We start from the raw sequence: 113,738 nt of genomic DNA, 5'->3' as shown, positions 1-113,738 counted from the left end.
GGCTGGCTGGCCGACTTCAGCCCCACCGGCCGGTCGCCCCGCCCGAACGGTTTGGTGACCGGGACCGACTACGTGTCGCTGACCGAGTCCGTGGACGACTTCGACCAGGTGGTGCTCTTCTACAGCCTGGTGCTCGGCCTGCGCTCGGGCGGCGCCACCGAGCTCGCCGCGCCGTTCGGGCTGATCCGCAGCCGGGCTGCCGTCGACGGCGACGGCCAGATCCGGATCATGCTCAACACCGCGCCGTTGCGCCGCGGCGACTGGGCCCCTGCGGTCGCCAGCCCGCAGCACATCGCGTTCGCCAGCGATGACGTGATCGCCAGTGCCAGGGCCATGCGGGCGCTGGGCGCGCCGCTGCTGCGGATCCCGGAGAACTACTACGAGGACCTGGACGCCCGGCTCGCGCCGCCGCCGGAGCTGCTCGCCGCGATGCGCGAGCACTCGATCCTCTACGACCGCGACGAGCACGGCGAGTACCTGCACTTCTACACCGAGATGCTCGGCTCGCGCGTCTTCTTCGAGGTGGTGCAGCGCATCGACGGGTACGCCGGCTACGGCGCACCGGCCAGCGCCCCCGTGCGGATGGCGGCGCACCGGCTGCGTCGCCTGATCGCCCTGCGCGACAGCGAGCCGCGCGACGACCGCCGGCGCGACTACTCGCTGGCGCACCTCACGGCGCTGAGCCTGGCTCCGCCGGATCTCGTCGAAGCCGCCGCCGCGGCCGGATACCGGTACGTCGGGCTGCGGCTCAACCGGGTCACTCCGCAGGAGCCGCACTATCCGCTGGCCACCGATCCGGCGCTGATGCGCACGACGAAGGTGCGCCTGGCCGCGACCGGCATCGAGGTGCTCGACATCGAGCTGGCCCGGATCAGCCCGCACGACGACCCGCGGGAGCTGCAGCGGTTCCTGGAGGCCGGGGCCGAGCTCGGCGCCCGGCACGTGATCACGCAGCTGCCGGACCCCGACCGGGCCCGCAAGATAGACCGGTTCGCGCTGCTGTGCGAGATGGCCCGGCCGCTCGGCCTGACCGTCGACCTGGAGTTCCCGTCCTGGACGGAGACCCCGGACCTGGCCGAGGCGGCCCGGGTGCTGCGTGCGGCGGACCAGCCCAACGCGGGCCTGCTGGTCGATCTGCTGCACTTCGCCCGATCGGGCTCCAGTGTGGCGCAGCTGCGGGAACTGCCCGCCGAGTGGTTCCACTTCGCGCACGTCTGCGACGCGCCGTCGGCCGTGCCGACCACGAACGAGGGTCTGATCCACACGGCCCGGTTCGAGCGCCTGTTCCCCGGCGAGGGCGGCATCGACGTGCGCGGCATCCTGGCCGCACTGCCCGCCGGGATCCCGTACGCGCTGGAGATCCCGCGGGCGACGCTGGTGGCGCAGGTGGGGGCCAAGGAGTACGCCCGGATGGCGCTCGCGGCGACCCGCGACCATCTCGACGCCGCGCACCTGGCCGAAACACGCTGAGCGCCGGCCGGCCGGGCCCGCAGCGGGGTCCGGCCGGCCGGCGGGTCACAGGCCGAGGTAGATCTTCCGGACCCGGGCGTCGTGGGACAGTTCCGCCGACGTCCCGGACAGCACCACCTCGCCGTGCTCCATCACCAGGCAGGTACTGGTCGCTTCGAAGGTCAGCTTGGCGTTCTGCTCCACCAGCAGCATGCTCAGGCCCTGGCCCTTGAGCCGTTGCAGCACGGCGAGGATGGTCTCGACGAGTTTCGGGGACAGGCCCATGGACGGCTCGTCGAGCAGGAGCAGCTTCGGCTGCGACATCAGGGCCCGGCCGATGGCGAGCATCTGCTGCTGGCCGCCGGACAGCGCGCCGGCCAACCGGTCCTTCATCTCCTCCAGCACCGGGAACAGTTCGTACACCTCGGCGAGGCTCGCCCTGGTCGCCGCGTCCCACGGCCGGGCGTACGCGCCGAGCAGCAGGTTCTTCTCGACGGGCAGGCCGACGAAGACATGGCGGCCCTCGGGCACGTAGCCGATGCCGTGGCGGACCATGTCGCGGGCCTTGACCCGGGCGAGGTCGGTGTCGCCGAACCGGACGGCGCTCACCTTGCGCGGCACGAGGCCCATCAGCGCCCGCAACGCGGAGGTCTTGCCCGCGCCGTTGGCGCCGATCAGGCCGACCGAGCGCCCGGCGGGCACGGTGAGGCTGATCCCGTTGACCGCGCACACCCCGCCGTAGTGGACGGTCAGCCCTTCGACGGTGAAGTCCGCGCCGGTGGTGGCGGTGGCGGGCGAGTCGGTGTCGATGCTCATCGCTTCGCCTCCGTCGGGGTGGCGACCGGCACGTCCTCAGACATGGCGGAGTCGCCCAGGTATGCCTCGACCACCTGCGGCGCGCGCGCCACCTCGGCCGGTGTGCCGTCGGCGATGACGCGGCCGCCGGCGAAGACGGTGACCCGCTCGCACAGCGACATGACCAGGCCCATGTTGTGCTCGATGAGCACCACGGTGACGCCGGTCGAGCGGATGGACCGCACGATCTCGCTGAGCTGGCGGACCTCCTCGCCGTTGAGGCCGGCGGCGGGTTCGTCGAGCAGCAGCAGGCGGGGCCGGCGGGCCATCGCGCGGGCGATCTCGACGCGCCGCTGCGTGCCGTAGGGCAGCTCGCCCGGTGCGGCGTCGGCGAAGGCGGTGAGCCCGAAGCGGTCGAGCAGCTCGTCGGCCTGTCTGCGCAGGGCGCGGTCGTGCCGCCAGACGCCCGGCTGCCACAGCGCGTACCGCCAGTTGCCGAGCACGGACGTCTGGTCGAGTGCGACGAGCAGGTTCTCGCGCACGGTCAGCAGCGGGAACAGCCGCAGGTTCTGGAACGTGCGGGCGACGCCGGCGCGGGCCAGGGTGTGCGGGCGGGCGGCGGTCATGTCCCGCTCCCCCAGCCAGACCCGGCCGGCGGTGGGCCGGTACAGGCCGCTGACCACGTTGAACAGGGTGGTCTTGCCGGAGCCGTTCGGGCCGACGATGCCCCGGATCTCCCCTGCGGTGATCTCCATGGTCACCTCCTGCAGGGCCTTGAGGCCGCGGAAGTGCATGCTGACGTCGTCGATGCGCAGGATCACCTGCTCGGCCGGGCGCTCGACCGTGTCGTACGGCCGGAAGTCGCCGAGCTTGGGCGGCGTGCCGGTGTCCCGCCGCAGCCAGCCCCAACGCTGCAGGAGCCCGCGGGCTCGGGTGGGTAGGCCCGCGAGCCCGGTGGGCGCGAACACGACGGTGAGCACCACGACGGCGCCGTAGGCCACCTGCGCGTACGTCGGGTAGTCGACGAGCACCTCGCGCAGCACGGACAGCGCGATCGCGCCGACGACGCAGCCGACCAGGCTCTGCCGCCCACCGATGATCACCATGGCGAGCAGCAGGAACATGTTCGCGATGCTGAACGTCTCCGGTGCGACGTAGCGGATGAGACCGGCGTACAGCACACCCGCGACGCCGCCGTAGATGCTGGCCAGGAAGAACGCCGTCATCCGCAGCTGCGGCACCTCCACGCCGACCGCGCCCGCGGCCAGGGAGTCGTCACGCATGGCCCGCATCTTGCGCCCGAGCGGCGTGCGCACCACGAACAGGCCGAAGGCCAGCGCGAGCCCGAACACGATCAGTTCCAGGTAGTAGAAGAAGTAGTCGTTGCGCAGGTCGATGCCGGGCAGCGCCGGGGCGGGGATGCCGGTGATGCCCTCGGCGCCGCCGGCGATGTGGGCGTTGGTGACCCAGTTGGTCAGCGCCAGGGCCAGGCCGAGGGTGACGATGCCGAGGTAGTGCGACTGCATACGCAGCGCCGGGGTGCCGATCAGCAGGCCGATCGCGGCCACGATGAGCATGGCCAGCGCGGCGGCCGTCCAGAAGCCGAACCCGGCCCGCGTGGTCAGGATGGCCGTGGCGTAGGAGGCGACGCCGAACAGCGCGATCTGGGCGAGGTTGATCTGCCCGGCGATGCCCATGACCAGGCCCAGGCCGATGGCCAGGATCGCGAAGATGATGACCACGTTCGCCACGTGGATCAGATAGGAGTCGAGCTGGTAGGGCAGCAGCCAGGCGAGGACTGCCAGCACCGCGATGCCCGCGACACGCAGCTTCACGCGCGGTTCACCGTCCTCTCGCCGAAGATGCCGGTGGGCCGGATCATGATGACCACGGTGAAGACCAGGAAGGTGACCAGCTCCGAGTAGCCCTGGAAGTGGCCCGCGGTGAACGCGTCGAGCACGCCGATCGCGAAGCCGCCGACGATCGCGCCGGGGATGCTGCCGAAGCCGCCGAGGATCGCGGCGGCGAAGCCTTTGATGCCCAGCGCGCCGCCCATCGTCGGGTTGACGTAGAGCAGCGGGCCGACCAGTCCCCCGGCGAGCGCGGCCAGGCCCGCGCCGAGCATGAACGCGAGGGCGTTGCTGCGTCCGACGTGGATGCCGACGGCCGTGGCGGCCTCGTGGTCCATCGCGACGGCCTGCATCGCCGCGCCGCGTTTGGTGGACTGCAGGAAGAAGACCAGCAGCACGGCGGCGGTGGCCGCGATCGCGAGCACCACCAGGTCGTACGTGCGGATCCGCAGCCCGAACAGCTGTAGCGGCGCGCTGGCGACCGGGTTGGGCACGGCGTTGCCGGTCGCGCCCCAGATGATGATCGCGAGGGCTTCGAGCACGATGCCGAACCCGATGGTCCCGATCAGCATGAGGTCGAAGTCCTTGTTCTCCAGCGGGCGCAGCACCCGCTCGATGATCACGCCGATGAGCCCGGTGCCGCCGACGGCGAGGACCATGGCCAGCGCGAAAGGCAGCTTCGTGGAGAGGTAGAACGTCGAGGCCAGATACGCCCCGATCATCACGACGTTGCCGTGCGAGAAGTTGACCAGGCCCATCGTGCGGAAGACGAGCGAGAAGCCCAGTGCCACGAGTGCGTAGATCGCGCCGAGGCTCATCCCGCCGATGAACGTTTGTAGAAAGACCTGCATGGCACTCCCTGTGCGCAGAGCGAAGCCGGGGAACGGGAGCGGCCGCCGCGTGCGGGAGACCCGCTCGCGGCGACCGCTCGGCGGATCAGCCGGCGGCGACCAGCTTGCCGCCCTGGATCGTGCCGATCCTGGTGGCGAAGATGCCCACGCCGGTGTCGTCGAAGGCGAAGTCGCCCAGCAGGCCGGCGTACTTGGTGGCCCGGATCGCGTCGGCCAGCGCCTGGCCGGTCGCCACGTTGCTGGTCTTCAGCGCGTTGAGCAGGATCTGCGTGCCGTCGTATGCCTTCGCGCCGTGCATCTCGGCGTCCTCGTTGAACTTCGCCTTGTACGCCGCGGCGAACTTCTTCGACGCCTCGCTGACCTCGTTGCTCAGGTACGGCGAGCTGACTATGGTGCCCTCCACGTTGGCCGTGCCGGCCGTGTCGGCGAACACCGGCGTGCCCTGCGGGGCCGCACCGGCGAACGGGACGGTGATGCCGAGGTCACGGGCCTGCTTGACGATCAGGCCGGACTGGACCTCCTCCGCACCGATGAAGATGACCTCGGGGTTCTTCTGCCGGATCGTGGTGAGCGCGGCGCTGAAGTCCTTCTGGTCGGCGGTGACGACCTGGTCCTCGATCGGCGTCACGCCGCGGGCCGCCAGCGACTTGGTGAACGCGTCGTGCTCGCCCTTGCCGTAGCCGCCGTTGTTCGTGATCATCGCGATCTTCTTGAGCCCCTTGGTGTCCACGATGTACTTGGCGAGGGTCTCGTCGTAGGTGACGCTGGTGGGGCCGTTGAGGAACAGGAACGGGCTCTTCACGGCGACCAGGCCGGGCGACTGGCCGGAGGTGATGTTCGGGATCTTGGAGTCGCGCAGGATCGGGGCCATGGCGATGGTGACCGCGCTCTCGGCGGTGCCGATCATCGCGATGTACCCCTCGCTGGCGATCTTCCGGGCCAGGTTGGTGCCCACGGTCGGGTCGCCCTGGTCGTCGAAGACGCCGAGCTCGATCTGCCGGCCGTTGATGCCGCCGGCCGCGTTCCACTCGTCGATGGCCAGGCGGGCGCCCTTGAGCTCCCAGGCTCCCAGCGAGCTGAGCTGGCCGCTCTGCGCGTCGACCAGCGCGATCTTGATTGGGCCGTCGGACTTCTGCGCGTCGCCCTGGTCACCGCCGGGTGCGGAGCAGGCCGCGAGGGCGACCGGAAGGGCGAGTCCGAGGAGCATGACGGCGGCACGGCGCCGCAGGGACGAGAACATGCACATCACCTCTGTTGTGGGGAGGAACGGAGACGGGATGCGTTACGGGTGGGACGCGGTGCTGGGCTCACGCCCGGGGTGGACGTGCGGGTTTCACTCGAATACGCCGTGGTAGATGTCCTTGATGTTCCAGTGCCCCGGGGTCGGCACCGGCTCGTTGACCATGGGCACGTCCAGGACCGCCGGTCGGCGCCGCTGCACTGCCGTACGCAGCGCGGCTACGAGGTCCGCCGGCTGCGCGATGTCGTAGCCGTCGGCGCCGCAGGCCCGGCCGAGCGCGGCGAAGTCGGGGCTGTAGGGGTTGCCGTCGGGGTCGCGGAACTCGCAGCCGTAGCTGCGGCCGAAGTTCGCCGCCTGCAGGTCCGCGATGGTGCCGTGGGCGCGGTTGTTCATCACCAGGAAGATCACCGGCAGCCCGCGCTCGACGGCCATCGGCAGCGCGGGCAGCTGCGCGCTCATCCCGCCGTCGCCGATGAGCGCCACGACGACCTTGTCCGGTGCGGCCAGCTGCACGCCCAGCGCCGCGGCCGGGCCGAAGCCCATCGTCGACGCGCCGCCGGGGGTGATGAACCGGCCCTCGGCGGGCAGCGGGTAGCACTGCGCGACGCCGTTCTTGTTCCAGCCGACGTCGGTCACCAGGATCGCGTCGGCCGGCAGGGCGGCCCGCACGTCGGCGAGGATGCGCTCCGGGCGCAGCGGGAACTGGTCGCTGCGGCCGCGCTCCGCGCTCCCGGCGAACAGCGCCGACCGGGCGGCCGCGATGTCGGCTCGCAGCTCGGGCCGCGACCGGCCCTGGGGCAGCTGGTCGAGCACCTGCCCGGTGATCGCCTGCACCGCCAGAGTCGCGTCGGCCACCACGCCGATCTCGACCGGGTAGTTGCGCCCGATCTCGGCCGGGTCGATGTCGATCTGGATCAGCCGCGACGGCGGGAAACGCCAGGTGTAGGCGGGATCCCAGGAGCTGGCGTCGGTCTCGGCGAAGCGGGTGCCGATGGCGAGCACGACGTCGGCGTGCAGCGCGTAGCCGTTGGTGCTCTCGGTGCCCCAGAAGCCGGGCATGCCCAGCAGCAGCGGGTGCTCGTCGGGGACGGCACCCTTGGCCATGAGGGAGTGTGCGATGGGGATGTCGAGGTGCTCGGCGAGCGTGAGCAGGGCTGCGCGCCCGGCGCCGCGGCTCAGGCCGCCGCCGAGGTAGATGAGCGGCTGCCGCGCCGACACCAGCTCACGGGCGATGCGTGCCGCGTCGTCCGCCGGAAGCGCCGGGGCCGTCGTCTGCACGGGCAGCGGGTGGCGGGCGGTGTGCCGGTCGGGCAGCGGCCGGGAGAACAGGTCCATCGGGACGTTGAGCAGCACCGCTCCGGGTCGGCCGGAGGTCGCGGTCCAGAACGCGCGCTCGGTGAAGCGCGGCAGGTCCTCGACCCGGTGCGCGTGCCAGGCCCGCTTGACGAAGGGCCGGAAGATCGCCGTCTGGTCGGCGTCGGCGTGCAGGTTGACCTCTTGGTGCGGGTGCCTGCCGTGCAGGTAGGACGGCACGTCCCCGGCGATGGTCACCAGGGGCACCGAGTCCAGCGCGGCGGTGGCCACCCCGGTGACGGCGTTCATCATGCCGGGGCCGACGTGCACCAGCAGCACGCCTGGCTTGCCGGACACCCGGGCGTACCCGTCGGCGGCGTGCGCTGCGGCCTGCTCGTGCCGGGCGATCACGAACTCGATGCCGACCTCGTCGAACGCGGCCAGCAGCGCGATGTTGGTGTGGCCGCAGGTGCCGAACACGTACTCGACGCCGTACGCCTGGAGCTGCCGGGCCATGGCGAGGGCGCCGGTGCCGCCCGCGACGTCGTCGGCGGGCAGCCGGGTCTGGGTGTCTGTGCTCATCGGTGCTCCTCTGTCGCTCGTACGAGGGCTGCTCACCCGTGCTCACCCCAGATCGACATGCCGCGCAGCAGCATGGTCTTCACCGTGGTGAAGTCCTCGATCATCAGGCGGGGGGACTCGCGGCCGAAGCCGGAGTCCTTCACCCCGCCGAAGGGCACGTGGTCGAGGCGGAAGTTGGAGGATCCGTTGACCACGAGCCCGCCGACCTCCAGCTCGCGCCACGCGGTGAAGACCCGGCCGAGGTCCCGGGTGAACAGTCCGGCCTGCAGGCCGTAGCGGCTGTCGTTGCAGTCGGCCAGGACGGCGTCGAAGTCGTCGTAGGGCAGCACCGCCACCAGCGCCCCGAACACCTCGTGCACCACGACGGCCGCGTCGGCGGGCGGTCCGGCCACGACGGTGGGGAACACGGTCGCGCCGTCGCGATGGCCGCCGGTCGTGATCGAGGCTCCGCCGTCCACCGCCTCGGCGGCCCACGACACCACGCGCTGCGCGGCCGTCTCGTCCACCATGGAGCCGACGTCGGTGGCGGGGTCGAGCGGATCGCCGACCACCAGGGTCTCGACCTCGGCGGTGAGCACGTCCAGGAACTGCGCGTAGCGGTCGCGGTGCACGTACACCCGCTGCACCGAGATGCAGCTCTGACCGGAGTTGGAGTAGCCGGTGCGGGCACAGACCCGGGCCGCGGCGGCGATGTCGGCGTCCTCGCACACGATGGTGGCGGCGTTGCCGCCCAGCTCCAGCACGAGCCGCTTCGCGCCGGCCGCGCGGGCCACGGCCGCGCCGGTCGCCGCGCTGCCGGTGAAGCTGATCACGCTGACCTCGGTCAGCGCGCACAAAGCCGCCCCGACGTCGCCGCCGCCGTGCAGCAGCTGCACGGCCGGCAGGGGCGCACCGGCCTCGATCAGCAGCGCGACCACAGCCGCGGAGACCGCCGGCGCCTGCGGCGGGGCCTTCACGATGGTCGTGTTGCCCGCCGCGAAAGACGCGCCGAGCTTGTGCGCCAGCAGGTTGGCCGGGGCGTTGAACGGCGTGATCGCCAGCGCCACGCCCGCCGGCGCGCGGTAGGTCAGCGCGGTGTTGCCGATCCCCCGTCGCCAGCCCGCGACCGGCAGCACCTCACCGCCGATCTGGCGCGCCTCGGCCGCGCAGACCGTGAACGTGTCGGCCACCCGGTCCATCTCGCCCAGCCCGTCGCGCAGCGGCTTGCCCAGCTCCAGGGCGATGAGGTGGGCGATCTCGGCGCGATGCGCCTGGGCCAGCCGGGCCGCGGCCTCCAGGATGTCCGCGCGGGCCGCCGGGGCCAGCCGTGCCATGTGCCGGGCCGCACCGCGCGCGTAGGCCGCCACGGCATCCACATCGGTCGCCGCGGCAACGGGTGCCCTGCTGACCACGGTGCGGACGTACGGTCCCATTCGCTCGTCGTACGGTCCATCCACGATCCAGTTCCCGGCGACCAGTGCGGCAGCCGTGTACACCGCATCTGCGGACGGCTTGAGAATGGCGTCGAGCACCTGATCCTCCTTCGTGGACCACTCTGTGGTTCTACTGGACCGCTCTACGGACTGGGTGTAACGTACGGGCGTCCGCTGGATCTAGCAAGGGGTCGAGTCCGGAACGTTACGGACGCGTGAAGGCGCCGCCAGGCCCGCAGGTCATCGAGGGTCGTGATGGGATGCTCATCCGCAGTCCATCGGCAGGAACGTGAAGAGAGCGAGGAACCGTGGGGGCGGCAACGAACAGAGCGGCCGGCCGGCAGCGCGCGGCGGAAGACGAGCAGGCCGCAGCACCGCAGTCGGCCGCCGAGGGCGGTGACCAGCAGGGGGTGCGCAGCGTCCAGCGGGCATTGGACATCCTCACGCTGCTCACGGCCGAGCGGCCGACCGTGACGGTCCGCGAGATCACCGAGGCCACCGGCCTGGCGAAGACCACGGTGATCCGTCTGGTCTCGACGCTGGAGCAGAGCGGCCTGCTCTGGGCGACCGCGAGCGGCTACATGGCCGGCCCCGGCCTGTGGCGCTGGGCGCATCTGGCGCACAGCAGCTGGGAACTGCCTCCGGAGACCCAGCGCGGCATGCGCGAGCTCGCGGCGCGCCAGCGCGAGACGGTCAACGTCTACGTGGCCCGCGACGTCTTCCGGGTCTGCATCGCCCAGCAGGAGAGCCCGCAGGCGCTGCGCCACGTCGTGCACGTCGGCGACGAGCTCCCGCTCTGGGCCGGGGCCACCGCCAAGGTGCTGCTGCGCGACGCGAGCCCCGCGCTGCTGGCCCGCGTCGCCCGCAGCTCGCCCTACGGCCCCGGCCACGTCAAACGCCTGCAGGAGTGGATCGACGAAGCCGCCGTCGCCGGGTACGCCGTCAGCCACGGCGAACGCGACGAGGGCCTGTCGGCGGTGGCCGCCCCGATCCTGGGCCGCTCCGGCGCGGTCGTCGCCGCGCTCAGCCTGAGCGGGCCGACGCTGCGCTTCACCGAGGCCCGCGTAGCCGAGTTCGCGGCGGAAGTGAAGCGGATGGCCCAGCAGGTGTCCGAGCGCGGCTTCGACCACCCGCTCGGCACATCCCTCTAGGGCGCGCCGCGCCGGCGTGCCCCGTGTCAGCCAGCCCACCCGAGGAGACCATGCATGGCGCAGCGACCGCTTGCCGGCATCCGCGTGATCGACCTGACCAATGTGCTCGCCGGACCGTACTGCACCTATCAGCTCGCCCTGCTCGGCGCCGAGGTCGTCAAGGTCGAGATCCCCGGCGTAGGTGACCTCGCCCGCCGCCTGGGCCCCGATCCCGAACTCAACGAGGCCGCGCTGGGCGCGTCGTTCCTCGCCCAGAACGCGGGCAAGAAGTCGGTGGAGCTCGACCTCAAGGACGACGCCGACCGGGCCTGCTTCGCGGAACTGGTCGCGGCCGCGGACGTGCTGGTGGAGAACTTCCGCGCCGGTGTGCTGGCCCGGATCGGCTTCGGCTGGGATCAGCTGCGGGAACTGAATCCACGGCTGGTCTACTGCGCGATCAGCGGCTTCGGCCAGACCGGGCCGATGAGCCAGGCTCCCGCGTACGACCAGGTCATCCAGGGATTGTCCGGGATGATGAGCATCACCGGCACCGAGGACACCGCGCCGCTTCGGGTCGGCTTCCCCATCAGTGACACGCTCGGCGGACTCACCGCGGCACTGGCCGTCACGGGCGCGATCGCCGGCCGGGAGCGCCACGGACTCGGCTCCTACCTGGACGTGTCGATGCTGGAGGCGTCCGTCTCGGCGATGGGCTGGGCGGTGTCCAACCATCTGGTCGGCGGGGTGCCGCCCCGGGCGATGGGCAACCAGAACCCCACCGCCGCCCCGTCCGGCACCTTCCACGCCGCCGACGGCCCGCTCAACATCGCGGCCAACCGGCAGGAGCAGTTCGAGAGCCTGTGTCGCTGCCTCGGCCGGCCGGACCTGGTGACCGACCCGCGCTTCGCCGAGCGCGAGCAGCGCAAGGCGCACCGCGACGAGCTCAACGCGGAGCTGAATGACGCCCTGCAGGCCCGCACCGCACTGGCCTGGGAGCAGGAACTCAACCGGATCGGCGTGCCCGCCGCCCGGATCCTGACCGTCCCGCAGGCCGTCGAGCTGGACCAGCTCGCCCACCGCCGGTTCTTCGCAGACGTGCGCTTCCCGGGCGGGGCCACGGACCGGCGGCTGCGCCTGTCCGGCACGGGCGTGCTGGTCGACGGTCAGCCGCTGCATCCCGCCGACGCGCCACCGCTGCTCGGCGAGCACAACGACGAACTCGCCGAGATCACCCGGCGCTGGCGCAAGTCCGGGTCCTGACATCCGGCGCGATCCCCCTCTCCGTCACGTCGCCGCCGCGGCGGTGAGGGCGGAGAAGTGGCGGTACATCCGCTCGATGTCCGGCGATATGCCGGTGATCAGGCGGAACGTCTCCGCGGCCTGAGCCACGACCATGCCGCCGCCGTCGAGGGTCCGGCAGCCCGCGACCTGCGCCTGGCGCAGCAGCTCGGTCAGCAGCGGCCGGTACACGATGTCCGCGACCCACATCCGGGCCCGCAGCAGCCCGGCCGGCAGTGGCGTCGCGCCGTCCCGGCTCATGCCGACAGGTGTGGCGTTGACCAGCCCGTCGGCCACCGCCAGCCGCTCGTGCGCCTGCTCGACCGACCGGGCGGTGTGGACGGTCACCGGCCGGTCGTCGGGCGCGGCCCGCCGCACCACCTCGGCGAGGCGCTCGGCTCGGTCGGCCACCAGGTCCACCACGGTCAGCTCCCGCACCCCGAGCCGCACCAGGGCGAAGGCGACCGCGGTGCCCGCTCCCCCGGCGCCCAGCAGCACCACGTCGCCGACCGCGGCGTCGGCCAGGCCGCGCCGGAAGCCGGTGAGGAAGCCGGACCAGTCGGTGTTGTGCCCGACCGCTCGGCCCTGCCCGAACACCACCGTGTTGACCGCCCCCAGCGCCGCGGCGTCGGCGGACAGCTCGTCGAGATACTTCACCACCGCCTGTTTGGACGGGTGCGTGATGTTCAGTCCGGCGAATCCGAGCTGCGCGGCCTGGGTCACGAGCATGCCCACGCCTTCGGCGTCCAGGGCGAGCGAGTCGAGGTCGATGCGCTGGTACAGGTAGCGCACGCCCAGCTCGTCGGCCTCCCGCTCGTGCAGCGCGGGGCTGAGCGACGGACCGAGGTCGGAACCGATGAGCCCCACCAGGAAACGCCGTCCGTCCGGCACCAGGCCTCCCGTTGTTATACGAGCTAGTACGTTAATTAGCGACAAGGGGGTGTGCGAAGTCAAGGGCTGTGCACCGTTCTGCGCGAGTGGACGGTCGGTTCAGTGCCGTTCGCCGGCGAGTCGGCCGGCCAGGCCGCGCAGCGCCAGCTCGTACCCCGACGGTCCCAGTCCGACGACGAAACCCCAGGACCGGGCGATGGTGATCGGGTGCCGTTGGTCCGGTCCCGGCCGGAAGATGTTCGCCAGGTGCACCTCCACGACCGGCTGGTGCAGCAAGCCGAGGGCATCCAGCAGCGCGATTGAGCTGTAGGCCAGATCTGCCGGATTGACCACGACGGCCGCCGCCTCGTCCTTCGCCTCGTGCACCCAGGCGACGAGCCGGTCCTCCTGGTCGGTCTGGGCGAAGAACAGGTCGAGGCCGAGTTCCGCGGCCAGTTGAGCACACCTGTGTTCGATGTCGGCGAGCGTGGTCTTCCCGTGGAGGTCGTTGCCGGGCCGGCCCAGCAGGTCGAGGCGGGGCCCGTTGAGCACGAACACGCGGTGTGTCACAGCGGCCCTCCCGAAAAGTTCAGAACCGTTAGCCAGACCACCTGCACCACCTGGTGGACGCGCACCAGCATAGGTCGCGTCCTTTCCACTGAGCAATGTGCACGGTATGCGAGGCGAGCCGCATCGAGGTTCCACTTAGCGGTCCTACTAGCCCGATGAGTGGACTCGGCGGTAGGGTCGGGCGGTCAGTCCAGGGACCGCGGGAGGCGACATGAGCGGCACGCAGGACCCGACGGCGACGATGGTCGCGGACTGGTGGGCGACGTCCGTCTCCCGCATGGCGCCGGGCGTGGTCGAACTGCGCGGCCGCCCTGTCCAGGACCTGATCGGCTCCACCGGACTCACCGACATGATCTGGCTGATGCTGCGCGGCGACGTGCCCGACCCGCGCCGGTCGGCGCTGCTGGAGGCGGCGCTCGTCGCCGGCGTCGACCACGGCCCCCACGCGCCGTCGATCGCCGCCGCACGCATGGCCGCGACCTGCGGCATCGGCTTGAACAACGCCGTCGCCACCGGCGTCAACCTGCTCGGCGACTCCCATGGCGGGGCCGGGCAGCAGTGCGTCGAGGTGCTGACCGACATCTGCGCGCGGCAGGACGCCGGCGCCGATCTCGGGACCGCTGTCGAGGAAACGCTGACCGCCTGGCGGGCCCACTCGCGTTACATCCCCGGCTTCGGGCACCGCTTCCACCCGGTCGACCCGCGGCGCGATCCCCTGCTGGGGCTGGTCGACGCCGCCGTGTCCGACGGCGTCGTCGCGGGCCGCCACGCCACCGCGGCCCGCGCGGTGGAGGCCGCGCTCCAGCGGCCGGGCCGGCGTCCGGTGCCGATGAACATCGACGGGGCGACCGCGGTCATCTACGCCGAGCTCGGCTTCCCCGCACCGCTGGCCCGGGGCCTGTTCGTGCTCAGCCGCAGCATCGGCATCCTGGCCCACGCCTGGGAGGAGACCCAGCAGGGCCGGCGCAACAAGGGTCCGATCCCGCCCGCGATCCTGCCGACCTACCTCGGCCCCTGAGCAGCCGAGCCGGCAGGGCCCGCGAGCCTGTCCCGTAGGGTGAGCCGCATGCATCGAACCAGGTCCGCGTGAAGGTAGCCCTGCTAGGACCGGTCGCGTGGCGCACACCGCCACATCACTACGGGCCGTGGGAGCAGGTGACCAGCCTGCTCGCGGAGGGTCTGACGGCCCGCGGCGTCGACGTCACCCTGTTCGCCACGCTCGACTCGCGCACCGCGGCGACCCTGGACGGCGTATGCGCCCACGGCTACGCCGAGGACCCGGCGATGGACGGCCGCGTCTGGGAGGCGATACACGTCGCGCATGCGTTCGGCCGGTCGGCGGAGTTCGACCTCGTGCACAACCACCTGGACTGGCTGCCCCTGGCCTTCTCCGAGCAGTGCCGCGCGCCGCTGCTGACCACCGTGCACGGGTTCTCCGGCGCGGCCATCCTGCCCGCGTACGCGCGCGCCCGGTCCCGTTACGTCTCCATCTCCGACTCGGACCGCTCCCCCGACCTCGACTACGCCGCGACGATCTACCACGGCATCGCGTTCGAGCAGTTCCCGTACCGCGCCGAACCCGGGCGCGGGCTGGTCGTGTTCGGCCGGATCCATCCCGACAAGGGCACCCGGACCGCGATCGAGATCGCGCGACGGGCCGGGCTGCCGCTGACCATCTGCGGCATCGTGGCCGACCAGCGCTACCACGAGGAGCAGATCCTGCCGCACGTCGATGGCGAGCAGGTCGTCCACCTCGGCTCGGTCGGGCCGGAGCAGCGCGGCGAGATCCTGTCGTCGGCCGCTGCGCTGCTGCATCCGATCGCGTTCGCCGAGCCGTTCGGGCTCGCCGTCGTGGAGTCGATGGCCTGCGGCACACCCGTGGTGGCGTACGCACGGGGATCGATGCCCGAGGTCGTCGACGAGGGCGTGACCGGGCGCCTGGTGCACAGCGTGGCCGAAGCGGTGGCAGCCGTGTCCCGCATCGGAGACATCGACCGGCAGCGCTGCCGCGACCGGGCCAGGGAGCGGTTCTCGGCCGACCGGATGGTCGACGACTATCTCCGGCTGTATCACACGATCGTCGATTAACACCTGGTTACTGCTACTGTCAAGATGCCAAGACGCCCGCAAGGGTGCAATGTGGTTCCCGGGCGACGTCCCTGGAGACCCGGACCGCTCGCCGCACACGCAGGCCGAGCGGACGCCTTCACCGCGTGAGGCCGCCTTCCCGTGCGGAAGGGCGCCGATGAACCGGAAGGCATCGTCAATGCCCACCAGTTATGGCTTTGTCAGCACCCATCCGCCGACCGCGTGCGGGCTCGCCACGTTCAACTCCGCCCTGTCGGGGGCGCTGTGCCCGGACGGCATGCCCGGCGGCATCGTGCGCGTCACCGCCGCCGGGGAACCGGACACCCCGGACCCCAAGGTCGTGCACACCTGGTCCGGCGACGACGCCGACGGCTGGCAGCTCGCCGCGAAGGCCCTCGACCACTTCGACGTGGCCGTCGTGCAACACGAGTACGGCATCTATCCCGGTGCGGACGGACATGACGTGGTGCCGATGCTCCGGCAGCTCACCATGCCCGCCATCGTGGTGCTGCACACGGTCCTGGCCGCCCCGACCGCCCGGCAGAAGTCGGTGCTCGAAGAGGTCGCGCAGGCGGCGGACGCGGTGGTCGTCATGACCGCGACCGCCCGGGACCGGCTCGCGGCCGGCTACGACGTCGATCCCGGCAAGGTGACCGTCATCCCGCACGGAGCCCACGACCACGCCGCCGCCCCGGCCGTCAAGGGACCGCGCCCGCACCTGCTCACCTGGGGACTGCTCGGGCCCGGCAAGGGCATCGAGTGGGCCGTGCGCGCCCTGGCCCGGCTGCGGAACCTGCCGCACCGCCCCGTGTACACGATCGCCGGCAAGACCCATCCGCGCGTGCTCGAACAGCAGGGTGAGCAGTACCGCGACGGGCTGGTCGAGCTGACGCGGGTGCTCGGCATCGAGGAGTCGGTCCACTTCGACCCCGTCTACCGCGACGACGCGTCGCTGGGCCGCCTGATCCGCTCGGCGGACGTGGTCCTGCTGCCCTACGACTCGCGGGAACAGGTCACCTCGGGTGTGCTCATCGAAGCCGTCGCCGCGGGCGTGCCCGTCGTCGCGACCCGCTTCCCGCACGCCGTCGAGCTGCTGACCGGCGGTCCCGGCATCCTGGTGCCGCACGGTGACGCCCCGGCCATGGCCGACGCCGTCCAGAGGATCCTGACCAGTCCCGACGGCTCCGCGCTGGGCGGCGCGCCCAGCCCTGCGCTGCTGTGGCCCGCGGTCGCGGACCGGTATGCCGCGCTCGCGCAGCGGCTGCTGACCGCCGACCGGGCCCTGATCGCGGCTGCTGCGTGAAGGTCCCGGAGCCGAACTTCGCCCATCTCATCCGGCTGACCGACGACACCGGCCTGTTCGAACACGCCAGGCTCGCCGTCGCCCGCCGGGAGCACGGCTACTGCACCGACGACGTCGCCCGCGGGCTCGTCGTCGTCAGCCGCGAGGCCGACCCCTCGACGGATCTGGTGCGGCTGGCCGAGTGCTACCTGACGTTCCTCAACCACGCCCAGGCCAAGACCGGCGCGTTCCACAACCGGCTCGGCCACGACCGGCAGTGGGCCGACCAGGCCGGTCTCGGCGACTGGTGGGGCCGGGCGCTGTGGGGCCTGGGCACCGCCGCGGCGCGCCATCCGGCGTCCTGGATACGCGACTCCGCGCTGACCGCGTTCAAGCTCGGCACCTCACAGCGCTCCGGCGACCCGCACGCCATGGCGTTCGCGGGGCTGGGCGCGGCCGAGGTGCTGCGCGTCGACCCGGGCGACGTCGACGCGGCCGCCCTGCTGGCCGACGCCGCCACGGCGATCGGCCCACCGGGCGAGGATCCGGACTGGCCGTGGCCGCTGCCCCGGCTGACGTACGCCAACGCCGCGCTCGCGGAGGTCGTCATCGCCGACGCGGCGGCCCGCGGCGACGACGCCGCGCTCGGCACGGGCCTGCGCCTGCTGGCCTGGATCCGCGACGTCCAATCAGGCCCGCACGGACTGCGTGTCGTCCCAGCGGGTGGCTGGGCCCGGGGCGAGGAGCGGGCCGACCGGGATCAGCAGCCCATCGAGGTCGCCGCGCTGGCCGACGCCTTCGCCACGGCCGCGGCGGTGACCGGCGACCCGGCCTGGGAGGCCGATCTGGAGCGGGCCGTCGCCTGGTTCCTCGGCGTCAACGACGCCGGTGCGGTGATGTGGGACGAACGCACCGGCGGCGGCTACGACGGGCTGACGGCGTACGGGCCCAATCTCAACCAGGGCGCGGAGTCGACGCTGGCGCTGCTGTCCACGCTGCAGCATGCCCGGGCGAAGGTCCCCGCATGACGCCCGCCGAGCTCGCCGTCCGGCACGAGGTCACGCTGGCGCCCGACCCGCGGCGCGTGATCGTGAAACTGTTCGTACCCGGCGAGGACGCCGTGATGGCCCGGACCCGGGCCTCCGGTCTCGTCGAGCGGATCACCGCGCTCGACGACCGGGCCGCGGCCCGGCTGCTGGACGAGGTCATGCACGGCTTCGGCAGCCGGCATGACGAGCTGGCGGCCACCTTCCGGCACCACTTCGACCTGGTCAGGCACCGGGTCAGCCCCGACCGTGAGCTACCGGACACGATGCGCACGCTCATCGGCGCGTTCTTCAGCCACGAGTACGCCGTGGAGGGGGCTGCCCTGTGCAACCCGTCCATGGTGGAGCACCCCGACCAGTCCGGACTGTCCGACGGGCAGCTGCGTGTCGCGGTCAGCCTGCGCCAGATCGGCGAGGGCCACCTGTCGTCCATCGGGTTCGCGACCGCGGTCATCGGACCCGGCGGGGACCTGGACCTGACCCCGCGACACGGCCCGCTGGTCGTCGGGGCGCGCGTCAGCGCGGTGCACCGGCGCGACCTGCTCGCCGCCGGGCTGGACGAGGAGGCGTACGACGACGAGGTCTCCGCGACCGTGCTGGGACTGCTGCCGGAGCGCTTCGACCACCAGGAGTTCGAACGCACACTGGCGCTGATCCCACCCGACCTGCTGCACCGGGCCACCGCGCAGCGCACCGTGGAGCAGCTGCGCCGCACCATCGCCGACAGCTATTCGGTGCTCTTCCCGGCGCAGGTGCCGCTCGACCGGCGGGTGCTGTGGCCGAACAACCCGTCGGAGAGCAACGGCATGGAGGACGCCCGCTTCGTCAGGGTCACCGGCGAGGACGGCGAGCCGGTCTACCGGGCGACCTACACCGCGTACGACGGGCGGCAGATCGCCTCGCGGATGCTCGGCAGCGCCGACCTGACCCGCTTCGAGGTGACCCCGATGCGCGGGCCCGGCGCCCGCAACAAGGGGGTGGCGCTGTTCCCCCGGTCGGTCGAGGGCAGGCAGGTGGCGCTGTGCCGGTCCGACGGCGAGACCCTGGGGCTGACGACGCTCGACGGCGACAACCGCTGGGCCGAACCCGTCCCGCTGCTGCGGCCCGGCCGCACCTGGAGCCTGATCCAGGTGGGCAACTGCGGTTCGCCGCTGGAGACCGACGCCGGATGGCTGGTGCTCACGCACGGCGTGGGGCCCATGCGGCAGTACGCCATCGGGGCGATGCTGCTGGACCTGCACCGGCCGGAACGGGTCGTCGCGGAGCTGCCGGGCGTGTTGCTGGCTCCCGCGGAGGGCGACCGCGACGGGTACGTCCCCAACGTCGTCTACTCGTGCGGCGGGCTGCTGCACCGGGGTGCGCTGTGGATGCCGTACGGCGCGAGCGACGCCCGGGTGGGGTTCGCCACCGTCGGCGTCGCCGCGATCCTCGACGCCATGCGGCCCGTCTGACAAGGCATAGACACTCGTCTTGACGGCGGCGGGCTCGCCCCGGAGACTTTAGCCGCGCCCGGAGAGCGCTCTCCGGCCACCGTGCCGTGTCTGGGCGCGTCCTCCTACTCCCCCGGAGTCAATCCATGAACCGTCGACGGCTCGCGCTGCGCCTGAGCGCCGCCACGATCGCCGCCACCCTGCTCGCCGCCTCCGGCGGCGCTCCCGCATCCGCGCTCACCCTCGGCAACACCGGCAGCGGCCGGCCGGCGCTCGCGCTGGTGGGCACGCGGATGTACATCGCCTGGGCCGGCTCCTCCGGCACCGCCGCCGCCAGACAGCTGGTCGTCGGCTACTCCACCAGTGCCGGCCTGCGCATCACCAAGGTGCCCGGCAACGAGCGGGTGCCGCAGGGCGAGGGCGCCGCGCTCGACGCCGACGGCGCCGGCGTCCACCTCGCCTGGCCGGCGGGCGACAACGGCAACACCCTGACCGCCGCGTACACCACCGGGGCAGCGCTGACCTGCCGGACCGCCTTCACCGGGGTGGTGTCCGCGCACGCACCGGCACTGGCGACCGATCCCGCCGGCGTGCGCTATCTGGCCTGGACCGACCTCGCCGGCCGGCTCAACGTCGGCCGCCTCAACAGCTCGGCCTGCGCGAGTGGTGGAACGATGACGCTGACCAACCGGGTGGTGCTGCCCGACACCAGCGCCGCCGGGCCGGCGCTGGTCTACGACGACAGCGGCAGCAGCAACCTGGGCCTGGTACTGGCCTGGGCCTCCGGCGACGGCGCGCACAGCATCCAGGTCGGCTCGTTCACCGGCTCGGCGACGTTGAGCCACCGTTCGCAGGTCACCGCCGCGGTCGGCAGCACCGCCGCACCCGGCCTGTCGTCGGCGACGGCCGACCTTTACGTCACGTTCCGCGGCGACAACGGCTCCGTCTTCTACGGATACTCCGAGGGCTGCATCCCGACCTGCTTCTACGCCAGCGACCTGGGCGAGCAGGCCGCCGCCGGGGTCGGGCAGCCCGCCGACGGCGATTACCACTATTACACGTATTTCGACCCCACCGGGCACCTGGTGATCTCGCGCCTGTGAACCGTCGCGGTGCCCGGCGTCGTGCGCTCCAAGCCGCCGGGCACCGCGGCGCGTGCCGTGTCCTGGCGCGCCCCCTTGCCCGCATCGCCCTCCTTCGATACCGTCCGGTGAGGTGCGGCAAACGTCCCGCTCATTACATGCCGCACGAGTTGGGCCCCCTCGATCCGAGAGGCGCGACACATGGCATTCACCCCACGACGCACCATCCGCAGCGCGCTCGCCGCCACCGCGGCCACGCTGCTCCTCGCCGGCCTCAACCCAGGCGTGGCGGCAGCAGACGAACCCGACCCCCGCATCGGCCTCGGCCCCGGCTGGCTCGACGCGCCGTCGGCGATCAGCAACCTCGAACACCTCGCCCACGTCGACAAGCCGCCGGGCTTCGTCAACCCCGCGAACCCCGGCGACTTCGGGTTCGTCGCGTCGGACCTCGCGTTCACCGGCCACTACGCGATCATGGGCAACTTCAACGGGTTCAACGTCTTCGACATCGCCGACCCGTCGGCGCCGTCGATCGTGACGAGCGTCGTCTGCCCGGGCGGGCAGGGTGACGTGTCGGTCCACGGCGACCTGCTGTTCATGTCGGTCGAGGAGTCCCGCGCCCGCGTCGACTGCGGCACGAACCCGACCGTCGGCGAGCGGTTCCAGGGCGTGCGCGTGTTCGACATCAGCGACATCACCACGCCGACCCAGGTCGCGGCGGTCCAGCTCTGCCGTGGCTCACACACGCATTCGCTGGTGACCGACCCCGAGGACCCGGCCAACCTCTACGTGTACGTGTCCGGCACCACCGGGGTGCGCCCGGCGACCACGATGGCGGGCTGCAACAACAACACGGCCGACGGCGAGAACCCGTCCCGCTGGCGCATCGACGTCATCAAGGTCCCGGTCGCCGACCCCGCCGCGGCGGCGGTCGTCAGCGGCCCGCGCCTGTTCGCGAACCCGGACACGGGCGCGGTCGACGGGCTGCAGAACACGCCGCCGGCCCCGACACACCCGTCCGGGATGAACTGGGGTCCCACGCCCATCACCGACGCCTGCCACGACATCACCGCCTACCCGGATCTCGGCTTGGCGGCGGGCGCGTGCGAGGGCAACGGCATCCTGATCGACATCTCGGACCCGGCCAACCCCGTACGCCTGGACGAGGTCGCCGACCCCAACTTCGCGTACTGGCACTCGGCGACGCTGACCAACGACGGCAGGAAGGTCATCTTCACCGACGAGTGGGGCGGCGGCACGGGAGCCCGGTGCCGCCCGACCGACCAGGCCGACTGGGGCGCGAACGCGGTCTTCGACATCGTCGACGGCAAGATGGAGTTCCGCAGCTACTACAAGCTGCCGGTGCCCCAGTCGCTGACCGAGAACTGCGTCGCGCACAACGGCTCGCTGATCCCGGTGCCCGGCCGCGACATCATGGCCCAGGCCTGGTATCAGGGCGGCATCTCACTCGTCGACTACACCGACTCGGCGCACCCGAAGGAGATCGCGTACTTCGACCGCGGCCCGATCTCCGCCACCGCGCTGGTGCTGGGCGGCATGTGGTCGGCGTACTGGTACAACGGCGAGATCTACGGCAGCGAGATCGCGCGCGGGTTCGACGTCTTCGGGCTCAAGCCGAGCGGGTACCTGACCGCGGCGGAGATCGCCGCGGCCCGGGAGGTCCAGCTGCCCGAGTTCAACAGCCAGCACCAGACGAAGATCACCTGGGCGCCGAGCTTCGCGGTGGCGCGAGCGCGCTTCGACCAGCTGGCCCGCACCTGCACCACGACCGTCGACGGCCGCCACCACGGCCCGCTGACGGTCACCGGAGTCACCTGCCTGCGTGGCGCGACCGTCAACGGCCCGGTCACCGTGCGCAGGGGCGCGACGCTGCTCGCGATCGACTCTACGATCTCCGGCCCCGTGTCGGCGTCGTCGGCGGCCGCGGTGCACGTCTACCACAGCACCGTCCGCGGTCCGGTGACCGTCTCCGGTGCCACGGGCAGCGTGGCGGTGGTCGACACGACCGTGCACGGCCCGGTCTCGCTGTCCGGCAACAGCACGCCCGGCGTCGAACCGATCGTCGCGGACAGCACGATCAACGGGCCGCTCACCTGCTCGGGCAACACTCCCGCGCCGATCAACCTCGGTGCGGCCGACACGGTCCGCGGCCCCGCCACCGGCCAGTGCGCCGCGCTCGACTGAGCGCCCCGCGAAAGATCACGGGCGGCCCACCGGCTTCGGTGGGCCGCCCGCTCGGCGTTTCGGGCAAAATAGACGGCATGCCCGTACAGCTCAACCACACCATCGTCATGGCCACCGACCGGGACCGGTCCGCGGACTTCCTCGTCGACCTGCTCGGCCTCGCACCGGCCGCGACCTACGGCCCGTTCCGGGTGGTACAGCTGGCCAACGGCGTCTCGCTCGACGTCGTCCGCGCCGACGGCCCGATCCGCACCCAGCACTACGCGTTCCTGGTCACCGAAGAGGAGTTCGACCAGATCTGGGCGCGCATCCGCGACCTGCGCCTGACGTTCTGGGCCGACCCGTTCCACAGCCGGCCGAACGAGATCAACCACCACGACGGCGGCCGCGGCCTCTACTGGGAAGACCTCGACGGGCACAACCTCGAAATCATCACCCGGCCCTACGGCGGATGACCGGCGGTCCGGCGGTCGTGTGTGGACGATGCCGCCGCCGCCCGCGAATACTGAGTCATGCTCAGTAACCGCCGCCTCGTCATCGCCGCCGTGGCCGCCGCCGTCGCGACCGGGATCGCGGTGTTCGCGGTCGTCGCCCTGCCAGGAGACGATCCCGGCCCGGTGGAGGCCGCTCCGACGCTGCGCGTCGTGCAGCCGGGCGCACCCGGCCAGTCGGCGCGTACGCTCTCGCCCGAAGACGTCGCCCGGCTGTCCGCGCCGCCGCACAACGCGGCCGACACCGCGTTCATGCGCAAGATGATCCCGCACCACGCCCAGGCACTGGAGATGATCGCGCTGGTCGCCGACCGCAGCCGGAGCACCGGGATCGCACAGCTGGCAGAGCGGATCAAGATCTCGCAGCAGGACGAGATCGCGCAGATGGAACGCTGGCTGTCGAGCAGGCAGGAGGCGCTGCCGTCGCCGCACGCGAACCACGTGGGCCACGGCGACCTGATGCCCGGCATGCTGGACCAGGCCGATCTGACCCGCCTCGCGCAGGCGAGCGGCCCGGCGTTCGACCGGCTGTTCCTCGAGTACATGATCCGGCACCACCAGGGTGCGGTGACGATGGTCGACCAGCTCTACCAGGCAGGCGGCGGCATCGAGCCGGCGAGCGACCGACTCGCCCGCGAGGTCAACGCCGACCAGCAGATCGAGATCCGCCGGATGCGGGAGATGCTCGGCGGCCTCCTGCCCTGACCTGTCTCACCAGGCGACCGGCGGCGAATCCACCCCGCAGCCGCTTGTCCCCGGTCACGCGGCATATCGAAGGTGTTGACAGTCTAGAGATCGACCTGTTTAGTAAGGAAAGTTACCTTACAGTTCGTGGCTTGGCCGCTCCCGAGCCCGGGGAATCAGGGAGGACCTCGATGCTCCACACCCGACGCCGGCTGCCCCTCGCCCTCGCCACGGCGCTGATCGCCCTGCTCGGCACCGCGCTGGCCGTGGTCCCCGCCGGGACCGCGCGCCGCGCCGAGGCCGCGCCCGCCACCTTCGCCCATCCCGGCGTGCTCGTCAGCCGCGCCCAGCTCGACTTCGTCCGCGGCAAGGTCAACAGCAACGCCCAGCCCTGGCGGCAGGCCTACGACCAGATGATGGGCAGCCGCTACGCCTCGCTGACCCGTGCCCCGAAACCGCGGGCCGTGGTCGAGTGCGGCTCCTACTCCAATCCCAACCTCGGCTGCACCGACGAGCGCGAGGACGCGATCGCCGCGTACACCATGGCACTGGCCTGGTACATCACCCGTGACAACCGGTACGCGGACAAGGCCATCCAGATCATGGACGCCTGGTCGGCCGTGATCGTGGACCACACCAACAGCAACGCGCCGCTGCAGACCGCGTGGGCCGGGTCCACCTGGCCGCGCGCCGCCGAGATCATCCGTTACACGTACACCGGCTGGCCCAACGTGAACCGGTTCGCCACCATGCTGCGCAACGTGTACCTGCCCGAGGTGATCAACGGCAACACCACCAGCAACGGCAACTGGGACCTGAGCATGAACGAGGCCACCCTGGGCATCGCGGTCTTCCTGGAGGACCGCAGCGCCTACGACCGCGCCGTCACCAGGTTCCGCAACCGCATGCGCGCCTACTTCTACCTGGCCACCGACGGCGCGGTGCCGTACGGCCCCGGCGGCGGCATCGACACCACCAGCGAGATCATCAGTTACTGGCAGGGCCAGAGCACCTTCGTGGACGGGCTGTCGCAGGAGACCTGCCGCGACTTCACGCACACCGGCTACGGCATCTCCTCAGCGACCCACATCGCCGAGACCAGCCGCATCCAGGGCCAGGACCTGTATCCCGAGTTCACCGACCGGCTGCGCCACGCGCTCGGCTTCCACAGCAAGTACCAGCTCGGCACCGCCGCGCCGTCCTGGCTGTGCGGCGGCAGCCTGCACCTGGGCCTCGGCCCGATCACCGAGGTCGGCTTCAACGCGCTGAACTTCCGGCTGGGCATCGGCATGACCAACACCCAGACGCTCACCCTCAACCAGCGCCCCGCCGGCACCAACAACCTGTTCGTGGCCTGGGAGACCCTCACCCACGCCGCCAACCCGAACTGACCGGCGGCCGCCGGCCGGCAGGGGTCACCCCTGACCGGCCGGCAGCCCGTCCGTATCGGGCTGGAGCACGGTGGACGCCTGGGCGCTGGTCATCACCGGGATGACCTCGAACTCGACGAGATCTGCCCAGCGGGCGATCCAGGCCGCCAGCAGGGTGAGGTCGTCGCATTCCATGAGCTGGAAGCAGCGGCCGAACCCGGCCTCGACCCAGCTGTCGACGTAACGCAACCCCGGCGGCAGCATGCGCCCCTGCTCACGGGCGCGCTCGTACACCGGCCGGGCGTTCCCGTCGCGAAACCGCTCCACCACCATGAACAGCACGACATCCGATGGTACGCAGCACAGCGGCAGCCGCGCCGGCGATCCACGGCAGCCGGGTTCACTCCGGCAGCGGCGCGCCCGAGCTCTCGGCCACCATGTACGCGGCGTACCAGGCCGGCCAGTCGGCATCCGCCCCGCCGATCCGCTTCTCGTGCTCGCCGTGGGCCACCGAGGCACGGCGCATCGCACTGGCCAGGTCGGTGGCCGTGGGGTAGGTCGTGGCACCGGGGTCGACCCGTCCGGGCAGCCGATTCGTGATCTCCTGCATCACCCAGGTGTTGCCGTCCGGGTCGGCGAACTCGGCGCGGGAGGCGTAGGTGCCCCGATCGGGGTCCGGGCCACTGATCGGGCCGTCGGGGCCGAGGTGGAAGACCTCGCTGACATCGACGCCCGCGGCGGCCACCGCGTCGCGGGCCTGCACGATGTCGGAGACGATCAAGAACGACCTGGCCGAGCCGGGTGCCGCCTTGGTGAGGTTGGTGCCGAAGTGGACCGAGCACTCGGAGCCGTGCGGCGTCAGCTGGACGACGCCCGATCCCGGCGGGGTCTGGTCCGAGCGCCAGCCCAGGCGGCCGTAGAACTGCTCGGCCCGGGCGACATCGGAAACCGGGATCACCACCACCTCGAGCTTCATGTCGACGTCAGCGATGCCGCTCGCCCCGCTCGTGCTCATAGCATCCTCCCAAGAACCGAATCCAATGTTCCTGACGATACCGGCGAAGGAGTCGAACCAGGCGATATCCGGGCGATAGCGCAAAGCTCGCGATCGCTGTGGCAACTGCGCGAAACCGCGTACAGCGCGGACCGCGGCGAGGTATGCAGGAGCAATGGCCACTTACCGAGTCGGATACTTCGTCGGCAGTCTGTCGTCGACGTCCATCAACCGAGAACTCTCCAGGGTGCTGGTCCGGCTCGCGCCCGAGGAGCTGGAGTTCGCCGAGATCCCGATCGGGGACCTGCCGCTGTACAGCCCGGACTTCGACGCCAACTATCCGCCCGAGGCGGTCGCGCTCAAGGACGCCATCCACCGGTCGCAGGCGATCCTGTTCGTCACGCCGGAGTACAACCGGTCGATACCCGGCGCGCTGAAGAACGCCATCGACTGGGCGTCACGGCCGTGGGGAAAGAACGCCTTCGACCACATTCCCGCGGCGGTCATCGGAGCCTCCGTCGGCCAGATCGGCACGGCGCTCGCCCAGCAGGCGCTGCGCGGCGTCCTCAGCTTCTGCAACGCCCGCCAGATGACCGCGCCTGAGGCGTACATCCAGTTCAACAACACGCTGTTCCCGGGCAACGGCGAGGTAGTCGACGAAGCGGTGCGGACGTTCCTGTCGGACTTCATGACGGAGTTCCGCGATCACATCGTGCGCGTGCTGTCGGTGCTGCCCCGTCAGGGCGGCCAGGCGCAGTGACCGGCCGCGGCGCGGGGGCTCAGAGCCAGTCGTTGCGTTTGAAGACGGTGTAGAGCAGGACGGACAGCAGCGCGATGAGGCCCGTCGACACGAACAGGCCCCACTGGCTGCCGTAACCGGGATACGGCAGGTTCTGCCCGTAGAAGCCGGTGATCGCGGTGGGGACCGCGATGATGGCCGCCCAGCTGGTCACCTTCTTCATGATCATGTTGAGGCGGTTCGCCTGGGTGATCAGATTCGTCTGCACGGTCGTGGCCGCGAGGTCGTGCAGGGCATCGGTCCAGTCCGCGGCACGCATCGCGTGGTCGTAGAGCTTCTGGTAGTACGGCGACATGGCTTCGCCGACGGGCAGCACGTCCTGGCTCAGCAGCGCCTCGACGACCTCCTCCATCGGCTTCACCACGCGCCGCAACGCGATCAGATCGCGACGCAGCTGGAACAGCCGCTGCTGCAGGGGCCGCGCCTCGGAGCCCCGCCCACCGAACAGCATCTCCTCCAGGTCGTCGACGGCCTCGTCGAGCTGCTGCACCGCCCGGAACTGGGCATCGATGACGTGGTCGAGCAGCCCGTAGAGCAGGAACGGCACGCCGTGCCGGGTCAGCTCGGGCGAGGCGTCCCACCGCGCGACGGCCGGCGCCAGGTCGAAGCCGCAGTCCTTGCGGACCGTGATCAAAACCCGGTCGGCGGCGAACACTGCGATCTCGAACAGCGCCAGCGCCGTGCCGGCCGGGTCGACCGCGACCCCGTACACGTCGAGGGACAGGTGCTCGGGATAGCGGTTGAGGCTGGGGCGCCGGCCGGTGTCCAGGCACTCCGCGACGGCCAGCTCGTGCAGCCCGACGTCGGCCTCGAGCATGCTCATGTCCCCGGGGGTCGGGCGGTACAGGTCGAGCCAGAGCACCGTCGCCGGGTCGGCCAGGTGCGCCGCGACGTCGTCGACCGGGAAGTCCTCCAGGACGCACACGCCGTCGCGGTACAGCCGGGACCTGGCCCGACGGGCCGGCCCGGAAGCGTCCGGCGCGCCGCCGTCCCGACTCACGCCTCCAGCCTAGGCAGCCGCCGTACGCAGGGGACGGCGGACCGCGAACCCGGTTCGCGCCGGTCCCTGCCGCCTCCACGGCGTGCGTAGGGTACAGAGATCACATGGAACTCCTGATCATCGCGGTGGCGGCGGTCGTCGCGATCGTCGTCGTCAACGCCCTCGCCCGGCGTACCGGGGTGGCCGCGCCGCTGCTGCTGGTCGCGGTCGGCGTCGCCGTCAGCTTCCTGCCGTTCGTGCCCGCCGTCGCGGTCCCGCCCGAGGTGATCCTCGCCGGAGTGCTCCCACCGCTGCTCTACTCGGCCGCGGTCTCCCTGCCCGCGATGGACTTCCGGCGCGACTTCACCGCCATCAGCGGCCTGTCGGTGGTCCTCGTCGTGATCACCTCGCTGCTGCTCGGGCTGCTGTTCGCCGCCCTGATCCCGGGTCTGGGGCTCGCGGGCGGCATCGCCGTCGGCGCCATCGTGAGCCCGACCGACGCCGTGGCGACCGCCATCGCCAAACGCCTCGGCGCACCGTCCCGCGTGATCACCGTGCTCGAAGGCGAGGGCCTGCTCAACGACGCGTCCGCGCTGGTGCTGCTGCGCTCGGCCGTCGCCGCGACCGCCGCCGTCGTGAGCATCGGCAGTGTGATCGACGCGTGCCGGCGCTTGGAATCCGGCACGCCCAAACTCCGTATATCCCGGGCAGATCCGCCGCCGCCGGGTTCAGCCCACCCTGCCCTGGGCCGTGCCCCGGACGATGAAGGTCAGCGGGGTGCCCTGGCCGGGCGCGACGGCGGACACGCCCGTTTCGGTCACCTTCAGGGCCTGACCGCCGAGCACCAGCTCGTACGGCGCGGCGCTGCCACGCAGGGTGACGACCTGCTCGTCACGCGCGGCGTTGCACGCCTCGATGGTGAGACGGCTGCCGTTGCGCTCCGCGCAGCCGGGCTCCCCCCAGGAGGCGGCCGTGGCGGTCTTGAGGGCGTACGCCGTCCCGCCGGGTGTGAGCGGGACGAGCGCGAACCGCGCGCCCTCGGTCGCGGCGGCCTCCCCCACCCCCGACAGGGTGTTGTCGGGCAGGGCGGTCAGCAGCGGGTAGCCGCCGGTGGTCGTCGCCTGCACCCACACGCCCTGGTCCTGCTCCGGCACCCCGTCGCCGGGGACCGCCGACGGGTCGACCTTTGGCGTGACCACGGGAGACGGTGACGCCGACGCCGACGCCCGCGCAGGCTGGGTCGCCACCGGCGGGTCCGGCGTGCCGTGGCCGGTCTGCGTCGCGTACACCCCGGCGAACACCGCGACCACGGCCAGGCCGCTCGCGGCGGCAGCCAGCCGAGTGTTGCGCCGCCGCCGCTCGCCCCGGCGGCGGACCTGCTCGGCCGAGCCCAGCCGGCCGATCCGGGAACCGTGATCGACTAGCGCGCCCAGGTGCCGGTCCAGCTCTTCTTCGCCGCGCTCAGCCATCCCGATTCTCCTTTCCGGTGTTCGCCTGATGGGGTGTGTCGCCCGGGTCGGGCAGCTCGCTCAGCCAGCCGGCCAGCGCCCGCCGCCCGCGCAGCAGCCTGGCCTTGATCGTGCCCTGCGGTGCGCCGACCTCCTCGGCGACCTCGGCCACGCTCAGCCCGACCAGGTGGTGCAGCACGATCGCGCGGCGCTGGTCGACGGGGATCTGGCGCAACGCGTGGACCAGCGCGACGTGATCGGGCCCGAGCCCGGCCAGTTCCTGGTCGGGGGTGGCGCGGTGGTGGGCGCGCAGCCGGTTGACCGCCTTGCGCCAGGCGCTGATCGCGATCCGCGAGGCCGTACGCCGCACCCACGCCTCCGGGCTGTCGTACTCACGCACCTGCCGCCAGCGCTGCCAGGCCCGCGCGTACGCCTCACCCACCGCGTCCTCGGCCTCGGCCCGGCTGCCGGTCATGGTCCACAGCTGTCCGAGCACCCGCCACGACGTGTCGGCGTAGAAGGCGTCGAACTCCTCGGCGTCGGACATCAGCACCCCACCGTCACGGCCACTGGCCGACGGTCCCGGACGGGACGAACCGGAACCGGGTCTTCGCGGGTGTGCTGCCGCGCTTGACCAGCGACACCTTGCCGTCCTTGGCGACCTCCACCTGGTATCCCCCGACGACCAGGTCGAACGTCGCCGCGCCCGAGGCGTCCGCGCCACGTGCCGCCAGCGTCACCCGCTGCGACCGGTCGGCCGCGTCGCAGGCCACGGTGTGCAGCACGCCGGCTTCGATCCCGGCGCAGACCGGCTCGCCGCCCACCCGCAGCCGGGCGGTCTTGAGCAGGTACGTCTTCGCGCCCGGGGACAGCGGGGCCAGCATGAACTGCTCGCGTTCGCCGGTGTCCGCACCGCCGGGGTAGGTGCCGATCCGGCCGCTCGCGGTCACGGTCAGCACCGGGTCCTCGATCCGGTCGACCGCCTGGAGCAGGAACGCCTTGTCCGGGCCGGGGACCGTGCCCAGCGCGGCCGGTTTCGGGCTGGGCGACGCGCTCGGCGACACCGCGGGCGACGGCGAGGCCGACGCCGAAGGGGCGGCCGTGGGCGCGCCGCCCTGGGCGGCCCCCGGGTCGGCCTGTCCGGGCGGTGTCGCGCAGCCGGCGGCCCCGGCCAGCACCACCGCGCCCAGCCAGCATCGGGCGATCCACCGGGTACTCGTGCCTTCCATCTCTGTTCCTTCCGCCATCGACGTGCTCCGTCCGGAGCGCACCAATGACGTCCGACCCCACCGCCCGGACGCATGCGCGGAGTGCGGCGTACGTCACACCTACAGCGTCGACCCGCGCGGGACCCACTACTGGCGCAACGCCGGGCCGCGGGTGGGAGTTCCCGATCCGATCGGCGGACGCTCCCGCTTCGTTACTTCTGGTAACCGAAGTTGTCGCAGGTCCGCCGCTGCTGGACGCAGTTCCTGGTCCGTTTGTTCATGGCGTCGACGTCCCACATCACGAACGCGTCGCCGTGCATCGACGAGGCGCTCTTGCCGTCTTTGTCCGAGGCGAGGTAGAAACCTGCCCGGCTGCCCTGGGCCGCGTACTGGATGTCGAAGGTGATCGCCGGGATCTTCACCGGGTGGCTGCGCGGGCAGGCGTTGCCGCGGCCGAACGACACGTGCGCCTTGTGGTCGGGGCTGTCCAGGTGCTTGCCGTCCCAGCAGTCCGGGAACTGCATGATGTAGTGCAGCGTCGCCTTGCCGTCGCAGACCGGCCAGTTGCCGTTGCTGCTGCGGGCGACGCCGTCGACGTCGCCGGGACCGTAGTAGGCGCAGAAGAACTGGCCGCTCACGCCGCGGGGGGTCGGTTTCCTCTTCTTGGCGTCGCCGACGATCATGCGCAGGCCGTTGGGCATCGGCAGTTGCCCCGCCGAGGTGTTCATCAGCGAGCGGTAGTAGACCCGGAATCCGGTCGTCTCGACCGGCTTGCCGGTCGCGTTGTCGTAGAGCGTCGGCACCCAGTACGACGAGTGGTCCTCGACCGGCTTGCAGGTGGTGGCCGTGAGCTTCATCAGGTCGGCGGCTTTGGTGCCGGCGTCGACGGCCTTGTTGCCGACGAACGAGTGCATGTGCGACGCGCCCGGCAGCCCGGGAGCGACGATCGGATCGTCGGGCAGCGAGTGGCTGTACGTGCAGTCGGCACGGAACTCGGGCAGGTTGCCCACCCCGGCCGGCACCGGGTCGACCTTCCTGGCTCGGTACGCATCGACCTGCGCCTGCCACGCCGCCTGGTCGACGGCGACCCAGCCGGGTTTCGCGGGTTTCGGGGCTGCGGACGCCGAGGTCGGCGACGCCGCCGACGACTCAGCGGGCGGTAGCGGCGACCCGGTGGAAGCGAGGTCGGCGGCCGCGTTCGACGGTTCCGGTTCGCCGGTCGCGAACAGCGCCCCCGCCGCGACGGCAGTCACCACGGCCAGTCCGGCGCACACGACGAGCAGGTTCCGCCGGTCCCGGCCCGGACGCGGGTGCGGGTCGCTGCCCGGCTGGTACGACACGGCTGACTCCTGACCCTGCGACTCACGACCGCCGGTATGTTACCGCTCTGTCGGCGAACCCCCGATCCGAGCAGCCACAAAGGACCGCCGGCCCGACTTGTTCGCGGAGTCCTTCCCCGGCTCTTCCCGACGATCCGCGCACAGTGGAAGATGACCACCGTGAACGCCCCGACGCGAGACCACCCGGCGACCGGTGAGCAGCCGCCGCCGGAGGCCCGCGGCCGCCACCGGCCCGGCCTGCGGGCCAGGATGACCGGTTCGGCTTCGCCGTCGCCGCGCCTGGTCGCCGCCGTGATCACGGTGACGTGGCTGGCGGTGCTCGCGGAGTCGACACTCGTGCCGGTCAACCCGGTGCTGCACCGGGTGGCGCTGTTCGTGCACCTGGCGTGCCTGGTCGTCGGGTTCGGCGCGGTGGTCACGGTCGACTGGTACGCCCTGAAGTGGCTGCTGCGGCGCTGCCAGCTGCGGCAGGTGCTGGCCGTCGCCGACCAAGTGCACCTGCTGATCTGGCTGGGCTTGGCCGGGCTGGCCGCCAGCGGCGGGCTGCTGAAGCCGGACCTCGGCGCGACCCTGACCCAGGTCAAACTGCTCCTGGTGCTGCTCGTGGCGCTCAACGGCGTCCAGGCCACCGCGCTGCACCGCAGGATCGCCGCGTTCGCCGGACCGGTTCCCCGCTGGCTGCTGGTGCGCTCGGTGCTGGCGGCGCTGGTGTCCCAGGGCGGATGGTGGGGCGCGATGGCGATCGGATTCCTCAGCAGCCATCCGGCATGAGCCGGGCCGGCGCACTCGACGCGGGAGAACATTTGCGTACCGAACAGGCAACAGCTGCGCAGCCCGCCGGCCGCGGATGGGCGGCCAGGATCGGCCGCCTCGGCCCCGTGCTGATCGCGGCACCGGTCGTGCTGGCGATCGCGGTGGTCTCGTTCATCGTCACCGACTCCGGTGAGGCTTCCACACCGCAGGCCGCGCCGACCGGACCCGCCGCGACCGGGTCACCGGCCGCGGGGTCACCGGCAGCCTCGGCCTCGGCGAAGCCGTCGCAGAAACCGGCGAAGCCGGGCTGGGTCGCGGTGGACCCCGACGAGCAGAAGGCACGGACGGCGGCGTTCTTCGCCCGCAAGCCCAAACCGGTGACCGGCAAGCCGGTGCGGGTCCCCGAGTTCCACGCGACCTGCACGGTCAGCCACCACGCCGACGACGACCCGATCGTCTTCCCGGGCCTGCCCGGCGCGTCGCACAACCACACCTTCTGGGGCAACAAGACCGTCGACAGCCGCACCACCGCCGCGTCGCTGCGCGCCGGGGCGACGACCTGCAACCCCAAGCAGGACAGATCCGGGTACTGGATCCCGACGCTGTACCAGAACGGCCGCGTCGTCGACCCGGACGAGATCACCGTCTACTACGGATCACGGCTGAAGGACCCCTCGAAGACCCAGCCGTTCCCGTACGGGCTGCGCATGGTCGAAGGCGATCCGAAGAAGAAGTCGGACCCGAACGGCAACCGGTTCTGGTGTGCGGGCATCGGCGGCGAGGTCGGTCGCTCCAAGGACGGCGTGTTCCCGGTCTGCGCGCCGACCGCGCACATCGTCCGCCAGATCACCTTCCCGGACTGCTGGGACGGCAAGCACCTGGACAGCCCCGACCACCAGGCCCACATGTCCGGGGCGCTGCACACCGGGGCATGCCCGCGCAGCCACCCGGTCCCCATCCCGTCGGTGTCGTTCGTCATCTCGTACGAGGCGCTCAGCGCGAAGACCGACGGCATCACGCTGTCGTCGGGCAACTCGTTCTCCATGCACGCCGACTTCTTCAACGGCTGGGACGAGGAGGCGCTCGCCGCCCGAGTGCGCAACTGCCTAAACCAGGGCGTCAAGTGCAACGCGGCCGGCGGCTTCTGACCTGCTCGGCGGGTCGCCGCGCGGGCCGGTGTCAGGCGTGCGGGGGCGCGGAGCCGAGCCAGGTCAGGGCGGCCCGTACCCGGCGGTTCTCGTCGGCGCTCTGGTGCAGGTCCAGCTTCACGAAGATGGACCGCAGGTGCGCGTCGACGGTGCGTTCGGAGACCTGGAGCCGGCGGCCGATCGCGGCGTTGCTCAGGCTCTGCGCCAGCAGGGACAGGACCTCCCGCTCGCGGATGCTGAGCACGTCGAGCCGGGCGTCGGCCGCGTCGCCCAGCAGCCGGTCGACGATCTGCGCGTCGAAGACCGTCGCCCCGCCTGCCACCCGGCGCAGCCCGTCGACGAACTCGTCGACGTCGAGCACCCGGTCCTTGAGCAGGTAGCCGAACCGGGTCGGCGGGTCGGCGAGCAGCCGCGCCGCCAGGGTCTGCTCCACGACCTGGGACAGGACCATGACGCCAAGGGCAGGGTGGGTCTCGTGCAGGCGCAGCGCCGCCCGCGCGCCCTCGTCGGTGTGCGTCGGCGGCATCCGCACGTCCACGACGGCGAGGTCGGGGCGGTGCGAGTCCACCGCCGCCAGCAGCGCGCCGGGGTTGTCGACCTGGGCCACGACCTGCATGCCGGCGGCGGTGAGCAGGCGGGTCATACCGTCGCGCAGCAGCACCATGTCCTCGGCGAGCACGACCCGTAACGCGAGGGTGCTCACGTGATCACCGCGGCTTGCCGGGCAGCGGGCAGCGTGAGCTTAGGGGCGGCCGCCCGGCGGGGGCCGCTGCGGGCAGTCGCTGTGGTGATCACTGCCGCATGATAAAGAGCCCGCACCGGCGGCGACACCGGCCGGGTGGGCTTTACCGCCGAATGCGGGCGGGGACCGGCACCGCCGGTCGGCTGTCAGCTCGGTCAGCCGTCGTGGCTGCCGCAGGCGACGTCGATGGTCTCGATCCGGTCGGGCAGGTCGCTGCCGGCCAGCCCGACCAGGCTGCCGCCGTCGGCGACCTTCCGGTAGCCGGCTATCACGGCGGCCAGGTGCGGTGCGAGGTCACCGGGTGCGGCCGGTTGGAGTGCGGTCAGCCGCTGCACCATCCCGGCGGCCCATGGCCCGGTCTTCAACTTCGGGAAGTTCTCCTTGCTCCACGTCTGCACGTCGTTGAACCCGGCGCAGAACTCCTTCCCCGCCGGGGCGGCCGCGGTGGCGGGCGGGGCGGCGTTGGCCGAGACGGCTGCCTTCACGTCCGCTTCGTCCTCGGGTGTGCATCCGGCCAGCGTGAGCACCGCGCAGAGGATGGCGAGCTGTCGGCGCATGCGTGCTCCTGTCCGAGGTTCGAGCGGTCCCGGCGGCTGCGTGTCCGGGCACGTGACAGGGCGACGCTAGCGGCGGCGGCGCGGTGGGCGCATCGGTGCTGGCACCTAGTTCGCGAGCCGCCGCAGTCCGGCCCGGTTCCGGTCCGGTGGCGATAGGTGTCAGCACCGATGTGCCCGCAACCTGCGCTTCCTAGCATTCACTGCGCTGAAGATCACGAGTTGAGGAGCGCGGATGAGACGGACGGTGTGGACGGCGGCCATGGTCGGGGTGCTGCTGTCGGCGGCGGCATGCGGGCCGGACGAGCAGGCTCCGGGCGCGACGCCGGAGGGCGGCGGTCACGACAAGCGGGCCTACCTGACGGTCACCTACGACCTGTCCGGCGGCACGACGCTCAAGGGCACCACGGAGGCGACCGCGTACGTGGAGGGCGAGTTCTCCCTGGACTCGTGCACCGACTACGCCAAAGGCGGCACCAAGGACGGCGCTGGCATCTTCACGCTGCCCTACCGGGAGAAGTCGCAAATCGAGGGCAAGACCGTCCACCTGCAGGCCAATGTCGCGCCCTACACCGGGCCGGGCACCTACCAGGGCAACAAGCCGCTGGTCGGGGTCATGGGCAGCGAGCCGGGGCTGTTCATCGACAGCGAGGGCTACACGGTCGGGTTCGAGAAGGAGGGCGCGACCAGCACCCTGACCGTCAACCCGGACGGCAGCGGCAGCTGGAAGTTCACCCGCATGCTGCCCAACAGCTACGCCCTCAAGCCGATCAACGGCACGATCACGTGGACCTGCGCCGTCCGCGACATCGACTGAGCCGGCGATCTGCGGGGGATGACGCGGGGAATCGGTCACGCGTAACATGCCGCCGACGGAGGCGCCGGGACGGCCCGGGATCGGAGGACGACATGTCGATGCACGACATCGAGGATCTGGTGTCCGCATCGGTCGTCGTGCTCGACGCCCGCCATGCCGAAGACGACGACCGGGTCCGGGACTGGTTCACGGCGCTGTACGCGTTCCAGGCGAGATTCGACTGTTCCCACACTCAGGGCCGGGTCCTGGACATCCTGCTGCGGCGGGGGCACACGTACCGGTTCGCGCTGCATGAACACCCGGACTACGCCGGGCGCCGCGCGTTCTTCGAAGGGCTGACCGGGTTCCAGGGGCTGCGCGAGATCGACGAGGACGCCGAGGACTTCGCCGGCTACGACGACTGGCTCGACGACGGTTACGTCGACCCGCCTTGGCTGTACTGCGAGGCGGGTTCGGCGCTGTGGCGGCGGCTGGCCGACGCGGGACGGCTGCGGGGCCGCGACGCGGTCGCGCCGGAGCGGGTCGCGCTGCTCGACGTCGTGACAGCGGTCGCCGTCGCGGCCGAGCGGCATGGCGACCCTGGGCTCGTCGCCGCGTGGTACGCCCTAGGCCCCGGCCTGCTGACCGACGCCTGGCTGGATGTCGAGGACCTGCGAAACGATCCGGTGGTCGCCCGGCTGCGCGAGGTCGTACAGCGTTCCGGTGCCGCGTCGGCGGAGCTGCCGGAGGGTTACCGCCCCACCGACGAGCAGCTCGACCTGCTGGGCGACGAGCGCGAGTCCTGGTGGTACGAGATCCTCGCGCCGGCCGCGTGACACTAGGGCCGGCCGCCGGCGGCGACCCGTAGCAGCACGTCCGCGTGGCACGGCTCGCCGAGCGGACACCAGCAGGCGAGGTCCTTGCCCGCCAGCTCCCGCACGATCGGCGCCATGAGCAGCGCCGGATACCGCAGCAGGTGCGCGCGGAACAGTTCCACCGCGTCGGCCCGGTCGACCACGGGACGGATCTCATATTTAACTTCGCGGCCGGGCCCGCTGCCGAAGTAGACGCCGGGCAGCTGCGTTCCCTGGTACGGCTTGGCATAGCCGTCAGGGAACTGCTGCACCATGTCGCCGATCGCGAACGGGTTGCCCCACCGGGTGGGCCGCGTGACGATCACGGCGCCCTCGGGCAGCTGCCAGCCCTTGACCCGGCGGCGCTGGATCCGCACCGGTTGCCTGCTCCGGTCGACGTCCACGCCGGCTGCTCCCTCCTCGCCAGACCACCGGCGGCCGGGATCGGCGTCCCGACCGGTTCCGGCCCGCTGCCTGCGCAGACACGCCAGGGCGTGGCAGGGTCGATGGTATGCCCGACAGCCGACAGGGACGGCCGAGGTGACGCGGATGCCGGGTCGGCCGCCCATTTCGGCGTTCGTGCGCTGGTCCTCCATGGCCGCCCAGGGAGGACCAGCTCCGGTGACCGGGTCGGCTACGGGCGCGGGCCGGGGCCGTACGGCTCCTTCTTGCGTACGACGACCTGTTCGGCGGGGTCGCCGCAGCTGGTGGCGACGGCCGTGTTGCCGTCGTCGCCGCTGTAGGAGGCCACCCACTGGTAGGTGCCGGGCGTGTGCGGCCGGAAACTTCCGGAGACGTAGTCGCCGTTGCCGTTCACCGGCACCGCGAAGGTCGCCACGGGGGTGCGCGCACAGGTCGCGTCGTCGGGGCCGTACAGGTCGAAGGTGATGGTGCCGGTCGGGGCGGCGCCACCGGACAGGGTCGCCCGATCGAAGATCCGCTTGCCGACGTAGGTGTCGTGCGAGGCGTCGGTGACCAGCGTGGGTGTCACGGGTGCGCCCCGCACGACGACCGTCTCGTCGGGATCGTCGCAGGCGGTGGTGACTCCGGCGTTGGCGGCGTCGCCGCTGTAGGAGGCGACCCAGTGGTAGGCGCCGGCCGCCGTCGGCGTGAAGGCGCCGGAGGCGTACGTGCCGTCGCCGTCGACCGTCACCGGCGCGGAGGTGAAGACCGGGTCGGCGGTGCACTCGTCGTCGTCGGGGCCGAACAGCAGGAAGGTGATGGCGCCGGTGGCGTCGGCGCTGCCCGACAGCGTCGCGGTGTCGCTGACCGCGCCGCCGAGGTCCACGTCGGCGGAGGCGTCGGTGTCCAGGTCGGGGGCGGTCAGGATGCGGAAGTTCTCGGCCGGGTCGTCGCACGCCGTGCCGGCGGGGGTGTTGTTGACGTCGCCGCTGTAGTCGGCCCGCCAGCGGTAGTCGCCGACCACGGTCGGCACGAACCCGGCCGAGTCGTAGGAGTCGACGTCGGCGACCAGGTCGACGGTGGAGGTGGTGAGGGGGGCCGCCTCGCAGACGGTGTCGCCGGGGCCGTACAGGCGGAAGGTGATGGTGCCGGTGGGCTCGAAGCCGCCGCTGATCGTGGCGGTGTCGACGACGGTGCCGCCGAGCGGGGTGTTGCCGGAGGCGACCGTGGACAGTGTCGGCTCGGCCCGCAGCACCGTCACGACCGTGTCCGGGTCGTCCGGGTCGCAGGTGGTGGTCACGGTCTCCCCGGACAGGTCACCGGTGTAGGAGGCGACCCACAGGTACGTGCCGGCGGTCTGGGGGACGAAGGGACCCGACGGGTAGTCGGCCTCGCCGGCGGTCGGCACCGGCGGGACCGTCACGAAGGCGGGGTCACCGCTGCAGTCGGGGTCGTTCGGCCCGTAGAGGGAGAACGTGAGCAGCCCGGTCTCGGTGACCGGGTCGAGGTCGGACAGGGTGACCGTGGCGGAGACCGGGCCGCCGACGGTCACGTCGGCGGAGGCCACGATGGACAGTTCCTGCAGGTCCGCCTGGGTCAGGCTCGCCGGGGCCGCGGCTGCGGCGTTGCCCGCGGCGGCGAGCACTGCCAGGCTCAGCAGCGCGCCGTGGGCGACCCGGCGGGCGGTCGAGATGGATCTAGCGGTTCGCATGCGTTCGTGCCTCCAGGGCGAGATGGTCCGGGTGGTGTGGAAACACCGAAACGGAGCATATGTTGGCCAAAGGCTGAAAAAAGGGCCAAAGAACCGCACCCGAGTCCCGTTCACGTTCGCGCGCACGGTGGCGCGGCCTGCCGATTTCTCGGCCGACCGCGCCACCGCCGTGGTTCGCGCGACGGGGGATCCCGGTGCTGCCGGGCACGCGAACCCGGAGCCGCGGCTCAGGTGGCCGCGGCGGCTTTGAGCTGCTTCGCGCTCTCCACGGTGACCTGGACCGCTCTGACGATCGCCGGGACGGAGCCGACGATCAGCACGATCGCCCAGACGATCCCGACGACGGCGAACACGATGGCGGCGACGGCGTCGGTGATGCTGACCAGCACCCCGGGCACGATCCCGTGCAGGAACACCGCGACCACGTTGCCGAGCAGCGACGTGATGACCATGGCGACCAGGCCCTTGTTCTGCAGGAAGCGCTGCTGCGCCACGACCAGGCAGACGACGGCGACGACCTTGAGGAACATGATCAGCGATAGGACGACCGCCGCCTCCCCGCGTGGGAACGATCCGAACAGGATCAGGTACACGATGGTGCCGAACGGGAACGCCAGCAGCAGCGACACCATCAGGATCAGCTTGGCGATCGCGACGAACAGCAGCACCAGCGCCGTGATGATCAGGATGATCGCGCCGATCAGCGTGGCCACGCCCTGGGCGCGGGCGTGGACCCGTTTGGAGGCGAGGATCGCCACGCCCATCAGCACCGCCGTGCCCAGCAGCACGACGTCGATGAGCGCCAGGTAGCTGACGGCGAGGCCGCCGGGGCGTTCCGCGACACCCGGTGGCACGTCCGCGCCGAGCTGGGTCGCGGTGTCCAGGGCCGGGGTGGTCAGGCCGAGCAGCAGTGAGCTGCCGGTCTCGACCGCGACGACCAGTCCGAGCGCGACGAGCGCGACGAAGAAGAACGGCGTGCGCAGCCTATCCATCGCTGCCTCCCAGGGTGACGGTGCACTTGTCGCAGGTGAGGGTGATGTCGGCGCCCTGGTCGTCGACCGCGACGCGGATCGGTTCGCCGGCGGGAACCTCCCGGTCGAGGACCGTGTCGTCGTGCGGGGCGCGGGTCTGCAGCCGCAGCGGGCCGTCGGGACGCAGTTCGACCTCGCGCAGGTCGCTGCCGGCCGCGGCGATGGTGAGCACGCAGCCGGTCTCGACGACGAGCACGCCGTCGGTCAGGCACGGTGCACTCAGGTCCGCGGGGTCGACGGGGTCGGGGTCGCCGAACCAGTCGCCGAGCGTACGGACCAGGGCGCTGTCTCGGGGGTCGGTCATCGTGCCGTCGTCGGCGGTGGCGACGCCGGTGACGAACAGCGCGACGATCAGCACCGCGACGGCGGCGAGGATCTTCTGTCCTCGGGTCAGCGCAGGCATGTCAGTGCTCCAGGTAGACGCGCACGGAGCCGGGCTCGGTCGGGGTGCCGTAGTCGTCGAGGACCTGAACGTTGATGATCACCCAGCCGTTGTCGCGGACGTTGTTGACGGTGTTGTAGTTGAGCGCCGGCATCGCCGGGGTGAAGTCGCGTCCGGTGGCGATCTGGCTGGACACAGGCGGGGTGGGCTGGCAGACCTCGCCGAACGCGGACCTGGTGCAGCGTTCGATCTGGACGGTGACCATCCAGCGGACCGGCCACGAGTCGGGCTGGGTCCACACGATCGCGGGCATGCGGCCCGGCGGGACGCTGGAGTTGGTGACCGGCTGGGAGATGACGGGCTTGGCCGCGGCGGCGGACACGCCGAGGTCGACGGTGCTGCCCTTGGCCGCGGTCGCGCCGCCGGGCAGGGACTGCCGGGTCACCGCGCCGGGGCCGCGGGAGTTGTCCCAGCCGTACTGGATGGTCCCGGCGACGAAGCCGGCCTTGGCCAGGGCGGCCTTGGCGTCGGCGGGCGGCAGGCCGATCAGCTTCGGCACGGCGACCAGCTCGACCGGGACGGGACTGGCCGACACGGCGGGTGTGGCCGACGCCGTGGGCTGCGGGGTCGCGGCGGGCTGCTCACCCTCGGGCCACACCACCCAGGTGATGACGCCGATGACGAGCACGGCCAGCGCCGCGGCTACGACGATCCACCACGGGAACGGCTTCTTCTCCGGGGCGGGCGGGGCCGGCACGACGACGGCGACGCGGCGGCTGAGCACCGACGTCTCCTCGGGGGCGTCGGACAGCTCGGCGTCGCGCTGCGCGCCCAGGGCCAGCGGCGGGGTGAGCCGGGCCTGGAACTCGTAGCGCCCGGCCGGGGCCGACTGCGGCACGTTGATCTTCACGACGAGGGGGGCTGTCGCACCCGGCTTCGGGCGCGGGTACTCCTCGACCGCGAACCACGACGCGTCGGTGTCGGCTCCGGTGTGGAAGTCGATGCTCGGCCGTCCGGTGCGCCGGGACTGGTTGGTGATGGTGAAGGTCACCTCCGCGGCGCGGTCCTGGCCGAGGGTCACCTCCGGGGTGGCCGTGGTGATGACCCACTTCTCGGTCTTCTCGGTCTTGTCGTTCACGGAAGTACTCCCATCTCGAAGGTGGTGGCGGCGGGTTTGTCCAGCTCGACGATGTGCCGGACCCGCTCGATCAGGTCGCTGCCTGCGGGGATGCGCACGATCAGGTGGAACGGCCGGTCTGCCGACTCCTCGATCACGAGGTCGGTCAGGCCGGTGGCCAGGGCGACGGCCGAGCGCAGGCCCTCGGCGGTGCCCCGCGCCTGGGCCAGCGCGGTGCCGTGCGCGACCAGGTCCCGGCCGCTGCCGAGGTGGTCCACGGCCACCCAGCGGGCCAGGAACGGCACCAGCTGGGGCGGGCAGCGGTACGGGTGGAACAGGTCCTCGACCGTGGCCAGGCGGGCCTCGCCGGCCTCGTGCAGGGCCTCCATCACGTCCAGCAGCGCCCACAGCACCCCGGACGGGTGCAGCGCCCGCTGGTAGGCGGCGGGCAGCAGCGCGGCGATCGCGTCACGGCGCATCCTCGGTCACCACCTCGATGTCGTGCTCACCTGAGACGAGCAGCCAGGTGGGCGGGATGGTGACGAGCTGGCGCAGTTCCGTGTCGGCGGCCGAGCGCCACTGGCCGGGCCCGGCGACGACGTGGGTGCCGCGGTTGCCGCCGGCGAACACCTGGCCGCCGGCGGCGATGGTGCGCACCGGCTCGAACCTGGTCCGGTCGCGCAGCGGCAGGCCGCAGTTGACCGACGGGGACTCCCACTGGGGTGCGGCCGCGGTGGTGTCCAGACGCAGCACTCCCCCGCTCTGGCTGGCCGCGTACGCGGCGCCGTCGACGAAGTCCAGGCCCCAGCAGGTGCCGCCGGTCCATCCGGCGGACAGTTCCTGCCAGCGCACGTCGGCTTCGAACAGCCGGGCCCGGTAGCAGCCCTTGCCGGGTTTGCGGGGGTCGGTGGTGCCGGTGCCGACCCACAGCACCGTGTCCGGCCCGTCGAGCTGCACGGCGAGGGCCCGGGTGTCGACGCCGTTGAGGCCGACGTGGGCGAACGTGCCCTGCCTTCCCCCGGCCGTGGACAGGTACACCCCGTAGGTGGTCTCGGCGGCCAGTGCCACGCCCCACACGCCGCGCTCGGACACGAACGTGCGCACCGAGTTGAAGCCGCGGTCCTGGTCCTTGGTGTCGACGATGATCTGCAGCGGGACAGCGCCGTCGAGCAGCGACATCTCGTACAGGCCGACGTCGGTGGCCAGCAGCAGCGACACCGCCTCCTCGCGGTCGATCCACGCGGCCTCCAGCACGACCGCGTCGATCTCGGTCAGCTTGCGCCAGGTCTCCCCCAGGTCGGCGGACACGTGCACGCACGAGCCGCCCTCGTCAGAGTTGGTGACCACGGCGACCGCGCCGGGGCGGGCGACGACGCCGGGCCGGTCGGACACCGGGGCGGGCACGACCTGGCGCACCGCCTCGCCGGGGAACACGGTGACCAGCTCCCAGCCCTCACCGTCGTTGGTGGACCGGAACACCTGCTCGCCGCCGCCGGCGTACCAGGTGCCGGGCTGGTAGCCGTCGGCGGCGATGGAGCTGACGTCGCGGCTCGGCGCGTGCTCCAGCACGAACCGCACGTCGTCGACGTAGCGCACGCCGGGTTCGGCCTGCTCCAGGATCCGGTACACGTTCGACGCGCGCAGCGGCTCGCCGAACGACCAGCCCTCGACGGTCGCGGGGGCGGGCAGCGGGCTGATCGTCTGGTGCAGCCGGTCGTGGATGCGCCGGCGCACCGCGTCGACGTCCTCCTGCCGGCCGACCACGACGCGGCCCTTCACCGCGACGGTCTTGTACCGGGCCCAGGTCGTGGTGACCGAGGTGCCCAGCGCGCGGCGGCGGTCCAGGTCGGCCTGGGTGTGCAGGCGCACCTCGTCGAGCTGGCGCTCGGCGAGCGCGGCGACGGGCAGCCGCCAGCCGGGCCGGGCCGCCTCGGGCACGTACGGCACCAGGGTCACCTCGACCTCGCCGGGTCGCGCGAACGACCACATCGAGGCCCGGGTGAACGCCCGCGCCCTGGCCACGGCCGGGGACCCGGCGGTGGCCAGCAGCTCGAAGTCGCGGGCGGTGACCGCGCGGTGCAGGCTGAACAGCTCGTACGGGCCGCGCCGGGCGGCGGCGTCGACCTGTTCGATGTCGCGCCCACCGCGCGCCGCCTCGGCGTTGGTGACCCGCAGGCCCGGGATCTGGTCCCGCAGCGCGGTCAGAGTGCCTGCTGCGACGTTGCCGGACGCGCCGCCGCCGACGCGGTACCACAGCCGGATCTCGCGGTGGGCTTCCGGCACCGCGCCGGGGACCGTGCCGCCGTCGAGGGCGGGCGCGAAGGTGACCGTCCCGGCGGCCGGGTCGAGCAGGTACGCCCGGTCGGCGGGGCCGAGCCCGGCGAACGTCTCGACGCGCTGCCAGATCTCGAAGGTGTGCCCGTCGAACTCGCGGGCCGCGCCGGTGACCGGCCCGGTCGCCTGCACGCCGAGCAGCACTTCGAGGGGCTCGCCGGTGGTGGCCAGCGGTGTCCGGTCGGCGCGCAGCACCAGGCCCGGCAGGCCGGTGCCTCGGCCGAGCAGCTCCCCGTCGACGAGTTCGCAGTGGTAGGCGCGCACCCGGGTCTCGGTCTCGCCCTCGGCGAGCACGGCCGGGGCGGTGGTGGTGAACACGACCGGCTGCGGGTCCGCGCCCCGGGCCGCGGCGACCCGGGTGCCCGCGGGGATCGCGATGCGGCCGGTGTCGGCGCCGGTGCGGGTGAAGGTCAGCTCGGCCCAGGCCGACGCGGGCGGGCGGCGGGTCACCCCGAGCAGGTTCAGGAACTCCAGGTACGCCTTCTCCGGCAGCCGGTTGAGCCGGTACAGCATCACCTCGGTCAGGTACGCGAACGCTTCGAGCAGCGCCGCGCCGGGGTCGTGGACGGACAGGTCGGTCCAGTCCGGGCACGAGCGGCGTACCCGGTCGCGGGCTTCGGCGACCAGGTCGTTGAACGTCCGGTCGTCCAGGTTCGGCACGGGGATCATGACTGTTCTCCGAGGTCGATGGGGTAGTCGAGGACGCCGGTGGCCAGGGTCTGCCTGACCCGGTAGCGCAGGTGCACGTTGAGCCGCGAGGCGATGTCGGGATCGGGGTCGGCGTCGACCTGCTCGATCTCGATGCGCGGCTCCCAGCGTTCGAGCGCGTGGCGCACGTAGTGGATGGCCAGGCCGGCGGTGGTCTGGTCGTTGGGCGCGAACAGCAGCCGGTGCAGCCGGGAGCCGTAGTCGGGGCGCATCAGCCGCTCGCCGGGCACGGTGCCGAGCAGCAGGATGATGGCCTGGCGGATCGCGTCGTCGCCGTGGACGAACGCGACCCGGCCGGCGGCGGAGGTGACGATGCCCTCCCCCTCGGCGAAGCGCAGGGATGTCGCGGTCATGCCGATGCCTCCACGAAGGACTGGCCGGGGATGCGTACCCCGTAGTGGACGGTGCCCGGGACGGTGCCGTCGGTGAGGCCGTCGAGGCTGTCCAGCACGACGGCGTCGCCGTCGATGCGGATCCAGTCGCTGTAGCCGGTGAACACGCGCAGCGTCCTGCCGCAGGGCTTCATGGTCGCGCCGATGTTGGGGCAGCGGGCGATGGCGCGGCCCTGCGGGTCGTCGTCGACGAGCACGGGGTGCCCGGCGATCTCGACCCAGTGCTGCGACGGGTTGTTGGCCACCTTGCCGTCGTGGTCGCAGCGCACGTCGGACGAGTTATCGATGATCTTCATCCTGGGATCACCTCGGTGGGCAGGCCGGGGATCAGCGCCCGCTCGAAGTCGACGTTCGCGGCGCGGATGGTCATCCGGTGCCCGGGGGCCTCGATGACCAGGTCGGTGCGGGCGAGCAGATGGACTTTGCCCGGGGCGAGGTCGAGGGTGCTGCCGTCGGCGTTGGACAGTTTGATCGACTTGTCGGTGTCGTCGACGACGACCTGCTGGCCCCCGGGGCTGTGCAGGCTCCACCGGCGTACCCGGCCGCCGCTGACGCCGCTGTCGGGTGGGGACACCGCGCCGAAGACCGCGCCGAGCACTATCGCCTCGGCCGGGTCCTCGTGCGGCAGCGCGAGCACGACCAGGTCGCCCGGGTCGGGCAGGGCGACGATGCCCTTGCCGGGCCCGGCTCCCGGGCACAGCACCGGCAGCCAGCCCAGGTCGAGGTCGCCGTGGCCGGGCAGGGTCACCTGGACCCGGCCGCGGCCGTCGGGGTCGTCGACGTCGGTGACCCGGCCCAGCGCGACCGCGGCGGCACTCGACTGCGACGGCCCTTCCGGCGCCTCGGTGCCGAAGGCAGTGCGGTACCCGTCGGCGTCGATCGTGTGCACGGCCGAACACACCGGATAGGTCCCGTCGACGGCGTCGCCGACACCGGCGAGCTCGATCGCGCGGCCGGGTCGCAGCGCCGGGTCGCCCTGAGCGGCGCCGCTGACGCACAGCACCCGCGCCGCGGCCCGGTCCAGCGCCGCCTGCGCCGCTTCGGCCTGGTGACCGGCCGGCTGGTCGATCAGCGCCCGATCACCGTCTCCGGCGAGTCCCGGCAGTGCCGCAGCAGGCCCCGGCCGGTATCCGGGAGCGGCGGCCCGGCCCGTGGTGAACTCTCCCCCGGCGTGCCAGCCGTAGGTGGCGACCCCGCCGACGGCGCGGTCCGCGTGGCCCTCGACCCGGCACTGCCAGAGCGTGTCGCCGAACTTCAGCGCCACCGCTTCGCCACGGGGGCGCAGCGTGTCGAGCACCAGAGTCTGCCCGTCGAGCACCGGGTACCGGCCGAGCCGGGCCGCGGTGCGGGCGAGCAGGTCCCAGTCGGTGGCCCGGTGCTGCAGCAGCCGCTCCAGCGGTGGCCCGGCGTCGGGGCAGCGGACGGCCAGGCCCAGGTCGGCGGTGAGTTCGCGGGCCAGGTCGGCGAGGGTCACGCCGGTGAAGACCCGGGGGCGCTGGCGGGTGCGCAGCCGGTGCAGCAGGTCGTGGGCGACGACCGTCCAGCCGGTCTCCGAGCCCGGTCCGCGGGTCAGCTCCACGGTGCAGACCTCGCCGTCGAACAGCGATTCGCCGTCGACGTCGAGTTCCAGGCGGGCGCCGAAGGGCCAGCCGGCGGCGGTGTGCATGGTCAGCTCGGCCTGAGCGGGCAGACCGATGCGCTGGGTGACCCGGGCCGACAGGACCCGGCCCGGCACGGGCACGCCGTCGAGGCGCACCGAGACGACAGGAATGATCATGACGGAACTCCGAGGACCGACCCGGCGCGTACGGCCAGGGGGTTGTCGATGCTGTTGTGCTCGGCCAGCTCCCGCCACCGGGTCGGGTCGCCCAGCGCCTCGGCGGCCAGCAGGTCGAACCGCGCCCCGCCGCCGCCCGAGCCGTCGCCGGTGGCCTGCACGGCGCTCGCCGCCGTCCGGGCCGGAGGCGTGACGGGCTCGCCTTCGCTGCGGACGAGCTTGAGCCGCAGCCAGGACCGCCGCGGCATGCCGGAGGCGTCGATGGCGTCGAGCCGCTCGGCGACGTTCACCACCACGCCGGGCAGGTTCCACGTCTTGCCCCAGACCAGGCGCACCAGCGGTGGGCGGCCCTGCCCGTTCTCGGCCAGGTGCCACAACCGCCCGGTGAGCCGGCGTACATCGTCGGGCCGGTGCGCGGACTCGACCAGGTCCACGTCGAACAGCAGGTCGAGCACCAGCTCGGTGCGGCCGCCGCCGGTGAACAGCAGCGCGTCGTCGACACCGGTGCCGACCACCGCGCCGGGCAGTGCCGCCGGGCGCACTCCGGCCAGCCGGCGTACCACCAGGGTCTCGGGGTTGACCAGGCAGTCGATGCGCTCGCCGGTGGCGTCGACGAGAAAGGCTATGCGTTCCACGGCCTGCCCTCCTGTTGGTTCTGCCGCAGTCGGCTGCGGTCGGGATCGGTGCGGATCGGCGCGGGGACGGCCCACAACTCGCCGTCGTCGAGCAGCTCCGGCCAGGGGCCGGGCTCCTGCTCGGCGCCCTGCCCGGTCAGCGGCGGCCACGGCGCGGTGGCGGCCTGCACGGCCGTCGGCCGCGCTTCCGGCGGCGCTCCCGCAACCCGAGCCGCCGGGTTCCGGGTCGGCGTGGTGGCCCGTGACCCACCAGGCCAAGGGCTGTCGGCCTCGCCGGCCGAAACCTCAGCGCGTGAAGCTGCGGGCCGCGGTGTCGCGGCTGGTGCGGCCGAAGCCGTTGTCGGCTGCGATCGCATCGCGAGGTCGGCTGCCACCTGCCTTGCGGACGGCGACGGCGACGGCGCATGATCGATCGGTGCGGGCGCGGGCGGCGACGAAGTCCGTGACTGCTCGATCGCGATCCCGGACGGACCGGCCAGACGAGCGCCGGCCTCGGCGACGGTGTCATGGTGCGCGGCCCACAACTTCTGGGTTGTATCCACAACAGATGTGTTGTGGACCGGCGGCATCGACATCGCCGCACCGGGCGTTGCTCGCACGGGACCGGGCTGTCGGCTCCCGGCCCGGCCGGCCGGTGTCGGGAAACTCGCCGTCGACCGTTGCGCCACCTCCCGAGCCGCCTCGTCCGCGAAACTGTGACCTGGTGCCGACAGCTGCCGAGCGGACTCGCCCACCCTGCCGCGACCGGGTGTCGGCAGGTGCCGAGCCGTCTCGTCCGCCGGGCCGCGACCCGGCGCAGGCAGCTGCCGAGCGGCCTCGACCGCAGGGCCGCGACCCGGTGCAGGCAGGTACCGAGCCGTCTCGACCGCCGAGCTACGTGCCGGGCGGCTGGACGCCGCTTCGGCGTTGGCGGGCTGCGGGCGGCCCAGTCGGCGGGCTGCGCCTGCCGGGGCTTCCGGCAGGCCAGGCCCGGCTGGACCGTGCGGCGCAGCCTCGTCCGCGGCTGAGCCCACCGCGCCTCGACCGTCCGAAGCCGGGTCGTCGATCCGCCGGCCGATGGCGGCGGGTTCGTCAGCTCGCCGAGTGACGGCGAACCGCGCCTGCGCCGGGCTCGACACGACGGCGAACCGCGCCCGCGCTTGGCTCGACACGTCGACGTCGACGTCGACGGAGAGGCTCGGCGCTGCCGCGATCCGGGGGTCGGGCCAGGCCGGATACTCCGGGGCGGCCGGGCATAGGGGTCGGGTGGGCGGGGCGTCCGGAACGGGCGTGCGCCCGCCGAGCCGGACGGCCCCGTCCCCCGGTGCGGGCGTCCTCGGCTGGGGAGCGGCGCCCCTCAGGCCGAGGAGGCGCCGCAGCCAGCCGAGCACGTCACGCAGCCGCGCCGACATTGCTGGTCTCCCGCTGGATGCCGTCGTGTGCCAGCACCAGCGTCTCCACCGCGAGCTCGCGGCTCATCGCGTCCAGCGGCGAGCCGTACCACTCCTGCGGCCAGGCGTTGACCAGGTTCCAGCGCAGCGCCTCGGCCGAGCCCGAGCTGTCGAGCATGACGATGGACACGTTGCGGCGGCTGACCCGGCCCTCGACCGCGGTCATCAGCCACTCCCACAGTTCGAGGGACGAGGTGAGGCCGAACCGCAGGGTCACCGGGGCGTACGTGACGCGGCCGGGGATGGCGCGGACCACCGAGTTGTTGCCGGCCTCGCGGTACGAGATGGTCTCGACCTTGATGCCCAGGCCGCCGACCTCGGTGAAGTGGCCCTCGGTGACGTTGTTGATGAGCAGCTTGAAGTTGTAGGCGCGGTAGGGGTCCACCAGGTTGCCCGGCTGGGGGGCGGGGGTGGCGGTCACCTCGGGCATGTCAGGCTCCTGCCTGGTCGCCGCCGGCACCGGCGGACTGGCTGATCTTGAAGATGACGAACTCGGCGGGCTTGACCGGTGCGATGCCGATCATGGTCACGACCTGGCCCGCGTCGCGGACGTCGGCGGGGTTGGTCTCCTCGTCGCACTTGACGAAGAACGCCTCCTGCGGCGTACGGCCCTGCAGCGCGCCGTCGCGCCACACCCGGGTGAGGAACGCGCTGACGTCGCGGCGGATCGACTTCCACAGCAGGGTGTCGTTGGGCTCGAACACGATCCAGCGGGTGCCGTCGCCGATGGACTCCTTGAGCATGTTGAACAGCCGCCGCACGTTCAGGTAGCGCCACTCGCTGCCGGAGGCGGCCAGGGTGCGCGCGCCCCAGATGCGGATGCCCTCGGCCGGGAAGTGCCGGATGCAGTTGACCCCGGCCGGGTTGAGCACGTCCTGCTCGACCTTGGTGACCCGGTAGGACAGGTCGACCGCGCCGCGCACCGGCTCGTTGGCCGGGGCCTTGTGCACGCCGCGCAGGGTGTCGGTGCGGGCCCACACCCCGGCGACGTGGCCGCTGGGCGGGGTGTTGACGACCTCGCCGGTCAGCGGGTCGCGGACCACCAGCCACGGCACGTAGAAGGTGCCGTAGTCGGACTGGCGCGGGCGCAGCCCGCTGTTGTCCTCGGCCGGCGCGGTCTCGCCGTCGGCGGACTTCTTCGCCGGGGGCTTGGCCGTGGTCATGCCGCCGACGCGGGTCAGCCGCTCGACGTCGCCGGTCTGCTCGGGGCCGTCGAGGATGGCCATCCGGTCGCCCATCAACTCGCAGTGCGCGAGCAGGTCCTCATAGGACAGGGCGTCGGTGTAGCCGGGCGCGGCGACGATGGCGACCTCGTCGATCGCCTCCAGCAGCCGCAGCCCGCTGCGCTGGCGGCCCTTGCCGGCCAGCGGCTCGCCGGAGGCGATGTTGACGACGTAGCAGCGGCCGCCGCCGTTGTCGAAGAAGCCGTACACGGCCCTCGACAGCGGCGTGCTGTCGTTGCTGTCGCCGACGAAGACCCGGACGAACTCCGACCAGCTGTTGACCGCGACCGCCTCGTTGCGGCGGGCGGCGGCGTCCGGTGCGGTGCCGACGAATCCGGCGGTGCTGGTGCCGACCGACTCGATCGGCCTGCTGCCACCGGACACCTCCTCGACATAGATGCCGGGAGACGAGTACACAGGCATTGCTAGACCTCCTGGATTTCGCAGGTGATGACGACGGGTTCGGCCGAGGCGGCCGGGACCTCGGCGGACAGCAGCAGCCCTCGTCCGGCGACGGCCAGGCGCACCGGCCGGTCGGCGACGACGGGCAGCTCGAAGTGGCCCCTGGTGTCGGTGTACGAGGCGGCGGTGCCGTCCGCGGCCGAGACCCGCATGCCGACCAGCGCCACCCCGCCGGGCGTCTGCACCCGGCCGGTGAGCCGGCGCAGCGACACGGTGTCCAGCCGGGGCGGCTCGGTCACCCTCGGGATGCGCGGCGCGGCCGTGGCGACCTGCACCGCGACCTCGCAGAGCAGGGCGACCCGCAGCCGTGCGCCGAGCGCGGTCCACAGCGTGTCCGGCACCGGCTCGGCGAGCAGGTACGGCACGCCGCCGGTGAGGATCCGGTCCAGCGCCTCGATCGCCGTGGCCTCGGGGCCGTCGGCGTGCAGCAGGAACCGCACCCGCAGGCGCAGCGGGTCACCGGGGCGGGCGGGCAGCGTCTCCGGCAGCACCGCGTAGGGCCATACGGCCACCCACGGTCCGCCGAAGGCGCCGGACTGCACGCCCACCGCCGCGGCCGGGTGTTCGACCCGGACCGCCACGTCCACCTCGGCCAGGCTGGCCAGCAGCAGCGCGGACGCTCGGGCCAGGGGCCCGTGGTCCTCGTGATACCGCATCGGAACCTCCGCCTCGTCTCGTGCCGGGGCGGCACGATCGCAGGAAAGAGCGATCCGTCACGGGCGGTGATACATCCGCTGCTGTCAGCTGCGTGACGCGGCGGGCGCTGATTTCCGACGCAGGTCAGGCGGCTCCGGAGCCGAAGCAGCTGAAGCTGTACGCGGTCGCCCAGCGTTCCACCGGGGCCGCGGCCTGTGCGGCGGCCAGCGCGGTCGCGGGGTCGTGCCCGGCGCGCAACCGCTCGTGCAGCCCGAGCATCAGCTCGCGGGTGGCCTCGTCGTCGACCGGTCCGGTGCTGGCGACCAGGGTGCGCGCGCCCGCGCCGAGCAGGGCCGCGGTCAGGCCCATCAGTTCGTCGCCGGGGTGCACCGCGGACAGGCCGGTGTCGCAGGCCGACAGCACCACCAGGTCCGGGGCGCGGCGCAGGGTGGTCAGGTCGTGCACGGTCAGCGGCCCGTCGGCGAGGTCGAGGTGGGAGAAGAGCGGGTTGTCGGCGCGGAACCCGCCGTGCGCGGCCAGGTGCACCCGCCGCGCCCCGTCGATCGCGGCGAGCGTCGCGGCGACGGTCGCCTGTGGCCCGACCAGCAGGTGCGCGCCCGGTGCGAGCTTGGCCAGGGCCTGCACCTCGCCGATGGCGTGGTCGGGCCGGGCGGCGGCGACCAGCACGAACCGCTCGTCCAGGTCGGCGCGGCGGTTGGCGGTGCCGCGGGCCCAGGCGGTCGCCGACGGCGCGACGGTGACCGGCCGTCCCGCGCAGCTCGGCAGGGCCGCCCAGGGCAGGGCCTGCAGCGCCCCGGTCGGGACCACCACCAGGTCACGGTCCCCGGTCAGGCCGGTGAGCGGTTTGAGCAGCCAGTCGTCGAGCTGGCGCAGGCCGTGGCGGGCGGCGGCCTCGGCGGCGGCCAGCGACGCCGGCGAGCCGTAGCGCAGCACGAGGCGGCGCATCGCGAAGCGCAGCGCGGCGATCTCGGGGCCGAGCGCGGCCGCGTCGAGCAGCGGGCACAGCCGGACGCGCCCGCCCGCGACGACGACGGCGAGCAGCCGCCCGTCCTGCTCCACGAGTTCGACCAGGGCGCGGGGGCCGAGCCCGGCGGTGATCTCGTCGACCGAACCCGGGGCGTCCACCGGCGACGCGCCGGGATCGGCGCGCCAGGTGCGGCGGCGGATCGCGTCCTCCAGCGCGCGTTGGCGTTGCAGCGGCCGGGCGCGGCGGATCGCGTCGAGGGAGTCGCCGGCCAGTTCGGCGGTGACCCGGCGCAGCTGGGCGAGTTCGCGTACCAGGTCGGGGTCGTCGTGCGGGGTGCTCGGGGGCAGCCGCAGCGTCGCGGCGCGCCAGCGTTCGGCCCAGGTGAGGACCTGCCGGGCGGAGCGCTGCGACAGGGCCAGCCGCACCCCGAGCGCGGCGAGGTCGCCGCCCTCGGCGGAGCTGAGCACCCGCAGTTCGGTCGCGCCGAGCGCGGCCCGGTACTGGTCGAGCAGGCGCAGCCCGGCGCGCAGTGCCCGCCGGGCCCCGGCCAGGTCGCCTTGGTGCAGGCGGCTGAGCGCCTGGGCGTGGCAGGCGCGGATGCGCAGCCGGGCGGTGCCCCGTCCGGGGACGACGGCGGCGAGGTCGGCGAGCGCGGCCGGGTCGCCGCCTTCGGCCGCGTACAGCCGCGCCTCCAGGGCCTGCTCGGGCCAGCCGGCCGCGTCCAGCGCGCCGGCCAGCGCCCGCAGCCGCGCCGTACGTCGCCCCGGCGCGGCCCGTGCCTGCAGGTATTCGGCATGCACCGCCCACCTGTCGCGGTGTTGGCGGCCGAACGCGCGCCGGGCCAGCCGGGCCGGTTCACGAGCGGCTTCGGCGTCACCGGCCGCGAGGGCGGTCTGTGCCTGCAGCAGCCGGGCCTGCGGCAGCAGCGTGCCGAGCCGCGCCGCGGCGGCGATCTCGACGGCCTCCTGCGCGACCTGGTGCGCCTCGGGCAGCAGCCGGGCCGCCAGCAGCAGCTCGGCCCGGTCGATCAGCGCCTCGGCGGGACGCGCGCCACTGCGCCGGAAGTGCTCGTCGGCCTTGTCGTACCAGGTCAGCGCAGTGACGATATCGCCGCTGGAGGCCGCGACGAACCCGAGGTTGTGCTGCGCCTGGGCCGCCGCGCCGGGCAGGGAAAGCTCGCGGTACAGCTGCTCGGCGCGCCCCAGGTCGGCTCGTGCCTGCGCGAACGCGCCCCGGTACGTCTGCAGCACGCCCCGGTTGGTCAGTGCCCTGGCCTGCCACAGCCGGTCGTCGTGGCGGCGGAAGCTGGCCAGCGCGGACGTGTACGCGGCGAGGGCCTGCTCGTCGCGGCCCAGCCGGCGCAGCAGGATCCCGTGCTGCATCCGGGCTCTGGCCAGTGGCAGCCCGTCCAGCGCGGACAGTGCCCGGCCGATCTCGGCCAGCGCGGCGTTCGGGCGGCCGAGGTCGTTGAGCACCAGCGCGAGGCTCATCCGCGACTGCGCCGCCAGCTCCGCCAGCCGCGCCCGGCTCGCGACCGCGACCGAGCGGCGCAGCCGCGCCGCGGCCAGCGCCGGGTCCTGCAGCTCACGTGCGGCGAGACCGAGGATGCGCAGGGACACCGCCGCACCGGCGGGATCGCGTTCGCGTTCGGCGCGGGCCAGCAGCCGTTCGCCGAGCACACCGGCTCGGCGCGGGTCGGCCATCACCATCGCTAGTACGCGTTCATGCTGGCCGACTCTTCCACAACCGTCCTATCACCACGGAGGGTAGTGTCGCCGTTGCGACACATCTGGATGTATCAGCAGGCCGTCCCCCGCACTCTGTTGCATGACGCAACACGAGACGGAGGAACGACGATGGCTATGCCGCAGGATCGCCTGCACCGCTGGCAGGACCGCCGTGCCCGGCGGATGGCCGGGCTGCCCTGGCTGGGCCAGGAGACCCGGGCCGACCGCAAACCGGTCTGGTACACCCGCAACGAGCTGCTGGTCCTGTCCGAGCACCGGGCGTCCGCGGAGCGGGTCCTCGGCGGCCTCGGGCACACCGGCGGCATCGACGAGACCGAGCTGGCCCCGGGTCTGGTGCGGCTGCGGGCCGACGGGCTGGACGTGCCCACCGCCGCCCGCCGGGTCCGCGAGGCCGCCGCCCGGGACGGCGACGAGCGCACCGTCGTCAGCCCCAATCACGTGTTCGTGTCCACTCCGTTCGAGCACGGCGGCCCGTTCGGCCCGCCGCAGCCCGCCCCGAAGCCCGGCGACCGGCCTGGCCCGCGAAAGCCCGGCAAGGAGGTGGGCGTCGCGGTCATCGACACGGGGGTGTGGCGCGACAGCCCGCTGCCCGCGCACGCGTACACCGCGGCCCCGGCCGACTACGAGGTCGACACCGACGTCGACGACGACGGCGTGATGGACGGCGACGTCGGGCACGCCAACTTCATCATCGGCGTGATCGGCGCCCGCACCGGCAAGGCCGACGTACGGGCGATCCGGGTGCTCGACACGTTCGGCCTGTGCACCGAGGCCGACCTGATCACCTCGTTCGCCCGGCTCACCGACGAGAAGCTGATCAACCTGTCGCTGGGCGGGTACACCCTCGACGACCAGCCGCCGCTGGCCCTGGCCACCGCGCTGTCGGCGCTGCTGAGCGGACGGGACCGGCTCGTGGTCGCCGCGGCCGGCAACGACGGCCTGCGCGACCGGCCGTTCTGGCCCGCCGCGTTCGCCGGGACCGACGTGCCGTGGGCCGACCAGATCGTCGCGGTCGCCGCCCACGACGGCAAGGACCTGTGCGACTGGAGCAACGCCGGCCCGTGGGTCACCGTGACCGCGCCCGGCGCCGACATCACCAGCACGTTCGTCAAGCACGACCAGTTCCCGACCGGCTGGGCGCTGTGGAGCGGCACGTCGTTCGCGACCCCGCACGTGGTGGCGCTGCTCGCCGAGCACACCGCGCGCACCGGCTCCACGTCGGTCGCGCTCAAGGCCGTGCTGACCACCGCGAACCGCTCCTACGGCGGATACGCGGGGCTGTCATGACGCAGACCCCACCGGACACGCTGCCGGGATCGGACACCGCCGCGCTGCTGCGCCAGGCCGGCGACGGCGACCAGCGGGCCTGGAACACCATCGTGGAACGGTATTCGGGCCTGGTCTGGTCGGTGGCGCGCAGCCACCGGCTGGGCCAGGCCGACGCCGCCGACGTCTTCCAGGCGACCTGGCTGCGGCTGGTCGAGCACCTGGGCGCGATCCGCGAACCCGAGCGGCTGGGGTCGTGGCTGGCCACCACCGCCCGGCGGGAGTCCCTCGCCGTGCTGCGCCGGGCCGGTCGCGACCTGCCGGTCGGTGATCTGCTCACCCTCGAACCGCGCGACCGCACCGCACCCGAGGTGGACAGCGACCTGCTGCGCCGTGAACGCGACGGCGTGCTGTGGCAGGCGTTCGGGCGGCTGCCCGGCCAGTGCCAGTCGGTGCTGCGCCTGCTGCTGCTGGACCCCGCACCCAGTTACGCCGAGGTCAGCGCGGCCTTGGACATCCCCGTCGGCAGCATCGGCCCGACCCGTGCGCGCTGCCTCGACCAGTTACGCCGGAGGTTGAACCCCTGATGACCGCGTACGACGACGACCTGCCCGCCGAGCTGCGCGGGCTGACCACCCGGATGGACCCGGTGCCCGCGCACCTGGTCGCCCTCGCCAAGGAGAGCCTGGCCTGGCGGGACACCGACGCCGCGCTGGCGCAGCTGGTACGCCAGATCGACCTGGCCGGGGTACGCGGCGAGGACCTGCCGGACCTGTTCACCTTCACCGCAGGTGAGCTGACCATCGAGGTCGAGGTGGCGGTGAGCGGGCTGACCGCGGCGCTGACCGGCCAGCTCGTGCCTCCGCAGCCGGCCCGGGTCCGCGTCGACCATGCCGACGGCCCGACCTGGGTCGAGGCCGACGCGCTGGGCCGCTTCTCGGTCGCCTGCGTCACCCGCGGGCATCTGCGGCTGCTGTGCCAGCCGGTCGCGGGCGGACCGGTCCAGACGTCCTGGACGCTGATCTGAATCCCGGTGGGGCGGACCGCGGTCATCGGCCCGCCCCACCGGGACCCGATCGTCTCGATCGGGTCTGGCGGGCGGCTCCACGGGGGCCGCCCGCCAGTTCGCGGCTGCTACTCGTTCGACTTGCCGCTCTTGCCGATGCCGTCGGTCGGCTCCTCGACGACCAGCTCCAGGTCGATACTGCCGTCTTCGGCCGGGCTCTCGACCACGTGCGTGCCGGCACCCGACCGGAGCAGCGCTCCGAACCCCGAGACGATGTCGGCGACCGCGGTCATCGTGCGGCGGGCGCCGAGGAACCGGTTCTCGCCGTACGCGTGGTAGGCGTCGCCGTAGCTGACGCCGTCGGTGAGGCTGAGCAGGTTGCGCTTGCGGCCGGAGTTGACTTTCATGACGGCCGCGAAGCTGACCAGCATCAGGCCGAACACGTTGCCGGCCCAGGTGAGGTTGAACTCGTCCATCCCCGGCAGGTTGTTGCGCCCGCCGGCCGCGGCGGTGAAGCTCACCGTCTTGTTGACCTTGTGGTACGACTGGATCCAGCCCGTGTTGCCGTCGAGCGGGTGCTGGGGCGTGGTGCTGGCCAGCCCGCCCCGGTGGATGTACAGCGGGGTCTCGATGATGAACGGCCGGCTGAAGTCGATGACCGCGTTGCCGAGGTGCAGCAGCCCCTGCGGCGGGGTGTTCGCGGCGATCATCTGCTCGCGGTGCTCGATGAGCTTGCGCTGGTCCTCCAGCTCGCCAAGGACGTCGCCGTCGGCGAACGGGTCGCCGATCGACGGGCGGAACCGCTTCAGGCTGGGCACCGGGCCGCCGGACGGCGCGAACATCGACAGCATCCCCCAGAACGGCGACCAGGACGTGGTGTCCTCGAACTCCTTCTGGAACTCCTCCGGCACCGGCTGCGCGTAGGTGTGGTTCAGGTACGCGTGCTCCTTGCCCAGCCGCCCCTTGCGGCGCAGCACCCAGCTGAACCCGACGAAGTACGGGTGGCGGGGGCGGTAGGAGCCGTCCTTGGCGTTCGACTGGACCTCGCACGCTTCGGCCAGCTTCGCCATGCCGACGCCGCCCTTGTCGCACATGGCGATCGGGGCCAGTTCGGGCTTGTCGAGGTTGAAGTCGGTGCCGGTGGTGTCCTTGGCGAGTTTGGTGAAAGAGTCCTCGTCGAGGTCGTTGACCTGCACGCCGACGAGCAGGTTGAGCTTCTTGAGGTTGATCCGGTACTTCATCAGCGCGCGCTGTTTGATGAGTTCCCAGCGGGTCGGGTCGGGCTGCATGCCGCCTCCTCGGTGCGGTACGCGGTCCGGGTGACCGCGTACCCGAGCAGATGAGCGGCGGCGCGTTCCTGATACGACCGGCGGTGGCGGGCATCGGACACCACCCGATGGGCTGACAACGCGGGCCCGCACACCGCGCGGTGTGCGGGCCCGCCTTCACCGGGCCGGGCTCCGTCAGCCGGTCGGGAAGTTGTCGGCGGTGCGGATGCGGTCGCGCACCCAGACCCCGGCGGCCTTGAGCCGGCTGGTCCCGGTGTAGGGGCCGGCGCCGCAGGTGCCCGTGGTGAACACGGCCCCGGTGCGGAAGTCGTCGCTGAAGTTCCAGTTCGTCCAGCTGATCTTCTTGGCGGCCATCAGGTCGAGGTACGCCTGCGCCTGGGTGAAGTTGTTCGGGCCGTCGCCGGAGGCCTCCTGGGTGCCGAACTCGGTGACGAACATCGGGATCTGGTCGGCCGCCCGGGACAGCGCGTTGAGGTAGCTGCTGCCGTGCGACGCGGCGTAGAAGTGGAACGTGTATATGATGTTGGTCGCGTTGACCTTGTTGTTGATCACCTCGGTCTCGCTGGCCCCGTCGGACAGGCCCAGCGACGACCAGGCCCGGGTGCCGACCAGCACGACGGCGTCGGAGTCGACGGCCCGGATGGTCGGGATGATCTGCTCGGCGTAGCTCTTGATCGCGGGCCAGCCGACGCCGTTGGGCTCGTTGGCGACCTCGTACAGGATGTTGGTCTTGGCGGCGTGCCGCTGCGCGATGGCGGTGAAGAAGGTGCGGGCGCGGGCCAGGTTGTAGTTCGGGTCGCCGGGGTCGAGCATGTGCCAGTCGACGATGACGTACATGCCGCGTGCGGTGGCCTGCTCGATGTAGCCGTGCACCCGGTCGGTGAACAGCTGCGGGTTGGTCTCGTAGCCGTCCTCCTGGATGTACATCGACACCCGCAGCACGTCGGCGTTCCAGTCGGTGGCCAGCGCGTTGAGCGAGGCGTCGTTGACGCACTGCGGATACCACTGGATGCCGTGGGTCGACATGCCGCGCAGCTGGATCGGCTGGTTGTACTTGTTGCACAACTTAACGCCGCAGACCCGCAGCTGCCCGTTGATCGCCGCGGGCGTCGTGCCGGTGGGCGGGCTGGGCGAGGCCGACGGGCTGGGCGGCACGGACGGGCCGGTGCCGTACACGTCGAACTCCCACAGCGAGTAGCCCCACTGGGTGGCCCGTGCCGTGCCGTACACCCGCACGTAGCGGCCGCTGGCGCTCAACCCCGCGATCGAGTCCGTGCCGCCGTTTCCGGTGGTGGTGCTGAAGACGCTGGTCCAGGCCGAGCCGTCGGCGGAGACCTCGATCCGGTACCCGGTCGCGTAGGCCGCCTCCCAGTTCAGCTCGACGCGGGTGATCGCCGACGGAGCGCCCAGGTCGACGCGCAGCCACTGCGGGTCGACGCCGGCCGCGCTGGCCCAGCGGGTGGTGGTGCTGCCGTCGACGGCGTTGCCCGCGGGCAGGGTGGCGTCCTCGACGGAGGACGCGGTCGCCGGTTTGCCACGCGACAGCAGCGTCTCGGACGGCGCGGTGTTCACCTCGACGTCGAGGTAGTCCAGGTTGGCGGTGCCCAGGGCGGTGGTCGCGGCGACCCGGACCGTGTTTTCTCCAGCCGCCAGCAGCGCAGTGACGGACTTGTTCGTCCAGGTCGTCCACGCGCTGGTGGCGTTGAAGGCGCTCGCCGCGGCCACCACGGTGCCGTTGACGATGATGTCGGCGGGGCGGTTGGCGCCGCTGCCGTTGGCGTACCGGATGGTCAGCGTGGCGTTGCCCGCGCTGGGCAGGTTGACCGACCACTGCACGGCCGATCCGATCACGTTGTCGGTGTTGACGAAGCCGGAACCGGAGAAGCCTGCGTGGTTGGACTCCACCACGCCCTGCGCGATGGTCGCCGACTCGGCCTCGTACCGGGTGGGCGCGGCCCAGGCCGGCAGGGTCACGCCGACGGCGAGCGCCGTCAGCGTCACCAGTGACGCGATGCCGGCGACGCGCCACGGCCTGTTGAGGATCTTCATGCATGGACTCCTTGCTGGTCTTCGGCCGGAGCGCGGGCCCGGGGCAGGTGCCGGCGGGCCCGCGCGCCGGTCAGGAGGCGAAGCGCAGGCGCACGATGACGTTGTTGAGCACGGTCGGGGTGCCGCCGTTCATGTCGTTGTTGGTCGAGGTGAGCCAGAGCCCGCCGTCGGGGGTCTTGACGACGGTGCGCAGCCGGCCCCAGGAGCCGTTGAAGAAGGCCCGCGGGGTGTCGGTGGTGTCGCCGGTGATCCGCATGACCCACAGCCGGGTGCCGCGTACGGCGGCCATGTAGATCCAGTCGTTGACGATCTCGAGACCGCTCGGCGAGGCGGACGCGGTGCTCCACGTCCGGACCGGGTTGACGAAGGCCGGGTTGCTGCAGGTGCCTTCGCAGGTCGGCCAGCCGTAGTTGGACCCCGGGGTGATGATGTTGAGTTCGTCCCAGGTGTTGTCGCCGAACTCCGACGACCACAGCCGGCCCTGGGAGTCCCAGGCCAGGCCCTGCGGGTTGCGGTGGCCCAGGCTGTAGACCCGGGTGCCGAACGGGTTGCCGGGCGCGGCCGCGCCGGTGGTGGTGACCCGCAGGATCTTGCCGTTGAGCGAGTTGAGGTTCTGCGAGCGGCTGCTGTCCTGGCCGTCGCCGGTGGTGATGTAGATGTGGCCGTCGGGCCCGAACTTGACCCGGCCGCCGTTGTGGAACCGGTTCTTGGCGATGCCGGTGACCAGCGCCTCGCGCGGGCCGATGGCGCCGTTCTCGAACTTGAACCGGACGAGGCGGTTGTCGGAGGCGGCGGTGTGGAAGGCGTACACCCAGTGGTCGGTGGCGAAGTTCGGGCCGACGGCCAGACCGAGCAGCCCCCCCTCGCCGGTGGTGGTGACCGCCTCGGTGATGGTGCCGACCACGGTCTTCTGCCCGGCCAGGGTGACCCGAACGATCTCGAACCGGTCCCGCTCGGCGACCAGCGCGCTGCCGTCGGGCAGGAACGCGATCCCCCACGGCAGGTCGAGCTGGGTGTTGACGTTGCGGTCGAAGACCGGGTCGCCGCCACCGGCCTGGGTGGACGTGGTCACCGCCAGCACCGGGCTGACCGGCGAGGTGTTGCCGTTGGCGTCGTAGGCCAGCACCGTGTACTGGTAGGTGGTCGCGGGCAGCAGCCCGGTGTCGGAGGCGGTCAGGTCGGGCACGTCGGCGATCTGGGTCCCGTTGCGCGCGACCCGGTAGCCGCGCACGCCGACGTTGTCGGTGGCGGCGTTCCAGGCCAGCGTCACGGTGCTGGCGGTGACACCCGTGGTGCGCAGGTTGGCCGGCGTGGTCGGCGGCTGGGTGTCGGTGCTCGGCGGGGTGGTGACCGCCAGGTTGTTGCTGCCCTGCGACGGGTTGCCCGCCGCGTCGTAGGCCAGCACGCTGAACACGTACGACGTGTTGGGCTGCAGGGTCAGCGTCGCGGTGAGGATGTTGCCGCCCACCTCCGCGACGACGTTGCCGCCGTTGTAGACCACGTAGCGGCTCACGCCGACGTTGTCGGTGGCGGCGTTCCAGGCCAGGTCGACGCCGGTGGGCCGGACCTCGCCGACCACCCGCAGGCTGCCGGGCGCGGTCGGCGGCTGGCTGTCCGACGGCGCGGTGACCCGCAGCCGGTCCAGGTTGGGCCCGCCGTTGACGGTGGTCGCGGCGGCCCGGACGGTGTTGGTCCCGGCGAGCAGGCTCGCGGTGACGGTCTTCTCCGCCCAGGTGGGCCACGCGCCGGTGCCGGGGAAGGACAGGCCGGGTGCGGCGGGGCTGCCGTTGACGGTGATGTCCATGGGCCGGTCGATGGTGGTGCCGTTGGCGTACCGCAGGGTCAGCGGGTAGTTGCCGGCGGCGGTCACCGTCACGGTGAACTGCACGTACGACCCGGTCACGTTGTCGTAGTTGACGAAACCGGCGCCGGTGTAGCCGGCGTGGTTGGACTCGACGACGCCCTGCGCGATGGTCGCGCTCTCGGCCTGGTAGTCGGTGAACGCGGGCGGCGGCCCGGTGGTCAGGTTCCACTGCTGGCTGGCCAGGCCCGCGATGCAGGTCCAGAGGTGCAGCTTGGCCGCGTCGGCGGTGCTGCCGCTGACCACGTCGAGGCACTTGCCGGTCACGGGGTTGACCAGCGTGCGGGCCGAGGTGCTGTAGGTCCACTGCTGGTTGGGGTTGGTCGCCGAGCAGTCCCAGATCTGCACCTTGGTGCCGTTGGCGTTGACGCCGCCGGCGACGTCCAGGCACTTGCCGCCCAGCGCGCGGATCGTTCCGTCGGTGCCGACGGTCCAGGTCTGGGCCGCCGAGGCGTTGCAGGCGTAGATCTGCACCTGGGTGCCGTTGACGGTGCTCGCGGACGGGATGTCGATGCACTTGCCGGACGCGACGCCGGTGATCGGGCCGACGGTGTCGGCTGCGGCCGGGGCGGCGCCTGCGACCTCGATGGTGGCGGCGACGCAGATCGCGGCGGCGAGGACGGCGATGCGCCTGATCGGCGGGGAGTTCATCGGGGGCTCCGTTCCCTGGCGGTCGGCTCCGCGAGACGGAGTCCCGGGGGCTCGGGCGTGGGACCGCGTCGCGTGGCCGGCCAGGAGTGTTAGTTAAGTTAACTTATAGACCGTGAACCATATTGGCTGCCATGACTGCGGTCAAGTCGAACAGTCCGAAATGGCATGCTTGCTGGCGGCCACGACACCGGTTGACGCATTCGCGTTCGCCAATCTACGATGTGCACCTTCGGCGACCAGCAAGCGCTTTCCTCCGTGTCCGTCCCCCTTCACGGGAGTGCCCGCATGAGACGCCGTCGAAGCATCCTGTCCGCCATCGTCACGCTCGCCGCCCTGGTCCTGTCGACCTCGGTCGCCGGCCCCGCCTCCGCCGCACCCCGCTTCCGGGTGCTGGTCTTCTCCAAGATCACGAACTTCTACCACGACTCGATCCCCGCCGGTGTCGCCGCCGTGCAGCAGCTCGGGGCCGCACACAACTTCGAGGTCGAGGCGACCACCGACGCCGCCGCGTTCACCGACGCCAATCTGGCCCGGTTCGACGCGCTCGTCTTCAACAACACCAACTCCACGCCCGCCTCCGGCGACCTGCTCAACGCCGCCCAGCGGCTCGCGCTGCAGAACTTCATCCGCGGTGGCGGAGGCTGGGCCGGGCTGCACGCCGCTTCGGCCAGCGAACGCGACTGGGCATGGTACGACGGGCTGGTCGGCACGATCTTCGACTACCACCCGGACTTCAGCGCGACCGGCGGAGTGTTCCCGGGACGGATCAAGGTGCTGGACCGCGCGCACCCGTCCACCCGCAACCTTCCTGAGCTGTGGGAGCACAGCGAGGAGTGGTACAACTGGAAGACCAATCCGACCGGACGGGTGCACACGCTCGCCCAGATCAAGGTCCGTGACGGCATCTCCGGCCTGGACGAGGGCGTCGACCACGCGTACTCGTGGTGCCAGAACTACGACGGCGGCCGGTCCTGGTTCACCGCCGGCGGGCACAGCAGCTCCGCGTTCAGCAACGCGCTGTTCCTCGACCACCTGCGCTGGGGCATCGAATGGGCCGCGGGCGCGGTCGCCGGCGACTGCAGCGCCACCAAGAACGGGCAGTTCCAGCGCGTGCCGCTGGTCAACGCCGACCTGGCCGACCCGTTCGAGCTGGCCGTCGCGCCCGACCGGCGCGTGTTCTACATCCAGCGCACCGGCGCGGTGAAGGTCATCGACCAGGCCACCCTCGCGGTCACCACCCTGGTCGACTTCGCCTACACCCCCGCCCAGACCAGCCAGTCCGACGGGCTGCTCGGCCTGACCCTGGACAACAACTTCGCCACCAACAACTGGCTGTATCTGCTGTGGTCGGACAAGACCCTCAACCAGCTCAACCTGTCCCGGTTCACCGTCACCGGATCCACGATCGCGCTGAGTTCGGAGAAGCGGCTGCTGACCGTCCCGACGCTGCGCGGGGAGGCCCGCGCCAACTCGCACATGGGCGGCTCCATCGCGATGGGCCGCGACGGGAACCTCTACGCGGCGATCGGCGACAACACCGACCCGTTCGAGTCCAGCGGATACACCCCGATCGACGAGCGGGCCGGGCGGCGGGCGTTCGACGCCCAGGGCACCTCGGGCAACACCAACGACCTGCGCGGCAAGATCCTGCGGATCCGCCCGCAGGCCGACGGCACCTACACCGTTCCGGCGGGCAACCTGTTCGCGCCGGGCACCGCCAAGACCAGGGCCGAGGTGTACGCGATGGGCTTCCGCAACCCGTTCCGGATCACCGTCGAGCCGTCGACCAACGCCGTCCTGGTCGCCGACTACGGCCCCGACGCGACGGCGGCCAACGCCAACCGCGGCCCGGAGGGCACCGTCGAGTTCAACCGGGTCACCAGCGCCGGCAACTACGGCTGGCCCTACTGCATCGGCAACAACATCGCCTTCAACGACTACAACTTCGCCACCAGCACCTCGGGGGCCAAGTTCAACTGCGCCGCCCCGGTCAACAACTCGCCCAACAACACCGGCCTGACCACCCTGCCCGCCGCGCGCAGCGCCCTGGTCTGGTACGCCTACTCCGCCTCGGCCCAGTTCCCGGAAGTCGGCACGGGCGGCGGCGGCCCGATGAGCGGCCCCGTCTACGACTACGACCCGGCCAACCCGCGGATCTCGAAGTTCCCGGAGTACTTCGAGGGCAAGTGGATCGTCTACGAGCTGACCCGGCAGTGGTGGAAGACGCTGTCGCTGCACCAGACCGCCCAGACGTTCACCGACCCGCGGTTCGGACCCACCACGGTCGGCTCGCTGCAGTCCATCAACGGGATCTTCGCGGGTATGAGCTGGATCCAGCCGTTCGAGGCCGAGTTCGGGCCCGACGGATCGCTGTACGTGATCGACTTCGGGGCCGGGTCGGGCAGCGGGCGCGGCGGCTCCAACGAGGGGGCCGGCATCTACCGGATCGACTACGTGGCCAACGGCGTGCCGCCCACCGCGAAGATCACCGCGAGCAGGGACAACGGGCCCGCACCGCTGGCCGTCACCTTCTCCAGCGCCGGATCGGCCGGGGCGAGCAGCTACGCGTGGGACTTCGACGGCAACGGCACCACCGACTCCACCGCCGCCAACCCGTCGTACACGTACACCGCCAAGGGCCGGTTCAACGCCCGGCTGACCGTCACCGGCGCGGGCGGGCTGACCGCGGTGGCCAGCACCGAGATCACCGTCGGCAACACCCGCCCGGTCGTCACCATCAACGTGCCCCAGGGCGGCTTCTTCGAGTTCGGCGACCGCATCCCGTACACCGTGACGGTCACCGACCCGGAGGACACCACGATCGACTGCAACCGCGTCGTGGTGCAGACGCTGCTCGGCCACGACTCGCACGCCCACCCGCTGGACAACTACGTCGGCTGCTCCGGCACGCTGGTCACCGAGTCCGGCGGCGGTGACGGCCACGGACCGGGCACCAACCTGTTCACGCTGATCAGCGCCCAGTACACCGACGGCGGCGCGACCGGTGCGCCCGCGCTGGTCGGCTCCGTGCAGGTGGAGTTGCAGACCCGCAGCATGGAGGCCGAGCACTTCGACGCGGCTTCCGGGGTGAGCGTGCTCGACCGGGCGACGGCGCAGGCGGGCCGCCGGCTCGGCGACCTCGACAACGGAGACTGGATCAACATCGGCCCGGTCAACCTGCAGAACATCAGCGGCGTCGTGGTCGGAGCCAGCTCCGCGGGCACCGGCGGCACGATCGAGTTCCGCAACGGCTCCCCCACCGGGCCGCTGCTGGGCACGGCGACCATCCCGGTCACCGGCAGCTACGACTCCGTGGTGTCCCCGACTGTCGCGCTGACCAACCCGGGCGGCACCTTCACGCTCTACCTCAAGTTCGTGAAGTCCGGACAGACCGGTGATCCCGACATCATGGCGCTGGACTGGCTGCGCTTCAACGGCCGCGGCGTGAAGGCCGAGACCGGTGCGACGCTGACGGTCACGGCCGCACCCACCACCGGCACGGGCCCGCTGACCGTCGCCTTCAACAGCACGTCCACGGCCCCGCCGGGGCGCACGATCGTGGACCGCGAGTGGCGCTTCGGCGACAACACCGCCACGGTGCACGCCGCTTCGGCCAGCCATGCCTACACCCGCAAGGGCGTCTACACCGCCTGGCTGACGCTGACCGACAGCGTCGGCGCCACCCACTCCAGCAGTGTGGTGATCACCGTGAACTGAGCCGGAGCTGCCGGCGGCCTCGCGACGGGGCCGCCGGCAGCACGGGGATCACACCCCGTAGAGCGACTCGATCTCCAGGTCGAAGTCGAGGCCGCGCTGCTGGAACCAGGTCAGCGGGTTCTGCGGCACGCCGCCCACGTGCACTTCCAGGTGCAGGTGCGGGCTGCGGGACAGGCCGGTGTTGCCCAGCAGCGCGAGCTCGTCGCCTGCCGCCACCTGCTGGCCGACCTTGACCAGGACCTGGCTGGCGTGGGCGTACACGGTCTGCACGCCGTCGCCGTGGTCGACGATGACCGAGTTGCCGAACGCGCCGTTCCAGCCGGCCTGCACCACGGTGCCTTTGTGCACCGCCGCGAAGGGCGTGCCCTCGGGCAGACCGGTCAGGTCGATGCCCTGGCGCGCATCGCCGTGGCGGGTGCGCAGCTCGTACTCGTGCAGCGGCAACACCCAGGCGTCGGCGGTCTCGGCCGCCTTGGTCTCGGTGCGCTCGTCGGCACGGTTGGCACGGTCGGCGGCGTCGGCACGGGCCCCCAGGCCCGGGGACTGCACGTAGGCGGCGACCTCACCGGCGACGGCGTCGGTCTTGGCGTCGTCGACGGCCGCCCCGGTGCCGAGCGCCACCGCCCCGGCGCCGACCGCGGCGGTCGCGAGCACGGCGGCGTACCTGCGGCGCGAGGGTACCGGTGCGCGGCGGCGACCGCGGTAGCGTTCGCTCTCTTTCAGCAGCTCTGGCCGGTAGGTCACGCACACTCCATAGCTGTCGTCTGGTCTCCGGAAAGGCTCCGGAGTCTGGGTCACCCATGTGAGGCGTCCACCAACGTAACCAGCCTCAGGGATGCCGCCAAACCCGATCCGGTCACCGTACGGCCACATACTGTAACGACAACGGCCGATGTCGCAGCCCCGGCGGCAGTCTGCGGCCCGGGCCCGCCGTCACGAAAAGTGACGTACGTCTCCGCAACGGGTGGAGCTTCGGCACGCTCAGGACGTTCGCGGGGCGATGCTCCAGAGGCCGAGCCGCTTCCCGTCGTACACGCAGGCGATCCGCTGCCGGGTGTGGAAGCAGCGCTGCAACCCGGCCGGCAGCGTGCCCAGCAACCGGACCTCGCCGTCCTCGATCCGGGCGACCTGGACGCCGTCCCGGGCCGACCGCATCAGCAGGGCCTCGCGGCTGTCGTCGAACGCGAGCTGCACCTCCCATCCGGTCAGGTCGCGCAGCGTCCTGCCGTCGGCCAGGTCGATCAGACGATCCGCGGGCACGCCGAGCCGCGCCGACCCCGTCGGCCGGACCGTGATCGCCCCCTGCGCGCTCGGCAGCACGTCCACATCGGCCGGCAGCCGGTGACGCACCGCCAGGGTGTCGCGGTCCAGCACCGCCAGCGGCGTACGCCGGCCGCTGCTGTCGTCACCGACCTGGCACAGGTAGCCGCCGCACGTGAACCGCACCGGCTCGGGGACCGTCGGCAGCGGGCTCAGGGTCCGGCTGTCGTACCGCGCCTCCAGATATGAGCCGTCGGGCAGGCGTGCCGACAGCACGACCTTCCCGCCGTACACCGAAGCGGACTCGACCCCGCCGGGCGGGAACGCGACCCGGCCGGTGCGGAGCACACGACCGTCGCGCAGGTCGTACACGGTGACGTCACCCTGCTCGGAGATCGACCACGCCTCCCGAGTCGTCTCGTCGACCGAGGCGAACGGCGTGCCCCGCAAGACCCACCGCACCCGGCCGGTGTCCAGGTCGCGCACCGTCATCTCCGCCGGGTCGAACGTGGGCACCCCGCCTGCCTCGTCGAACGAGCCGTGGACGACGAACGGCGGGCTCTCCAGCGCGTACCGGCCGACGAACCAGACGTACTCGGACACGCTCCAGCGGACGGCTCCGGTGTTCAGGTCCACGACGGTCGAGGACGAGGCGCCACTTTCGAAGTCCTCGACGACCAGCGCCACGTCGGGCACCTCCGGCGGGACCCTGAGGTCGCGGTGGCGGCCCGTCGGGTACGGCGACCGCCAGCGCGGCGAGCCGTCGTCGAGCGCATAAGCCGACAGCGCCCCGTCGGCGCGTACCACGAGCAGGTCACGCACCGGATCGACGGTGCCGCTGAACACGCCGTCGGCGCCGCCCAGCGCCAGTACGGCGACCTCCGCGAGCGGCCGCGGCACGGGCGTCGCGGCACCCAGCGCGCCGGTCAGCAGCAGCGCGACGGCAGTGGCCAGCGCTCTGAAATGGCGGGCCGGCCTGGGCAGATCCGCGTAGGGCTCCGGATGGGCCCAGCCCGCACCCAGTTCGATGATCTCCCGTTCCACGCGCGCAGATTAGCCCAACCGTTCCCCGTCGGTGGGTCCCGATCGGCCCGGCGGTCGTCGGCGACGGATTTCTGTCGCCGTACGTACGTACGATGCAACGGTGAGATATCGATGGCCGTGTCCGTGAAGGACGGCACCGTCCGAGGTGAGGCCTCCGATGTGGAAGGAGCGCGTGTTGACCACCACCTCCCACGACCTCCGCGTCGCCCGGACGCATCCGGCCGGCCGGGCCGCGCTGCACGCCGCCAGGCTCACCCGCCAGCTGGCCATCGCCGACCTCGCCGGCGCGCCGGGCTGGACCCGCCTGCTCGACGTCGCGGCCCGGCATCCCGGCCGCGGCGTCGACGACCTCCTGCTGATCGCCCGCCAGCGTCCGGACGCCACCGACCTGGGGACCTACGACCAGTGGCGGGCACGGGGAGCGCACGTGCGCCGCGGCGAGCGGGCCGTCGCGCTGCTCCAACCGCTCGATGAGGGCGGATTCGACGTCGTCAGGGTCTTCGACGTCACCCAGACCGACGCGATGCCCGCTCCGCACCGGCCCGCGTACGACCTGGTGCGGGTGGTGTCGGCGCTCGCGGCACTGGCCGACGGGGTGGGGCTCGCCGTGCGGCTGGGCCGGGGACTGGCCACCGCGGCGCATGTCGACGGCGACCGGCTCGATCTGGCCGCCCACCTGCCACTGTCGGCGGCCGCCGGACATCTCGTCCACCACCTGGCCCGGCGGCTGCTGCCCGCGGGGCCGGTCCGCGACGTGCAGGCCGCCGGTGTCGCCCACGTGGTGGCACGGCGGTTCGGCCTGCAGCCACCCGGCGTCGCCGCCCCGGAATCCCGCCACCGGGCTGCGCCGTCGGTCCCGTCCACACCTGACGAGGCCGTGGCGACGGTATCCGTGATCACCGGTCTGTCCGACGCGTTCACCGACCGGCTGGAGCACGCGCTGGAGCGGCGCTCCGCTGCCCCGCCCGCACCGGCTCCAAAACGCCGCAACCCGCGCACCGCCGCGCAACGTCGGCGGGCCAGGGCGGCAGACGCGGCATCGGACGCCGCGCCGGTCGACCGGGCGGCCCTGTACGCGGCCAACGCCGCCGCGGCGGAGTTCTACGCCGCCCAGCTGCCGGTGAGCCACCCGGCGGCCGCGTACCTGCGGTCGCGGGGCATCGCCGCCGCCGCGCCCCGCAGCGACTGGCAGCTGGGCGTCGCACCCGCCGGCGGTGACGTCCTGCTGCGGCACCTGCGTGCCCGCGGCTTCACCGATCAGGTCCTGCTGGCAGCAGGCCTGGTCGCCGCCGGCCGGCTGGACGGCGGCCTGTACGACCTGTTCCGGGACCGGCTGGTGTTCCCCGTCCACGCGCCCGACGGCCAGGTCGCCGGATTCACCGGCCGGGACCTGTCCGGGCGGAGCCCGGCGAAGTACTTCAACACCCCCGAGACGGCGGTCTTCCACAAGGGCAGGCTGCTGTTCGGGCTGGCCCCCCAGACACTGGGCCAGGGCCCGCCGGACCGGTTCGTCGTCGTCGAAGGCCCCACCGACGCGATCGCCGCCCAGCTGATCTACCGCGAGCTGGAGGTCGAGGGCGTACGCAGCGTGGTGGTGGCCTCGTGCGGCACCGCGTTCACCCGGGCCCAGTTCGCCCTGCTGGACCGCCTGTCCGGTCCGGACACCGCCCTGGTCATTTCGTTCGACGCGGACGCTCCCGGCGCCAAGGCGCTCGACCGCGCCTATCCGCTGGCCGTCACCTGGGCGCACGGACCGGTGTCCGGGACCGGGCCGACCGGGTTCAAGGATGTCTCGGAACTGCTGGCGGCGCGGGAACCCGGTGACGCGCTGCTCGACCTGCTGGCCGCCGAGCGGCCCCTGCCGGTGCTGGGGGTCGGGCATGCGCTGGCCAGGGCGTTTCCCGAGCGGTTCAACGCCGCGTGGCCGGAGGACCGGGTCCGGGCCTTCCGGGCGGTCGCTCCGTACCTGCTCGACGCGGTCGGCCAGGATCAGGTGGAGCTGGTGGTGCAGGCGGCGGCCGAGCGGCTCGGGCTCGCCCCGCACGAGATCAGCGAAGGCGTGGTGGCGCACTTCGCGACCGAGCGCGACTGACCGGCCGGATGCGGCGGGTCAGTGCTCGTCGTTGAGGACGCTGCTGACGCCGCGCAGCTGCGCGGCGTACGCCGCGGCGAGGAGGCCGGCCGGCATGAGGCTGGTGAGCAGCCGCACCGGCGCGGGCACGGGCTTGTTGGTGCGTTCGCTGACCGCGCGCCGGGAGACCTTGCGCACCCGCGGCGCGCGCAGCCGCTCGTAGCGCCGCAGCGCCTCCGGAACCGCCGCGGGCGTCGCGCGCAGCACCCGGCTGAGCACCCAGGCGTCTTCGAGCGCCTGGTTGGCCCCTTGGGCCTGGGTAGGCGGGAAGGCGTGCGCGGCGTCGCCGAGCAGCGTCGCGCCGCCATTTCCCCACCGGTCCGGAATGCGGTGGGTGACGTGCCGGAACGCCTCCATGTCCGCATCGCCGATCTTCGCCAGCAGCGCCGAGACCAGCGGGCCGTATCCGGCGAACCGGTCGGCGAGCACGGCGGCCGGTGCGCCCGTGATCGGCTCGTGCACATCGAACCACCACTGGAGCAGCCCGTCGCCTGAGGGCAGCATGCCGACGAGCCCGGCCGGGCCGACGACGCAGACCCCCGTCGTGCCCCCGGCCAGCTCGGGGACGACCGCGGTCAGGCCCTGCCAGGTGGTCCATTCGTTCTCGGTGGCGGGGGTGTCGTCGAGGACCGCCCGGCGTACGGCGGAGCGGTGGCCGTCCGCGCCGACCACGACATCGGCCTCGTGGCGTGCACCGGTCGCGTCGGTCACGGTCACGCCGTCGGGGCGGACCTCGACGTCGACGACCTGGCGGGAGAACTCGACGTCGACGCCCTGCGCCAGGTGCTCGACGAGCCTGGCCCGGGGCGTGCTCACGACCCGGAAGCCGGTGCGGCGCGCGACGGCTGCCAGGTCGGCGTTGACCATCGTCTGCCCGGCGGCGGTGTCGAACCGCAGGGTGTCGAGGCGGCCGCCGAAGTCCCCCAGCGGCGCGCCGAGGCCGGCGAGCGCGGCGGCGCCGTTGCTGAAGATCGTGAAGGCGGCGCCGCCGGTCCGCAGTGCCGGGGCGGCTTCCAGCACGCGTACTCGGTGACCGGCGCCGATGAGGCCGCGGGCCAGCGCCAGGCCGCCGACACCGCCGCCGGCAATCAGGATCTCCACGACACTCCTCCGTTAACTACGATCGTTGTACAACGGATGGTGCCATATGATGGCCGGGTGCCACCACCCAACGAACAGCGGCGGGCGCTGCTCGCGGACGCCGCCATCGAGCTGCTCGTCGAGTCGGGCGTGCACGGGGTCACCCACCGGGCCGTCGACCACCGGGCCGGACTGCCGGCCGGCACCGCGTCCAACTACTTCCGCACGCGCGACGCCCTGCTCGTGGCCACCGCCCAACGGGTCATCGAGCAGCATCAGGCCGACATGGCAAAGGCCGCGCGCAGCACTGCCGCACCCGGGTCCCGCGACCTCGACGACCGGGCGCTCACGATCGAGTTGATCGCCGGCTCGCTGCTGCTCGCCGCGGGCCCGCACCGCAACCGCTATCTCGCTATCTTCGAGCTGCGCCTGGAGAGCCTGCGCCGGCCCTCGCTGGCAGCGGCGATGGACGAGCTGACGGCCGTGATGGCCGCCTTCACCGGCGGCCATCACGCGCAGGTCGGGCTGGCGATCCCGCCGACCGCGATCCCGGCGCTGCTCGTCGCGTACGGCGGGGCGCTGTTCGCGCTGGTGACCGGCCCGGCCGAGCTGGTGACACCGGAGGCGGTCCGGCCACTCGCCGTCGCCGTCGTCGACGGAGGGCTCGCCGCGGCGCGAGACGCCGTCCCCTAGGACGTCAGGCGGGCGCGGAAGAAGTCCCGGACGTCCCCGGCGAGCAGCTCCGGCACCTCCATCGCGGCGAAGTGGCCGCCGCGGTCGAACTCCGACCAGTGCCTGATGTCGTACAGCCGCTCGGCCAGCGGCCGCACCGACTGCGTGATGTCGTGCGGGAACACCGCCACACCGACCGGCACCGGGCACGGCTCGACTCGGCGCGGCGTATCCCGGTGCAGCCGCGCCGACGAGGCCGCGGTGGCGGTCAGCCAGTACAGCGAGATGTCGGTGAGCATCCGGTCGTCGCTGATCGGCGAGCGGGGGTCGGTCCACTGGGCGAAGCGCTCGGCGATCCAGGCCAGCTGCCCGACCGGGGAGTCGGTGAGCGCGTAGCCGATGGTCTGCGGGGTGGTCGCCTGCAGCAGCTGGTACGCCGGACGGTTCGCCAGCAGCTGCCTGACCTTGTCCAGCCGGGCTTCGTCCGTGGCCGACAGTTCGATGCCGGCGTCCGGGACCGGCCGGGTCGGCAGGTAGTTGACGTGCACCCCGACCACCCGCTCGGCAGCGATCGCGCCGAGCGCCAGGGAGATGCCCGAGCCGAAGTCGCCGCCCTGCGCCCCGTAGCGCTCATACCCGAGACGGCGCATCAGCTCGGCCCAGGCGCGCGCGACCCGGACGATGTCCCAGCCGCGCTCGTGGGTCGGGCCGGAGAAGCCGTACCCCGGGATGGACGGGATCACCAGGTGGAAGTCTCGTGACAGCGGCTCGATGACGTCGAGGAACTCCAGGAACGAACCGGGCCAGCCGTGGGTGAGGACCAGGGCGAGCGCGTCCGGGTTCGCGGAGCGGACGTGGACGAAGTGGATGTTCTGGCCTTCGATCTCGGTGGTGAAGTGCGGCAGCTCGTTGAGCGCGGCCTCGTGCTCGCGCCAGTCGTAGCCGGTGCGCCAATGTTCGGCCAGCTCCTGGAGCCGCGCCAGGGGGAAGCCGTAGTCCTGGCCGGCGTCGGCGACCTCGTTGGGCCAGCGGGTGCGGGCGAGCCGGTCGGCCAGGTCGTCGAGGTCGGCCTGCGGGATGTCGATGCGGAACGGCTTGATCATGGTGCTGACTCCCAGGGGTTCATCGCATAAACGTTCAGGCGACTAACGTTTGTTGCCCGAACGATACCAGAATCGTTAGTCACACCAATGATTCGTTAGACTCGTCACATGGAGAACCCGTCCGAGCAGCTGCCCGCCCGCTGGGAGAACCTGCCCAGCTGGCTGCTGACCCAGACCGCCGCCCACGCGCACCGCCTGGTGACGGACGGGTTCTCGGCCGTGGGCGCGCGCGGGTACCACTACCGCCTGCTGGCGACGCTGGAGGAGTTCGGCCCGGCCAGCCAGGCCGCGCTCGGCCGCCGCAGCGGCATCCACCTCAGCGACATGGTCGCGACGATCAACGAACTCGCCGAGCGACAGCTGGTCGAACGCGCCCCGGACCTCGCCGACCGGCGCCGCAACATCATCTCGCTGACCACGGCAGGCCGGCGGCAGCTGCGGCGGCTGGAGAAGCAACTGGCCGAGTGCCAGGACGAACTGCTGGCTCCGCTGTCACCCGAGGAGCGGCAGCGGTTGACCGAGCTGCTGGCCCGACTGCTGGACCACCACAACGGGCACACCGGCACCCCCGAGGAGCAGTGGCGCGACTGAACACGACACCGGTCAGACGTCCTGCTCCGCGGCGAGCCAGGTGAGCGTGTCCGTTTCGGACATCGGCCTGGCGAACAGATAGCCCTGCCCGTAGGTGCAGCCGGTCGCGGCGGACGCCTGGCGCTCGCGTTCGGTCTCGATGCCCTCCGCCACGACGTCGAGGTTCAGCGCCCGGGTCAGGGTGACGATGCCCTCCACCAGATCCCGCTGCCTACGTGAGGTGGCCAGCCCCCTGACGAACAGCCGGTCCAGTTTGACGATGTCGAGTGGTATCTGCCGCAGGTAGCCCAGGGCGGAGTAGCCCGTGCCGAAGTCGTCGATGGCCACCCGGGCGCCCTTGGCCCGCAGCAGTTCGAGTGCGTGCCACACCTTGTCGTCGTCGCGCAGGAGCAGACTCTCGGTGATCTCCAGGACGACCCGATGCGCCGGCAGTCCGGTCGCGGTGAGCAGGCGCGCGAAGCTGTCGACGAAGTCGTCCGAGCGGAACTGGTGCGCCGAGACGTTGACGCTCACGTAGGGCGCACGGACCTGGGCCCCGGCGTGCCACCGGTCGGCTGCCCGCATCGCCGTCGCCAGCACCCATTCACCGATCGGGACGATCAGCCCGGTGTCCTCGGCGATCTCGATGAACTCGCCCGGCGGTAGCCGGCCGTAGGTCGGGTGCTGCCAGCGCAGCAGGGCCTCGAACCCGACGGTGCGGCCGGTGCCGAGGGCCACGATCGGCTGGTACTCCAGGAACAGAGCCCCCTCACCGACCGCCCGGCCCAGGTCCGCGCGCAGTTGCGCATGCCGCATCTGGTCGGTCGTCGACGGCTCGTAGCGGTGCCACTTGCCGCCGCCGTCGGATTTCGCGGCGCGGAGTGCCTGGTTGGCGTTGCGGAGAAGTTCGTGCGCGCTGCCGGCGTGCAGGGTCGTGGCGACGCCGACACTGGCGCGGCAGGCGACCACCGTCCCGCCGCTGGTGCGGATGGGCAGGGAAAGCGACCGGCAGAGCCGGACCGCGGTGTGCTCCACGTCCGCCACGGTGTCGGCGTCCTGGACGAGCGCGGCGAACTCGTCGCCGCCGAATCTGGCCACGACCCCGCGCTCGCCGATGAGGTCGCTAAGCCGGCGGCTCACCTGGCGCAGGACCTCGTCCCCGACGACGTGGCCGAAGCCGTCGTTGACGGACCCGAAGTCGTCCAGATCGACGAGCAGGACGGCGGTGGGCCCGATGTCCGCGGCGACCGCGTGTTCGGTTCGCTCGGCGAACAGCACCCGGTTGGGCAGACCGGTCAGGGAGTCGTGGAACATGCGCGCGGTCAGGTCGTGTTCGAGCCGCCGCTGGGCCGTCACGTCGTGCAGGGTCAGCGCCACGTCCCGCGACGCGTCGCCCGGTCGCAACTCCCGGCAGGTGACCTCGACTACCGGCGTACGGCCGTCCAGCGCCTGGATGGTCCAGTCCGCACGGCCCTCCCCCCGATCGGCGCCGCCGGCGCGCACGTGCCGCAGCAGGAACTCGGCCGCCGGTCGCTGCACGGAGTCGAGGAAGTCGAGCAGCCTGGCATGGCGGAGCGCGGATGTGCCGAAGACGTTTCCGGCCGACGGGCTCGCGTACCGGATGCGGCCGTCCCCGTCGATGATCAGCACCACGTCGTGGGTCTGCTCCATCAGCGCTTCGACTTCACGGAAGCTGCGGTAGCGGCTCACCTCGGCGGTCAGCCGGATCCGCTCCATCGCGAGGGCGGCCTGCGCCGACATGGCCTCCAGCGCCGGCCGCAACGCCGTCCTCGCCGCGGTGTCCCGGTCGACCAGGAGGATGCCGACCGGCCCCGCCGCAGGCGTGCTCGCCTCGATCGGCAGGAGCGCCACGGGTTCGCCCTCGCCCGGCCGATGGTCGCCGGACCCGGCGGAGTCCTCCGGCAGCCGGATGCGCAACTCGTGCGAGGCGCCGACAGGGGTCAGCCGCGTGACGGCCCGGTCCAGAGCCGCGACGACCTCCTCCGCGCCCGCTGCCACGGCCAGTTCCGCCGCGGCATCACGCAGCACCCGGTCGACTTCAGGCGGCTGCGGGAACACGTCTGGCCGGGACCTTGGCCAGTGCCCGGCCTGCCGCGTCGGCGAGCCTCTCCAACGTGGCGACCTCGCCGGAGGTCGCCTGGTGCAGGTCCGCCCAGTACGCGCCGATCGCGCCGACCGGCGACCCGTTCACCCGGATGGGCACCATGAGCAGGCTACGCACGAAGGTCGGACGGTACGCCGCCTGCGGGATGCGGCTGTCCGTCCGGATGTCGGGAATGGCGACGGTCTGGTCGTGGAGCATCGCCCATCCGCTGATGCACGACGTGGCGGGGAAACGCTGCCCCGCCCACAGCGGGCTCATGGCGTCCTCGTACAGGTAGTGGCATTCGCCGTGCTCGAGCTGGACCACGGTCATGCCCTGTGCCCGGACTGCCGCCCGGGCGCTGCACCGAAGAGCGGTCTGGACGTCATCGACGGTTTTCGCCTCATCCAGCATGTCGATCGCCCAATCTATGGGACTGACCGAATCAATATGCATCATCCGCCCCTCCCACGTGTGGCTTGGCAAATATAAATATACCGGGCGAAACCGGGGTGCACCGCCGCCCACCGCCACTCGCCATCAGTTGACGCCACATCGACGCCGGGTTGCGCCGCGGCGGCCGGCAACGCCACCGGGTCCGCCCGCACGGCGACCAGTCAGCCCGGAGCGCTCGCCCCGGAAGTGGGACTGCTCGCCCACCTGTGAGGCTTTCGCCGTTGTTCGGCGTACCGCCGACCGCGGCACCGCCCGGCTACCCGGGCTGGGCGATTCCTGCCTGAGCGGCCGCCGCCAGCCTGCGCTAGCGGGCCGCCGAGACGCAGAACTCGTTGCCGTCGGGATCGGCCATCGCCACCCCGCCGGGCTCGCCGCCGCCGGACTCGATGCGGGTCGCGCCGAGGGAGAGCAGGCGGTCGATCTCCGCCTCCCGATCGCCGAAGGCGGCCGGAGCGAGTTCGAAGCGCACGCGGTCCCTGCCCTCGCGCGGCATGTACGGCGGGCCACCCCAGGTGATCTTCGTGCCGCCCCGCGGCGACTGGATCGCGGTCTCCTGGTCCTGGTCCCAGACCAGCGGCCAGCCCAGTGCCCGGCTCCAGAAGTAGCCGACCTCCTGCGATCCGTCGCAGGCCAGGTCTCCGATGAACCCGCAGCCGGCGAGGAAGTTGTTGCCCGGTTCGATGACGCAGAACTCGTTGCCCTCGGGGTCGCCGAGCACCACATGCGTGTCCTGCGGGCTCTGGCCCACGTCGACATGCCGTCCGCCGAGCGCGAGCGCCCTGGCCACCGTCTCGTGCTGGTCCTCCAGGGAGGTGCTGGTCAGGTTGAAATGCATCAGGTTCCGGCTGGTCCGCGCCTCCCGGGTCGGGACGAACCGGATACGGAATCCGATGTCGTCACCGGGTAGCAGGGTGACGCCGTCGTGCGGATCCTCGATCAGCTCCCTTCCCAGCACACCGGACCAGAACCGCCCGACACGCAGTGGTTCGAGCGCGTCGAAGCTGACCGCGAACAGTTGACTCGTCATCTCTGCTCATCTCCGATCCGCGGCCTGGCCGCCGCCGACAGGACGCCCTGTCAGCTCATACGGGACCCTAAACATGAGTCGACGTCGCGCGCAGCCGAGTATCCGGCGTCGGCGCGGCCGGTGCGGTACAGCACCGGCCGCGTCAGGTGGCTTCCCCCCGGAACCGGATTTCAGCTCACGGCCGCGCCGAACCAGCGGGGCAGGTGTGCGAGCAGGTCCTGCTGGTCGTCACCGGCCCAGGCGACATGGCCGTCCGGCCGCAGCAGCACGGCTGGCACGTCGAGTTCCTCGCTGACGTCGACGACGTGGTCGACCAGATCCGCCCAGCCGGCGACCGACAGCCGGCCGGTCTGGTCGAGCAGCAGCCCGCGGCCGCCGTGCAGCAGCCCGTACAGCCGTCCCCGCTTCAGCTGGACGTCACGCAGCCGCCGCCCGAGCAGCTCATGGCCGTCGCCGAAGTCGTAGCGGACCCCGATCGCGGTGAGCTTCTCGATCAGGTGCCGGTTCACCTGCTCGAAATCCATCAGCTCCGACACCAGCCGCCGCACCGCCTGCGCCCCCGGCTCGGTGGACATCAGCTCCATCTGCGCGCGGGTGTTGTTCAGCACGTCCTCGGCCACCGGATGCCGCTCGGTGTGATAACTCTCCAGCAGCCCCTGCGGCGCCCATCCGCCGACCTCGGCGGCCAGCTTCCAGCCCAGGTTGAACGCGTCCTGGACGCCCAGGTTGAGGCCCTGCCCGCCGGCCGGCGGGTGGACGTGCGCGGCGTCCCCGGCCAGCAGCACCCGGCCGACCTGGTAGCGCTCGGCCTGCCGGGTGGCGTCGCCGAACCGGGACAGCCACCGCGGCGAGTGCACGCCGAAGTCCGTGCCCGCGATCGCCCGCAGCTGCTGCTTGAACTCGTCGAGGGTCGGCGGGGTCGCGCGGTCCTCGGCCACTCCCTCGGCGGGCACCACCACACGGAACACGCCGTCCCCGATGGGACCGAGGCCGAACCGCTTCTGGGTCTTGCGCACCTCGGCCACCACGGCCGCCACCGCCTCGGGCGTCTCGGTCGCCTCCATCTCCCCGAGCAGCGTCTCGTTCCTGGAGGGCTCGCCGGGGAAGGCGACGCCGAGAAGTTTGCGCACCGTGCTGCGGCCGCCGTCGCACCCGACGAGGTAGCGCGAGCGCAGTCGCGTGCCGTCGGCGAGTTCCGCGGTCACCCCGTGGTCGTCCTGGCTCAGCCCGACCAGTTCGCTGCCGCGCCGGATGTCCGCGCCCAGCTCGGCGGCGTGTTCGGCCAGCAGGCGGTCGGTGACGGGCTGCGGGATGCCCAGGACGTAGCCGTGCGCGGTGTCCAGCCGTTCAGGCGCGGGCTTGTCGATGCCGGCGAAGAAGCTGCCGACCGGGTACTGCTTGCCGTGCGCGAGGAAGCGGTCCAGCAGGCCGCGTTGGTCCATCACCTCGATGCTGCGCACGTGCAGGCCGAGCGAGCGGACGAACGGGGCCGGCTGCGCCTCCTTCTCCAGCACCAGCACCTGCACGCCGTGCAGCCGCAGCTCGGCGGCCAGCATCATGCCGGTCGGCCCGCCGCCGACGACGATCACGTCGATCATGAATCCCCCACTTCGACAAAACACCCGTGTTTCACAATTCCCGGATTTCCACAGGTTCTGACTTCGGGTGGAGATTCTGCATGAGCACCCCGGTCTTGCCGCAAGACCCCCAGTGCGGTATAAGTTAAGAGTGGCAGGGAAGCAAAGTCTTCCTTGCCTTCGTTGTTTTCGTCCCCAGTGGACGGACCGGCTCCTGTCGAAGCGGTGACTCGCCCCGCACGACGGATGCCCACTGTAGATCTCGCCGGGAAGCCCGGGTGTTTTCACTGCTCGCAGCGTGTCCGAACACCGGTGTCGCGCGCCGGTGCCGTAGAAAGGACAAAACCCGGCGAAAACAGTTGTAGACTCCCAAGGTAAACTTGAACTGTTCCAGATGAGGGCACCTTGACCGCATGACGTCCGACTTCGAGGCGCAGTTGCGGGCGGTCTCGCTGCGCGTGACCCGGCCCCGGCTGGCGGTGCTGGCCGCGCTGCGCGACCACCCGCACATCGACACCGAAACGGTGATCGCCCTGGTGCGAGCCGAGCAACCGGCGGTCTCCCACCAGACGGTGTACGACGTCCTGCGGGCGCTCACCGACACCGGCCTGGCCCGGCGCATCCAGCCGGCCGGCGCGGTGGCCCGGTACGAGTCCCGGGTGGGCGACAACCATCACCACGTCGTGTGCCGGTCCTGTGGGGCCATCGCCGACGTCGACTGTGCCGTCGGCGACGCGCCCTGCCTGACCGCCTCGGACGACCACGGCTTCACGGTCGACGAGGCGGAGGTCGTGTACTGGGGCACCTGCCCCGGCTGCACGACCGAACGTTCTTCCCAGTGATCCGCCAGTACGGAGGAAGCAAATGAGCGACACCCAGGACAACACCCCCGCCAGCGCGCAGGGGGTCGACCAGAAAGCAGCAGCCGGCTGCCCGGTCGCGGGCGACTCGGTGACCGCGCACGGCAGCGAGAGCGAGAACCCGGCGATCCCGTCGCCGACCCCGAAGACGGGCGGCCGTCCGCGCACGAACCGTGACTGGTGGCCCAACCAGCTCGACCTGTCCGTGCTGCATGCCCACTCGGCCAAGGGCAACCCGCTGGGCGAGGACTTCAGCTACGCCAAGGAGTTCGCCAAGCTCGACGTCGAGGCGCTCAAGCGGGACATCACCACCGTCCTCACCACCTCGCAGGACTGGTGGCCGGCCGACTTCGGCCACTACGGCGGCCTGATGATCCGGTTGAGCTGGCACGCCGCGGGCACCTACCGCACCCACGACGGGCGCGGCGGCGCGGGCGACGGCGGGCAGCGGTTCGCCCCGCTCAACAGCTGGCCGGACAACGCCAACCTGGACAAGGCCCGGCGGCTGCTGTGGCCGGTCAAGCAGAAGTACGGCCAGCAGATCTCCTGGGCCGACCTGCTCGTGCTCGCCGGCAACGTGGCCCTGGAGTCGATGGGCTTCAAGACCTTCGGCTTCGGCTTCGGCCGCCAGGACGTCTGGGAGCCCGAGGAGATCTTCTGGGGTCCCGAGGACGCCTGGCTGGGCGACGAGCGCTACGTCTCCGAGAAGGAGATGGCCGCCGGGGTCGGCGCGACCGAGATGGGCCTCATCTACGTCAACCCCGAGGGCCCGAACGGCAACGCGAACCCGGCCGCCGCGGCGCACTTCATCCGCGAGACCTTCGGCCGGATGGCGATGAACGACGAGGAGACCGTCGCCCTCATCGCCGGCGGCCACACCTTCGGCAAGACCCACGGCGCGGCCGTCGCGGCCGACCACGTCGGCCCGGAGCCCGAGGGCGCGCCGCTGGAGGCGCAGGGCCTGGGCTGGCTGAGCAGCAGCGGCACCGGCAAGGGCGCCGACACGATCACCAGCGGTCTCGAGGTCACCTGGACGGACCGGCCCACGCAGTGGAGCAACCGCTTCTTCGAGATCCTCTTCGGCAACGAGTGGGAGCTGACCACCAGCCCCGGCGGCGCGAAGCAGTGGGTCGCCAAGGACGCCGAGGCGATCATCCCGGACGCGCACGACCCGGCGAAGAAGCACAAGCCGACGATGCTCACCACCGACCTGTCGCTGCGCGTCGACCCGGCGTACGAGCAGATCTCCCGGCGTTTCCTGGCCAACCCCGACGAGTTCGCGCTGGCCTTCGCCAAGGCCTGGTACAAGCTGCTGCACCGCGACATGGGTCCGGTCAGCCGCTTCCTCGGCCCGTGGGTTCCCGAGGCCCAGCTCTGGCAGGACCCGGTGCCGGCCGTCGACCACCAGCTCGTGGGCGACGCCGACATCGCCGCGCTGAAGACCAAGGTCCTGGACTCCGGCCTCACCGTCGACCAGCTGGTCTCCACCGCGTGGGCCGCGGCCGCGAGCTTCCGGTACACCGACCGGCGCGGCGGCGCGAACGGCGCCCGGCTGCGCCTGGAGCCGCAGCGCAGCTGGGAGGTCAACCAGCCCGCGCAGCTCGCGACGGTCCTGCAGACCCTCGAAGGCATCCAGCGGGACTTCAACGCCGCCGGCGGCGCGAAGATCTCGCTGGCCGACCTGATCGTGCTGGCCGGCTCGGCCGCCGTGGAGAAGGCGGCACGCGACGGCGGAATCCCGGTGACGGTCCCGTTCCACCCGGGCCGCACCGACGCCACCCAGGAGCAGACCGACGTCGAGTCCGTCGGCTACCTGGAGCCACGTGCCGACGGGTTCCGCAACTACCTGCAGCCCGACGAGAAGCAGCTGCCGGAGGTGCTGCTCGTCGACCGCGCGTACATGCTCAACCTGACCGCGCCGGAGATGACCGTCCTGGTCGGCGGCCTGCGCTCGCTCGGGGCCAACGTCGGCGGCGTCAAGCACGGTGTGCTGACCGACCGGCCCGGCGTGCTCAGCAACGACTTCTTCGTCAACCTGCTGTCCCCGGGCACCCGGTGGAAGGCGGCGGAGTCCGGCGAGAACGTCTACGAGATCCGCGACGTGTCCACCGACCAGGTGAAGTGGACCGCCACCGCGGTCGACCTCATCTTCGGCTCCAACTCGCAGCTGCGGGCGCTCGCCGAGGTGTACGCCAGCCAGGACGCCCGCGAGAAGTTCGCGAAGGACTTCGTCGCGGCCTGGACGAAGGTCATGGACCTCGACCGGTTCGACCTGAACTGATCGAGTGGCCACCGGCGGGCCCGGCCGATCCATGGTGATCGGCCGGGCCCGCCGGTCCGTGCTCAGCCGGTCGCCGATTTGGCCAGCATGTAGTCGAGCCGTGCCAGCAGGTGGCGGGCGACCTGCTCGCCGGTGGTCCACTCGAATGCCGGGTCGGGCCGGCAGTCGTTGCGTTTCGCCTCGTCCATCAGCTGCCACTGCGCCGACGTCGACACCGTGGCCTCGCCGTGGACGGTCATGCCGGCCTCGCTCATCGCCTTGACGCGCAGCCCGAAGGAGTCCGGGTACGTCACGGCGGGGTGGGTCATGGCCAGCACCGGAATCCGGTTCCACACCAGGTCGCCGATGACGGTGCCGTTGGCGTTGGCCACCACCAGGTCGGCCGCGGCGTAGTACTTCTCCGGTTCCGCGGTGAACCCGGCCCAGACGACGTCTGCGGCCCGGTCATCGGGCACCGGGCAGAACGGCTCGGCCAGCACGAACAGCCGATGTCCGGGCGGCGCGTGCTCCAGCCACGTGCGTACGGTGAGTTCCGCGATCGCGGTGTTGTCGACCATCGCGGTCATCCCGCCGATGGTCAGCACCACGATCGTCTCCGACGCCGCGGCTCCGAGCGCGGCGCGCGCCGCCTCGCGGTCCACCCGGAACTCCTCGACCACCGGCCCGAACGCCTGGATCGGGTTGGTGACGCCGAACGGGCCCGGGTGGGCGACGGAGAAGTCGAGGAGCAGGATCTCACCGGCCTGGTCCAGGATCGGATCGGATTCCGGTGCGCCCAGCTCGGAGTAGAACCAGTCGGTCAGCAGGATCGCGCGCCGCCGCCAGCGCTTGACGCAGTACACCAGCGACCACACGACCTCGTCGGCGACGACCAGGTCGAACGGGTCGTGCCGGTCCATCAGCGCCCAGACCCGCGCACCGGCCGCCGGGGTCATGTCCTCGTGGTCGCCGATGCCCATGTCGATGCAGGACTCGCCGTAGAGGTCCAGGTAGACCGCGGCGCTGCCGGAGGCCATCACCTGGATCTCGACGTCGGGCCGCAGGGCACGCATGGCCCTGATGATCCGCAGGTCCCTGGCGGCGTGCCCGAAGCCGTGGCCGCGCGCCAGGAACAGCACTCTTGGGCCGGCGCTCACGCGGTTTCCTCCTGGAGTCGGTGGCGCAGCAGCTCGAGGGTGCCCAGCGCGGCGGTGAACGGCGGCGGCCCGTGCGCGTCGTCGCGGCCGGTGGTGAAGCTGCGCACCGGCACCGGTGGCAGCACGGTGACCGTCGGCCGCTGCGCCAGCGCGGCGACGTGCGCGGCGGTGACCGGGCTGGCCCAGCCGCCGGGCGGCAGCGCCGGGGCCACCACGACCGGTGCGGCGCTGCACTGGATCGCCAGCAGGCTGGGCGAGTCGGCCAGGCCGAGCGCCAGCCGGGCGAGGTAGTTCAGGCCGGCCGGGTACACCATGACCGCCTGCGCCCACTGCTGCCAGGTCACGTGCACTGCCTCAGCGAGCGGCCCGGCCCATTCGTCCACGGCCGCGGCCCGGCCGGTGATCGCGCCGACCGCGGTCGGGGTGAGGAACTGCAGCGCCGACCGGGTCAGCACGACCTGGGTCTCCAGCTCCGGGTAGGCCATACGCAGCCAGGCGAGGTCGCGGGGCAGGAAGGCGGCGTTCAGCGAGCCGGTGGCGACCAGCAGCAGCCGCCGGAAACCCAGGGCCGGCAGCCTGGGGTCGGCGGACGGGGTCGAGTCGTCCATTCACACGTCCTGTCCGGGGAGGGAACCGATGACGATCTCGGCCACAGCGGACACCTCGTGCGGGTCCAGGCCGGACGCCTCGGCGAAGTCCGCGGCGTCGCCGCTGCCGACGGCGCACGCGCCGAGGCCCATCGCGGTGGCGCACAGGTACACCGACTGCAGCGCCACCCCGGCGTTGCGCAGCGTCAACGAGTACGCCAGGTCGCCGTATTTGCGGGTGGGCCGGTCGAAGCGCGCCGCGAGGCTGATCAGCACCTGCGGCACCGACACCCGGTTGATCGCCAGGTAGGCGGCGTTGACCAGCCGGACCAGCGGCACGGTGTCCCGGTTGACGACGGCGAGCGCGTGCCGGTCCGGCAGGTAGCGGTAGACGCCGGGGGCCAGGCCGTGGCAGGCGCGGACCGTGAGGTAGTAGTCGAGTTCGTGCATCGCCCCGGCCGAGGGCGCCGGCCGCAGCGTGTACGAGTAGGAGCGCTCGTCGGCGGGGTCGGCGGGCAGCCGCTGCTGGATGCGCGCCACCCGGTGCAACAGCTCCCCCAGTTGCGCCACGGCCAGCGGCTTGTCGCCGAACCGGCGTACCGAGCGGCGGGTCTCCATGACCTCGGCCAGCGGCGGGTCGGTGCGGCGCAGCGCCGCCTGGTCCGGCACGGGCAGCGCGATATCGGTGTCGGCGGCAGGCCCCGCGGGCGGTTCGTCCAGGGTCCCGGGTGCGGGTGTGCGCAGTTCGACCAGGCCGTTTCGGCTGCGGGTATGCGTCCACACCGCGTGCGTCGGGCGTCCGGCCGCCGGGCCGGGCGCGGTGACCAGGCCGACCGCGGCCAGCAGGCGCAGCAGCTGGGAGCCGCCCGGGGCGAGCCGGGCGACCGCCGCCGCGTCGATGGGCGCGCAGAGTCCCGCCACCACCGCCGCCAGCTCGGGCCGATGCAGCTCGACGACGGTCCCGTCGTGGGCGGACTCGACCACGGCCCGGTCGTCGAGCCGCCGCAGCAGCGCGCACGGCGACAGCTGTACCGGCTGGTCGTCGGCCGGCTCGGCGTCGGGCCGCAGCTCGGCGAGCCGGGAGCGGATGCGGGCAGTGGCCAGGTCGCCGTTCTCGTCGGCGCAGCCCAGGATGAGCACTCCGGCGGTGAGCAGCCGCCGGATCAGCGCGTCGATCCGTCCGGCCGCAAAGGGCCCGTGCGCCCGCAACTGCTGCCAGGTCGTGGGCCGGCGCAGCGCCTCCAGCACGGCCGCCACCGACCCGTCCGCGTCGTGCAGCGCCACCGGGTCGCGGCCCTTGCCGATGATCAGCAGGTCGGCGGTCGTGGTGGTTTCGGTGGTCAGCCCGTCGTCGAGGCGCAGCGTGATCATTGCCGCTAGATGTTCCGAGCATGGCGGTGTCCGGCCCGGACGGCGTCGAGCATGAGTTCGCCCAGGGGCTGTTCAAGGCTGTCGAGCACCTCGCGGGTGGCGACGGGGTGCAGGTGCGCCTGCGGCAGGGTGGTGAAGACCCGCCGCATCACCGGATCCGCCAGCAGGGCTTCCAAGGCTGCCTCGTCGGTGGCCGGGAACCGGCTGGGCAGCGGTGTGCCGTCGGGCTGGTAGAGCCGGACCGACGGCAGGGTCAGGCAGACGCCGATCGCGAACGGCGTCAGCCACAGCCGGTCGAGCATGTCGTCGGCGAGCAGCGCGTGCTGCCGCCGCCAACGGTCAGTGTGCGCGCGGGCCAGTTCCGTCACCGCCGCCGGGTCCAGGCCGGTGTCGGCCAGCCACTGCTCGGTGGCCCGGATCGACCAGGGCAGTCCCCCGTCGTCCAGCGGCTTGCGCAGCGCGAAGTACGGCCGGGAGCCGAAGTCGGGCATCTGGTAGTGCGCGAACGTCGGCAGCAGGTCGGCCACGCCCAGCAGCGCGTCCGCGCGCGGCTGCGGCACGTCGTCGGCGAAGCAGGCCGAACGGCGCGGGCCCTGGTGCAGGTTGCCGGTGAGGCTGTCCGGCGAGTCGTGGTCGATGAGGTTCGGGATGCGGCAGATGGCGGCGACGTTGCGGTCGCGGAGGAAGTTCATCAGCGCCACGTCGTCGGTGGGGGTCCATTCGCGCAGGTTGCGGGTGGCGGCCTCGCCGAACTCGCGGGCGACCTGCGCGGGCAGGACCAGCGCGACGCTCGGCACGTACTCGTCCACGACTCCCGCCCAGGACCCGCCCGCGAGGGCGGCCATGCGCAGGTGGTGGGCGGTCATCGAGGTCCACTCGGTGAACAGCGCCAGGGCGGCGTGCGGGTACTGCCCGATCGCGGCGTGCACAGCCTCGGCGAAGCCCCGGCATGGCACGGCGTCGTCCTGCAGCACCAGGTGGTGGGTAGCGTTCTCGGGTACGAACGACCAGGCCACCGCGGCGGTGCGCAGCGACGACGGCGGCCCGTGCGGATCGGGGTCCACGACGATGTCGGGCTTGAGCTCGGGCAGGCTGTCGGCGAGCGCCTCGGCGAGGGCGAGCCGGCTCGGATGCGCCATGATCACAGTGGACAGTTGGTATTCGGTCATGGGGCTTCCTTGCCGGTGACGGTGGTCAGGTGGGTCAGCGGTCCGTTCACGGTCGCCAGTGGCCAGGCAATGGTTTCGTCGTCGCAGGTCACCTGATGCAGACTCGTGCCGAGCCGGGTGGCGAGGTGGTGCGAGACGACACCGGCCGCGACCGCGAGTGCCCGGTGGTCGGCGGCCGAGGCGGTGGCCGGTCCGCCGAGCAGCACGGCGACGTCGGCGGCGAGGTGCGCCAGCGGCGGCGGCTGCGGGTCGGTCCGGTGGAGGTATCCCGCGGCGTCGACGCAGTACGTGCCGACCGGGATGCCCGCCAGGCCGAACACGGCGACGCAGGCGGTCAGCGGCTCCGGTGAGGCCGCCAGGGATCGGATGACGATGGCGCCGATGTCGTCGGCGGGCCTGGCCCGGCGCGGGCCGGTGACGTCGAGTCGCAGTGCGGCGCTCAGGGCGGTGTCCTTGGGCTGGATCGTCATCAGGGCCGCTCCGGGTAGATGCCGACGACGGCCGCGAGGTGTTCCCCGCCGTCGTGCAGTTCCAGCAGCTCGGACAGGGCCGGATCGACCGTGTCGGCGAGCACGGCGCGGTGACCGGCGGCGACGGCCGCGACCGCCCGACCGGCGGCCAGGAACGCCCGGCGCAGGCTCTGTGCGGCGTAGGCCGAGGTCAAGCGCGTGGTCGCGGAGACGAACACGAGCACGGCCACCGGGGCGTCCGGCAGTCCGGCGATCGGCGGGGCGGCGCTGAGGTCGCCACGGGTGGCGATGAGCGCCTGGGTGGCCGGTGACCAGCGGTGGACCGGAAACGCCAGGCCGGGCGCACCGATCAGGTAGGTGTCGGCGTAAGGCCGGGCCGTCGCCGCCGTCAGCAGCGTCCGCAGCCAGGACGGGACCTGGTCCAGTGGCACCCGGGGCGAGGACGCCAGGTCGGTGTCGGCGGTGGCGGGGACCGGCCGGGCGCTGGTCACCTGCCAGGAAGCCCGCCGGTTCAGCCACTCCAGCCGCCCGAGCACGCCGTCGTCGGTCATGGCGCAGGTGCGGCACGCGGCTGAGGGCGTGACCTCGTGGATGGTGCGGCTGAGATCGACGGTGTCGATGCGGTGCATTCGGCGGCCGGTGACCGGATCGGCGAGCCGGGTCAGCAGGCCGACGGCCTCGGCCACGGCCAGCCCGCTGAGCAGTTGCGCCGCCGCCTGCCCGAAGGTGCGGGACCCGGCTGCGCCGTCCGTCAGGAAACAGTCCGGGCAGGTGGTTTCCGCTCCGGTGAACAGCGGCCCGAGTTCGACACCGCGGTCGTCGCCGCCGATGCGGAGCACCGGCACGCCGGTGGCGGCGACCTCGGCGAGCCGGTCGTCGGTCGCGATGGCCAGCGCCGCACCGGGAGTGGGGTCCGCGGTGACCGTGCCGATGCCCGATTGCGCCAGGTCGGCAGTGAGCAGGTCGCCCAGCGGACCTGCCGTGGCGACCACGACGGTGGCTTCGGCCAGCTGTTTGCGCAGCTCGGCCGGACGGTTGTGGCTGCCCGCGGCCGCCAGGGTGCGGGACAGGAAGGCGTCGGCGGCGTCGCCGTGCTCGGCGGGGCCGTCGTGGAGCAGTCCGCTGCGGTGCAGCAGCGCCACGGCCTGGGCGACCTGAGCGACGGGCACCCCTGCCTCGTCGGCGACCGCGGCGAGGCCGGTGCGGCCGTCCAGCAGCGGCAGCAGTCGCGGCAGCAGCTCGTGGGCGGCGGCGCCGGTGAACAGCCGTCGGCTGGGACCGCCTTCGATCAGCAGGCCGTCCTCGGTGCTGATGACGGCGAGGCCGGTCGCCAGCGCGGGATGCGCGAGCCGGCTCACGTCAGTGCTCCTTCCGGCAGCCGGTGCACGGTTTCGGCGACGGCCGCGGCCAGCCGGGGGTCTCCCCAGGTGTCGGCGACGCCGCAGTGCGGGCAGCCGTGCCTGGCGATGACGTCGACGCGGCTCACCATCATCGTGGCCAGGTCGACCATGGTGGTCATGCCGGGTTGCGGGCTCTGCAGCATGAGCCCGACGAGCGCTTCGGCGATGCGCAGGTGGTGCGGCAGATGGCCGTAGACGCCGAGGTCGTCGTCAGCGCGGTACGCGGCCAGCAGCGCCGCACGGTGCCGCGACTTGGGATCGTGCTGCTCGCGGCGGAAGCTGTAGCAGTCGTGGCACGGCCCGCCAGGGGCCACCCACGGGCCGATGATCAGCCGCGGGTGCTCCACGACCACGGGCAGCCAGCCGATCCCGGCGCGGTGCGCGAGCTCGTCGAACCGCTGGGCCCGGTCCGGGTCGGGCCGCCACGACACGAGCACCATGGCTCGCGCGTCGCCCGGTTGCGGCCGGTCGGCGTCCAGTGCCGTCGCGCCCGCGGCCAGCAGGCGGGACCGCACGGCGTGGCCGAACTCCCCCACCGCGGCGACCGCGGTCTCGGTCAGGCGAACGGTTGCGGCCACGGGTTCTGCTCCTGTTCCGGGGAGGCCGGCACGCCCATCGCCGCCGGCGCCTCGTTCAGTCGGGGGTGGGCACGGAACTGCGCCAGCGGGTTCAGGGACATGGGCTGCAGCCGCGGCACCACCACGGTCAGCGCGACCAGCCCGACACGGCGCAGCTCGGCCGAGGTCCGGTCGACGCACACCGCCTGCGCCCCGAGCCGCCGCAGCTGCTCCAGCACCACCGAGGTCGCCTGATGCGGATCCGCCGGAAGTTCCAGGCAGCTGTCCGAGGTGGGGCGGTGCGCGAGGTCCTCGGTGAGGAAGCCGAAAGCTTCGGCTCGCTGCGCCACGGCCATGTACCGCGCGCCGTCCATGATGTCGGTGAACCTGGTGTCGCCGTCGACGGGCGCCGTGCCGTGCGGGAACAGCTGCCGGATGTTGGCGATCTCGATGAGGGCCTTCTCCGCCGCGTCCGCCAGGGTGCGCCCGGTCGCCGCGCCGACCAGGTTGGCGGCCTCTGCATCGTGGGGGGCCTGCTGCAGCACGTACACCGTGGGGATGCCCAGGTCGGTGGTGGCGTTGAACAGCACGTTGTCCAGGAAGCGGCGGCGGCCGTGGTCGAGCAGGTAGCGCACCGCCGGGCTGAACCCGGCGGGTCCGAGCAGCGGCAGCCGCAGCCGCCGCAGCCAGGTCACGGCGATGGCGTCGCGTTCGATGACCTCCATCAGCCCGCCGAGCAGGGCGCGCTGCGGTTCGACGTGGACGGCGTACCCGGTGGAGATCTGGAAGACGAAGCGTTCGGCCGGTTCGGGGTGCAGCCCGTAGCAGGCCATGACGGCGGGCACCCAGGTCGGTTCGCCGGACATCAGGTCGGTGCCGCGCATCCAGCGGATCTCCGTGCCGGGGTCGGCCGGGACGAGGTGGCAGTCGGGGTGCGCATATTCGGCGTCTGAGCAGCGGGGCAGGCCGGTCAGGTCGAGGACCGCGCCGGGCAGTTCCGCGGCGGTGGCCCGGACGGTGTCGGCGTCGGGGTAGCTGCCCACGTACCGTTCGGCGGCTTCGGCGATCGCGACGGTGGTGGCGAGACCGGCGTCGAAACCGCGCCCGGTGCCCAGCTGCGGGCTGCCGCCGTGGTGGCCGGTGTGCGAGTCGCCGCTGGACGCGACGACGTGGCTGAGCCGGTCGAGGCCGCGGTCCGGCAGCAGCGGCCGCAGTCCGCTGACCACGCCCAGCGGGCTGACCAGACTGACGAGATCTGCGCTCATTGACATTCCTGTAACAAAGTCCACAGGGGACGCGACGGTGACCCGCAGTGGCCGACCACCGTCGCGTGTTCGTTTTAGACGGTCAGCAACCGCAGCCGCAGGCGCACCCGCAGCCGCAGCCGGTGACGGGGGCGAGCTCCGGGTCCTGCGGGGACAGCTCACCGGCGTTGCGCATGATCTCGGTGACGAGCTGGTCCCAGTCGCCGGTGGAGACGTCCTGGACGTCCAGGTCGAGGTGGTTCATTCTTCCTCCAAACCAGATCTGTTAACAAACCTTGCTGAGACCGTAGCAGCCGCTCCACGGCAACGGAAGACTCAAATAGATCACTACGGACCGTGACCGGGCCCGCGCTCAGCCCTCGCCGACAACCGTCACACCGCGTAGTGCTCGACCAGATCGGCGAGGATGTCACGGGTCCGGTGCAGCGCGTCGAGCTGAACCTCGACCCGGTTCAGTTCGGTGCGCAGCCGCTCGGCCAGCCACGGCGTACGGATCGCCTCCTCGGAGATGCACGGCAGCACGTCATGGATGGTGCTGCTGGACAGTCCCGCCTGGAGCAGGGACTGGATCAGCCCGACGCGCTCGACCGCCGAGGCGGGATAGTGCCGCTGGCCGCCGGTGCTGCGCTCGCTGGCCAGCAGGCCTTGCTGCTCGTAGTAGCGCAGCGATCGCGTGCTCGCGCCGGTCGCCGCGGAGAGGTCGCCGATCCGCATCCCTGTATCTCCCGTCACAAGACTTGCCTCTGACATCAATGTCAGGTTTTAACGTAGCGCCATGACCGCGACAACCGCTCTCCTGGGCTCGCTGCTGGAGCCGACGACACTGGCCGGGCTGCCGTTGAGCAGCCGTTTCGCGATGGCTCCGATGACCCGCTTCCGCTCACCCGGAGGCGTGCCGACCCCCGAGGTGGCCGCGTACTACCGGCGGCGGGCCGAGCACGGCATCGGGCTGATCATCACCGAGGGCGTGCTGGTCGACCATCCGAGCGCCGGCCACGAGACGACCGTGCCGCGGTTGACCGCCGGCCCGGCCGAGCAGGGCTGGCGGTCGGTGACCGAGCAGGTGCACGCCGCGGGCGGCCGGATCGCCGCGCAACTGTGGCACCTGGGCAGCGCACGCGAACCCGTGGACGGAATCGCGGCCTGGACCCCGTCCGGCGTGCCCGGCGACACCCACCCGATCACCCTCGCCGAGGCCGACGTGCTGCTCGCCGCGTACGCCGATGCCGCCGCCGTCGCGGTCCGGGCGGGCTTCGACGCCCTGGAGATCCACGCCGCGCACGGCTACCTGCTCGACGAGTTCCTCTGGCCGCACACCAACCGCCGCACCGACCGCTTCGGCGGGTCGCCGGCCGCGCGTGCGGCGTTCCCGGCGGAGGTGATCTCGGCGGTCCGCGCGGCGATCCCCGCCGACCTGCCGCTCATCGTGCGGTTCTCCCAGTTCAAGGAGCGGGACTACGCCGCCCGGATCGCGGACTCCCCCGCCGAACTGGCGGTGATCCTCAACGCCTTCGCCACGGCCGGCGCCGACGTGCTGCACGCCTCCCAGCGCGACTTCGCCGCTCCGGCGTTCGCGGGCTCGCCGCGCAACCTGGCCGGCTGGGCCAAGCACCTCACCGGGCTGCCGTCCATCACCGTCGGCTCGGTCGGCCTGACCCGCGGCTTCCTGGGCTCCGCCACGCAGCGCGAGCTGGTCGACCGGCTCGATGCAGGCGAGTTCGACCTGGTCGCACTCGGCCGTGTCCTGCTCGGCAACCCGGAGTGGGTGACGCATGCGGCGGCCGGGCGGCTCGACCTGATCCGGGACTACCGAAAGTCCGATGAGGACAGGTACTTCTGAGCCGGGGCGGGAATGACTGAGGGGACGGCCACCCCTCAGGACCGTCCCCTCAGCAGAGCGCGAACCGGCCCCATCCGAAGACGGGCTCGTTCAACACCGACCACACCATATCGGGAAATCAGCGCAAAGTACGTGCGCCGGGCCGTGTCGGGCGTGTCGGCTTCATAGCCGCAACCAGAGAGCGGCCACGTTCGGCGGCTCCCAGCCGACCTGGGACAGGTGCGGCTGGCGGCACTGCCAGCGTGCCCCGGCGTACGTCACGACCGTCCCGGTCGTGTACGACACGTTCGGCGCCCAGGCGGACTCGGTCGGCGGCGGGGTCGGCGGACCCGACGGGGACGCCGTCGCGGCCAGCAGCCCGCCGAGTCCGGAGGCCTGGGTACGCCAGTCGCGCGCGTTCGGCGTCGCGCCGGTCCAGCGCTGCCCGATCCGGTTGAGGCTGTCGCGGTCGGACTGCCAGATCGAGTCGGCCTGCCGCTGCGCGTAGGTCCGGTACGCGGCCACACCCGAGGCGTCGGCCAGGTCCATCAGGTACCGCATGAAGATGCCCTTGAACTGCTTCTGGTTGTCGTCGCAGCTGTTGGCCGGGTCGCAGGACTCGGTGAGGATCCCCGACCGGGTCAGCACCGCCGAGTTCATCGCCGCGTCGGCCAGCTGCCGCGCCGAGGCCAGCAGCGCCGCGTTGCCGGTGGCCCGCCACAGCTCGACCGCCCCGCCGATGGCCAGCCCCTGGTTGTACGTCCACACGGTCTGCCCGTTGTTGGCGCAGCCACCGGTGATCCCGTCGTTGACCAGCCCCGAGCCGTTGATCATCCCACTCCCGGCGAACCAGTTCCAGCCCGCGGTCGCCCGGCCCAGCCACACCGTGTCGCCGGGGATGCGGTTGTGCAGCACGGCGGTGAGCCGGACGTACAGGCCGATGGTGACCGCGTTCTTGTACGTGCGCTCGCGGTTCCACCAGATCCCGCCGCCGCAGACGCCGTCCCAGTACGAGTGCATGTAGTTGCCGATCGTCACGGCCATGTTCAGGTACTTGGCGTCGCGGGTCAGGTCGTAGGCCTGCACCCAGGCCAGCGCCCACCAGCCGGTGTCGTCGATCGCGCGGCTGATGAAGTTGCCCTCGATCGCGTCGGTGCTCTTCTGCCCGGCCGGCATCACACCCTTGTTCAGCTCGAACGTCCGGTCGATCAGCCAGCGGTAGTCGGTGCGGCCGGTGCGCGCCGACCAGTCGCCGAGCGCGGTGACCGCGACCGCGGAGTTCCACCAGCTCGACGGCCACCACGCGGTGTCGATGCGGTAGGCGTGGGCCAGCGCGTCCGCGGCGGCGGCCGGACGGTCGGCGGCTGGCCGTGCCCAGGCCGTGCAACTGCCGCTCGCGCCGCCGGTGGCCCGCCCGCAGGCGCGCACCGCTCCGCCGTAGAGCAGCGAGCGCGGGTCACGGGTGTTGACCATCGTGGTACGCACCGACGTCGCCCCGCCCGGCACGCTGATCCGGCCCAGTGACGAGCCGCCGGGCCAGGACGCGCCCTCGTCCCACGAGCGGTCCAGCCACACCTCGTCGCCCGCCGTGCCCGAGCCGAGCGTCGCCCAGGCCAGGCCGCGGTTGTCGACGTGCAGGTCGATGCGCCGGTTGCTGATCGTCGTCCCCGGCACCGGCTGGTTGTCGCCGATGGCGGTCGCCGCGTCGGCTCCGTCGCATACGGCGTCGCAGACCTTCGGGTACGCCCAGGCGGTGCAGGTGACGCCGCCCGCGTCGCCGCAGGCGCGGACCATGCCGCGCCGGTGGGCGGCGGGGTCGCTCAGGTTGTACATCAGGGTGCGGGTGCCGGTCCAGGACGCCGGGATGCTCGCCCTGCCGAGCAGTCCGTCCCAGCTGGAGCCGTCGGTCCAACTTCGGTCGAGCCACACGGAGTCGCCGAGCACGCCGTTGTCGATGCTGCCCCAGGCCATCCGGTCGGTGTCGGAGACGTGCAGCACCAGACGCCGCCCGTTGAGGTTGACCTCGGGCACGGGGAAGATCTCCTGGCGGACCAGGGACGGGTCGCGGGAGTCACAGTAGAGCGCGCACACCGTCGGTGCGGCGGTCGCCGGGGTCGCCACCACCGTGCCCGCCACCGCGGCGAGCAACACCGTGATGAGGACTGTCAGCTTGCGCATGGGATCCACCTCGCTCAGGCCGCCCGCCGGGCCGCCCGGATCCGTGCTCGCACGGGTTCCAGCACGTACCGAAAGATTCGCGTTGGTACCTGTCGATGTTTGCGGGATCGAAGTTAACAAACTTAACCGTTGACTGTCCATGGTGTGCCCGTGCCAACGCGGAACCGATCCCGCGGACGGCCACGTCGTATGACCCGACGACGAGCCACGGGGAGACGAACATGCACAACGGACAACCGGACACCGCCACCGTCACCCGGCGGGCGCTGCTACTGGGACTGGCCGCGGCCGCCGCGGTGCCGCTGGTCGGCTGTGGCGGGGCGGACGGCGACGCGCCGGAGCTGGTCAGCGCGGCGGGGGTGAGCCGGATCGAGCCGCCCGCCGACGCGCCGATCGCCGCCGCCGTGGACGGGCTGACCGCGTTCGGCCACCGCTTCTTCCAGGCGGCCGCCGCACCCGGGACGAACTTCGTCGCCTCGCCGCTGAGCATGGCGCTCGCGTTCGCGATGGTGCGGGCCGGTGCGGGCGGTCTGACCGCGAAAGAGCTGGACACCGTCTTCGGCTATCCGGCCAACGGGCGCGACGGGGCGTACAACGCCGTCAGCGGGCAGCTCGCCAACGTCGACATCCCGCCGAAGCCGACGGGCGGCGAACGCGACGGGAGCGCCAAGCCCCATCCGCCGGTGGTGAGCATCGGCAACGCGCTGTTCCCGCAGCAGGGCCTCACGGTCGGAGCCGACTTCCTGCGTACGCTCACCGAGCAGTACGGGGCCGGCGTGCGCCCGGTCGACTTCGGCGGCGACGCGGTCGAGCAGATCAACGCCTGGGTGAAGCGCCAGACAGCGGGCCGGATCGAGAAGGTCTTCGAGAAACTCGCCGCGGACACGCAGCTGGTGCTGGCCAACACCGTCTACTTCAAAGCCGACTGGCGCAGCTACTTCCTCGACATCGCCGACGCCGCGTTCACCAAGGCCGACGGCACCGTCGTGCGCACGCCGACGATGCGCAACGCCATCGAGATCCGGTATGCCGAGACCGGCGGCACCACCGCGATCGAACTCCCCTACGCCGAAGGCCCGTACGCCATGTGGCTGATGCTTGCGCCGCCCGGCGCGAAGCCGGAGGACGCGCTGTCGCAGCAGGCGCTGGCCCGGTTGCGCGACTCGTTCACCACGCGGCGGGTCGACGTCGCCGTCCCCAAGTGGGACTTCGAGTCCTCGATCGACCTCAAGCCGGTGCTCGCGGGGCTCGGCCTCAAGTCCGCCTTCAGCGGCGGAGCGGACTTCAGCGGCATCAGCTCCGGGCTGTTCATCACCGATGCGGTGCACAAGGCGAACATCACCGTGGACGAGTGGGGCTCGGAGGCGGCCGCGGTCACGGGCATCGCGATGGCGCTCAGCGCCCCGCCGAGCCCGACGGCCAGGTTCATCGCGGATCGTCCGTTCGCGTTCGCCATCGTCGGCGGGAAGGAGCACATCCCGCTGTTCATCGGCCGCGTCAGCGACCCGTCGGCCCGCCGCTGACGCGGCAAAGAAGTTGCCGCTCAGCATCGGTTAAGGGAATGCTGCCCCGGTGCAGATGCATGACAACCAGCTCACCGTGACAGCGGAGACGGTCCGGGCGCTGATCGCCGAGCAGTTCCCGCAGTGGCGGGACCTGCCGGTGACCGGGCTGCGGTCGCAGGGCACGGTCAACGCCATCTTCCGGATCGGCGACGGCCTCACCGCCCGCTTCCCGCTGCAGCCGGGCGACCCCGGGGCGGTACGCCGCGACCTGGTTGCCGAAGCCACGGCAGGGCGCGAGCTGGCATCGCGTACCCGGTTCCCGACGCCTGAACCCGTCGCCATCGGCGAGCCCGGGGCCGGATACCCGCTGCCGTGGTCGGTGCAGACCTGGGTGCCCGGCGTAATCGCCACCGACGACGACCCGGGCGACTCGGTGCCGTTCGCGCGTGACCTGGCCCGGTTCATCACCGACGTGCGCGCCATCGACACCGGCGGCCGACGGTTCACCGGCGGCGGCCGCGGCGGGGTGCTGCGCGGGCACGACGAATGGGTGCAGACCTGCCTCGACAGGAGTGAGCAGCTGTTCGACGTGCCACGACTGCGCCGGCTGTGGGAGCGGCTGCGTGACCTGCCCCGCGGCGACACCCCGGACGTGATGAACCACAGCGACCTCATCCCCGGCAACGTGCTCGTCTCCGGCGGGCGCCTCGCCGGGGTGCTCGACGTCGGCGACCTCAGGCCGGCCGACCCCGCGCTGGACCTGGTCGGCGCGTGGCACCTACTCGAAGCGGGACCACGGGCCGTGCTGCGCGAGGAGCTCGGCGACGATGCCGCGACCTGGGAGCGCGGCATGGCCTGGGCGTTCCAGCAGGCCATCGGCGCGGCCTGGTACTACGTCGACAGCAATCCGGCCATGAGCCTGATGGGCCGGCGCACCCTGGCCCGCATCCTGGCCGCGGAGGCACGCTGAACCCGCAGACTTTGACCGACCTGTGGGAGCAGCGATGGCCCGAGTGCCGGCCGATGGCGGTGACCTCGCCGTCCCACGAACGGCGGCATCGGCCGATCCGCTTCCTGTGACGGCCGTCTCGGTCAAGCGCGCCGCATACTGTGCCCGACCCACCCGTTGCGAGTCTGGGCTGGTAGTAGGCGCGAAGACCGCGACCACGACGTACGGAGGCGGACACTTCCGATGAGCTTCAGCAACGAGGTGCGCTCGGCTTTCCGGCGCGGTGAAACCGACGCCGTGGTCCGCTTGAGCCAGGCCGAGATCGACCGGGCGCAGGCGGCCGGGGACCTGGCCGGCGAGGTGGAGGCCAGGTATGCCCTGGCCCGGGTTGCCATCCGCGGCGGCGACCTGTCAGGCGGGCAGGTCCGCGCCGAGGAGGCGCTCGCGGTCGCGCTGCGATCCGGTGACCGTGCGCTGGAGGAACGGCCCCGGCATGTGCTGGCGGCCGTGGCGCGGATGTCGGGTGACCTGGCCCGGGCCCGGGACCTGTACCGGGAAAGCATCGCGCTCAACGAGGCCCTCGACCGGCCCGAGACGGTCAACTCGGAGTATCACAACCTCGCGTTCTGCGAGCTGGGTCTCGGCAACCTCGACGCGGCCAGGACGCTGTTCGCGGCGGGTCGCGAGCGGGTCTTCCGCAACGGCTGGGCCGAGTTCGTGCCGTACGTCGGCGTGGCCGGTGCCGCGCTCGCGTCGGCCGAGGGTGATCACGCGCGGGCGGCGCGGATGGTCGGTGTCGCCGATACCGCGTTCGCCGCACGCGGACAGGTGCCCGATCCCGATGACGCGGCCGATCTCGCCGCCGTCCGCGCGGCCGCGGTCGAGGCGCTGGGCGAGTCGGTCTTCGCCGAGCAGTACGCGCAGGGTCGGGCGCTCGACCCGCGCGAGGCGTTCGGCGAACGTCGCGACTGAGGCGAACTCACCACGGTCACCACGACGAGTTCCCAGCCGGCACATCCCCCTTGACACCTGTAGGCGCTTCGTTGCGCTCATGAGCTTGTGCCGCCTGGCTCCGATGTGTCCATCACTGCTTGAATGGGACCGGGATCGTGCATGAGCGTCTTGGGATCGACCACCAGGTCGGTGTGCCACCACATGGGCACCACGCCGCTGGTGTGCAGATAGCTTCGGCAGTCAGCACACCACTGCCACTGGCTTCCCCTGCCCGCCCAGCGGATCCCGGCATACAGTCGGGGTGTCGGGTCATGCAGATCGAACCACCTGCGCAGTGCCGGTGAGCCACACACGGGACATGGTGCGGCCAGACGAGAACCCTCCTCGGACGCCTCGAACACGTCTCCCCAGAGCACATCCCACTCTCGCGGCACACCGTGCCAGTTCGTGTTCATCAGTACATCCTCGTGCACACTGCATGATGCTGCCCCGCCTGGAGATCATGAAGACCGCGGTCCGCTGTCGGTCCTCGCCACTATGCTCCGCGGCGGAGGACGAGATGATCGACGACACACGGTTGTTCGCTGGGCTGGACACCGTCCCGTGGGGCCGGATGAAGCACGCGTACGGGCGGGCCGGGGGCGTGCCCGAGCTGATCCGCGGGCTGGCCGACGCCGACCCGGCGGTACGCGAGCAGGCGCTCGACGCGATGTACGGCGCGGTGCACCACCAGGGTGACGTATACCGCTGCACCGTCGAGGCGATCCCGTTCCTGCTGCGGATCTGCGGCTCGGACCGGCCGGGCCGCGACAAGGTCGTCGAGCTCGTCGCGAGCATCGGCGGCGGCAGCGGCGACGGCCACCTGCGCGGGCTCTTCGGGCAGGCACGGGAGCTGGTCACCGCCCGGTTCCCGTTCTGGTGTGCGCTGGCCGTCGACGACGAGCCGGCGGTACGCGCCGCGGCCGTGAACGCTTTGCGGTCCTGCCGCTCGCGCGGCTCCGATGCCGCCTTGTTCCTGCGCGCGCGCTACGCCGACGAGCCGGACCCGGCGGTGCGTGCCGCGATCGTCGCCGCCGTCGCCGACCTGGGCCGGGCACGCCACGCCGCGGGCGTCGCCGGGTGGGTGGCCGACCTGCTGGCGAGCGAACCGGACGCCCGCGTCCGGCTGACCCTGTTCGCCGAGCTCAACACACTGCCCGCGGCGACGGGGCGGCTCGGCCTCGCCGCCGCCCTGGACCTGGTCGACGCCGGGTACGCCGAGCACGGCGAGCCGCCCGTCCCGGCCGGGTTCAGCACCCCGACCCTCATCGGGGCGCTCCGGGAGCGCCGGGAGTCCGTCGACCGCCACCGCAGCCGGGCCGCCCTGGACGGGCTGGTCCGTGCTGTCGCGAACTCGTTCGGCGACAGGGTCGACGAGCGCACCGCGCTGCTGGCGCACCTGCTCGCCGCGGACGACTGGGAACGCCGCCTCGACGCCATGTACCCGGCGCTCAACCTCGCGCAGGGCTGGCGCGGGTCGTACGGGAACCTGGCCCGGCTCGTCGGCGAGCAGCTCACCAGCCCGTACGAGGAACTGCGCCGTCGTGCCGTGAGTGTCCTGAGCGGATTCGGATGTCTGGCCGCGCCGGCCGCCGACGCGCTGGCGGACGTGCTCGCCTGCGCCGCTCGGGAGGCGACCTGGGACCACGACGACCGGCACACGGCGTGGGTGGTGCGCTGGGCGCGCGGCCTGCCCACCCTCGGCCCGGTCCCGGCCGCGCTCGCCGGTGTCGGCGACGCGCGCGTGCTCCCGGTCCTGGCCTGGGCGCTGGAGCAGGAGGCGACGCCCCGCAACACCGGCTACCTGATCGCCGGACTCGGCGAGCGTGCCGCCGACCTGGTGCCGCTCGTCCGGCGGCGGCTGGCCACGCTGCCGGATGGCGACGAGCGGATCGTCCCGCTCGCGTCAGCGCTGCGGTCGGTCGGCCCGCGCGGCGTCGAGGCGCTGCCCGAGCTGCTCGCAAAGGCTCCTGATCGGTGGACGCTGGCCGCGATCGGGTCGTTCGGCCAGGCCGCCGCCGACGCCCTGCCGCTGCTGCACCGGGTCGCCGCGGCCGAGGACCACCGGCTGGCCCCGGCCGCCGCGGTGGCGTCGTGGCGCGTCGACGGCGACGCGGCACGGGCGGCCTCGTGGCTGACGCCCTACCTGGCCGGAGACGTCGGCGCGGTCCGCAACGCCGCCGAAGCCCTCGCCGAGATCGGCACGGCGGAGCCTGCTGCCGTCACCGCGCTGCGGCGGTTGCTGCGCCGCCGGGACACCGCGGCCGGATGGCTGCATGTCGACGTGGCCCGTGCACTGTGGCGGGTCACCGGCGACATGGCCGATGTCCAACCGGTCCTCACCCGGCAGTGGCACGCGCATCCGCTCACCCGCACCACGATCGTGCGGGTGTGGGCGGCGATGGGCCCGGCTGCCGCGGACTGCCTGCCCCTGCTGCAGGAGGAGCTGGCCGAGGTCCGCCGCCTGTCCGCCCGCAACGGGATCCATTCCGGCGACCCCTGCACCCCGGACGAGGTGTACCTCGATGAGGTGCGGGCTACCGTACGAAGGCTGACGGGCGCGCCCTGACCGTGCGGCCGGGTTCCGCGCTCTCCGAGGCGGCCGGCAACTGATGGACCGATCGCCCAAGCCTGAGCGCTACGGCGTCTGACGGGAGATGCCTGTCAACACCGGTGATGTCAGGAGGACGTCAGGCAGAAGGGGTGGCCGGCCGGATCCAGGAGTACCCGCCAGCGTCCGTCGCCGGGCTGATGGTCCGGTTTGGCCGCGCCGAGTTCCAGGGCCAGCTCTTCCGTCGCGTCGAGGTCGTCGGCGCGGAAATCCAGGTGGAACTGTTGTGGCACGTCCTGACCCGGCCACTGCGGGGCCCGGTATCCGTCAACCCGCTGGAAACCCAGATCACAGCCGGAGTCGTCCGTCAGAGCGACGAACCCGTCCGCGCTGAACAGTTCGCGCATCCCGGTCAGCGCGGCGTAGAAGCCCGCCAGCGTCTGCGGGTCGGCGCAGTCCAGAGTCACCCCTCGCAGTACGGCGCCTGGCACCATTCGCTCCTTCGCGTCCGCATCGGTCTCCGTGAGCCTCCGCTGCACGCGATCACCGACCACGGCCACACCGTACTCGCCGCCTCCACCGGTGAAGTAGCGGTTTTCCCATGCCTCAGCGCAACGGGTGGCTGTGACCGGCGCTTTCGATACACGCGCTAGACGCCGGGCGGGGTGCCCCCGGGCGAGTAGGTGCCGGGGGTGTGGCCGGTGGCGCGGCGGAATGCGGCGATGAAGGCGCTGGTCTTGCGGTAGCCGACGGCGCGGGCGACGCTGTCGACCGTCGTCCCGTCGGCGAGCAGCTGGATCGCCGCGCGTACGCGGACCTGGGTGCGCCAGCGGGCGAAGCTCAGCCCGGTCTCGCTGAGGAAGAGCCGCGACAGGGTCCGCACGCTGGTGTGCACGTGGTCCGCCCAGGCGGCGAGTTCGCGCGGGTCCGCCGGGTCGGCGATGAGCCGTTCGGCGACGGCGGCCACCCGCGGGTCGGTCGGCATCGAGATCTGGATGTGGTGCGCCGGCAGCGGGGTGAGCAGGGCGAATACCAGCGCCTCGGCGTGCGGTCGGCTCGGATGTTCGGGGCCGACCTGGTGCAGGTGCACGACGAGTTCGTGCAGCAGCCGCCCGACCGGCACGCCGGTGGGCTCGGTCCAGGTGATCGGGCAGCGGTCGGGGTCGAACATGATCACGGATACCTCGCCACCGCGTACCGCGGAAGCGGCATGCTCGACTCCGCCGGGAACCCACAACCCGTATCCGGGCGGGACCAGCCAGTCGCGTTCCTGTGAGAGGACTGCCAGTGTCGCGGTCGCACTCGACATCAGGATGGGCTCGGCGTGCGCATGCGCCTCCAGCTGGACGAACGACGCCATCTCACCGTGGTAGACGGTCAGGATCGGCGAGTTCAGCGGGTCAGCCGGCGAGCTGCTCACGGCGCTGGTCCCTTCTGCCCGCGCGTTCGCAGGGTTGGCCGTTGCGGGGTATCAGATGGCCGCCATACGCGCGCCGGCCACTCTATCGTAGGTAAGCGTCTCTGATTTCCTGAGTTTGTCTGGGTGTTCTAGACATTCCGGTCTGGGCGTGGCCGTGTCGTGCCGGGTCCGAAGTCTCCGCTGAGGGCGGTGACGGGGGTGGCGTGGACGTGGTGGAAGCCCGTCGGGTGGTGTCGGGGGTTCAGGAGTTCGTGTGCAGGACCTGACGCCGCCGCCCGGGGGTGGTGGTTCTTGGGTTCCTGCCCCGCCGGACGCTGGCCACCCGAAGGTGGGGCGGGGGCCGTGCGCCGGTCGGGCACGCGGTGGGAAAGCTTGGATGCTGGTGCTGGTGGTCGTTTGGGGGTCGGCGTGCTCTTCGGTCCGCGCCCGGCGGCAGGCTGCTTGGCCGGGCACGGTTTTGGGCGTCGTACGGTGGCGACGTTGCCTTCGACGGTCGTGGTGGTGGTGTGTCGGCCGGTTTTGCGGTCGGTGCGGACGTGGTTCTGGGCGAGGAGGCCGCGGGCGGTGATGCGCATGGCTGCGGCGTGGTCGCGGTCGGTGGACAGGCCGCAGCGGGGGCAGCCAGCCCACTTCCAGCCCCGTTGATCTGACCGGTCCGGGGCGGGGGTGTGGGCGAGTTCGGTGCTGCCGTTGCCGCAGCGTGGGCAGTATTTGCTGGTCCCGCGGGCGGGCACGGTCACCACCGTGATGCCGGTTTTCGCGGCGAGGTGGTGGATCGCTTCGAAGACCACGCCGCGGACCTGGCCGGACAGTCGGGCGTTGCCTTTGCGGGTGCCGCGTGCCTGCAGCGTGGACAGGTCTTCGATGTAGATGACAGTGGCGTGCAGGGCGGTGGCGTGGTCGACGGCCCATCGTGCGGCGGACCAGGCCAGGGTTTTGTTGAGGTGGCGGATGCGGGCGCATACCCGCTCGTGCTCGACCCGGGCCCGTTCGGCCAGCGCGTGCAGCCGCGGGGTGCGGGGGTCGGTGGCGGGCAGGCCGGCGGCCAGGGCGGCGTGGTGGTCGCGTCGGGCGGCCAGGTGTTCGCGGTGTCCGCGTAGGCGGTGGAGTTTCGCGGAGATGGCGGTGGCGTCGTAGCGCAGCATCCGTCCGTCGGTCACCACCCGACCCTGGTCGGTGAGGCGGCCGGCCACGCCGGTCATCAGCGTGTTGACGCCCCAGTCCAGACCCAGTGCGAGCCGGTGCCCGGAAGGTTTGGTGGCCGTGACGGTGACCCGGTGGGGTAGGTCGACCCGGACCCGGTGCCCTGATATCCGCAGCGTCGGCGCGCAGATCTTCGCGTCGGCGGCGACGGTCGGTGGCAGGGCGACCGGCAGGACGTGCCAGGCCCAGTCGGCGCGGCCACGGGGCTGGGCGGTCAGCGGCAGTTGTACCCGCAGCACCGCCTGGCCGTCGTGGCGGGTGATGGTGGTCAGTTGCCGGTCGGCGGCGGCCAGCAGCACCTGCGCTGCGACCGCGGGTGCTGTCTCCAGGTCGGCCAGGTCGTGCGGTAGTTCGCCGTGGTGGGAGTGCCGGTATGCGTGGACCTGCCGGGTGCGGTTGGCGATCTGCGCTGCCGAGACCCCGGGTGGGAGCAGGGCGCGTAGGGCGCGCCAGTCGGCGTCGTCGCGCCTGGCGCCCTGCGGCCACGTTGTGACGATCGCGGTCAGGATCTGGCGGCGGTGCACGGCCAGACGCAACGCCCGGGCGGCTTCCTCCTGCGAGCACCGGCGCACCCGGTCGTTGACGTAGACGCCTTCGGGCACGGTCGCGGCCCAGTCAAGCCGCCGCAGCGCCATCCAGCCCTTGGCCGGCAACCCACGCCCGTCCGCACCGAGCCCTGCCGCGAGGACGTCCAGATCCGGGCTGTTCCAATGCTCGGCCACGATCCGCCCCGCCATGGCCGAGACCAGCCCGCACAGCCAACCCACCCGCTGCACAAGCAGCCGCTCGCTCACGCCAAGGCCACTGGACTCCACGACCGCTGACATCGCGACACACGACGCAGTCGCGGTCAGCTCAGCCACCACCACCGCCCGCGCCGACTGCAGCCCACGACAACTGCGCCACCACGCTCCTCGCCGACACGACCAGAACAAGACTGTGGGAAAGGCTAAGCGACACCACCGACAACAAACCGCCAGACGAGCAAATGTCCATGCGTCCTACGCAAAACGGAGGATCGCTTACCCAAACGGGATGACTGTTTAGACCCTGCGCACCTACCCGCCGATCAGCTGGGACACCGACCGTGGTGTGACAGAGCTGATCGCGTTCACGCATGGGGACGGTCCCGCGTCGGAGTGGTTCGGGCGGGTGGCGGTCGGCGACGTGTGCGAGGTGCTCGGGCCGCGCCGCTCCATCGATCTGCGTGGCCCCGCTGGTCCCGTGGTCTTCGTCGGGGACGAGTCCAGCGTCGCGCTTGCCTGCGCGCTGCGCACGGTCACCGGCGACGTGTCCCTTGTCTTCGAGGCGCGCGATCCCGCCAGGCTGGCAGACGTGCTGGCCGGGCTGGGTGTCACCGGACGGGTGACGGTGGTCGCGAAGGCCCACGACCGCGTCGAACTGCTCGGCCAGGCACGCGAAGCCGCAGCTCAGGCACCGTCCACCCTGGTCGTCACCGGCGACGCGGCGACGGTGCACGCCGTTCGGCGCGACAGCCGTGCCTGGCCACGGACACCCGGCCAGGTGAAGGGCAAGGCGTACTGGGCCGAGGGCCGCACCGGCCTCGACTGACGGGATGCGCTCAGCGGGCCAGGCGCGTCGCCGTCCAGGCTACGGCGACGCCCCGCGGGGTGTGTTGGCGTACCGGCTGGGTGTCGCGGATCAGCGACCGCAGGTCCGCGAGCCCGGCACCGACCACGCCCAGCGCGCGGGCCTGGACCAGGATGTTGCCCAGCGCGGTCGCCTCGACCGGACCGGCGAGCACCGGCAGCCCGCAGGCGTCGGCGGTGAGCTGGCACAGCAGCTCGTTGCGCGCTCCCCCGCCGACGATGTGGACGACGTCGACCTCCCTGCCGGACAGGCGCTGGGCATCGAGGACGGCCGCGCGGTGGGCCAGCGCGAGGCTGTCGAGGATGCAGCGCACCATCTCGGCCGGGGTGCCCGGCACCGGTTGCCCCGTGCGGCGGCAGGCTTCGCCGATCCGGGCGGGCATGTCTCCCGGCGGCAGGAAGACCGGGTCGTCGGGGTCGACGACGGACCGGAACGCGGGGCTGCGGGCGGCCGCTCGCAGCAGGGGCTCGACGTCGTCGACGCCCCATACCCGCTGGCACTCCTGCAGCAGCCACAGGCCCATCACGTTGCGCAGGTAGCGGACGGTGCCGTCGACGCCGATCTCGTTGGTGAAGTTCGCCGCGCGGCTCTGCTCGGTCAGCACGGGCCGGTCCAGCTCGACGCCGACCAGCGACCACGTGCCGCAGGAGATGTAGGCGAACCGGTCACCGCGGGCAGGCACGCCGACGACAGCCGACGCGGTGTCGTGCGAGGCCACGGCGGTGACCTGGGTCGGCCCGAGTCCGGTGTGCCGGTCGACGTCCGGGTTCAGCACGCCGACGGCCGTGCCGGGCTCGCGCAGCGGCGGCAGGATCGCGGCCGGGATGCCGACCTGCGCGGCCAGGTCCGCCGTCCAGGTTCCGGTGCTCACGTCGAGCAGCTGGGTCGTCGAGGCGTTGGTGCGTTCCGCGCCGATCTCGCCGGTCAGCCAGTACGCGAGCAGGTCGGGTATCAGCAGCAGCGTGCGCGCCGACGCGAGCTGCGCCGTGTCACGGGCGGCGACCAGCTGGAACAGTGTGTTGAACGGCTGGAGTTGCAGGCCGGTGGTCGCGTACAGCCGACCGGCCGGCACATCACGCAGCACCTTGTCGATGACGCCGTCGGTGCGGGAGTCCCGGTAGTGCACCGGGTTGCCCAGCAGCCGTCCGTCGGCGTCGAGCAGCCCGTAGTCGACGGCCCACGAGTCGATCCCGATCGAGTCGACGGGTCCGGCTTCGCGCAGCCCGTCGAGGGTGCATCGGTACAGGCTCAGCACGTCCCAGTGCAGGGTGCCACCGGCCCGTACGGGGATGTTGGCGAAGCGGGTGACCTCGGTCAGGTCGAGGGTGTCGGGGCCGACGCGGGCGGCCATCACGCGGCCGCTGGACGCGCCGAGGTCGACGGCGGCGATCCGCACCGTGTCCGTGCTCATCGCAGGAACGCCGCGGCGACCCCGGCGTCGACGGGGACGTGCAGGCCGGTGGTGTGGGACAGTTCCGCGCCCGCGAGCACGAAGACCGCGTTGGCGACGTGCTCGGGCAGGACCTCGCGTTTGAGCAGGGTGCGTTGGGCGTAGTACTCCCCCAGCTTCTCCTCGGGCACGCCGTAGACGGCGGCGCGCTGCGCGCCCCAGCCGGCGGCGAAGATGCCCGAGCCGCGGACGACCCCGTCGGGGTTGACGCCGTTGACCCGGATGCCGTGCCCGCCGAGTTCGGCGGCGAGCAGCCGGACCTGGTGGGCCTGGTCGGCTTTGGCCGCGCCGTAGGCGACGTTGTTCGGGCCGGCGAAGACCGCGTTCTTGCTGGCGATGTAGATGATGTCGCCACCGGTGCCCTGGGCGGTCATGGTCCGGGCGGCCTCCCGTGAGACGAGGAACGAGCCGCGCGCCATCACGTCGTGCTGCCGGTCCCAGTCGTGGGACGTGGTCTCCAGCAGCGGCTTGGACACCGACAGGCCCGCGTTGTTGACCACCAGGTCGACGCCGCCGAACGCCAGCGCCGCCGCCGCGAACCCGGCGCGGATCTGCTCCTCGTCGGTGACGTCGACCCCGGCCGCGACGGCGGCGTCGGCCGTGCCGATCTCGGCGGCGACCCGAACGGCGGCGTCGGTGTCGCGGTCGGCGACCACGACGCAGGCGCCCTCGGCGGCCAGGCGCAGCGCGACCGCGCGGCCGATGCCCGAGCCGCCGCCGGTGACCAGCGCGACCCTCGCCGCGAGCGGCTTGGGCTGCGGCATCCGGGCCAGTTTCGCCTCTTCCAGGGCCCAGTACTCGATCCGGAACTTCTCCGCCTCGGCGATCGGCTCGTAGCGGGAGACCGCTTCCGCGCCGCGCATGACGTTGATCGCGTTGACGTAGAACTCGCCGGCCACCCGGGCGGTCTGCTTGTCGCGGCCGAAGCTGAACATGCCGACGCCGGGCACGAGCACGATCGCCGGGTCCGCGCCCCGCATCGGCGGCGAGTCGGCGGTGGCGTGGCGGTGGTAGTAGGCGGCGTAGTCGTCGCGGTAGGCGGCGTGCAGCTCCTTGAGCCGGGCGACGGTCTCGTCGAGCCCGGACGTGGGCGGCAGGTCCAGCACCATCGGGCGGACCTTGGTACGCAGGAAGTGGTCCGGGCAGGAGGTGCCCAGCGCGGCCAGCCGCGGGTGCTCGGCCCCGGCGAGGAAGTCCAGCACCTCATCGGTGTCGGTGTAGTGGCCGACCTGGCGACGGTCGGTGGAGGCCAGGCCGCGCAGCACCGGGGCGAGCGCCGCCGCGCGGGCGTGCCGCTCCGGTTCGGGCAGCGGCTCGTACCCGGCCAGCCGTGCCCCGAACGGCTCGGGGCGGCCGCGTTCGTCGAGGAACGCCTGCGCGGTGCGGATCATCTCCGTGGAGCGCTGCTCGCACTCGTCGCTGGTGTCGCCCCAGGCGGTGATGCCGTGGCCGCCGAGGATGACCCCGATCGCGTCGGGGTGGGCGCGGCGTACCGCGGCGATGTCCAGGCCGAGCTGGAAGCCGGGCCGCCGCCACGGCACCCAGACCACCCGGTCGCCGTAGCACTCCTTGGTCAGCGCCGGTCCGTCGGCCGCGGTCGCGAGCGCGATCCCCGCGTCGGGGTGCAGGTGATCGACGTGTTCGGCGTCGAGCAGCCCGTGCATCGCGGTGTCGATCGACGGCGCCGCGCCGCCGCGCCCGTGCAGGCAGTAGTCGAACAGGGCGACCATCTCGTCCTCGCGGTCGACTCCCGGGTACACGTCGGCCAGGGCCCGCAGCCGGTCCAGGCGCAGCGCGGCGAGCCCGACCTCGGTCAGGGTGCCGAGGTCGCCGCCGGAGCCCTTGACCCACAGCAGCCGTACCGGCCGGCCCGTCGCCGGATCGGTCTCCTCGCCCTTGGCGGAGGTGTTGCCGCCGGCGTAGTTGGTGAACCGCGGGTCCGCGCCGAGCCGGTGGGACCGGGCGAGCAGCTCGTCCTTGGCCGCCATCACGCACCCCAGCCCGCGGCCTGGCCGTCGGCCCGCGCGTTGCGGATCTGCTCGAAGTAGCCCGAGCGCCGGTACGCGGCGATCGGGTCCGGGTCCAGGCCCATGTCCTCGCGCAGGTCACGCAGCATCGGGCGGACGTCGGTGTGGTACGCGTCCATCAGGGCGGCGTTGGCTTCCAGCACGTCGCCGGACTGCTGTGCGGCGCGCAGGGCTGCGTGGTCGACGAGCAGCGCCTTGGCGGTGGCCTCCTGCACGTTCATCACCGACCGGATCACCGCGGGGATCTTCGGTTCGATGTTGTGGCACTGGTCGAGCATGAACGCGATCCCGGCGGACTCCTCCAGTGCACCGGCCAGCACGATCTCGTGCATGATCCGGAACAGCTGGAACGGGTCGGCGGAGCCGACCATCAGGTCGTCGTCGGCGTAGAAGCGGGAGTTGAAGTCGAACCCGCCGAGCCGGCCCGCGCGCAGCAGCATCGCGACGATGAACTCGATGTTGGTGCCCGGCGCGTGGTGGCCGGTGTCGATGACGACCTGGGCGCGCTCGCCGAGCTGCGTGCAGTGCAGGTAGGCGGTGCCCCAGTCGGGCACGTCGGTCATGTAGAAGGCGGGTTCGAACAGCTTGTACTCCAGCAGCATCCGCTGCTCGGCCCCCAGCCGGTCATAGGTCTCGCGCAGCGCGTCGGCGAGGCGGTCCTGCCGGGTGCGCACGTCGTCCTGGCCGGGGTAGTTGGTGCCGTCGGAGAACCACAGTTTCAGGTCGCGCGAGCCGGTGCGGTCCATGATGTCGATGCATTCGAGCAGGTGGCCGATGGCTTTGCGGCGTACGCCCGGGTCGGCGTTGGTGACGCTGCCGAGCTTGTAGTCGTCGTCCTGGAAGACGTTGGCGTTGATGGTGCCCAGCGCGATGCCCAGCTCGGCGGCGTGGCGGGCCAGGTCGGCGTAGTCGTCGACCTTGTCCCAGGGGATGTGCAGCGCGACCGTCGGGGCTACGCCGGTGAAGCGGTGCACGGTGGCCGCGTCGGCGATCTTCTCGTACGGGTCGCGGGGCACGCCCTGCTGGGCGAACACCTTGAACCGGGTGCCCGAGTTGCCGTATGCCCAGGAGGCCGTCTCGATGCGCTGCCCGCGCAGGGTCGAAAGCACGCGCGACTGCGGCGGGAGGTCGGTCATCGTGGGTCTCCTAGCTGATCTGCAAGGTGGAACACTTCGGTGAGCACGTGCATGTGCTGGTCGGGGCGGCCGGTGTCGAAGAACTCGGCCATCTGCGCCTGCCAGCGGGCGTTGACGTCGGTGTCGTCCATGGCCGCCAGGGCGGCGTCGAAGTCGTCGGTGAGCAGGTAGCCCACCAGCAGGCCGTCCTCGCGCAGGAACAGGCTGTAGTCGTGCCAGCCGGTGTCGCGCAGTGCCGCGAGCATGTCGGGCCAGACCTGGGCATGGCGGCGCCGGTACTCTTCCAGCCGGTCGGGTCTGACCTGCAGGGTGAAGCAGATCCGGCGCACGCCATGCCTCCTTTACGCGGTCGGGTCAGAAGTTGAACTGGTCGACGTTGGACGCGTTGAAGCTGAACGGGTCGCCGAGCAGCACGGTGGCGTCCTTGCCGACGGTGTACTCGCCGAGCTTGCCCGCGGTGAACTTGTCACCCTCCTTGCCGGTGATCAGCCCGGAGGCCAGCGCGCCACCGGCGTACGCGGCCAGGTAGCCCAGGTCGGCCGGGTTCCACAGTGCGAACGCCTTGACGGTGCCGTCCTTGACGAAGGCGCGCATCTGGTTGGGCGTGCCCAGGCCGGTCAGCTGCACCTTGCCCTTGTACGTGGAGCCGGACAGGTAGCGGGCGGCCGCGGCGACGCCGACGGTGGTCGGCGAGATGATGCCCTTGAGGTTGGGGTGCTTGGCCAGCAGCGCCTGGGTCTCGGTGAACGACTTCTGGTCCTGGTCGTCGCCGTAGACGGTGTCGACGAGCTTGAGCTTGGCGTACTCGGGCTTGGCCAGCTCGGTCTTCATCAGCTCGATCCAGGCGTTCTGGTTCGTGGCGTTGGCGGTCGCCGACAGGATCGCGATCTCGCCGCCGTCCGCGCCGACCGCCTCGGAGATCAGCTTCACCTGGTTGGCGGCGATGCCTTCGGCGGTCGCCTGGTTGATGAACAGGTCGCGGCAGGTCGGGTTGGTGTCGGAGTCGAAGGTGACGACCTTCGCGCCGGCCTGGCGGGCCTCGTTGAGCGCGCCGCAGATGGCGTCCTTGTCGTTGGCGGACACCACGATCACGTCGGTGCTCTGCTGCGACAGCGTGTTGATGTAGCTGACCTGCGCCGACGGGCTGGCCTCGGACGGCCCGGTCTCACTGTAGTTGCCCTTGATCTCCTCGACCGCGGCCTTGCCGCCGTTGTCGGAGGTGGTGAAGTACGGGTTGTTGACCTGCTTGGGCAGGAAGGCGATCTTCAGGCCGCTCTTCATGGTGCCGGTCGACGCGCCGGGGGTGGTGGTGCCGTCGGCGCCGTCCTCGGCGCACGCCGCCGTGGCGAACGTGAGCACCGTCAGCGCGGCCATCGCCACCAGGCGTACCCGCTTCGTGCCTGCTCTCATGGGGAGATTCCTTTCATCGGGGGAAGCCGCGAGTCACGGCGGCGTCAGGAGGAGGGCGAAACTGTTGGTGCGGTGGTTCGCCGCCGGCGCAGCCGCTCGCGCAGCATCCCGGCGACATTCGGTCCGACGACCGAGGCGATCAGCAGTGAGCCGGTGATGACCGTCAACGTGTTGGCCGGCACGTACGCCAGCTGCAGCGCGTTACGCAGCACCCCGAGCAGGGCGACGGCGGCCAGCACGCCGAGCAGCGCACCCCGGCCGCCGAAGATCGATACGCCGCCGAGCAGGACCGCGGCGACGACGGCCAGTTCCAGACCACTGCCGTTGTCGGCGCGGGCGCTGGCGAAGCGCAGCGTCCAGAACACCCCGGCCAGCGCGGACATCGCACCGGACGCGACGAACAGCCAGAACTTGGTGAGCCGGACGTCGACCCCGGCGAAGCGGGCCGCCTCGGCGTTGTTGCCCATCGCGTACAGGCCGCGGCCGATCGGCATGGCGTGCAGGACGACCGCGAACACGACGGCCAGCGCGGCGACGACCAGGATCATCCACGGGATGGTGGTGCCGGGCAGCGGCTGGATCGCCGAGGTGGTCCAGGTCGTCGGGTAGTTCGCCACGGCCCGGTCGCCGAGCACGACGTAGGCCAGGCCGCGGTAGAGGGCCAGGGTGCCGATGGTGACCGCCAGCGACGGCAGGCCGAACCCGGTGATGAACAGCCCGTTGACGGCCCCGAGCGCGCCGCCCAGCAGCAGGCTGAGCAGGATCAGCACGGGCAGCGAGGTCACCCCCGACACCCACAGCTGTCCCATGACCGAGCAGGTCAGCCCGAGCACGCTGGCCACCGACAGGTCGATCTCGCCGGTGATGACGATCAAGGTCATCGGCAGAGCGATCAGGGCGATCGGGATCGCCTCCAGGACCACGAACCGCCAGAACCGTGGGCTGGCGACGCCTTCGATGGTCAGCGCGCCGACGACGGCGACGGCCACCAGCGCGAGCAGCACCACCGCGTCCCAGGTGCCCAGGGCACGGCGGATCCGGGCGACGGGCTCAGACATGGGCCTTCCTCTCTCGCAGGCTGCGCGCGACGCGGGCCGACAGCGCCCGGTCGAGGCCGATCGCGGCGAGGATCAGCGCGCCGACCGCGGCGTCCTGCCAGAACGGGTTGATGCCGAGCACCGGCAGGGCGGCCCGGATCGTGGTCAGCAGGACCGCGCCCAGGGCCGCGCCGTACACCGAGCCGCTGCCGCCGAAGATCGCCACGCCGCCGACGACGACCGCGGCGACGACGTTGAGCTCGGTGCCCAGGCCCGCGTTGGCGTCGAGGGTGCCGAACCGGGCCGCGTGCAGGACACCGGCCAGGCCGGCGAGCGCGCCGCTGGTGACGAACGCGTAGAACACGCGCCGTCCGCTGGGGATGCCCGAAAGCCGGGCCGCGGCGGGGTCGGAGCCGATGGCGTACAGCTCGCGGCCGCTGCGGTGGTTGCGCAGCACGTAGCCGACGGCGACCAGCACGGCCGCGGCGAACAGGGCCAGCACCGGCACGCCGAGCACGGTCGCGGTGCCCATCCGCAGGAAGGCGGCGGGCATGTCGGCGGCGTTGATCTGGCGGCCGGTGGCCCACATGTAGTCCAGGCCCCGGAACACGTACAGGGTGCCGAGGGTGACCACGAGCGCGGGTACCCGGGCCGCCGCGATGAGCCCGCCGTTGACCGCGCCCAGCACCGCCCCGAGGGCCGCGCCGATGACCAGCATCAGCGGGATCGGCAGGCCGGGTACGGCGACGAACACCGCCCCGGTCGCGAACGCCGACAGCCCGAGGACGGACCCGACGGACAGGTCGACGTTGCGGGTGATGACGACGACCGCCTGCCCGACGGCCAGGATCGCCAGGATCGTGGAGCCCAGCAGCAGGTCCTTGAGGTTCTGCGCGCTGAGGAACCGCGGGTTGACGACCGTGGTGACCACGACCAGCAGCACCAGGGCCAGGGCGATGCCGAGTTCGCGTACCGCGAAGGCGCGCCTGGCCAGCCGGGCGCCGCCGGTGGTGGCCGTCTCGGCGGGGGCGGTGTCGAGGGCGGTCATGCGGCGGCCGCCTGCCCCGTAGCGGCGAGCATGACCGACTGCTCGTCGGCCCGGGTGCGGGGGATGTCGGCGGTCAGCCGTCCCTCGTGCATCACCAGGACGCGGTCTGCCATACCGAGCACCTCCGGAAGTTCGCTGGAGACCATGAGCACCGCGACGCCGTCGGCGGCCAGCTGCGACAGCAGCCGGTGCACCTCGGCCTTGGTGCCGACGTCGATGCCGCGGGTGGGTTCGTCGACGATCAGCACGCGGGGCGCGGTGGCCAGCCACTTGGCCAGGACGACCTTCTGCTGGTTGCCGCCGGACAGGGTGGACACCGGGTCGGTGAGCCGTCCCGCTTTCACCTGGAGGCGCTGCGCCCAGGTCGCGGCGGCGCTGCGTTCGGCGCCGCCGAACAGCAGCCCGGCACGGGCGAGCGACCAGCGGCGCGGCAGGTTGGTGTTGCGTTCCACCGACAGTTCCATGACCAGGCCCTGCTGGCGGCGGTCCTCGGGGACCAGGGCGAGTCCGGCCCGGATCGCGGCGGCGGTGTCGCCGTTGGGCAGCCGTACACCGTCGAGCAGGACCTCGCCCGCGTCATGGCGGTCGACGCCGAAGATGGCCCGGCTGACCTCGCTGCGTCCCGCGCCGACCAGCCCGGCGAGCGCGACGATCTCCCCGGCGTGCACGGTGAAGGTGACGTCGGTGAAGCTGCCGTGCCGGGTCAGGCCGCTTACCTGGAGCAGTGGGTCACCCGGGGTGGTGTCCTGCTTGGGGTACATCGCGGAGACCTCGCGGCCGACCATGCGGCGGACGACCTCGTCGACGGTCAGCGTGCCGGCCGGGTCGGTGGAGACCCACCGGCCGTCGCGCATGATCGTGATGCGCTGGCACAGCGCGAAGACCTCGTCGAAGCGGTGCGAGATGAACAGCACGGCGGTGCCGGCGTCGCGCAGCGACCGGGCGACGGCGAACAGCCGCTCGACCTCGATTCCCGACAGGGCCGCGGTCGGCTCATCCATGACCAGGACCCGCGCGTCGAGGGAGATGGCTTTGGCGATCTCGACGAGCTGCTGGTCGGCGATGGACAGTCCGCGAGCGGGCCGGTCCGGGTCGAGGCGCACGCCGAGCCGGGCGAACAGTTCGGCCGCGCGGGTGCGCATCGCCGCGTAGTCGACGCGGCGCAGGCTGCGCAGCGGCTGGCGGCCCATGAAGATGTTCTCGGCGACGCTGAGGTCGGGAAACAGCGTCGGTTCCTGGTAGATGACGGCGATCCCGGCGGCGCGGGCGTCGGCGGGGCCGGACAGCTGCAGCGGCCGCCCGTCGAGGCTGATCGTGCCGGCGTCCGGGCCGTGCACCCCGGCGAGGATCTTCACCAGCGTCGACTTGCCCGCGCCGTTCTCGCCGACCAAGGCGTGCGCCTCGCCCGCGTGCAGCTCCAGGCGCACGTCCTGCAGTGCCGCGACGGCGCCGAAGGATTTGCTGACGCCGTCGAGCGTGAGCAGTGGTGTCGGCACGCGGACCTCTTTTCGGATCACCAGCTTGTGAAACGTTTCACCCCGTGGTTACGATGACGTTAGAAGTCGGGCCGACACCCCGTCAAGGGTTTCTCCGCAGTTACCGAGTTGTTACGTTCGATCGACCACGGAGTGCTGGTCGGCCCGAGGAGGCTCGAAAGTTGATTCATTTCAACGACGACAGGCCGTCCTGGCCCGACCGTCCGATCGCGAGCGGGGAGCCGGTGCCCGCATGCGGGTAGCCCTGTTCGCCACCTGCCTGGCCGACGCGATGTTCCCGCAGGCCGCCCAGGCCACCGTGACACTGCTCGAACGGCTCGGCCACGACGTGGTCTTCCCCGACGCGCAGACCTGCTG

Annotated in this window: 101 protein-coding genes and 2 pseudogenes (2 of these 103 cut by a window edge); 35 read left to right on the top strand and 68 right to left on the bottom strand. The window is 72.1% G+C overall.

All coding sequences use genetic code 11. From position 1 onward, the window contains the following. On the top strand, nt 1–1,470 hold the 3' portion of the coding sequence (locus F6W97_RS01545; RefSeq protein ID WP_155368286.1) for a TIM barrel protein. Its footprint begins 1,296 nt before the window's first position; the window shows 1,470 of its 2,766 coding nt (coding positions 1,297–2,766); the start codon falls outside the window, past its left edge; the stop codon is at nt 1,468–1,470. A 45-nt stretch (nt 1,471–1,515) separates the two neighbouring features. On the opposite strand, the gene F6W97_RS01540 is transcribed toward F6W97_RS01545, so the two are convergent. From F6W97_RS01540 to F6W97_RS01515, 6 genes are all read right to left on the bottom strand, one after another. Then, nucleotides 1,516–2,265, bottom strand: coding sequence for an ABC transporter ATP-binding protein (locus tag F6W97_RS01540; RefSeq protein ID WP_155368285.1), 750 nt, complete (start codon nt 2,263–2,265; stop codon nt 1,516–1,518). Then, nucleotides 2,262–4,079 carry a branched-chain amino acid ABC transporter ATP-binding protein/permease gene (locus tag F6W97_RS01535; protein WP_155368284.1) on the bottom strand — a complete coding sequence of 606 codons (1,818 nt, stop codon included), beginning with the start codon at nt 4,077–4,079 and terminating at the stop codon, nt 2,262–2,264. The genes F6W97_RS01540 and F6W97_RS01535 overlap by 4 nt, the downstream gene beginning before the upstream one ends. Further along, nucleotides 4,076–4,945, bottom strand: coding sequence for a branched-chain amino acid ABC transporter permease (locus F6W97_RS01530; protein WP_155368283.1), 870 nt, complete (start codon nt 4,943–4,945; stop codon nt 4,076–4,078). The genes F6W97_RS01535 and F6W97_RS01530 overlap by 4 nt, the downstream gene beginning before the upstream one ends. Before the next feature lie 85 nt (nt 4,946–5,030). Beyond that, nucleotides 5,031–6,185 (bottom strand): ABC transporter substrate-binding protein, encoded by a 1,155-nt coding sequence (locus tag F6W97_RS01525; protein WP_196278928.1) that lies wholly within the window; start codon nt 6,183–6,185, stop codon nt 5,031–5,033. A 93-nt stretch (nt 6,186–6,278) separates the two neighbouring features. Next, nucleotides 6,279–8,060 carry a thiamine pyrophosphate-binding protein gene (locus tag F6W97_RS01520; RefSeq protein WP_230686314.1) on the bottom strand — a complete coding sequence of 594 codons (1,782 nt, stop codon included), beginning with the start codon at nt 8,058–8,060 and terminating at the stop codon, nt 6,279–6,281. A gap of 32 nt (nt 8,061–8,092) precedes the next feature. Further along, complete coding sequence (locus tag F6W97_RS01515; RefSeq protein ID WP_155368281.1) at nt 8,093–9,571, bottom strand: aldehyde dehydrogenase family protein; 1,479 nt, start codon at nt 9,569–9,571, stop codon at nt 8,093–8,095. 209 nt (nt 9,572–9,780) lie between these two features. On the opposite strand from F6W97_RS01515, the gene F6W97_RS01510 reads away from it, so the two are divergent. Together F6W97_RS01510 and F6W97_RS01505 are read left to right on the top strand one after the other, a co-directional pair. Next, the gene (locus F6W97_RS01510; RefSeq protein WP_230686313.1) at nt 9,781–10,623 is read left to right on the top strand and encodes an IclR family transcriptional regulator; all 843 of its coding nucleotides are present in this window, start codon (nt 9,781–9,783) and stop codon (nt 10,621–10,623) included. A gap of 54 nt (nt 10,624–10,677) precedes the next feature. Continuing rightward, nucleotides 10,678–11,862, top strand: coding sequence for a CaiB/BaiF CoA transferase family protein (locus F6W97_RS01505; protein WP_155368280.1), 1,185 nt, complete (start codon nt 10,678–10,680; stop codon nt 11,860–11,862). Between the two features lie 24 nt (nt 11,863–11,886). Here the strand turns inward: F6W97_RS01505 and F6W97_RS01500 are convergent, their stop codons facing one another. Together F6W97_RS01500 and F6W97_RS01495 are read right to left on the bottom strand one after the other, a co-directional pair. Then, nucleotides 11,887–12,771: a shikimate dehydrogenase gene (locus F6W97_RS01500; protein ID WP_155368279.1), complete on the bottom strand. Its 885-nt coding sequence runs from the start codon at nt 12,769–12,771 to the stop codon at nt 11,887–11,889. A gap of 99 nt (nt 12,772–12,870) precedes the next feature. Next, nucleotides 12,871–13,320, bottom strand: a complete 450-nt coding sequence (locus tag F6W97_RS01495) for a type II 3-dehydroquinate dehydratase (protein ID WP_155368278.1) — start codon at nt 13,318–13,320, stop codon at nt 12,871–12,873. A gap of 211 nt (nt 13,321–13,531) precedes the next feature. Here F6W97_RS01495 and F6W97_RS01490 point away from each other — a divergent pair, with 211 nt between their 5' ends. From F6W97_RS01490 to F6W97_RS01445, 10 genes are all read left to right on the top strand, one after another. Further along, nucleotides 13,532–14,338 carry a citryl-CoA lyase gene (locus F6W97_RS01490; protein WP_155368277.1) on the top strand — a complete coding sequence of 269 codons (807 nt, stop codon included), beginning with the start codon at nt 13,532–13,534 and terminating at the stop codon, nt 14,336–14,338. Nucleotides 14,339–14,406: 68 nt separating this feature from the next. After that, nucleotides 14,407–15,408, top strand: a complete 1,002-nt coding sequence (locus F6W97_RS01485; protein WP_155368276.1) for a glycosyltransferase family 4 protein — start codon at nt 14,407–14,409, stop codon at nt 15,406–15,408. Between the two features lie 178 nt (nt 15,409–15,586). Continuing rightward, nucleotides 15,587–16,711: a glycosyltransferase gene (locus F6W97_RS01480; protein ID WP_155368275.1), complete on the top strand. Its 1,125-nt coding sequence runs from the start codon at nt 15,587–15,589 to the stop codon at nt 16,709–16,711. After that, on the top strand, nt 16,708–17,718 hold the full coding sequence (locus tag F6W97_RS01475) for a glycosyltransferase (protein ID WP_155368274.1): 1,011 nt from the start codon (nt 16,708–16,710) through the stop codon (nt 17,716–17,718). The genes F6W97_RS01480 and F6W97_RS01475 overlap by 4 nt, the downstream gene beginning before the upstream one ends. Then, nucleotides 17,715–19,187, top strand: a complete 1,473-nt coding sequence (locus F6W97_RS01470) for a glycoside hydrolase family 130 protein (RefSeq protein ID WP_155368273.1) — start codon at nt 17,715–17,717, stop codon at nt 19,185–19,187. The genes F6W97_RS01475 and F6W97_RS01470 overlap by 4 nt, the downstream gene beginning before the upstream one ends. A 125-nt stretch (nt 19,188–19,312) precedes the next feature. After that, nucleotides 19,313–20,269, top strand: a complete 957-nt coding sequence (locus F6W97_RS01465) for a hypothetical protein (protein WP_155368272.1) — start codon at nt 19,313–19,315, stop codon at nt 20,267–20,269. A 180-nt stretch (nt 20,270–20,449) separates the two neighbouring features. Beyond that, nucleotides 20,450–22,453 (top strand): hypothetical protein, encoded by a 2,004-nt coding sequence (locus tag F6W97_RS01460; RefSeq protein WP_155368271.1) that lies wholly within the window; start codon nt 20,450–20,452, stop codon nt 22,451–22,453. A gap of 77 nt (nt 22,454–22,530) precedes the next feature. Beyond that, nucleotides 22,531–22,908 carry a VOC family protein gene (locus tag F6W97_RS01455; protein ID WP_155368270.1) on the top strand — a complete coding sequence of 126 codons (378 nt, stop codon included), beginning with the start codon at nt 22,531–22,533 and terminating at the stop codon, nt 22,906–22,908. Between the two features lie 57 nt (nt 22,909–22,965). Further along, nucleotides 22,966–23,649 carry a DUF305 domain-containing protein gene (locus tag F6W97_RS01450; protein WP_155368269.1) on the top strand — a complete coding sequence of 228 codons (684 nt, stop codon included), beginning with the start codon at nt 22,966–22,968 and terminating at the stop codon, nt 23,647–23,649. 170 nt (nt 23,650–23,819) lie between these two features. Continuing rightward, nucleotides 23,820–25,019 carry an alginate lyase family protein gene (locus F6W97_RS01445; protein WP_155368268.1) on the top strand — a complete coding sequence of 400 codons (1,200 nt, stop codon included), beginning with the start codon at nt 23,820–23,822 and terminating at the stop codon, nt 25,017–25,019. Between the two features lie 24 nt (nt 25,020–25,043). On the opposite strand, the gene F6W97_RS01440 is transcribed toward F6W97_RS01445, so the two are convergent. Together F6W97_RS01440 and F6W97_RS01435 are read right to left on the bottom strand one after the other, a co-directional pair. Next, nucleotides 25,044–25,331 carry a DUF3303 domain-containing protein gene (locus tag F6W97_RS01440; protein WP_230686393.1) on the bottom strand — a complete coding sequence of 96 codons (288 nt, stop codon included), beginning with the start codon at nt 25,329–25,331 and terminating at the stop codon, nt 25,044–25,046. A 67-nt stretch (nt 25,332–25,398) separates the two neighbouring features. Next, on the bottom strand, nt 25,399–26,013 hold the full coding sequence (locus F6W97_RS01435; RefSeq protein WP_155368266.1) for a VOC family protein: 615 nt from the start codon (nt 26,011–26,013) through the stop codon (nt 25,399–25,401). A gap of 154 nt (nt 26,014–26,167) precedes the next feature. Here F6W97_RS01435 and F6W97_RS01430 point away from each other — a divergent pair, with 154 nt between their 5' ends. Continuing rightward, entirely contained in the window at nt 26,168–26,752 is a 585-nt protein-coding gene (locus F6W97_RS01430; protein WP_155368265.1) for an NADPH-dependent FMN reductase, read from the top strand. A gap of 19 nt (nt 26,753–26,771) precedes the next feature. On the opposite strand, the gene F6W97_RS01425 is transcribed toward F6W97_RS01430, so the two are convergent. After that, nucleotides 26,772–27,791 carry a magnesium transporter CorA family protein gene (locus tag F6W97_RS01425; protein ID WP_230686312.1) on the bottom strand — a complete coding sequence of 340 codons (1,020 nt, stop codon included), beginning with the start codon at nt 27,789–27,791 and terminating at the stop codon, nt 26,772–26,774. Between the two features lie 104 nt (nt 27,792–27,895). Here F6W97_RS01425 and F6W97_RS41490 point away from each other — a divergent pair. Beyond that, nucleotides 27,896–28,336: pseudogene (locus F6W97_RS41490) on the top strand (cation:proton antiporter domain-containing protein); the annotation flags it as partial. 162 nt (nt 28,337–28,498) lie between these two features. On the opposite strand, the gene F6W97_RS40385 reads toward F6W97_RS41490, so the two are convergent. The 4 genes from F6W97_RS40385 to F6W97_RS01400 all read right to left on the bottom strand — a co-directional run bounded on the left by F6W97_RS40385 (nt 28,499) and on the right by F6W97_RS01400 (nt 31,766). Beyond that, nucleotides 28,499–29,239 (bottom strand): hypothetical protein, encoded by a 741-nt coding sequence (locus F6W97_RS40385; RefSeq protein ID WP_230686310.1) that lies wholly within the window; start codon nt 29,237–29,239, stop codon nt 28,499–28,501. Then, the gene (locus F6W97_RS01410) at nt 29,232–29,765 is read right to left on the bottom strand and encodes a SigE family RNA polymerase sigma factor (RefSeq protein ID WP_155368262.1); all 534 of its coding nucleotides are present in this window, start codon (nt 29,763–29,765) and stop codon (nt 29,232–29,234) included. Before F6W97_RS01410 ends, F6W97_RS40385 begins: the two co-directional genes overlap by 8 nt. 13 nt (nt 29,766–29,778) lie before the next feature. Continuing rightward, nucleotides 29,779–30,447 (bottom strand): hypothetical protein, encoded by a 669-nt coding sequence (locus F6W97_RS01405; RefSeq protein ID WP_155368261.1) that lies wholly within the window; start codon nt 30,445–30,447, stop codon nt 29,779–29,781. 191 nt (nt 30,448–30,638) lie between these two features. Beyond that, nucleotides 30,639–31,766, bottom strand: a complete 1,128-nt coding sequence (locus F6W97_RS01400; protein ID WP_155368260.1) for a DUF1996 domain-containing protein — start codon at nt 31,764–31,766, stop codon at nt 30,639–30,641. A 150-nt stretch (nt 31,767–31,916) separates the two neighbouring features. Here F6W97_RS01400 and F6W97_RS01395 point away from each other — a divergent pair, with 150 nt between their 5' ends. Both F6W97_RS01395 and F6W97_RS01390 read left to right on the top strand, forming a co-directional pair. Beyond that, the gene (locus tag F6W97_RS01395; RefSeq protein WP_155368259.1) at nt 31,917–32,537 is read left to right on the top strand and encodes a hypothetical protein; all 621 of its coding nucleotides are present in this window, start codon (nt 31,917–31,919) and stop codon (nt 32,535–32,537) included. 107 nt (nt 32,538–32,644) lie between these two features. Continuing rightward, nucleotides 32,645–33,667: a DUF1996 domain-containing protein gene (locus tag F6W97_RS01390; RefSeq protein ID WP_196278927.1), complete on the top strand. Its 1,023-nt coding sequence runs from the start codon at nt 32,645–32,647 to the stop codon at nt 33,665–33,667. Nucleotides 33,668–33,698: 31 nt separating this feature from the next. Here the strand turns inward: F6W97_RS01390 and F6W97_RS01385 are convergent, their stop codons facing one another. Together F6W97_RS01385 and F6W97_RS01380 are read right to left on the bottom strand one after the other, a co-directional pair. Beyond that, complete coding sequence (locus F6W97_RS01385; RefSeq protein WP_230686309.1) at nt 33,699–34,370, bottom strand: response regulator transcription factor; 672 nt, start codon at nt 34,368–34,370, stop codon at nt 33,699–33,701. 194 nt (nt 34,371–34,564) lie between these two features. Next, entirely contained in the window at nt 34,565–34,966 is a 402-nt protein-coding gene (locus F6W97_RS01380; RefSeq protein WP_155368257.1) for a hypothetical protein, read from the bottom strand. A 232-nt stretch (nt 34,967–35,198) separates the two neighbouring features. On the opposite strand from F6W97_RS01380, the gene F6W97_RS01375 reads away from it, so the two are divergent. After that, nucleotides 35,199–35,780, top strand: a complete 582-nt coding sequence (locus F6W97_RS01375; RefSeq protein ID WP_155368256.1) for a hypothetical protein — start codon at nt 35,199–35,201, stop codon at nt 35,778–35,780. A gap of 92 nt (nt 35,781–35,872) precedes the next feature. Then, nucleotides 35,873–36,595 carry a hypothetical protein gene (locus F6W97_RS01370; protein ID WP_230686308.1) on the top strand — a complete coding sequence of 241 codons (723 nt, stop codon included), beginning with the start codon at nt 35,873–35,875 and terminating at the stop codon, nt 36,593–36,595. A 2-nt stretch (nt 36,596–36,597) separates the two neighbouring features. On the opposite strand, the gene F6W97_RS01365 is transcribed toward F6W97_RS01370, so the two are convergent. The 16 genes from F6W97_RS01365 to F6W97_RS01290 all read right to left on the bottom strand — a co-directional run bounded on the left by F6W97_RS01365 (nt 36,598) and on the right by F6W97_RS01290 (nt 53,544). Then, entirely contained in the window at nt 36,598–37,017 is a 420-nt protein-coding gene (locus F6W97_RS01365) for a DUF4326 domain-containing protein (protein ID WP_407924529.1), read from the bottom strand. Nucleotides 37,018–37,247: 230 nt separating this feature from the next. Further along, on the bottom strand, nt 37,248–38,726 hold the full coding sequence (locus F6W97_RS01360) for a hypothetical protein (protein WP_155368255.1): 1,479 nt from the start codon (nt 38,724–38,726) through the stop codon (nt 37,248–37,250). 227 nt (nt 38,727–38,953) lie between these two features. Beyond that, entirely contained in the window at nt 38,954–39,718 is a 765-nt protein-coding gene (locus F6W97_RS01355) for a hypothetical protein (protein ID WP_155368254.1), read from the bottom strand. Next, entirely contained in the window at nt 39,711–40,160 is a 450-nt protein-coding gene (locus tag F6W97_RS01350) for a hypothetical protein (RefSeq protein ID WP_155368253.1), read from the bottom strand. Before F6W97_RS01350 ends, F6W97_RS01355 begins: the two co-directional genes overlap by 8 nt. Before the next feature lies 1 nt (nt 40,161). Then, the gene (locus F6W97_RS01345) at nt 40,162–41,277 is read right to left on the bottom strand and encodes a PASTA domain-containing protein (protein ID WP_155368252.1); all 1,116 of its coding nucleotides are present in this window, start codon (nt 41,275–41,277) and stop codon (nt 40,162–40,164) included. Next, a complete protein-coding gene (locus F6W97_RS01340) occupies nt 41,274–41,735 on the bottom strand; it encodes a phage tail protein (protein WP_155368251.1) in 462 nt (153 codons plus the stop codon). The genes F6W97_RS01345 and F6W97_RS01340 overlap by 4 nt, the downstream gene beginning before the upstream one ends. Next, a complete protein-coding gene (locus F6W97_RS01335) occupies nt 41,725–44,259 on the bottom strand; it encodes a putative baseplate assembly protein (RefSeq protein ID WP_155368250.1) in 2,535 nt (844 codons plus the stop codon). The genes F6W97_RS01340 and F6W97_RS01335 overlap by 11 nt, the downstream gene beginning before the upstream one ends. After that, nucleotides 44,256–44,651: a GPW/gp25 family protein gene (locus tag F6W97_RS01330; protein ID WP_155368249.1), complete on the bottom strand. Its 396-nt coding sequence runs from the start codon at nt 44,649–44,651 to the stop codon at nt 44,256–44,258. The genes F6W97_RS01335 and F6W97_RS01330 overlap by 4 nt, the downstream gene beginning before the upstream one ends. Next, nucleotides 44,648–44,986: a hypothetical protein gene (locus F6W97_RS01325; RefSeq protein ID WP_155368248.1), complete on the bottom strand. Its 339-nt coding sequence runs from the start codon at nt 44,984–44,986 to the stop codon at nt 44,648–44,650. The genes F6W97_RS01330 and F6W97_RS01325 overlap by 4 nt, the downstream gene beginning before the upstream one ends. After that, a complete protein-coding gene (locus tag F6W97_RS01320) occupies nt 44,983–46,467 on the bottom strand; it encodes a phage baseplate assembly protein V (RefSeq protein ID WP_155368247.1) in 1,485 nt (494 codons plus the stop codon). Before F6W97_RS01320 ends, F6W97_RS01325 begins: the two co-directional genes overlap by 4 nt. Further along, on the bottom strand, nt 46,464–47,102 hold the full coding sequence (locus F6W97_RS01315) for a CIS tube protein (protein WP_155368246.1): 639 nt from the start codon (nt 47,100–47,102) through the stop codon (nt 46,464–46,466). The genes F6W97_RS01320 and F6W97_RS01315 overlap by 4 nt, the downstream gene beginning before the upstream one ends. Continuing rightward, nucleotides 47,090–47,272, bottom strand: a complete 183-nt coding sequence (locus tag F6W97_RS01310) for a hypothetical protein (RefSeq protein ID WP_155368245.1) — start codon at nt 47,270–47,272, stop codon at nt 47,090–47,092. The genes F6W97_RS01315 and F6W97_RS01310 overlap by 13 nt, the downstream gene beginning before the upstream one ends. 1,201 nt (nt 47,273–48,473) lie before the next feature. Further along, nucleotides 48,474–48,962: a phage tail protein gene (locus F6W97_RS01305; RefSeq protein ID WP_155368244.1), complete on the bottom strand. Its 489-nt coding sequence runs from the start codon at nt 48,960–48,962 to the stop codon at nt 48,474–48,476. Nucleotide 48,963: 1 nt separating this feature from the next. Further along, complete coding sequence (locus F6W97_RS01300) at nt 48,964–50,178, bottom strand: phage tail sheath family protein (RefSeq protein WP_155368243.1); 1,215 nt, start codon at nt 50,176–50,178, stop codon at nt 48,964–48,966. Between the two features lie 2 nt (nt 50,179–50,180). Then, entirely contained in the window at nt 50,181–50,873 is a 693-nt protein-coding gene (locus F6W97_RS01295; RefSeq protein ID WP_155368242.1) for a hypothetical protein, read from the bottom strand. Nucleotides 50,874–50,997: 124 nt separating this feature from the next. Beyond that, entirely contained in the window at nt 50,998–53,544 is a 2,547-nt protein-coding gene (locus F6W97_RS01290) for a CHAT domain-containing protein (protein ID WP_230686307.1), read from the bottom strand. 153 nt (nt 53,545–53,697) lie between these two features. Between F6W97_RS01290 and F6W97_RS01285 the strand changes: the two genes are divergently transcribed. The 3 genes from F6W97_RS01285 to F6W97_RS01275 are packed head-to-tail and all read left to right on the top strand — an operon-like array spanning nt 53,698 to nt 55,882. Beyond that, entirely contained in the window at nt 53,698–54,876 is a 1,179-nt protein-coding gene (locus F6W97_RS01285; protein WP_155368241.1) for a S8 family peptidase, read from the top strand. After that, nucleotides 54,873–55,442, top strand: coding sequence for an RNA polymerase sigma factor (locus tag F6W97_RS01280; protein WP_155368240.1), 570 nt, complete (start codon nt 54,873–54,875; stop codon nt 55,440–55,442). The genes F6W97_RS01285 and F6W97_RS01280 overlap by 4 nt, the downstream gene beginning before the upstream one ends. Further along, nucleotides 55,442–55,882: a hypothetical protein gene (locus tag F6W97_RS01275; protein ID WP_155368239.1), complete on the top strand. Its 441-nt coding sequence runs from the start codon at nt 55,442–55,444 to the stop codon at nt 55,880–55,882. Before F6W97_RS01280 ends, F6W97_RS01275 begins: the two co-directional genes overlap by 1 nt. A gap of 107 nt (nt 55,883–55,989) precedes the next feature. Here F6W97_RS01275 and F6W97_RS01270 read toward each other — a convergent pair whose 3' ends face one another. The 4 genes and pseudogenes from F6W97_RS01270 to F6W97_RS01260 form a co-directional block, all read right to left on the bottom strand. Next, a complete protein-coding gene (locus tag F6W97_RS01270) occupies nt 55,990–57,150 on the bottom strand; it encodes a hypothetical protein (protein ID WP_155368238.1) in 1,161 nt (386 codons plus the stop codon). Between the two features lie 174 nt (nt 57,151–57,324). Then, the gene (locus F6W97_RS01265) at nt 57,325–58,722 is read right to left on the bottom strand and encodes a cellulase family glycosylhydrolase (RefSeq protein WP_407924535.1); all 1,398 of its coding nucleotides are present in this window, start codon (nt 58,720–58,722) and stop codon (nt 57,325–57,327) included. 12 nt (nt 58,723–58,734) lie between these two features. Then, a pseudogene (locus F6W97_RS40380) lies at nt 58,735–59,199 on the bottom strand (CBM35 domain-containing protein); the annotation flags it as partial. A 70-nt stretch (nt 59,200–59,269) separates the two neighbouring features. Next, complete coding sequence (locus tag F6W97_RS01260) at nt 59,270–61,711, bottom strand: PQQ-dependent sugar dehydrogenase (protein ID WP_155368236.1); 2,442 nt, start codon at nt 61,709–61,711, stop codon at nt 59,270–59,272. Between the two features lie 285 nt (nt 61,712–61,996). Between F6W97_RS01260 and F6W97_RS01255 the strand changes: the two genes are divergently transcribed. Beyond that, nucleotides 61,997–65,428, top strand: coding sequence for a ThuA domain-containing protein (locus F6W97_RS01255; protein ID WP_155368235.1), 3,432 nt, complete (start codon nt 61,997–61,999; stop codon nt 65,426–65,428). A gap of 48 nt (nt 65,429–65,476) precedes the next feature. On the opposite strand, the gene F6W97_RS01250 is transcribed toward F6W97_RS01255, so the two are convergent. Next, nucleotides 65,477–66,172 (bottom strand): M23 family metallopeptidase, encoded by a 696-nt coding sequence (locus tag F6W97_RS01250; RefSeq protein WP_230686306.1) that lies wholly within the window; start codon nt 66,170–66,172, stop codon nt 65,477–65,479. A 237-nt stretch (nt 66,173–66,409) separates the two neighbouring features. Further along, nucleotides 66,410–67,732 (bottom strand): PQQ-binding-like beta-propeller repeat protein, encoded by a 1,323-nt coding sequence (locus tag F6W97_RS01245; RefSeq protein ID WP_155368233.1) that lies wholly within the window; start codon nt 67,730–67,732, stop codon nt 66,410–66,412. A gap of 175 nt (nt 67,733–67,907) precedes the next feature. Between F6W97_RS01245 and F6W97_RS01240 the strand changes: the two genes are divergently transcribed. After that, nucleotides 67,908–69,824 (top strand): toprim domain-containing protein, encoded by a 1,917-nt coding sequence (locus F6W97_RS01240; protein ID WP_155368232.1) that lies wholly within the window; start codon nt 67,908–67,910, stop codon nt 69,822–69,824. An 18-nt stretch (nt 69,825–69,842) separates the two neighbouring features. Here the strand turns inward: F6W97_RS01240 and F6W97_RS01235 are convergent, their stop codons facing one another. After that, nucleotides 69,843–70,964, bottom strand: coding sequence for an FAD-dependent oxidoreductase (locus F6W97_RS01235; RefSeq protein WP_155368231.1), 1,122 nt, complete (start codon nt 70,962–70,964; stop codon nt 69,843–69,845). Between the two features lie 57 nt (nt 70,965–71,021). On the opposite strand from F6W97_RS01235, the gene F6W97_RS01230 reads away from it, so the two are divergent. Beyond that, complete coding sequence (locus F6W97_RS01230) at nt 71,022–71,636, top strand: TetR/AcrR family transcriptional regulator (RefSeq protein WP_155368230.1); 615 nt, start codon at nt 71,022–71,024, stop codon at nt 71,634–71,636. On the opposite strand, the gene F6W97_RS01225 is transcribed toward F6W97_RS01230, so the two are convergent. Then, entirely contained in the window at nt 71,633–72,718 is a 1,086-nt protein-coding gene (locus F6W97_RS01225; RefSeq protein ID WP_155368229.1) for an epoxide hydrolase family protein, read from the bottom strand. The two genes, F6W97_RS01230 and F6W97_RS01225, sit on opposite strands and share 4 nt — an antisense overlap. A 108-nt stretch (nt 72,719–72,826) precedes the next feature. Here F6W97_RS01225 and F6W97_RS01220 point away from each other — a divergent pair, with 108 nt between their 5' ends. Beyond that, complete coding sequence (locus F6W97_RS01220) at nt 72,827–73,309, top strand: MarR family winged helix-turn-helix transcriptional regulator (protein WP_155368228.1); 483 nt, start codon at nt 72,827–72,829, stop codon at nt 73,307–73,309. A 12-nt stretch (nt 73,310–73,321) separates the two neighbouring features. On the opposite strand, the gene F6W97_RS01215 is transcribed toward F6W97_RS01220, so the two are convergent. From F6W97_RS01215 to rox, 4 genes are all read right to left on the bottom strand, one after another. Next, nucleotides 73,322–75,367: a putative bifunctional diguanylate cyclase/phosphodiesterase gene (locus F6W97_RS01215; RefSeq protein ID WP_155368227.1), complete on the bottom strand. Its 2,046-nt coding sequence runs from the start codon at nt 75,365–75,367 to the stop codon at nt 73,322–73,324. Continuing rightward, nucleotides 75,348–75,806 carry a GAF domain-containing protein gene (locus tag F6W97_RS01210; RefSeq protein WP_230686305.1) on the bottom strand — a complete coding sequence of 153 codons (459 nt, stop codon included), beginning with the start codon at nt 75,804–75,806 and terminating at the stop codon, nt 75,348–75,350. Before F6W97_RS01210 ends, F6W97_RS01215 begins: the two co-directional genes overlap by 20 nt. 346 nt (nt 75,807–76,152) lie before the next feature. Then, entirely contained in the window at nt 76,153–76,875 is a 723-nt protein-coding gene (locus F6W97_RS01205) for a VOC family protein (protein ID WP_155368226.1), read from the bottom strand. Between the two features lie 170 nt (nt 76,876–77,045). Next, nucleotides 77,046–78,473, bottom strand: coding sequence for a rifampin monooxygenase (gene rox, locus F6W97_RS01200; protein WP_155368225.1), 1,428 nt, complete (start codon nt 78,471–78,473; stop codon nt 77,046–77,048). Between the two features lie 392 nt (nt 78,474–78,865). Between rox and F6W97_RS01195 the strand changes: the two genes are divergently transcribed. Together F6W97_RS01195 and katG are read left to right on the top strand one after the other, a co-directional pair. Beyond that, on the top strand, nt 78,866–79,294 hold the full coding sequence (locus tag F6W97_RS01195; RefSeq protein WP_155368224.1) for a Fur family transcriptional regulator: 429 nt from the start codon (nt 78,866–78,868) through the stop codon (nt 79,292–79,294). Nucleotides 79,295–79,316: 22 nt separating this feature from the next. Continuing rightward, nucleotides 79,317–81,593: a catalase/peroxidase HPI gene (katG, locus tag F6W97_RS01190; RefSeq protein WP_155368223.1), complete on the top strand. Its 2,277-nt coding sequence runs from the start codon at nt 79,317–79,319 to the stop codon at nt 81,591–81,593. 62 nt (nt 81,594–81,655) lie between these two features. On the opposite strand, the gene F6W97_RS01185 is transcribed toward katG, so the two are convergent. The 10 genes from F6W97_RS01185 to F6W97_RS01140 form a co-directional block, all read right to left on the bottom strand. After that, nucleotides 81,656–82,729: a hypothetical protein gene (locus tag F6W97_RS01185; protein WP_155368222.1), complete on the bottom strand. Its 1,074-nt coding sequence runs from the start codon at nt 82,727–82,729 to the stop codon at nt 81,656–81,658. Beyond that, entirely contained in the window at nt 82,726–83,337 is a 612-nt protein-coding gene (locus F6W97_RS01180; protein WP_155368221.1) for a flavoprotein, read from the bottom strand. Before F6W97_RS01180 ends, F6W97_RS01185 begins: the two co-directional genes overlap by 4 nt. After that, on the bottom strand, nt 83,338–84,687 hold the full coding sequence (locus tag F6W97_RS01175; protein WP_155368220.1) for a SagB family peptide dehydrogenase: 1,350 nt from the start codon (nt 84,685–84,687) through the stop codon (nt 83,338–83,340). It lies immediately after the preceding gene. Between the two features lie 5 nt (nt 84,688–84,692). Further along, nucleotides 84,693–85,856: a hypothetical protein gene (locus F6W97_RS01170; protein WP_155368219.1), complete on the bottom strand. Its 1,164-nt coding sequence runs from the start codon at nt 85,854–85,856 to the stop codon at nt 84,693–84,695. After that, nucleotides 85,853–86,326 (bottom strand): hypothetical protein, encoded by a 474-nt coding sequence (locus tag F6W97_RS01165; protein WP_155368218.1) that lies wholly within the window; start codon nt 86,324–86,326, stop codon nt 85,853–85,855. The genes F6W97_RS01170 and F6W97_RS01165 overlap by 4 nt, the downstream gene beginning before the upstream one ends. Then, entirely contained in the window at nt 86,326–87,684 is a 1,359-nt protein-coding gene (locus F6W97_RS01160; protein WP_155368217.1) for a hypothetical protein, read from the bottom strand. The genes F6W97_RS01165 and F6W97_RS01160 overlap by 1 nt, the downstream gene beginning before the upstream one ends. Beyond that, the gene (locus F6W97_RS01155) at nt 87,681–88,304 is read right to left on the bottom strand and encodes a TOMM precursor leader peptide-binding protein (protein WP_155368216.1); all 624 of its coding nucleotides are present in this window, start codon (nt 88,302–88,304) and stop codon (nt 87,681–87,683) included. The genes F6W97_RS01160 and F6W97_RS01155 overlap by 4 nt, the downstream gene beginning before the upstream one ends. Further along, nucleotides 88,283–89,548, bottom strand: a complete 1,266-nt coding sequence (locus F6W97_RS01150) for a YcaO-like family protein (protein WP_155368215.1) — start codon at nt 89,546–89,548, stop codon at nt 88,283–88,285. Before F6W97_RS01150 ends, F6W97_RS01155 begins: the two co-directional genes overlap by 22 nt. Nucleotides 89,549–89,630: 82 nt before the next feature. Then, complete coding sequence (locus F6W97_RS01145) at nt 89,631–89,792, bottom strand: hypothetical protein (RefSeq protein WP_155368214.1); 162 nt, start codon at nt 89,790–89,792, stop codon at nt 89,631–89,633. 128 nt (nt 89,793–89,920) lie between these two features. Beyond that, a complete protein-coding gene (locus F6W97_RS01140) occupies nt 89,921–90,262 on the bottom strand; it encodes a MerR family transcriptional regulator (RefSeq protein ID WP_155368213.1) in 342 nt (113 codons plus the stop codon). A 61-nt stretch (nt 90,263–90,323) separates the two neighbouring features. Between F6W97_RS01140 and F6W97_RS01135 the strand changes: the two genes are divergently transcribed. After that, entirely contained in the window at nt 90,324–91,388 is a 1,065-nt protein-coding gene (locus tag F6W97_RS01135; protein ID WP_155368212.1) for an oxidoreductase, read from the top strand. Nucleotides 91,389–91,550: 162 nt separating this feature from the next. On the opposite strand, the gene F6W97_RS01130 is transcribed toward F6W97_RS01135, so the two are convergent. After that, the gene (locus F6W97_RS01130) at nt 91,551–93,545 is read right to left on the bottom strand and encodes a glycoside hydrolase family 76 protein (protein WP_196278926.1); all 1,995 of its coding nucleotides are present in this window, start codon (nt 93,543–93,545) and stop codon (nt 91,551–91,553) included. A gap of 221 nt (nt 93,546–93,766) precedes the next feature. On the opposite strand from F6W97_RS01130, the gene F6W97_RS01125 reads away from it, so the two are divergent. The 3 genes from F6W97_RS01125 to F6W97_RS01115 all read left to right on the top strand — a co-directional run bounded on the left by F6W97_RS01125 (nt 93,767) and on the right by F6W97_RS01115 (nt 96,971). After that, a complete protein-coding gene (locus tag F6W97_RS01125) occupies nt 93,767–95,068 on the top strand; it encodes a serpin family protein (RefSeq protein ID WP_196278925.1) in 1,302 nt (433 codons plus the stop codon). A 55-nt stretch (nt 95,069–95,123) separates the two neighbouring features. Continuing rightward, entirely contained in the window at nt 95,124–96,020 is an 897-nt protein-coding gene (locus F6W97_RS01120; protein ID WP_155368764.1) for an aminoglycoside phosphotransferase family protein, read from the top strand. A gap of 222 nt (nt 96,021–96,242) precedes the next feature. After that, nucleotides 96,243–96,971, top strand: coding sequence for a tetratricopeptide repeat protein (locus tag F6W97_RS01115; RefSeq protein ID WP_155368210.1), 729 nt, complete (start codon nt 96,243–96,245; stop codon nt 96,969–96,971). A 77-nt stretch (nt 96,972–97,048) separates the two neighbouring features. Here the strand turns inward: F6W97_RS01115 and F6W97_RS39950 are convergent, their stop codons facing one another. Next, nucleotides 97,049–97,408: a hypothetical protein gene (locus tag F6W97_RS39950; RefSeq protein ID WP_196278924.1), complete on the bottom strand. Its 360-nt coding sequence runs from the start codon at nt 97,406–97,408 to the stop codon at nt 97,049–97,051. Nucleotides 97,409–97,512: 104 nt separating this feature from the next. Between F6W97_RS39950 and F6W97_RS01110 the strand changes: the two genes are divergently transcribed. Continuing rightward, nucleotides 97,513–99,561 (top strand): HEAT repeat domain-containing protein, encoded by a 2,049-nt coding sequence (locus tag F6W97_RS01110; protein ID WP_196278923.1) that lies wholly within the window; start codon nt 97,513–97,515, stop codon nt 99,559–99,561. A 110-nt stretch (nt 99,562–99,671) separates the two neighbouring features. On the opposite strand, the gene F6W97_RS01105 is transcribed toward F6W97_RS01110, so the two are convergent. The 3 genes from F6W97_RS01105 to F6W97_RS01095 form a co-directional block, all read right to left on the bottom strand. Continuing rightward, nucleotides 99,672–100,097 (bottom strand): VOC family protein, encoded by a 426-nt coding sequence (locus tag F6W97_RS01105; RefSeq protein ID WP_230686304.1) that lies wholly within the window; start codon nt 100,095–100,097, stop codon nt 99,672–99,674. 95 nt (nt 100,098–100,192) lie between these two features. Next, nucleotides 100,193–100,963 carry a helix-turn-helix transcriptional regulator gene (locus F6W97_RS01100; protein WP_230686303.1) on the bottom strand — a complete coding sequence of 257 codons (771 nt, stop codon included), beginning with the start codon at nt 100,961–100,963 and terminating at the stop codon, nt 100,193–100,195. 128 nt (nt 100,964–101,091) lie between these two features. Then, on the bottom strand, nt 101,092–102,960 hold the full coding sequence (locus F6W97_RS01095) for a zinc ribbon domain-containing protein (protein ID WP_196278922.1): 1,869 nt from the start codon (nt 102,958–102,960) through the stop codon (nt 101,092–101,094). Between the two features lie 256 nt (nt 102,961–103,216). Here F6W97_RS01095 and F6W97_RS01090 point away from each other — a divergent pair, with 256 nt between their 5' ends. Next, nucleotides 103,217–103,738, top strand: coding sequence for a siderophore-interacting protein (locus F6W97_RS01090; protein WP_155368207.1), 522 nt, complete (start codon nt 103,217–103,219; stop codon nt 103,736–103,738). 10 nt (nt 103,739–103,748) lie between these two features. On the opposite strand, the gene F6W97_RS01085 is transcribed toward F6W97_RS01090, so the two are convergent. From F6W97_RS01085 to F6W97_RS01050, 8 genes are read right to left on the bottom strand one after another with little or no spacing between them, the layout of a single operon-like run. Then, entirely contained in the window at nt 103,749–105,188 is a 1,440-nt protein-coding gene (locus F6W97_RS01085) for a rhamnulokinase (RefSeq protein ID WP_155368206.1), read from the bottom strand. After that, nucleotides 105,185–107,215 carry a bifunctional aldolase/short-chain dehydrogenase gene (locus F6W97_RS01080; protein WP_155368205.1) on the bottom strand — a complete coding sequence of 677 codons (2,031 nt, stop codon included), beginning with the start codon at nt 107,213–107,215 and terminating at the stop codon, nt 105,185–105,187. Before F6W97_RS01080 ends, F6W97_RS01085 begins: the two co-directional genes overlap by 4 nt. Next, nucleotides 107,215–108,390: an L-rhamnose isomerase gene (gene rhaI / locus F6W97_RS01075; protein ID WP_155368204.1), complete on the bottom strand. Its 1,176-nt coding sequence runs from the start codon at nt 108,388–108,390 to the stop codon at nt 107,215–107,217. The genes F6W97_RS01080 and rhaI overlap by 1 nt, the downstream gene beginning before the upstream one ends. Beyond that, on the bottom strand, nt 108,387–108,719 hold the full coding sequence (locus F6W97_RS01070; RefSeq protein ID WP_155368203.1) for an L-rhamnose mutarotase: 333 nt from the start codon (nt 108,717–108,719) through the stop codon (nt 108,387–108,389). The genes rhaI and F6W97_RS01070 overlap by 4 nt, the downstream gene beginning before the upstream one ends. Before the next feature lie 25 nt (nt 108,720–108,744). Continuing rightward, nucleotides 108,745–109,800: a rhamnose ABC transporter substrate-binding protein gene (gene rhaS, locus F6W97_RS01065; RefSeq protein ID WP_155368202.1), complete on the bottom strand. Its 1,056-nt coding sequence runs from the start codon at nt 109,798–109,800 to the stop codon at nt 108,745–108,747. Between the two features lie 44 nt (nt 109,801–109,844). Continuing rightward, nucleotides 109,845–110,858 (bottom strand): ABC transporter permease, encoded by a 1,014-nt coding sequence (locus F6W97_RS01060; protein ID WP_155368201.1) that lies wholly within the window; start codon nt 110,856–110,858, stop codon nt 109,845–109,847. Then, complete coding sequence (locus F6W97_RS01055; RefSeq protein WP_155368200.1) at nt 110,851–111,885, bottom strand: ABC transporter permease; 1,035 nt, start codon at nt 111,883–111,885, stop codon at nt 110,851–110,853. The genes F6W97_RS01060 and F6W97_RS01055 overlap by 8 nt, the downstream gene beginning before the upstream one ends. Beyond that, the gene (locus F6W97_RS01050) at nt 111,882–113,381 is read right to left on the bottom strand and encodes a sugar ABC transporter ATP-binding protein (RefSeq protein WP_230686302.1); all 1,500 of its coding nucleotides are present in this window, start codon (nt 113,379–113,381) and stop codon (nt 111,882–111,884) included. Before F6W97_RS01050 ends, F6W97_RS01055 begins: the two co-directional genes overlap by 4 nt. 232 nt (nt 113,382–113,613) lie before the next feature. Here F6W97_RS01050 and F6W97_RS01045 point away from each other — a divergent pair, with 232 nt between their 5' ends. Further along, a protein-coding gene (locus tag F6W97_RS01045) for a (Fe-S)-binding protein (protein WP_155368198.1) crosses the window boundary here: on the top strand, nt 113,614–113,738 show its 5' end (the start). It continues 616 nt past the right edge of the window; 125 of the gene's 741 nt are visible here — the first part of the coding sequence; the start codon lies at nt 113,614–113,616; its stop codon lies off the right edge, out of view.

This window comes from Catellatospora vulcania (genome assembly GCF_009720385.1).
Taxonomy (GTDB): Bacteria; Actinomycetota; Actinomycetes; order Mycobacteriales; family Micromonosporaceae; genus Catellatospora; species Catellatospora vulcania.
Note: the sequence above shows the minus strand (reverse complement) of the source record. Positions and strands in the feature narration are given on the sequence as shown.

Excerpts from the sequence above, each read along its gene's own strand:
- F6W97_RS01540 (WP_155368285.1), bottom strand. The coding sequence starts at position 2,265 with ATGAGCATCGACACCGACTCGCCCGCCACCGCCACCACCGGCGCGGAC.
- F6W97_RS01530 (WP_155368283.1), bottom strand. The coding sequence starts at position 4,945 with ATGCAGGTCTTTCTACAAACGTTCATCGGCGGGATGAGCCTCGGCGCG.
- F6W97_RS01525 (WP_196278928.1), bottom strand. The coding sequence starts at position 6,185 with ATGTTCTCGTCCCTGCGGCGCCGTGCCGCCGTCATGCTCCTCGGACTC.
- F6W97_RS01520 (WP_230686314.1), bottom strand. The coding sequence starts at position 8,060 with ATGAGCACAGACACCCAGACCCGGCTGCCCGCCGACGACGTCGCGGGC.
- F6W97_RS01505 (WP_155368280.1), top strand. The coding sequence starts at position 10,678 with ATGGCGCAGCGACCGCTTGCCGGCATCCGCGTGATCGACCTGACCAAT.
- F6W97_RS01490 (WP_155368277.1), top strand. The coding sequence starts at position 13,532 with ATGAGCGGCACGCAGGACCCGACGGCGACGATGGTCGCGGACTGGTGG.
- F6W97_RS01480 (WP_155368275.1), top strand. The coding sequence starts at position 15,587 with ATGCCCACCAGTTATGGCTTTGTCAGCACCCATCCGCCGACCGCGTGC.
- F6W97_RS01470 (WP_155368273.1), top strand. The coding sequence starts at position 17,715 with ATGACGCCCGCCGAGCTCGCCGTCCGGCACGAGGTCACGCTGGCGCCC.
- F6W97_RS01465 (WP_155368272.1), top strand. The coding sequence starts at position 19,313 with ATGAACCGTCGACGGCTCGCGCTGCGCCTGAGCGCCGCCACGATCGCC.
- F6W97_RS01460 (WP_155368271.1), top strand. The coding sequence starts at position 20,450 with ATGGCATTCACCCCACGACGCACCATCCGCAGCGCGCTCGCCGCCACC.
- F6W97_RS01455 (WP_155368270.1), top strand. The coding sequence starts at position 22,531 with ATGCCCGTACAGCTCAACCACACCATCGTCATGGCCACCGACCGGGAC.
- F6W97_RS01450 (WP_155368269.1), top strand. The coding sequence starts at position 22,966 with ATGCTCAGTAACCGCCGCCTCGTCATCGCCGCCGTGGCCGCCGCCGTC.
- F6W97_RS01445 (WP_155368268.1), top strand. The coding sequence starts at position 23,820 with ATGCTCCACACCCGACGCCGGCTGCCCCTCGCCCTCGCCACGGCGCTG.
- F6W97_RS01440 (WP_230686393.1), bottom strand. The coding sequence starts at position 25,331 with ATGGTGGTGGAGCGGTTTCGCGACGGGAACGCCCGGCCGGTGTACGAG.
- F6W97_RS01435 (WP_155368266.1), bottom strand. The coding sequence starts at position 26,013 with ATGAGCACGAGCGGGGCGAGCGGCATCGCTGACGTCGACATGAAGCTC.
- F6W97_RS01430 (WP_155368265.1), top strand. The coding sequence starts at position 26,168 with ATGGCCACTTACCGAGTCGGATACTTCGTCGGCAGTCTGTCGTCGACG.
- F6W97_RS40385 (WP_230686310.1), bottom strand. The coding sequence starts at position 29,239 with ATGGCTGAGCGCGGCGAAGAAGAGCTGGACCGGCACCTGGGCGCGCTA.
- F6W97_RS01410 (WP_155368262.1), bottom strand. The coding sequence starts at position 29,765 with ATGTCCGACGCCGAGGAGTTCGACGCCTTCTACGCCGACACGTCGTGG.
- F6W97_RS01405 (WP_155368261.1), bottom strand. The coding sequence starts at position 30,447 with ATGGAAGGCACGAGTACCCGGTGGATCGCCCGATGCTGGCTGGGCGCG.
- F6W97_RS01395 (WP_155368259.1), top strand. The coding sequence starts at position 31,917 with ATGACCACCGTGAACGCCCCGACGCGAGACCACCCGGCGACCGGTGAG.
- F6W97_RS01380 (WP_155368257.1), bottom strand. The coding sequence starts at position 34,966 with ATGCGCCGACAGCTCGCCATCCTCTGCGCGGTGCTCACGCTGGCCGGA.
- F6W97_RS01375 (WP_155368256.1), top strand. The coding sequence starts at position 35,199 with ATGAGACGGACGGTGTGGACGGCGGCCATGGTCGGGGTGCTGCTGTCG.
- F6W97_RS01370 (WP_230686308.1), top strand. The coding sequence starts at position 35,873 with ATGTCGATGCACGACATCGAGGATCTGGTGTCCGCATCGGTCGTCGTG.
- F6W97_RS01360 (WP_155368255.1), bottom strand. The coding sequence starts at position 38,726 with ATGCGAACCGCTAGATCCATCTCGACCGCCCGCCGGGTCGCCCACGGC.
- F6W97_RS01355 (WP_155368254.1), bottom strand. The coding sequence starts at position 39,718 with ATGGATAGGCTGCGCACGCCGTTCTTCTTCGTCGCGCTCGTCGCGCTC.
- F6W97_RS01350 (WP_155368253.1), bottom strand. The coding sequence starts at position 40,160 with ATGCCTGCGCTGACCCGAGGACAGAAGATCCTCGCCGCCGTCGCGGTG.
- F6W97_RS01340 (WP_155368251.1), bottom strand. The coding sequence starts at position 41,735 with ATGCGCCGTGACGCGATCGCCGCGCTGCTGCCCGCCGCCTACCAGCGG.
- F6W97_RS01335 (WP_155368250.1), bottom strand. The coding sequence starts at position 44,259 with ATGATCCCCGTGCCGAACCTGGACGACCGGACGTTCAACGACCTGGTC.
- F6W97_RS01330 (WP_155368249.1), bottom strand. The coding sequence starts at position 44,651 with ATGACCGCGACATCCCTGCGCTTCGCCGAGGGGGAGGGCATCGTCACC.
- F6W97_RS01325 (WP_155368248.1), bottom strand. The coding sequence starts at position 44,986 with ATGAAGATCATCGATAACTCGTCCGACGTGCGCTGCGACCACGACGGC.
- F6W97_RS01320 (WP_155368247.1), bottom strand. The coding sequence starts at position 46,467 with ATGATCATTCCTGTCGTCTCGGTGCGCCTCGACGGCGTGCCCGTGCCG.
- F6W97_RS01305 (WP_155368244.1), bottom strand. The coding sequence starts at position 48,962 with ATGCCCGAGGTGACCGCCACCCCCGCCCCCCAGCCGGGCAACCTGGTG.
- F6W97_RS01300 (WP_155368243.1), bottom strand. The coding sequence starts at position 50,178 with ATGCCTGTGTACTCGTCTCCCGGCATCTATGTCGAGGAGGTGTCCGGT.
- F6W97_RS01295 (WP_155368242.1), bottom strand. The coding sequence starts at position 50,873 with ATGCGGTATCACGAGGACCACGGGCCCCTGGCCCGAGCGTCCGCGCTG.
- F6W97_RS01290 (WP_230686307.1), bottom strand. The coding sequence starts at position 53,544 with ATGGCCGACCCGCGCCGAGCCGGTGTGCTCGGCGAACGGCTGCTGGCC.
- F6W97_RS01285 (WP_155368241.1), top strand. The coding sequence starts at position 53,698 with ATGGCTATGCCGCAGGATCGCCTGCACCGCTGGCAGGACCGCCGTGCC.
- F6W97_RS01280 (WP_155368240.1), top strand. The coding sequence starts at position 54,873 with ATGACGCAGACCCCACCGGACACGCTGCCGGGATCGGACACCGCCGCG.
- F6W97_RS01275 (WP_155368239.1), top strand. The coding sequence starts at position 55,442 with ATGACCGCGTACGACGACGACCTGCCCGCCGAGCTGCGCGGGCTGACC.
- F6W97_RS01270 (WP_155368238.1), bottom strand. The coding sequence starts at position 57,150 with ATGCAGCCCGACCCGACCCGCTGGGAACTCATCAAACAGCGCGCGCTG.
- F6W97_RS01260 (WP_155368236.1), bottom strand. The coding sequence starts at position 61,711 with ATGAACTCCCCGCCGATCAGGCGCATCGCCGTCCTCGCCGCCGCGATC.
- F6W97_RS01255 (WP_155368235.1), top strand. The coding sequence starts at position 61,997 with ATGAGACGCCGTCGAAGCATCCTGTCCGCCATCGTCACGCTCGCCGCC.
- F6W97_RS01225 (WP_155368229.1), bottom strand. The coding sequence starts at position 72,718 with ATGATCAAGCCGTTCCGCATCGACATCCCGCAGGCCGACCTCGACGAC.
- F6W97_RS01220 (WP_155368228.1), top strand. The coding sequence starts at position 72,827 with ATGGAGAACCCGTCCGAGCAGCTGCCCGCCCGCTGGGAGAACCTGCCC.
- F6W97_RS01210 (WP_230686305.1), bottom strand. The coding sequence starts at position 75,806 with ATGCTGGATGAGGCGAAAACCGTCGATGACGTCCAGACCGCTCTTCGG.
- F6W97_RS01205 (WP_155368226.1), bottom strand. The coding sequence starts at position 76,875 with ATGACGAGTCAACTGTTCGCGGTCAGCTTCGACGCGCTCGAACCACTG.
- rox (WP_155368225.1), bottom strand. The coding sequence starts at position 78,473 with ATGATCGACGTGATCGTCGTCGGCGGCGGGCCGACCGGCATGATGCTG.
- F6W97_RS01195 (WP_155368224.1), top strand. The coding sequence starts at position 78,866 with ATGACGTCCGACTTCGAGGCGCAGTTGCGGGCGGTCTCGCTGCGCGTG.
- katG (WP_155368223.1), top strand. The coding sequence starts at position 79,317 with ATGAGCGACACCCAGGACAACACCCCCGCCAGCGCGCAGGGGGTCGAC.
- F6W97_RS01180 (WP_155368221.1), bottom strand. The coding sequence starts at position 83,337 with ATGGACGACTCGACCCCGTCCGCCGACCCCAGGCTGCCGGCCCTGGGT.
- F6W97_RS01175 (WP_155368220.1), bottom strand. The coding sequence starts at position 84,687 with ATGATCACGCTGCGCCTCGACGACGGGCTGACCACCGAAACCACCACG.
- F6W97_RS01170 (WP_155368219.1), bottom strand. The coding sequence starts at position 85,856 with ATGACCGAATACCAACTGTCCACTGTGATCATGGCGCATCCGAGCCGG.
- F6W97_RS01165 (WP_155368218.1), bottom strand. The coding sequence starts at position 86,326 with ATGACGATCCAGCCCAAGGACACCGCCCTGAGCGCCGCACTGCGACTC.
- F6W97_RS01150 (WP_155368215.1), bottom strand. The coding sequence starts at position 89,548 with ATGAGCGCAGATCTCGTCAGTCTGGTCAGCCCGCTGGGCGTGGTCAGC.
- F6W97_RS01145 (WP_155368214.1), bottom strand. The coding sequence starts at position 89,792 with ATGAACCACCTCGACCTGGACGTCCAGGACGTCTCCACCGGCGACTGG.
- F6W97_RS01140 (WP_155368213.1), bottom strand. The coding sequence starts at position 90,262 with ATGCGGATCGGCGACCTCTCCGCGGCGACCGGCGCGAGCACGCGATCG.
- F6W97_RS01135 (WP_155368212.1), top strand. The coding sequence starts at position 90,324 with ATGACCGCGACAACCGCTCTCCTGGGCTCGCTGCTGGAGCCGACGACA.
- F6W97_RS01130 (WP_196278926.1), bottom strand. The coding sequence starts at position 93,545 with ATGCGCAAGCTGACAGTCCTCATCACGGTGTTGCTCGCCGCGGTGGCG.
- F6W97_RS01125 (WP_196278925.1), top strand. The coding sequence starts at position 93,767 with ATGCACAACGGACAACCGGACACCGCCACCGTCACCCGGCGGGCGCTG.
- F6W97_RS01120 (WP_155368764.1), top strand. The coding sequence starts at position 95,124 with ATGCATGACAACCAGCTCACCGTGACAGCGGAGACGGTCCGGGCGCTG.
- F6W97_RS01115 (WP_155368210.1), top strand. The coding sequence starts at position 96,243 with ATGAGCTTCAGCAACGAGGTGCGCTCGGCTTTCCGGCGCGGTGAAACC.
- F6W97_RS39950 (WP_196278924.1), bottom strand. The coding sequence starts at position 97,408 with ATGAACACGAACTGGCACGGTGTGCCGCGAGAGTGGGATGTGCTCTGG.
- F6W97_RS01110 (WP_196278923.1), top strand. The coding sequence starts at position 97,513 with ATGATCGACGACACACGGTTGTTCGCTGGGCTGGACACCGTCCCGTGG.
- F6W97_RS01085 (WP_155368206.1), bottom strand. The coding sequence starts at position 105,188 with ATGAGCACGGACACGGTGCGGATCGCCGCCGTCGACCTCGGCGCGTCC.
- F6W97_RS01080 (WP_155368205.1), bottom strand. The coding sequence starts at position 107,215 with ATGGCGGCCAAGGACGAGCTGCTCGCCCGGTCCCACCGGCTCGGCGCG.
- rhaI (WP_155368204.1), bottom strand. The coding sequence starts at position 108,390 with ATGACCGACCTCCCGCCGCAGTCGCGCGTGCTTTCGACCCTGCGCGGG.
- rhaS (WP_155368202.1), bottom strand. The coding sequence starts at position 109,800 with ATGAGAGCAGGCACGAAGCGGGTACGCCTGGTGGCGATGGCCGCGCTG.
- F6W97_RS01060 (WP_155368201.1), bottom strand. The coding sequence starts at position 110,858 with ATGTCTGAGCCCGTCGCCCGGATCCGCCGTGCCCTGGGCACCTGGGAC.
- F6W97_RS01055 (WP_155368200.1), bottom strand. The coding sequence starts at position 111,885 with ATGACCGCCCTCGACACCGCCCCCGCCGAGACGGCCACCACCGGCGGC.